This window comes from Polaribacter tangerinus (genome assembly GCF_038024095.1).
GTDB lineage: Bacteria > Bacteroidota > Bacteroidia > Flavobacteriales > Flavobacteriaceae > Polaribacter > Polaribacter tangerinus.
On sequence record NZ_CP150668.1, the window covers coordinates 2550001 to 2665343 of the forward strand.

Annotated in this window: 110 protein-coding genes, 2 tRNA genes and 1 other RNA gene (2 of these 113 only partly in view); 60 read left to right on the top strand and 53 right to left on the bottom strand. The window is 31.0% G+C overall.

What is annotated here, in order from left to right; all coding sequences use genetic code 11:
- Positions 1–819, top strand: partial view of an aminotransferase class IV gene (locus WHD54_RS11130; protein WP_088324844.1) — the 3' portion only. 15 nt of this gene lie to the left of the window's left edge; the window shows 819 of its 834 coding nt (coding positions 16–834); its start codon lies beyond the left edge, outside the window; its stop codon occupies positions 817–819.
- On the opposite strand, the gene WHD54_RS11135 is transcribed toward WHD54_RS11130, so the two are convergent.
- The 5 genes from WHD54_RS11135 to WHD54_RS11155 form a co-directional block, all read right to left on the bottom strand.
- Positions 816–1373: a YqgE/AlgH family protein gene (locus tag WHD54_RS11135; protein WP_088324843.1), complete on the bottom strand. Its 558-nt coding sequence runs from the start codon at positions 1371–1373 to the stop codon at positions 816–818. The two genes, WHD54_RS11130 and WHD54_RS11135, sit on opposite strands and share 4 nt — an antisense overlap.
- A 91-nt stretch (positions 1374–1464) precedes the next feature.
- Positions 1465–1737, bottom strand: a complete 273-nt coding sequence (locus WHD54_RS11140) for an HU family DNA-binding protein (RefSeq protein WP_088324842.1) — start codon at positions 1735–1737, stop codon at positions 1465–1467.
- A 189-nt stretch (positions 1738–1926) separates the two neighbouring features.
- The gene (fmt, locus tag WHD54_RS11145; protein WP_198943173.1) at positions 1927–2871 is read right to left on the bottom strand and encodes a methionyl-tRNA formyltransferase; all 945 of its coding nucleotides are present in this window, start codon (positions 2869–2871) and stop codon (positions 1927–1929) included.
- A gap of 5 nt (positions 2872–2876) precedes the next feature.
- Entirely contained in the window at positions 2877–4766 is a 1890-nt protein-coding gene (locus WHD54_RS11150) for a RecQ family ATP-dependent DNA helicase (protein ID WP_088324840.1), read from the bottom strand.
- Positions 4763–5305, bottom strand: coding sequence for an AAA family ATPase (locus WHD54_RS11155; RefSeq protein WP_088324839.1), 543 nt, complete (start codon positions 5303–5305; stop codon positions 4763–4765). Before WHD54_RS11155 ends, WHD54_RS11150 begins: the two co-directional genes overlap by 4 nt.
- Before the next feature lie 97 nt (positions 5306–5402).
- Here WHD54_RS11155 and WHD54_RS11160 point away from each other — a divergent pair, with 97 nt between their 5' ends.
- Genes WHD54_RS11160 through WHD54_RS11180 form a run of 5 tightly spaced genes read left to right on the top strand, consistent with a single transcriptional unit; the run spans position 5403 to position 10482 of the window.
- On the top strand, positions 5403–5684 hold the full coding sequence (locus WHD54_RS11160) for a DUF493 family protein (RefSeq protein ID WP_088324838.1): 282 nt from the start codon (positions 5403–5405) through the stop codon (positions 5682–5684).
- 9 nt (positions 5685–5693) lie between these two features.
- Positions 5694–7334, top strand: coding sequence for a peptidylprolyl isomerase (locus WHD54_RS11165; RefSeq protein ID WP_088324837.1), 1641 nt, complete (start codon positions 5694–5696; stop codon positions 7332–7334).
- Positions 7331–8179, top strand: coding sequence for a hypothetical protein (locus WHD54_RS11170; protein ID WP_088324836.1), 849 nt, complete (start codon positions 7331–7333; stop codon positions 8177–8179). The genes WHD54_RS11165 and WHD54_RS11170 overlap by 4 nt, the downstream gene beginning before the upstream one ends.
- Positions 8145–9527 (top strand): peptidylprolyl isomerase, encoded by a 1383-nt coding sequence (locus WHD54_RS11175; protein ID WP_088324835.1) that lies wholly within the window; start codon positions 8145–8147, stop codon positions 9525–9527. The genes WHD54_RS11170 and WHD54_RS11175 overlap by 35 nt, the downstream gene beginning before the upstream one ends.
- Before the next feature lies 1 nt (position 9528).
- A complete protein-coding gene (locus WHD54_RS11180) occupies positions 9529–10482 on the top strand; it encodes an AAA family ATPase (protein WP_088324834.1) in 954 nt (317 codons plus the stop codon).
- Position 10483: 1 nt separating this feature from the next.
- On the opposite strand, the gene WHD54_RS11185 is transcribed toward WHD54_RS11180, so the two are convergent.
- Genes WHD54_RS11185 through WHD54_RS11195 form a run of 3 tightly spaced genes read right to left on the bottom strand, consistent with a single transcriptional unit; the run spans position 10484 to position 12565 of the window.
- The gene (locus WHD54_RS11185) at positions 10484–11032 is read right to left on the bottom strand and encodes an RsmD family RNA methyltransferase (RefSeq protein WP_088324833.1); all 549 of its coding nucleotides are present in this window, start codon (positions 11030–11032) and stop codon (positions 10484–10486) included.
- A complete protein-coding gene (locus WHD54_RS11190; RefSeq protein ID WP_088324854.1) occupies positions 11029–11850 on the bottom strand; it encodes a DUF3822 family protein in 822 nt (273 codons plus the stop codon). The genes WHD54_RS11185 and WHD54_RS11190 overlap by 4 nt, the downstream gene beginning before the upstream one ends.
- Positions 11834–12565 (bottom strand): hypothetical protein, encoded by a 732-nt coding sequence (locus WHD54_RS11195; protein WP_088324832.1) that lies wholly within the window; start codon positions 12563–12565, stop codon positions 11834–11836. Before WHD54_RS11195 ends, WHD54_RS11190 begins: the two co-directional genes overlap by 17 nt.
- Positions 12566–12672: 107 nt before the next feature.
- Between WHD54_RS11195 and WHD54_RS11200 the strand changes: the two genes are divergently transcribed.
- Positions 12673–14097, top strand: coding sequence for an ATP-dependent DNA helicase (locus WHD54_RS11200; protein WP_088324831.1), 1425 nt, complete (start codon positions 12673–12675; stop codon positions 14095–14097).
- A 13-nt stretch (positions 14098–14110) separates the two neighbouring features.
- Here WHD54_RS11200 and WHD54_RS11205 read toward each other — a convergent pair whose 3' ends face one another.
- On the bottom strand, positions 14111–14878 hold the full coding sequence (locus tag WHD54_RS11205; RefSeq protein WP_340767778.1) for a lipid A deacylase LpxR family protein: 768 nt from the start codon (positions 14876–14878) through the stop codon (positions 14111–14113).
- Positions 14845–15057: a lipid A-modifier LpxR family protein gene (locus tag WHD54_RS11210; RefSeq protein WP_340767355.1), complete on the bottom strand. Its 213-nt coding sequence runs from the start codon at positions 15055–15057 to the stop codon at positions 14845–14847. The genes WHD54_RS11205 and WHD54_RS11210 overlap by 34 nt, the downstream gene beginning before the upstream one ends.
- Positions 15058–15148: 91 nt before the next feature.
- Here WHD54_RS11210 and ppk2 (WHD54_RS11215) point away from each other — a divergent pair, with 91 nt between their 5' ends.
- Together ppk2 (WHD54_RS11215) and ppk2 (WHD54_RS11220) are read left to right on the top strand one after the other, a co-directional pair.
- A complete protein-coding gene (gene ppk2 / locus WHD54_RS11215) occupies positions 15149–16006 on the top strand; it encodes a polyphosphate kinase 2 (RefSeq protein ID WP_088324830.1) in 858 nt (285 codons plus the stop codon).
- A gap of 6 nt (positions 16007–16012) precedes the next feature.
- Positions 16013–16798, top strand: coding sequence for a polyphosphate kinase 2 (gene ppk2, locus WHD54_RS11220; RefSeq protein ID WP_088324829.1), 786 nt, complete (start codon positions 16013–16015; stop codon positions 16796–16798).
- 1 nt (position 16799) lies between these two features.
- Here the strand turns inward: ppk2 (WHD54_RS11220) and WHD54_RS11225 are convergent, their stop codons facing one another.
- The gene (locus WHD54_RS11225; protein ID WP_088324828.1) at positions 16800–17426 is read right to left on the bottom strand and encodes a hypothetical protein; all 627 of its coding nucleotides are present in this window, start codon (positions 17424–17426) and stop codon (positions 16800–16802) included.
- A gap of 62 nt (positions 17427–17488) precedes the next feature.
- On the opposite strand from WHD54_RS11225, the gene WHD54_RS11230 reads away from it, so the two are divergent.
- A complete protein-coding gene (locus WHD54_RS11230) occupies positions 17489–18043 on the top strand; it encodes a Smr/MutS family protein (protein ID WP_198943171.1) in 555 nt (184 codons plus the stop codon).
- A 20-nt stretch (positions 18044–18063) separates the two neighbouring features.
- A complete protein-coding gene (locus tag WHD54_RS11235) occupies positions 18064–19197 on the top strand; it encodes a cysteine desulfurase family protein (RefSeq protein ID WP_088324826.1) in 1134 nt (377 codons plus the stop codon).
- A gap of 56 nt (positions 19198–19253) precedes the next feature.
- On the opposite strand, the gene yidC is transcribed toward WHD54_RS11235, so the two are convergent.
- Positions 19254–21140, bottom strand: coding sequence for a membrane protein insertase YidC (gene yidC, locus WHD54_RS11240; protein ID WP_088324825.1), 1887 nt, complete (start codon positions 21138–21140; stop codon positions 19254–19256).
- A gap of 215 nt (positions 21141–21355) precedes the next feature.
- Entirely contained in the window at positions 21356–22969 is a 1614-nt protein-coding gene (locus WHD54_RS11245) for a CTP synthase (protein WP_088324853.1), read from the bottom strand.
- A gap of 176 nt (positions 22970–23145) precedes the next feature.
- Between WHD54_RS11245 and WHD54_RS11250 the strand changes: the two genes are divergently transcribed.
- The 4 genes from WHD54_RS11250 (at position 23146) to carB (ending at position 26941) form a co-directional block, all read left to right on the top strand.
- Positions 23146–23370 (top strand): hypothetical protein, encoded by a 225-nt coding sequence (locus WHD54_RS11250; protein ID WP_088324824.1) that lies wholly within the window; start codon positions 23146–23148, stop codon positions 23368–23370.
- On the top strand, positions 23354–23683 hold the full coding sequence (locus WHD54_RS11255; RefSeq protein WP_088324823.1) for a hypothetical protein: 330 nt from the start codon (positions 23354–23356) through the stop codon (positions 23681–23683). The genes WHD54_RS11250 and WHD54_RS11255 overlap by 17 nt, the downstream gene beginning before the upstream one ends.
- Before the next feature lie 129 nt (positions 23684–23812).
- Positions 23813–23974, top strand: a complete 162-nt coding sequence (rpmH, locus tag WHD54_RS11260) for a 50S ribosomal protein L34 (RefSeq protein ID WP_088324822.1) — start codon at positions 23813–23815, stop codon at positions 23972–23974.
- Positions 23975–24085: 111 nt separating this feature from the next.
- Positions 24086–26941 (top strand): carbamoyl-phosphate synthase large subunit, encoded by a 2856-nt coding sequence (gene carB / locus WHD54_RS11265; RefSeq protein WP_088324821.1) that lies wholly within the window; start codon positions 24086–24088, stop codon positions 26939–26941.
- Between the two features lie 92 nt (positions 26942–27033).
- Here the strand turns inward: carB and WHD54_RS11270 are convergent, their stop codons facing one another.
- Positions 27034–27585 carry an acyl-CoA thioesterase gene (locus tag WHD54_RS11270; RefSeq protein WP_088324820.1) on the bottom strand — a complete coding sequence of 184 codons (552 nt, stop codon included), beginning with the start codon at positions 27583–27585 and terminating at the stop codon, positions 27034–27036.
- 212 nt (positions 27586–27797) lie between these two features.
- Here WHD54_RS11270 and WHD54_RS11275 point away from each other — a divergent pair, with 212 nt between their 5' ends.
- Complete coding sequence (locus WHD54_RS11275; protein ID WP_088324819.1) at positions 27798–28973, top strand: GlmU family protein; 1176 nt, start codon at positions 27798–27800, stop codon at positions 28971–28973.
- Here WHD54_RS11275 and WHD54_RS11280 read toward each other — a convergent pair.
- Positions 28970–29659 carry an SIR2 family NAD-dependent protein deacylase gene (locus WHD54_RS11280; RefSeq protein WP_088324818.1) on the bottom strand — a complete coding sequence of 230 codons (690 nt, stop codon included), beginning with the start codon at positions 29657–29659 and terminating at the stop codon, positions 28970–28972. The genes WHD54_RS11275 and WHD54_RS11280 overlap by 4 nt on opposite strands.
- A gap of 98 nt (positions 29660–29757) precedes the next feature.
- Between WHD54_RS11280 and WHD54_RS11285 the strand changes: the two genes are divergently transcribed.
- Positions 29758–30435 (top strand): TrmH family RNA methyltransferase, encoded by a 678-nt coding sequence (locus WHD54_RS11285; RefSeq protein WP_088324817.1) that lies wholly within the window; start codon positions 29758–29760, stop codon positions 30433–30435.
- Positions 30436–30449: 14 nt separating this feature from the next.
- Here the strand turns inward: WHD54_RS11285 and WHD54_RS11290 are convergent, their stop codons facing one another.
- The 4 genes from WHD54_RS11290 to WHD54_RS11305 form a co-directional block, all read right to left on the bottom strand.
- The gene (locus tag WHD54_RS11290) at positions 30450–30821 is read right to left on the bottom strand and encodes a DUF4258 domain-containing protein (protein WP_088324816.1); all 372 of its coding nucleotides are present in this window, start codon (positions 30819–30821) and stop codon (positions 30450–30452) included.
- Positions 30822–30974: 153 nt separating this feature from the next.
- On the bottom strand, positions 30975–32171 hold the full coding sequence (locus WHD54_RS11295; RefSeq protein WP_088324815.1) for an alanine dehydrogenase: 1197 nt from the start codon (positions 32169–32171) through the stop codon (positions 30975–30977).
- Positions 32172–32181: 10 nt separating this feature from the next.
- Complete coding sequence (gene tsaE / locus WHD54_RS11300; protein WP_088324814.1) at positions 32182–32589, bottom strand: tRNA (adenosine(37)-N6)-threonylcarbamoyltransferase complex ATPase subunit type 1 TsaE; 408 nt, start codon at positions 32587–32589, stop codon at positions 32182–32184.
- Between the two features lie 79 nt (positions 32590–32668).
- Positions 32669–34216 carry a bifunctional response regulator/alkaline phosphatase family protein gene (locus WHD54_RS11305; RefSeq protein WP_198943170.1) on the bottom strand — a complete coding sequence of 516 codons (1548 nt, stop codon included), beginning with the start codon at positions 34214–34216 and terminating at the stop codon, positions 32669–32671.
- A gap of 189 nt (positions 34217–34405) precedes the next feature.
- Between WHD54_RS11305 and WHD54_RS11310 the strand changes: the two genes are divergently transcribed.
- The 10 genes from WHD54_RS11310 to WHD54_RS11355 all read left to right on the top strand — a co-directional run bounded on the left by WHD54_RS11310 (position 34406) and on the right by WHD54_RS11355 (position 45321).
- On the top strand, positions 34406–35629 hold the full coding sequence (locus WHD54_RS11310; RefSeq protein WP_088324812.1) for an HD domain-containing protein: 1224 nt from the start codon (positions 34406–34408) through the stop codon (positions 35627–35629).
- A gap of 45 nt (positions 35630–35674) precedes the next feature.
- Positions 35675–36715, top strand: coding sequence for a UDP-3-O-(3-hydroxymyristoyl)glucosamine N-acyltransferase (gene lpxD, locus WHD54_RS11315; RefSeq protein WP_088324811.1), 1041 nt, complete (start codon positions 35675–35677; stop codon positions 36713–36715).
- The gene (locus WHD54_RS11320; protein ID WP_088324810.1) at positions 36708–38099 is read left to right on the top strand and encodes a bifunctional UDP-3-O-[3-hydroxymyristoyl] N-acetylglucosamine deacetylase/3-hydroxyacyl-ACP dehydratase; all 1392 of its coding nucleotides are present in this window, start codon (positions 36708–36710) and stop codon (positions 38097–38099) included. The genes lpxD and WHD54_RS11320 overlap by 8 nt, the downstream gene beginning before the upstream one ends.
- Before the next feature lie 7 nt (positions 38100–38106).
- On the top strand, positions 38107–38892 hold the full coding sequence (lpxA, locus tag WHD54_RS11325) for an acyl-ACP--UDP-N-acetylglucosamine O-acyltransferase (protein ID WP_088324809.1): 786 nt from the start codon (positions 38107–38109) through the stop codon (positions 38890–38892).
- Positions 38893–38901: 9 nt separating this feature from the next.
- On the top strand, positions 38902–39468 hold the full coding sequence (efp, locus tag WHD54_RS11330) for an elongation factor P (protein ID WP_088324808.1): 567 nt from the start codon (positions 38902–38904) through the stop codon (positions 39466–39468).
- Between the two features lie 12 nt (positions 39469–39480).
- Entirely contained in the window at positions 39481–40410 is a 930-nt protein-coding gene (locus WHD54_RS11335) for a UDP-3-O-(3-hydroxymyristoyl)glucosamine N-acyltransferase (RefSeq protein WP_088324807.1), read from the top strand.
- A 105-nt stretch (positions 40411–40515) separates the two neighbouring features.
- Positions 40516–41391, top strand: coding sequence for a succinate--CoA ligase subunit alpha (sucD, locus tag WHD54_RS11340; protein ID WP_088324806.1), 876 nt, complete (start codon positions 40516–40518; stop codon positions 41389–41391).
- Between the two features lie 180 nt (positions 41392–41571).
- Positions 41572–42318: a 3-oxoacyl-[acyl-carrier-protein] reductase gene (fabG, locus tag WHD54_RS11345; protein WP_088324852.1), complete on the top strand. Its 747-nt coding sequence runs from the start codon at positions 41572–41574 to the stop codon at positions 42316–42318.
- 59 nt (positions 42319–42377) lie between these two features.
- Positions 42378–44405, top strand: a complete 2028-nt coding sequence (locus tag WHD54_RS11350) for a vWA domain-containing protein (RefSeq protein WP_233131029.1) — start codon at positions 42378–42380, stop codon at positions 44403–44405.
- Between the two features lie 85 nt (positions 44406–44490).
- A complete protein-coding gene (locus WHD54_RS11355) occupies positions 44491–45321 on the top strand; it encodes a prohibitin family protein (protein WP_088324805.1) in 831 nt (276 codons plus the stop codon).
- Positions 45322–45695: 374 nt separating this feature from the next.
- Here WHD54_RS11355 and WHD54_RS11360 read toward each other — a convergent pair whose 3' ends face one another.
- The 3 genes from WHD54_RS11360 to WHD54_RS11370 form a co-directional block, all read right to left on the bottom strand.
- Entirely contained in the window at positions 45696–46499 is an 804-nt protein-coding gene (locus WHD54_RS11360) for a carboxypeptidase-like regulatory domain-containing protein (protein ID WP_088324804.1), read from the bottom strand.
- 150 nt (positions 46500–46649) lie between these two features.
- Positions 46650–46733: transfer RNA gene (locus tag WHD54_RS11365), tRNA-Leu, on the bottom strand.
- 43 nt (positions 46734–46776) lie between these two features.
- Positions 46777–46849 (bottom strand) — tRNA-Lys (locus WHD54_RS11370).
- Between the two features lie 95 nt (positions 46850–46944).
- Between WHD54_RS11370 and WHD54_RS11375 the strand changes: the two genes are divergently transcribed.
- Positions 46945–47460 (top strand): shikimate kinase, encoded by a 516-nt coding sequence (locus tag WHD54_RS11375; RefSeq protein ID WP_088324803.1) that lies wholly within the window; start codon positions 46945–46947, stop codon positions 47458–47460.
- Here the strand turns inward: WHD54_RS11375 and WHD54_RS11380 are convergent.
- Both WHD54_RS11380 and WHD54_RS11385 read right to left on the bottom strand, forming a co-directional pair.
- Entirely contained in the window at positions 47452–47955 is a 504-nt protein-coding gene (locus WHD54_RS11380) for a phosphoribosyltransferase domain-containing protein (protein WP_088324802.1), read from the bottom strand. The two genes, WHD54_RS11375 and WHD54_RS11380, sit on opposite strands and share 9 nt — an antisense overlap.
- Positions 47956–47962: 7 nt before the next feature.
- Complete coding sequence (locus WHD54_RS11385) at positions 47963–48358, bottom strand: RNA-binding S4 domain-containing protein (protein WP_088324801.1); 396 nt, start codon at positions 48356–48358, stop codon at positions 47963–47965.
- A gap of 70 nt (positions 48359–48428) precedes the next feature.
- Between WHD54_RS11385 and WHD54_RS11390 the strand changes: the two genes are divergently transcribed.
- Positions 48429–49238 carry an FKBP-type peptidyl-prolyl cis-trans isomerase gene (locus WHD54_RS11390; RefSeq protein WP_088324800.1) on the top strand — a complete coding sequence of 270 codons (810 nt, stop codon included), beginning with the start codon at positions 48429–48431 and terminating at the stop codon, positions 49236–49238.
- A gap of 81 nt (positions 49239–49319) precedes the next feature.
- Here WHD54_RS11390 and WHD54_RS11395 read toward each other — a convergent pair whose 3' ends face one another.
- The gene (locus WHD54_RS11395; RefSeq protein ID WP_088324799.1) at positions 49320–50054 is read right to left on the bottom strand and encodes a head GIN domain-containing protein; all 735 of its coding nucleotides are present in this window, start codon (positions 50052–50054) and stop codon (positions 49320–49322) included.
- A gap of 315 nt (positions 50055–50369) precedes the next feature.
- Here WHD54_RS11395 and lon point away from each other — a divergent pair, with 315 nt between their 5' ends.
- On the top strand, positions 50370–52820 hold the full coding sequence (lon, locus tag WHD54_RS11400) for an endopeptidase La (RefSeq protein ID WP_088324798.1): 2451 nt from the start codon (positions 50370–50372) through the stop codon (positions 52818–52820).
- 50 nt (positions 52821–52870) lie between these two features.
- On the opposite strand, the gene mazG is transcribed toward lon, so the two are convergent.
- The 4 genes from mazG to ruvX form a co-directional block, all read right to left on the bottom strand.
- On the bottom strand, positions 52871–53650 hold the full coding sequence (mazG, locus tag WHD54_RS11405; protein WP_088324797.1) for a nucleoside triphosphate pyrophosphohydrolase: 780 nt from the start codon (positions 53648–53650) through the stop codon (positions 52871–52873).
- Positions 53651–53761: 111 nt separating this feature from the next.
- Positions 53762–54187, bottom strand: coding sequence for a DUF5606 domain-containing protein (locus tag WHD54_RS11410; protein ID WP_088324796.1), 426 nt, complete (start codon positions 54185–54187; stop codon positions 53762–53764).
- A 23-nt stretch (positions 54188–54210) separates the two neighbouring features.
- Positions 54211–54801: a peptide deformylase gene (gene def, locus WHD54_RS11415; protein WP_088324795.1), complete on the bottom strand. Its 591-nt coding sequence runs from the start codon at positions 54799–54801 to the stop codon at positions 54211–54213.
- Between the two features lie 72 nt (positions 54802–54873).
- Positions 54874–55284: a Holliday junction resolvase RuvX gene (gene ruvX, locus WHD54_RS11420; protein ID WP_088324794.1), complete on the bottom strand. Its 411-nt coding sequence runs from the start codon at positions 55282–55284 to the stop codon at positions 54874–54876.
- A 120-nt stretch (positions 55285–55404) separates the two neighbouring features.
- Between ruvX and WHD54_RS11425 the strand changes: the two genes are divergently transcribed.
- The 4 genes from WHD54_RS11425 (at position 55405) to WHD54_RS11440 (ending at position 59463) form a co-directional block, all read left to right on the top strand.
- On the top strand, positions 55405–56220 hold the full coding sequence (locus tag WHD54_RS11425; protein WP_088324793.1) for a 2,3,4,5-tetrahydropyridine-2,6-dicarboxylate N-succinyltransferase: 816 nt from the start codon (positions 55405–55407) through the stop codon (positions 56218–56220).
- A 12-nt stretch (positions 56221–56232) separates the two neighbouring features.
- A complete protein-coding gene (locus WHD54_RS11430) occupies positions 56233–56994 on the top strand; it encodes a glycosyltransferase family 2 protein (RefSeq protein ID WP_088324792.1) in 762 nt (253 codons plus the stop codon).
- On the top strand, positions 56984–57967 hold the full coding sequence (locus tag WHD54_RS11435) for a stealth family protein (RefSeq protein WP_088324791.1): 984 nt from the start codon (positions 56984–56986) through the stop codon (positions 57965–57967). The genes WHD54_RS11430 and WHD54_RS11435 overlap by 11 nt, the downstream gene beginning before the upstream one ends.
- Positions 57968–58059: 92 nt before the next feature.
- A complete protein-coding gene (locus tag WHD54_RS11440; protein ID WP_088324790.1) occupies positions 58060–59463 on the top strand; it encodes a CCA tRNA nucleotidyltransferase in 1404 nt (467 codons plus the stop codon).
- 45 nt (positions 59464–59508) lie between these two features.
- On the opposite strand, the gene WHD54_RS11445 is transcribed toward WHD54_RS11440, so the two are convergent.
- From WHD54_RS11445 to WHD54_RS11460, 4 genes are read right to left on the bottom strand one after another with little or no spacing between them, the layout of a single operon-like run.
- Positions 59509–61338: an ABC transporter ATP-binding protein gene (locus tag WHD54_RS11445; RefSeq protein ID WP_088324789.1), complete on the bottom strand. Its 1830-nt coding sequence runs from the start codon at positions 61336–61338 to the stop codon at positions 59509–59511.
- Positions 61338–63053 carry a phospho-sugar mutase gene (locus WHD54_RS11450; RefSeq protein WP_088324788.1) on the bottom strand — a complete coding sequence of 572 codons (1716 nt, stop codon included), beginning with the start codon at positions 63051–63053 and terminating at the stop codon, positions 61338–61340. Before WHD54_RS11450 ends, WHD54_RS11445 begins: the two co-directional genes overlap by 1 nt.
- Before the next feature lie 47 nt (positions 63054–63100).
- Positions 63101–64057: a glycosyltransferase family 2 protein gene (locus tag WHD54_RS11455; protein WP_088324787.1), complete on the bottom strand. Its 957-nt coding sequence runs from the start codon at positions 64055–64057 to the stop codon at positions 63101–63103.
- A 53-nt stretch (positions 64058–64110) separates the two neighbouring features.
- Positions 64111–64632 carry a DUF4199 domain-containing protein gene (locus tag WHD54_RS11460; RefSeq protein ID WP_088324786.1) on the bottom strand — a complete coding sequence of 174 codons (522 nt, stop codon included), beginning with the start codon at positions 64630–64632 and terminating at the stop codon, positions 64111–64113.
- 179 nt (positions 64633–64811) lie between these two features.
- Here WHD54_RS11460 and ffs point away from each other — a divergent pair.
- The 6 genes from ffs (at position 64812) to WHD54_RS11490 (ending at position 69842) form a co-directional block, all read left to right on the top strand.
- An RNA gene (gene ffs, locus WHD54_RS11465) (signal recognition particle sRNA small type) lies at positions 64812–64910 on the top strand.
- 104 nt (positions 64911–65014) lie between these two features.
- A complete protein-coding gene (locus WHD54_RS11470; protein ID WP_088324785.1) occupies positions 65015–65818 on the top strand; it encodes an SDR family oxidoreductase in 804 nt (267 codons plus the stop codon).
- Between the two features lie 275 nt (positions 65819–66093).
- A complete protein-coding gene (fsa, locus tag WHD54_RS11475) occupies positions 66094–66747 on the top strand; it encodes a fructose-6-phosphate aldolase (protein WP_088324784.1) in 654 nt (217 codons plus the stop codon).
- Positions 66748–66962: 215 nt separating this feature from the next.
- Complete coding sequence (gene menD / locus WHD54_RS11480; RefSeq protein ID WP_233131028.1) at positions 66963–68678, top strand: 2-succinyl-5-enolpyruvyl-6-hydroxy-3-cyclohexene-1-carboxylic-acid synthase; 1716 nt, start codon at positions 66963–66965, stop codon at positions 68676–68678.
- The gene (locus tag WHD54_RS11485) at positions 68678–69139 is read left to right on the top strand and encodes a DNA-binding protein (protein WP_088324783.1); all 462 of its coding nucleotides are present in this window, start codon (positions 68678–68680) and stop codon (positions 69137–69139) included. The genes menD and WHD54_RS11485 overlap by 1 nt, the downstream gene beginning before the upstream one ends.
- Before the next feature lie 13 nt (positions 69140–69152).
- Positions 69153–69842: a hypothetical protein gene (locus tag WHD54_RS11490; protein WP_088324782.1), complete on the top strand. Its 690-nt coding sequence runs from the start codon at positions 69153–69155 to the stop codon at positions 69840–69842.
- An 8-nt stretch (positions 69843–69850) separates the two neighbouring features.
- On the opposite strand, the gene WHD54_RS11495 is transcribed toward WHD54_RS11490, so the two are convergent.
- On the bottom strand, positions 69851–71011 hold the full coding sequence (locus WHD54_RS11495) for an alpha/beta hydrolase-fold protein (RefSeq protein WP_233131027.1): 1161 nt from the start codon (positions 71009–71011) through the stop codon (positions 69851–69853).
- Positions 71012–71078: 67 nt separating this feature from the next.
- Between WHD54_RS11495 and WHD54_RS11500 the strand changes: the two genes are divergently transcribed.
- The 4 genes from WHD54_RS11500 (at position 71079) to WHD54_RS11515 (ending at position 74679) form a co-directional block, all read left to right on the top strand.
- Positions 71079–71918 (top strand): 1,4-dihydroxy-2-naphthoyl-CoA synthase, encoded by an 840-nt coding sequence (locus WHD54_RS11500; RefSeq protein ID WP_088324780.1) that lies wholly within the window; start codon positions 71079–71081, stop codon positions 71916–71918.
- 143 nt (positions 71919–72061) lie between these two features.
- Positions 72062–73576 carry a helicase HerA-like domain-containing protein gene (locus WHD54_RS11505; RefSeq protein WP_088324779.1) on the top strand — a complete coding sequence of 505 codons (1515 nt, stop codon included), beginning with the start codon at positions 72062–72064 and terminating at the stop codon, positions 73574–73576.
- Between the two features lie 43 nt (positions 73577–73619).
- Positions 73620–74189 (top strand): hypothetical protein, encoded by a 570-nt coding sequence (locus WHD54_RS11510; RefSeq protein WP_088324778.1) that lies wholly within the window; start codon positions 73620–73622, stop codon positions 74187–74189.
- Positions 74190–74313: 124 nt separating this feature from the next.
- On the top strand, positions 74314–74679 hold the full coding sequence (locus WHD54_RS11515; RefSeq protein WP_088324777.1) for a cupin domain-containing protein: 366 nt from the start codon (positions 74314–74316) through the stop codon (positions 74677–74679).
- Between the two features lie 18 nt (positions 74680–74697).
- Here the strand turns inward: WHD54_RS11515 and WHD54_RS11520 are convergent, their stop codons facing one another.
- The 5 genes from WHD54_RS11520 to msrB all read right to left on the bottom strand — a co-directional run bounded on the left by WHD54_RS11520 (position 74698) and on the right by msrB (position 78900).
- Complete coding sequence (locus WHD54_RS11520) at positions 74698–75597, bottom strand: YitT family protein (protein WP_088324776.1); 900 nt, start codon at positions 75595–75597, stop codon at positions 74698–74700.
- A 5-nt stretch (positions 75598–75602) separates the two neighbouring features.
- Positions 75603–76478: a bifunctional methylenetetrahydrofolate dehydrogenase/methenyltetrahydrofolate cyclohydrolase FolD gene (gene folD, locus WHD54_RS11525; RefSeq protein WP_088324775.1), complete on the bottom strand. Its 876-nt coding sequence runs from the start codon at positions 76476–76478 to the stop codon at positions 75603–75605.
- 59 nt (positions 76479–76537) lie between these two features.
- The gene (gene ffh, locus WHD54_RS11530; protein ID WP_088324774.1) at positions 76538–77866 is read right to left on the bottom strand and encodes a signal recognition particle protein; all 1329 of its coding nucleotides are present in this window, start codon (positions 77864–77866) and stop codon (positions 76538–76540) included.
- Between the two features lie 78 nt (positions 77867–77944).
- Positions 77945–78388, bottom strand: a complete 444-nt coding sequence (locus WHD54_RS11535; protein ID WP_143744283.1) for a hypothetical protein — start codon at positions 78386–78388, stop codon at positions 77945–77947.
- 23 nt (positions 78389–78411) lie between these two features.
- Positions 78412–78900, bottom strand: coding sequence for a peptide-methionine (R)-S-oxide reductase MsrB (gene msrB, locus WHD54_RS11540; RefSeq protein WP_088324849.1), 489 nt, complete (start codon positions 78898–78900; stop codon positions 78412–78414).
- A gap of 145 nt (positions 78901–79045) precedes the next feature.
- On the opposite strand from msrB, the gene WHD54_RS11545 reads away from it, so the two are divergent.
- Together WHD54_RS11545 and WHD54_RS11550 are read left to right on the top strand one after the other, a co-directional pair.
- Positions 79046–79858, top strand: a complete 813-nt coding sequence (locus tag WHD54_RS11545; protein WP_088324772.1) for a M48 family metallopeptidase — start codon at positions 79046–79048, stop codon at positions 79856–79858.
- A gap of 107 nt (positions 79859–79965) precedes the next feature.
- Complete coding sequence (locus WHD54_RS11550) at positions 79966–81261, top strand: MFS transporter (protein ID WP_088324771.1); 1296 nt, start codon at positions 79966–79968, stop codon at positions 81259–81261.
- Here the strand turns inward: WHD54_RS11550 and WHD54_RS11555 are convergent.
- The 8 genes from WHD54_RS11555 to WHD54_RS11590 form a co-directional block, all read right to left on the bottom strand.
- On the bottom strand, positions 81258–82022 hold the full coding sequence (locus WHD54_RS11555) for a CDP-alcohol phosphatidyltransferase family protein (RefSeq protein ID WP_088324770.1): 765 nt from the start codon (positions 82020–82022) through the stop codon (positions 81258–81260). The genes WHD54_RS11550 and WHD54_RS11555 overlap by 4 nt on opposite strands.
- A 170-nt stretch (positions 82023–82192) precedes the next feature.
- Positions 82193–82738 (bottom strand): type 1 periplasmic binding fold superfamily protein, encoded by a 546-nt coding sequence (locus WHD54_RS11560; protein WP_088324848.1) that lies wholly within the window; start codon positions 82736–82738, stop codon positions 82193–82195.
- Positions 82739–82777: 39 nt separating this feature from the next.
- Positions 82778–85183: a TonB-dependent receptor gene (locus tag WHD54_RS11565; RefSeq protein WP_088324769.1), complete on the bottom strand. Its 2406-nt coding sequence runs from the start codon at positions 85181–85183 to the stop codon at positions 82778–82780.
- Positions 85184–85223: 40 nt separating this feature from the next.
- Positions 85224–85487 (bottom strand): hypothetical protein, encoded by a 264-nt coding sequence (locus WHD54_RS11570; RefSeq protein WP_088324768.1) that lies wholly within the window; start codon positions 85485–85487, stop codon positions 85224–85226.
- A 52-nt stretch (positions 85488–85539) separates the two neighbouring features.
- Positions 85540–86307, bottom strand: a complete 768-nt coding sequence (locus WHD54_RS11575) for a TerC family protein (protein WP_088324767.1) — start codon at positions 86305–86307, stop codon at positions 85540–85542.
- A gap of 1 nt (position 86308) precedes the next feature.
- Complete coding sequence (locus WHD54_RS11580) at positions 86309–86752, bottom strand: hypothetical protein (protein ID WP_233131026.1); 444 nt, start codon at positions 86750–86752, stop codon at positions 86309–86311.
- Complete coding sequence (gene purB, locus WHD54_RS11585; RefSeq protein ID WP_088324766.1) at positions 86749–88092, bottom strand: adenylosuccinate lyase; 1344 nt, start codon at positions 88090–88092, stop codon at positions 86749–86751. The genes WHD54_RS11580 and purB overlap by 4 nt, the downstream gene beginning before the upstream one ends.
- Positions 88093–88178: 86 nt before the next feature.
- Complete coding sequence (locus WHD54_RS11590; RefSeq protein WP_143744282.1) at positions 88179–88763, bottom strand: adenylosuccinate lyase; 585 nt, start codon at positions 88761–88763, stop codon at positions 88179–88181.
- Between the two features lie 49 nt (positions 88764–88812).
- Between WHD54_RS11590 and WHD54_RS11595 the strand changes: the two genes are divergently transcribed.
- The 5 genes from WHD54_RS11595 to WHD54_RS11615 all read left to right on the top strand — a co-directional run bounded on the left by WHD54_RS11595 (position 88813) and on the right by WHD54_RS11615 (position 93858).
- Positions 88813–89523 (top strand): toxin-antitoxin system YwqK family antitoxin, encoded by a 711-nt coding sequence (locus WHD54_RS11595; RefSeq protein WP_088324764.1) that lies wholly within the window; start codon positions 88813–88815, stop codon positions 89521–89523.
- Between the two features lie 102 nt (positions 89524–89625).
- Positions 89626–90813, top strand: coding sequence for a tRNA 2-thiouridine(34) synthase MnmA (gene mnmA, locus WHD54_RS11600; RefSeq protein ID WP_088324763.1), 1188 nt, complete (start codon positions 89626–89628; stop codon positions 90811–90813).
- A 115-nt stretch (positions 90814–90928) separates the two neighbouring features.
- Entirely contained in the window at positions 90929–92611 is a 1683-nt protein-coding gene (locus WHD54_RS11605) for a S8 family serine peptidase (protein WP_088324762.1), read from the top strand.
- The gene (locus WHD54_RS11610) at positions 92611–93552 is read left to right on the top strand and encodes an NAD(P)H-dependent flavin oxidoreductase (protein ID WP_088324761.1); all 942 of its coding nucleotides are present in this window, start codon (positions 92611–92613) and stop codon (positions 93550–93552) included. Before WHD54_RS11605 ends, WHD54_RS11610 begins: the two co-directional genes overlap by 1 nt.
- Before the next feature lie 114 nt (positions 93553–93666).
- Positions 93667–93858 (top strand): cold-shock protein, encoded by a 192-nt coding sequence (locus WHD54_RS11615; RefSeq protein WP_036821181.1) that lies wholly within the window; start codon positions 93667–93669, stop codon positions 93856–93858.
- 140 nt (positions 93859–93998) lie between these two features.
- Here the strand turns inward: WHD54_RS11615 and fahA are convergent, their stop codons facing one another.
- The gene (gene fahA, locus WHD54_RS11620; RefSeq protein ID WP_088324760.1) at positions 93999–95276 is read right to left on the bottom strand and encodes a fumarylacetoacetase; all 1278 of its coding nucleotides are present in this window, start codon (positions 95274–95276) and stop codon (positions 93999–94001) included.
- A gap of 196 nt (positions 95277–95472) precedes the next feature.
- Here fahA and glyA point away from each other — a divergent pair, with 196 nt between their 5' ends.
- A complete protein-coding gene (glyA, locus tag WHD54_RS11625) occupies positions 95473–96747 on the top strand; it encodes a serine hydroxymethyltransferase (protein ID WP_088324759.1) in 1275 nt (424 codons plus the stop codon).
- Positions 96748–96830: 83 nt separating this feature from the next.
- Here glyA and WHD54_RS11630 read toward each other — a convergent pair whose 3' ends face one another.
- Entirely contained in the window at positions 96831–97547 is a 717-nt protein-coding gene (locus tag WHD54_RS11630; RefSeq protein WP_088324758.1) for a YebC/PmpR family DNA-binding transcriptional regulator, read from the bottom strand.
- A 152-nt stretch (positions 97548–97699) separates the two neighbouring features.
- Here WHD54_RS11630 and WHD54_RS11635 point away from each other — a divergent pair, with 152 nt between their 5' ends.
- Entirely contained in the window at positions 97700–98878 is a 1179-nt protein-coding gene (locus tag WHD54_RS11635; protein WP_088324757.1) for a T9SS type A sorting domain-containing protein, read from the top strand.
- Positions 98879–98931: 53 nt separating this feature from the next.
- Here the strand turns inward: WHD54_RS11635 and WHD54_RS11640 are convergent, their stop codons facing one another.
- The 4 genes from WHD54_RS11640 to WHD54_RS11655 all read right to left on the bottom strand — a co-directional run bounded on the left by WHD54_RS11640 (position 98932) and on the right by WHD54_RS11655 (position 109699).
- The gene (locus tag WHD54_RS11640; RefSeq protein ID WP_088324756.1) at positions 98932–100119 is read right to left on the bottom strand and encodes an acetate/propionate family kinase; all 1188 of its coding nucleotides are present in this window, start codon (positions 100117–100119) and stop codon (positions 98932–98934) included.
- A 2-nt stretch (positions 100120–100121) separates the two neighbouring features.
- Positions 100122–102218, bottom strand: coding sequence for a phosphate acetyltransferase (pta, locus tag WHD54_RS11645; protein WP_088324755.1), 2097 nt, complete (start codon positions 102216–102218; stop codon positions 100122–100124).
- A gap of 244 nt (positions 102219–102462) precedes the next feature.
- Positions 102463–104091: an acyl-CoA carboxylase subunit beta gene (locus tag WHD54_RS11650; RefSeq protein WP_088324754.1), complete on the bottom strand. Its 1629-nt coding sequence runs from the start codon at positions 104089–104091 to the stop codon at positions 102463–102465.
- Positions 104092–104206: 115 nt separating this feature from the next.
- Positions 104207–109699: a T9SS type B sorting domain-containing protein gene (locus WHD54_RS11655; RefSeq protein WP_340767417.1), complete on the bottom strand. Its 5493-nt coding sequence runs from the start codon at positions 109697–109699 to the stop codon at positions 104207–104209.
- Positions 109700–109877: 178 nt separating this feature from the next.
- Between WHD54_RS11655 and WHD54_RS11660 the strand changes: the two genes are divergently transcribed.
- The 7 genes from WHD54_RS11660 to WHD54_RS11690 form a co-directional block, all read left to right on the top strand.
- Positions 109878–110231: a DoxX family protein gene (locus tag WHD54_RS11660; RefSeq protein WP_088324904.1), complete on the top strand. Its 354-nt coding sequence runs from the start codon at positions 109878–109880 to the stop codon at positions 110229–110231.
- A 73-nt stretch (positions 110232–110304) separates the two neighbouring features.
- The gene (locus WHD54_RS11665; RefSeq protein ID WP_088324903.1) at positions 110305–110841 is read left to right on the top strand and encodes an NADPH-dependent FMN reductase; all 537 of its coding nucleotides are present in this window, start codon (positions 110305–110307) and stop codon (positions 110839–110841) included.
- Positions 110842–110886: 45 nt separating this feature from the next.
- On the top strand, positions 110887–111324 hold the full coding sequence (locus WHD54_RS11670) for a MarR family winged helix-turn-helix transcriptional regulator (protein WP_088324902.1): 438 nt from the start codon (positions 110887–110889) through the stop codon (positions 111322–111324).
- Between the two features lie 37 nt (positions 111325–111361).
- Positions 111362–112234: a pirin family protein gene (locus WHD54_RS11675; RefSeq protein ID WP_088324901.1), complete on the top strand. Its 873-nt coding sequence runs from the start codon at positions 111362–111364 to the stop codon at positions 112232–112234.
- Positions 112235–112476: 242 nt separating this feature from the next.
- Positions 112477–114501 (top strand): NADPH-dependent 2,4-dienoyl-CoA reductase, encoded by a 2025-nt coding sequence (locus WHD54_RS11680; protein ID WP_088324907.1) that lies wholly within the window; start codon positions 112477–112479, stop codon positions 114499–114501.
- Between the two features lie 34 nt (positions 114502–114535).
- Entirely contained in the window at positions 114536–115090 is a 555-nt protein-coding gene (locus tag WHD54_RS11685; protein ID WP_088324900.1) for a hypothetical protein, read from the top strand.
- 94 nt (positions 115091–115184) lie between these two features.
- Positions 115185–115343 carry the 5' portion of a CAL67264 family membrane protein gene (locus tag WHD54_RS11690; RefSeq protein WP_088324899.1) on the top strand. The gene runs 24 nt beyond the window's last position, so only the first 159 of its 183 coding nucleotides appear in the window; the start codon lies at positions 115185–115187; its stop codon lies beyond the right edge, outside the window.

The window sequence follows — 115343 nt, forward strand, 5'->3', positions numbered from 1 at the left end:
GGTGAATTATTATTTAAAGAAAATGTTTCATTAACTACTGATAATAGAGGATTTAAATACGGTGACGGTATTTTTGAAACTATCAAAGTAATTAACAAAAAAATTATTTTCTGGGAAGATCACTATTTTAGATTAATGGCTTCTATGCGAATGTTGCGAATGAAAATTCCGATGGAGTTTACTTTAGAGTTTTTACAAGAAGAAATTTTGAAAACTATAGCTGTTTCTGATACTGGATCTAGTTACAGAGTTCGTTTAAATGTTTTTAGAAAGGATGGTGGTTTTTATACACCTACCACAAACGAAGTGTCTTATTTAATTGATGTATCTCTCGATAGCTTCACAACAAAAGAGACATATGAAATAGACGTTTTTAAGGATTTTTACAATTATTCTGGTCTTTTGTCTACAATTAAAACCAACAATAGACTTATTAATACCTTAGCAAGTATTTATGCAAAAGAAAATGATTTAGACAATTGTGTTTTAGTAAATGAGCGAAAAGGTGCCGTAGAAGTTACCAATGGAAATTTATTTATTTTAAAAGGTTTTACAGTTAAAACACCTAGTTTATCTGAAGGTTGTATAAAGGGTATTGTGAGAGCAAAGGTGATAGAAATTTTAAATAAGAATAAAGAGTATACAATAGAAGAAACTACTATTTCTCCTTTTGAAATTCAAAAAGCAGATGAAGTTTTTATTACCAATGCAATTATGGGAATTCAACCTGTAACAAAATATAAGAAAAAGAAATTTAAAACAGATTTAGGTAAAAAATTACACGCTAGTCTTAGAGTATTACAAATTGCAGGAAATTAATTGAGGTTAAAATCTTTTGGTGCATTAGACCATAATTTATAGTCTCCTCCTTTTTGTAGTAGTTTGTTTTTCCATAAATTATCTTCTTTAATAGCAAGTATGTTTTTAAAATCGTTTTCAGAGAGAAACCAAGATTTATTTTGAAGTTCTTCTATTAGTTGATTTTTATTCCAACCAGAATATCCCAAGAAAAACCTAATTTCATTTTCACTTAGTATTTTTTTGTTCAATAACTCTTTTAATTCTTTGAAATTTCCACCCCAAAAAATGCCGTTGGATACCTCTATACTATTTGGAATCAAATGCGGAACTCTATGTATAAAATATAAATTATCTTGCTCTACAGGACCACCTTGATATATTTTTAAATCACAGTCTATTTCAGGTAATAGATCGCATAGAAGATAATCTAATGGCTTATTTAAAATAAAACCTACAGCATTATTATTAGTAAACTCGGTTAATAGAATTATTGCTCTATTAAAGGCATCATCATTTAATATTGCTGGTTCGGCTACGAGTAATTTTCCTTTTTTTATTTTTTCAGAAGGCATAGATGGTTTTTATCACTAAGATAAGAAAATAAAGTATAAAAAAAACTCTCTTTAAAAAAGAGAGTTTTTATGTTATCTAAAAACAGTGTTCTTAGTTTACAGCATCGCTTAAACCAGCACCTGCTTTAAATTTTGCTACATTTTTAGCAGCAATTTGGATAGTTTTTCCAGTTTGTGGATTTCTACCACTTCTTGCTGCTCTGTTAGATACAGAAAAAGTTCCAAAACCTACTAAAGCAACCTTTTCACCTTTCTTTAAAGAAGAAGTTACGTTACCTGTAAAAGACTCTAATGCTGCTTTAGCTGCTACTTTAGAAATTCCTGCGTCAGCAGCCATTGCATCGATTAAATCTGATTTGTTCATAATGATAATTTTTAAATTGTTTAATAAAATTTTTTTTCACGTTAAAACGCTTAACAAATATAGACGGATTGTGGGTTTACGCAAATTACAGTACTAAAAAAGTGGCTTTTTGTTGATAAAAGATAGTCAATTGTTAATAAACCTCACTTTGAAAATCAAAAAACTCTAAAATCCTTGTAGTTAAAGGCTTTACATCATTGTTGCATTTTCATAAAACTGAAATCCGTTTAGCAGACTTTTTGCATCCATTTTTTTCTTTCCAGAAAGTTTGATTTCATCAATAATGATATACCCTTTATTTACAGCAACTTTCATTTCTTTTTTTGAAGTTATTATTTTACCAATTGGTAAATTATGCTCTTCTTGTTGTTTTTTTACTGAATAAATTTTTACACTAATTTCTTCGTTATTATTTTTTAGTATTGTCCATGCACAAGGAAAAGGGTTTAGACCTCGAATTTTGTTATAGATAGTATCTAAATTTTGAAACCAATCTATTTTTGTATTTTCTGTATGAAGTTTAGGGGCTATTTTTTCTTCTTTAAGAGGTTGGTGTATCGTTTTTACATTTCCCTCAGAAATCAACCTTACTGTTTTTGCCACAAGTTTTGCACCAATTAGCATTAATTTGTCGTGAAGACTCCCCACTGTTTCTGTTTCACTTATAGTAGTTCTTTCTTGGAGGATTATGGCACCAGTATCAATCTTTTCATCAATAAAAAAAGTAGAGACACCTGTTGTTTTTTCGCCATTAATAATTGCCCAATGAATTGGTGCGGCTCCTCTGTAATCGGGTAATAAAGAGGCGTGTAAATTAAATGAACCAAGTTCTGGTAGCTGCCAAACTATTTTAGGTAACATTCTAAAAGCAACTACTATTTGTAAATTTCCATTTAAAGCCTTTAACTTTTTATTAAAGTCTATATCTTTTAAATTACGAGGCTGTAATATTGGTAGGTTTTTAGTTTTCGCATACTTTTTTACGGCAGATTCATTTATTTTTCTGCCTCTTCCTGCAGGCTTATCTGGTGCAGTTACCACGCCAACTACAGTATAGTTATTTTCTATTAGATGGCTTAGTATGCTTACTGCAAAATCTGGTGTTCCCATAAAGACTATGCGGATATCTCTCATAATTTTTATTTTATTTTGTACTTATTTTGATTATTAATATAAATTTTGTCTTCTATTAGTAAAGATTGTAAATGATGTAAAAGATCTTCTTCAGATAAGTTAAGACGATTGCCAATTTCTTTGGAGGTTAGATTGTCTTTTTCTTGCAAAAGTTGAAGAATTAAAAAAGCTAAATTTTTAGTATTCTTTTTTTTCTTTTGAATACATACAGAACAGATTCCACAATAGTGAGTACTCTTTTCATTAAAATAGCTTAGCAATTGTATACTTTTACATGTTGTATTATTTTTTACGTAAGATAATAAATCGATAGCTTTTTGTTCTTTTTGCTTCAAAAATTGTTTTATTTCCCTACCAAATCTGTTAATAGTTTTGTCGTCTTCTCTTGGTATTAGAAAATAGATAGAAGTATCTGTAGCAATTGGGGTATATTCTATAAGTTGTTGGTTTTGTAATTGTTCTAATAATTGATGAACTTTTTGAGAGGTAATACCCGCTTTTTTTCCTATGAAGAAAGGATCTATTTTAACTTCATTTTCAAAAAGACCACCATAAGTTCTTAATAAGATATTTAGGAAGTTCTTAATTTCTGATTGACTTTGTGGGTAATTAAGAATTACTTTGTGGTTTGCAACAACTCGAATTTTCGCTTTTTTATTAAAAGAATTATCAAGTGCAATTATTCCGTAATTGTTTAATATTTTTAAAACAGTTTCAGTTTTTTGAATTGAGAAATTATATTTTCTGCAGAATTCTAAAAAATTAAAATCGAAAGAACTTTCTAACAATTCTCCGTTGGCTATTTGAAAATGTTGATATAGTTTTTTGTGAATCTCTTTAATGGTATTAAGTGATGGTATTGCGTTTTGAAGTTGCTCTTTAAATAATCTAATATCATTATCATTATACAATAATACACCAAAAGATTTTTTATTGTTTCTACCAGCTCTGCCTGTTTCTTGTACATAGTTTTCTAAACTTTGAGGCATGTTATAATGTATTACTAAGCCTACATTTGCTTTATCTATTCCCATACCAAAAGCATTGGTGGTAACTATAATTGGCTTTTTTTCAGACAACCAGTTTTTAAAGGCTATGTTTTTTTCTTTAGAGGATAAACCACCATGGTAATAGGAAGCATTAAATTTGTTTGCTTGCAAAAAATTAGCTATTTCTACTGTTTTTTTTCTTGTATTTACATAAACAATTGCTGGAACTTTTGTTTTTGTAAAAATTTGAATTAAACGTTCTAGTTTGTCTTCTATCTTAAAAACTTGGTATGCTAGATTTTCTCTAAAAAAAGATTTTTTGAAAATTACAGGTTTTTTAAGTTCAAGATTAATAGCAATATCTTCTAATACTTTTTTATTGGCAGTGGCTGTAAGAGCAATAAAGGGTGCAGAAGGTGAAAGTTCCTTTAATATTTTAATTTTTCTGTATGATGGTCTAAAATCATTACCCCATTCCGAAATACAATGTGCTTCGTCTATGGCAACTAATGAAACATTAAGTTCTTTTATTTTTTGTTGAATTAAATCAGACTGAAGTCTTTCGGGAGAAATGTACAAGAATTTGTAATGACCATATTTTATGTTATCGAATAAAGATATTATTTCGTCTTGTGAAGTGCCAGAGGCAATTGTAGTTGCTTTAATGTTTAGTTTTTTTAGGCTATTAACCTGGTCTTGCATCAATGCAATTAAGGGAGAAATTACAATACAAACTCCTTCTTTTGCAAGGGCAGAAACCTGAAAGCAAATAGATTTTCCTCCTCCGGTTGGCAATAAAGCTATCGTATCATTACCTTCTAAAACAGTATTAATAATTTCTTTTTGTGGCTTTCTAAATGAGCTATATCCCCAATATTTTTCTAATATGTTTTCGATAGAAATCATATTTTTAAAGAAAGTGTATTTAAAATAAAATCTGTTCTTTTATCAATACTTCCAAAAGGAACGTTTATTACATTGTAACCTAGTTTAGAGTAAGTTTTTGTTAGAAAAGTATCAATTTTAACAGTTTCTTCAAAAGTTTCATATCTTTCATTATCAGTGGTATGAATTTCTTTCCATGGAGAAAAGTGAAAAATTTTTGTGTATTTATACTGTTTACTTTTTTCTGTAAAAGTTTTTGGGTAACTGGTATTAAAGTAATCCATGTAAGCATGAACATCTGGAATTCCCCTATCAAAAAAAACAATATTAATTTTTTTCTTTGAAGCTTCCTTGTATTGTTTTACTCTTCCTTCTAACAGCATTTCACTAAATAGCAATGGTTTTTCTAAAAACAGTTGATCTATACCATTTGATTTTGCTTCAAGTATTACTTCTCTAGAAACTTCTGGCATACAGCAATAGTTTCTATTTTCCAGTTCATTTAAAACAGATGTTTTCCCGGTACCAGGACCTCCAATAAGAACAATTTTTTCTTGCATTTCACAAAAATAAATCATTCCCTTTATAAAACTAATTTTTAATGTAATTTTGTCACTTTAAATATATTTAAATTTAAAGAGTAATTTTCTAATACCGATGAGTAATAAAGAAGAATTTTATAAAAAATTAGAAGCTCAGTTAAACGATACTTCTGTTTTTCCGACAGATTATTTGTATAAATTTATCGTACCCTCTAAAGGAAATCAAGTAACAGAAGTAGCCGATATTTTTAACAACACTGGTGCTGTTATTTCAACAAAAAAATCAAAAACAGGAAAATATGTAAGTGTTTCTATCGTTTTAAAAGTAAAAAATTCTAAAGAAGTAATTTCTTATTATTTAAAGGCAGAGAAAATAGACGGAATTATTTCCTTATAACTTTACATTATGAAAACAAAATTACTTTATATTTTTTTATTCTTTTTAGTTTTTAATTTGAAAGCTCAGAATGATCATAAAACTTTGGTGGTTATTAATGGTGAAAAAATTTCAGTATCAGATTTTAAACGTGTTTATGAAAAAAATTTAGATGCAATTGAAACGAATGAATCTAAAGACGTTTCTAAAAATTTAGACTTATTTATAAATTATAAATTAAAAGTAGCCGAGGCGTATGATTTAAAATTAGATACATTGCCTTCTTACATTAATGAAATTGAGAATCATAAAAATCAGCTTTCAGCACCATATTTAAAAGATACTTCTTTTATAGCGCCATTGCTAAAAGATATCTATTTTAGAACAAAAAACAGAATAAAGGTAAAACACATATTACTTCGCCTTCCTGTAACAGCTACACCAAAGGATACTTTGGCGACCTACAATAAAATTTTAGCACTAAGAGATACAATCTTAAAAGGAAAGAGTTTTGAAGAAGTCGCAGTGGCATATTCCGAAGATTTATCGGCACAAGATGATAAAGAAACTGGCAGAATTGGCAATAAGGGGAACTTAGGTTTTTTTGATGCTTTTAAGATGGTTGCTCCTTTTGAAGATGCTGCTTACCAAACTAAAGTAGGAGAAATATCTCTACCTTTTCGTACAAATTTTGGGTATCATATTTTAAAGGTAGATGCTATAAAACCCTCAAAGGGAGAAGTTGAAGCAGCACATATTTTAATACGAGATACCACTAATGTTGGTAAAAGAAAAATAGATACTATTTACAATCTATTAGTAAACAAGGAACCTTTTTCAAATTTAGTAAGTAAATATTCAGAAGATCCTGGGTCAAAAGTAAATGGTGGAAGTTTAGGGAAATTTTCGGAAGGTAGAATGGTTAAAGCCTTTAATGATCAGGTTTTTAACCTGCAAAACGAGGGTGACTTTTCCAAACCGTTTAAAACAAGATTTGGGTGGCACATAGTAAAGCTTACAAAAAAATATCCAATAAGAACTTTTGAAGAAATGGAGAGTGAGCTTAGAAATAAGGTAAAAAGAAGTGCACGAATGTTACTTTCTGAAAAAGCAGTTTTAGATAAACTAAAAAAAATGTATGTTATTACAGAGAGTGAGAGCGCAAAAAAAATATTAAATAAAAAAAATATAAGAGATTTAAAAAGAGACTCTTTACAACAAACTTTATTTACCATACAAAACAAAGAAGTACTACAATATTTATTTGTAGATTACAATAAAAACAGACGACATAAACCTATTTTTGTTCTTTATGAAGAATTTTTGAATAAAGAAATACTAAACTATTACAAAGAAAATTTAGCACTTTCAGAACCTGACTATGCAAATACTTTAAAAGAGTATCAAGACGGTTTGTTATTATTTGAATTGATGCAACAGAAAATTTGGAATAAATCTGCAGAAGATAATAATGGATTGGAAAAATACTATAATGACAATAAAAAGAAATATTTACACAAAGAATTAGACGAAATAAAAGGAAAAGTAATGAATGATTACCAAGAATTCTTGGAACAAGAATGGGTGGCAGAATTACGAAAAAAGAATGTTGTTCAGATACAAAAAAGGCAACTAAAAAAATTAATTAAATACTACCAAAATAATAAATGAGACTTTTAGGTATTACTTGCTTTTTTTTCATTTTATTGACTTCTTGTGACTATATAACGCTAAAAGAAAAGCAAGAAAGTGTATCTGAAATTATAGCCATTGTTAATACTCAAAAGCTTTTTAAAAAGGATTTAAAAGGTATTTTACCAAATAATATATCTAAAGAAGATAGCCTGGTTTTAGTTAAAAATTATATTAAAGATTGGGCTGTTAAACAATTACTTTTAGAAAAAGCTACAACAAATAACTCATCTGAATCTATAGAAACTATAGAGCAGTTGGTAAATGATTATAGAGAAAGTTTGTTAATTAATAATTACAAAGAAGAGCTAATAAAGCAAAAGTTAGATACCGTAATTTTAGAGGAAGAGATAGAAGATTATTATCAATTTAATAAAGAAAATTTTAAGTTAAATGAAATTTTAATAAAAGCTAGATATCTACATTTTAATAATGAAGTTAAAGATAAGGATGAAATTATAACCTTATTTAAATCTGACAATATTGATGATTTAGAAACTCTAGAGAAACAACAATTAAGTTTTAAAAAGTACCATTTAAATGATTCTATTTGGATGCGAATGGATAAGATTTTGTTAAAACTACCATTTTCGGAAGAAAATCTGTTAAAAAAAACAAAATTCATTCAAAAACAAGACTCATTAGGTTTATATTTGGTGGCTATAAAAGATGTTTTGGAAAGAAACGAAATAGCTCCATTAAGCTATATAAAACCAACCATAAAACAAATGATTTTACACAAGCGTAAAATCGAACTAATAAGAGAAATCGAAAAAATATTAATTAAAGATGCCACAGAAAACAACAACTTTAAACATTACTAAATTACTTTTTACAATCGGTATTTTACTTTATAATGCTTTAGAAGTAAATGCTCAAAAGATAAAAGTAGATGGTGTAGCAGTTGTAATTGGAAAAAACATTGTTTTAGACTCCGATATTGCTAAGTTTAAAAAAGAAATTGAGTTAAGAAGTGAGGGAAAAGTAACCATTTCTGATTGTGAAATGTTAGAAGAGTTAATGCAACAAAAGCTTCTTTCTCATCATGCGGTGGTAGATAGTGTTACGGTTTCAGACGCTGAAGTTTCGAGTAATGTAGACAGAAGTATTCAATATTTCACCCAACAATACGGTAGTTTAGACAAAGTAATTAACGCTTATGGTTTTAACGATTTAGACGATTTAAGATCTGAGCTTTACAATGTTCAAAAAGAAAATATTTTAGTAGAAAAAGAGCAATTAAAAGTAACAGAAAAAGTAGATGTTACGCCAGAAGAAGTACGCTTGTATTATAATGGCTTAAAAGAAAAGGGCGAGCTACCAGAATTTCCAGCAGAAATAGAATTGGCGCAGTTGGTTATGAATGCAAGTCCTACCAAGCAAGAAAATGATAAAATAATTGCAAAATTAAATGCGCTTAGGCAAGAAATTATTGATGGTGCAAGTTTTAGAATGAAGGCAATTATAAACTCTAAAGATCCGGGTGTTGTAGAAAACGGTGGAAAGTATCCTGTAACTAAAGAGTCAAATTTTATTAAAGAATTTAAAGAAATGGCTTTTACGCTAGATGTTGGTCAAGTTTCGGAACCATTTAAATCAGATTTTGGTTACCATATAATGCAATTACACCAAATTAAAGGAAATACTAGGATTGCATCACACATTTTAATGCAACCAGAAATACCAGAATCTCGACTAACAGAAATTAGACTAAAAGTAGAGGAAATTAAAAGAGATATTGAACAAGGAAAACTTACATTTGAAGAAGCTGTAGAAAAATATTCAGATGATAAAGACACTAAAAACAGCGGTGGTTTAATTATCAATCAAAATACAGGTGAGTCTAAATTGAATTTAATAGGTTTAGATCCTGCATTTTACGCTAGAGTTAATGATTTAAAAAAAGGAGAGTTTACCGATGTTTTTTATGATGAATCTCGAGGAGGAGAAAAAATGTATAAGTTCCTTTTAATGAAAGATAGAACAGATACTCATACGGCAGATTTAGTAGAAGACTATGTTAAAATACAAGAACTTGCTCTGTTAAAAAAGAAGGAAGAAGTAATAGAAAAATGGGCAAAAGACAAAATTAAGGATACCTATATTAAATTAGGAGAAGATTACAAGAAGTGTACTTTTAGCAAAAATTGGAAAAAAGAAACTATTCGATAAAATGTCAGACGTAGCAGCAGTTAAAGATTTAATTCATAAATATAAGGTTTTACAAGACGAGATTGGTAAAGTAATTATCGGTCAAAAAGAAGCAGTAAACTTTACGTTGTTATCTATTTTTTGTGGTGGACATTCTTTATTGATTGGTGTACCAGGATTGGCAAAAACACTACTTGTTAATACCATATCTGATGTTTTAGGACTTAATTTTAAAAGAATTCAGTTTACGCCAGACTTAATGCCTTCAGATATTTTAGGAAGCGAAATACTAGATCAAAACAGACAATTTACGTTCGTAAAAGGACCTATTTTTTCTAATATTGTTTTAGCAGATGAAATAAATAGAACTCCACCAAAAACACAAGCTGCGCTTTTAGAAGCAATGCAAGAAAAATCTGTAACTGTTGCAGGAAATCATTACAAATTGGCTTTGCCTTTTTTTGTTTTAGCCACACAAAACCCAATAGAACAAGAAGGAACTTACCCTTTACCAGAAGCTCAGTTAGATAGATTTATGTTTTCTATAAACCTAGAATATCCTAGTTTTAGAGAAGAAGTGGCCGTGGTAAAAAATACAACTTCTTCTATTAAGCAAAAAATACAATCTGTGTATAATGGAGAAGAAATTATTGCTATTCAACAATTGATTCGTAAAATTCCTGTGGCAGACAACGTTATAGAGTATGCTGTTCGTATTGTTGGTAAAACCAGGCCAAAATCTGAAGAGGCAACAGAAATGGTGAAGAGTTACTTAGATTGGGGAGCAGGTCCTAGAGCATCTCAAAATTTAATTTTAGCTGCAAAAGCTCATGCTGCAGTAAATGGTAAATATTCTCCTGATATAGAAGATGTACAAGCGGTAGCTGTACCTATTTTATCACATAGAATTGTAAAAAATTACAAGGCAGAAGCAGAAGGTATTACCATAGCAAATATTATAGCTTCTTTACTATAAATTATTCTTCTATTATATTTTCAAAAAAGCTAAACACATTTCCACCATATCTCTTGTCGTAGCTATGATATTTATGGTTGGATAAATCGGTATGTTTAGAGTGCTCGATTATTAGAACACCCTCTTTATTAAGCAAATTCCTTTCAAAAACAATATCTGCAATTTTAAGAAATTGTTCTTCGCTAAAATCATAGGGAGGATCTGCAAATATTACATCAGATTTTAGGGATGTTTTTTCTATAAATTTATATACATCACTTTTTACAGCCTGAATATTTAATGCCAGTTTTTTTGCTGTTTCGTTTATAAATTTTATGCAACCAAAATGGGCATCAATTGCATAAATTTCTTTAGTTCCTCTCGAGGCGAATTCATAGCTAATATTTCCGGTTCCAGCAAATAAATCAATAACACTAATTCCGTCAAAATAGAAAGTGTTATTTAAGATATTAAATAAAGATTCTTTTGCCATATCTGTAGTTGGTCGAACAGGCAAGTTTTTTGGAGCACTTAATCGTCTCGATTTTAATTTTCCAGAAATTATTCTCATGAGCCTAATAAAATATAATTGGTGTGCTTTGGGGTTTTTAAGTCATTAAAAATAGCATTGTCGCTCTCTAAAAAGTAAATATTTTTAATGTATTTGTAGGTAATATTATACGTGTCAGAATCTAAAGATATATCACCCATCAGGTAAAGTGAAAATAAAGTTGTATCTAGTTTAAGTTGCTCTGCAACAAATAAAATATAGTAAATAAAGTCTTCTTTTGAGCTATAAAAAAAACTATTAGAAAGAAGAAGTTTTTTAGCATCTAAAACTACAATATCTAAGCTGTTTTTAGTAACGTTTACATACATTGTTTTCTCGTTACTTCTATTAATGGCAACTATTTTTTCTATAAGAACTGTTGTATGATGTTTGTATTCGAAAGAGCCAAAATTTTGAAAAAGATAGTTGTTTATATTTACATATGGTATATAAACATTTTTGGCATTAAAATTTGCTAAACTGTCGTAAGTAATAAAGTCTGTAGTTAATGTTTTTACGTTATACTTTAAGTAACTTTCCAACTTTTCTTCATCAAAAAAAAGGTTAGGGACAATGGTAGATAGGTTATTTTGATGAATAACAGTAACTGACAAAAAATCTCCTTGTAAGTGAATATCTGTCTTAAAAATTTCTTTTATTTTTTCTAAAAGAGAAGAAGGCGTATTTTGTGTTTCTTCAAACTGATACTCACAGAAATACACTGTTTTTTTTTGAGAATTATTATAAATGGAAAAAGAAAATCCATCCAAATTAAATTGGATGGATAATTCATTTTCTTTTAAATTCTTAAAAGATATGTTACTATTCTTTTTTATCAATTTGTTTGTCATAAGAAGGTGGCCAATTTCCACCAGTTGTTACTTCGTCTAAAGAACCCACAGAAACAAACTCTCCTTTAATTTGATCGGTTCTTATATCCTCTAATTCTTGCTTAACAAGAGACTCGTTCATTCCTTTTAAAATATCTTTTTTATGAGCTCTAGCTCTAAAAGTAGGAACTACTAAACCTGGTACTTTTTCTACAGTACCAATTTCTAATTCAAATTCTTTGCCAGGTACATTTGGTACAGCAAACATATTTTTATAGTCTCTTCCTTCAAAATACTTTAACACAGGCTCGTACCCAATAGTATCGGTAACTCTTTTTTCTACATCTACAATTACACCACCACCTCTGTTTACTTTTTCTACAATAGTTTTTGTGTTTGTAAGTGCTAATTTGGCAGAATCTATAAACTGAATTAAGCCTTGTTTGTTAGTAGTGTATGCACCAGTAACTTCGTAATGTTTTACTTGTGCATCTCTAATAATTTTTAAATTTTCGATAACAGGAGCAAATTTGGCAACTTTATTTTTATTAAAATTAATTGGCTCCATAATTCCGTTGTAAATTTTTGTTCCTAAAAACACGGCTAAAACCAATAGCAACAAAGATGCTACCCATCTAAGTTTTAGTGGTAAATATTTAACTATAACAATAGCTACAATAACTGAACCTAAAGCGGCAGCCAAAATCATTCCTAATAATTCCATTTTTTTGATATATTTTTTTAATACTCTTATCGCAAATCTACAATTTTTTTTCAATGATAAAAATTTTTCTTTACAAATCGATGTATCTTTGATACTTTAATTTATTTATGATAGAAATACCTGCAGATTTTAGTAAGCTACTACGTAAGAAATTCCCTTATCAACCTACCGAAAAACAAGCAAATTTATTGCATTTGCTGAGTAGTTTTATTTTTGATAAAAATAAAAATGCTTTGTTTTTATTAAAAGGGTTTGCAGGAACTGGAAAAACAACTTCTATAAGTGCTTTTGTAAATTCGTTGACTTTTGCAGGTAAAAAAGCTGTGCTTTTAGCGCCAACAGGTAGGGCTGCAAAAGTTATTTCTGTTTATTCTAAAAGACCTGCTTTTACTATTCATAAGAAAATTTATTTTCCCAAAAAACAATCAAATGGTAGTGTTTCTTTTGTTTTACAAAGTAACAAGCATACTAATACTATTTTTATTGTTGATGAGGCTTCTATGATTCCAGATGGTAAGCAACATCAACAATTATTTGATACCAGTTCTTTATTAGACGATTTAATTACTTATGTGTATTCTGGTAAAAATTGTAAATTAATTTTTATTGGCGACACCGCTCAGTTACCACCCGTAAAACTAGATGTTAGTCCTGCCTTAGACCAAGATACACTTACTTATAATTACGACAAGTCAGTTACAGAAATAGAACTTGATGAAGTAATGCGACAGCATGAAAATTCTGGAATTTTAGCCAATGCAACTACTTTGCGTTTTCTTTTAAAAAGTACCAATGAACAATTTAAGTTCGATGTAGATTTTCCGGATATTATAAGACTACAGGATGGTTACGAAATTGAAGATGCAATTGTTAGTGCATATGAAAAAAATGGAGTAGAGGACACCGCCCTCATTGTAAGGTCTAACAAAAGAGCCAACTTATACAATCAGCAAATTAGATATAACATTCGTGGTCAAGAAAATGAAATTTCTGCAGGAGACTATATTATGATTGTAAAAAACAATTATTTTTGGTTACCAGAAACTACTAAAGCTGGTTTTATTGCCAATGGAGATATTTGCGAAGTATTAAAAATTTTTGCTATTAAAGATTTGTATGGTTTTAAGTTTGCCGAAGTAGAAATTCGAATGATTGATTATCCTGAAATGGCCCCTTTTGAAACCGTATTGTTGTTAGACACGTTATCTAGTGAAAGTCCGTCTTTAACCTACGAAGAGTCGAATAAACTATATCAAGCTGTAAGAGAAGATTATGCAAACGAAAAATCGAAATACAAACAGTTTCAAGCCATTAAAAAGAACCCTTACTTTAATGCTTTACAAGTTAAGTTTTCGTATGCAATTACTTGTCACAAATCTCAAGGTGGGCAATGGAAAACTGTTTTTATAGAGCAACCATATTTGCCAGAAGGAGTTTCTAAAGAATATTACAGATGGTTATATACGGCTATTACACGTGCACAAGAAAAACTCTATTTAATAGGTTTTAAAGATGAATTTTTTACAAACTAATTACAAGCTAATGTTATTTTAAGCGATAATTTAAAGAGATACTTCCATAATTTTGTCCTTTAGAATGAAATAATCCTTTAGATTTATTGCTGTTATAATTATATGTATAACCAAAATAAAAGTTTTTTACTGTAAACAAAAATCCGATTTCTAAATGAAATACAAGCGGAACTAATTCTTTAGTAACGTCGCTTTTAGTATTTAGAAAGCTACCTTGAATAGTAGCATCATAAAATTGATATTTTACTGAAGGTTTTACAAAGAAAAAAGATTCTTTTTCTGTATTGTAATTTGTATCATCATTATTTAATCCACTATTAAAAGCAATAGAATTTGCAATTTTTTGAAGTGGTAAAAGTCCAAATCTAGCCAACAAACCCGTATTTAAATTTGTTTTGATAGTTCCAAGTTTAGAGCTGTTTGCCCAAGTAAGATCAAATGAATTTGTGCTATTTTTTAGTAGAAATTTATGATGATTAAAATTTAAATTTAGTCCTGCAGCATTTTTTATTTGATACTTCCAGCCAACACCTTCTTCAAAACCATACATGGTGTGCACAAAATTCTGGAGCTCTTTACCAAACGCGTTTGGCCCAATAACACCTATTTGAAAAGTTGTTTTTAAAGATTGATTGTTTTTGTAAATGTTTAAGGTCGAGTAGTTGGCAGAGAGGTAAGCGGCAAAAGGTCTATCGTGGTTTTCTACAAAGTTAACAATCGGTTTAAATGGCGTGTAAATTTGATGATTTAGTTGCCACTCGATAATTTTTTTTCTAGTGATTTTTTTTTATTTTTTGATAAATATCGATAACTAATAAAAAGACCATTCGAATAGTATCGATCATTTTTTAAAGATGTATACAAGTCGTTTTCAGAAAGAATACTAATTTCTTTACTATTTTTTTTTTGAGAAAAAATTGAAAACGATATCAAACAGCATAAGAACAGAATTTTTTTCATAGATTACAAATATAACAGAACTTGTTTAAAAAGATTCAATTTTATAGCAGTTTAGAAAAAAAGTAATATTTTAGACACAGAAATAGAATGTATGAGTTCCGAAAAAGGATTAACCAAAGAAGATTTTGAAAATCTTACCGATAATAACGAGTTATTATCCCTAATTAAACAGAAAAGTAATCACTATCAAAGTGTATCTAAAACACTTTTATATACCGAAGAATTGAGACTTTTACAGATTGAGTTGGTAAAATTACAACAATGGATTTCTGAACAAAAAAAGCGAGTTGCAATTATTTTTGAAGGTAGAGATGCAGCAGGTAAAGGTGGTAATATTAGACGATTTATGGAGCATATGAATCCGAGATCTAGTCGTTTAGTAGCATTAAATAAACCAACAGAAATAGAGAAGGGGCAATGGTATTTTCAAAGATATATTAAAGAATTACCCAACCCAGGAGAAATTGTTTTTTTTGATAGAAGTTGGTATAATAGAGCAGTTGTAGAGCCAGTTATGGGTTTTTGTACAGAACAACAATACAAAGAGTTTTTAGTGCAGGTGCCAGAGTTTGAACACATGATGTATGAAGATGGTGTTATTATAATTAAGTTTTGGCTTTCCATAACAAAAGATGAACAATTAAAGCGATTTGAGGCACGAAAAGAAGATCCTTTAAAAAGGTGGAAATTTAGTCCGGTAGACAAACAAGGGCAAATGCTTTGGGATAAATATACCCATTACAAATCGGAAATGTTCTCTAAAACCCATACAACATATAGCCCGTGGATAATGATAAAGACCAATGATAAAAAAATAGCTCGTTTAGAAGCAATGAGACATGTTATTTCTCAGTTTGATTATGAAGGGAAAGAACAATCAACTACTATTTTAACTCCAGATCCTAATGTAGTAATGCGTTATTTTAGGTCTAATAAAAATGTAGATTAAACAGGTATGGAAAATAATTTAACAGCCAAAGAAGTATCAAAATTAAATACCAAGAAAGGTTTATTGGCATTGCTCTCTAAAGAACCTTTAAATATAGAAAGAGGCTTAAGATATGTAGATTATCAGAAGAAATTAAAAAAACTTCAGGTAGAGCTTATTCGTTTACAAACTTGGGCAATAGAAAATAATGAACGTATAATTATTGTTTTTCAGGGAAGAGATGCAGCTGGTAAAGGAGGAGCTATAAGAAGACTTACCGAGCGAATTAATCCACGACATATGAGAATTGTTGCCTTGCCAAAGCCAACAAAAGATGAAGAATCTCAATGGTATTTTCAAAGATATGTAGAGCAGTTTCCAAAGGCAGGAGAAATTGTTTTTTTTGATAGAAGTTGGTATAATCGAGCAGTTATTGAACCAGTAAACGGTTTTTGTACTCCAGAGGAATACGATATTTTTATGAATCAGGTGAACAATTTCGAAAACATGATTTTAGAATCTGGTATTCATTTGGTTAAAATTTACATGTCTATTTCAAAAAAAGAACAAGCAAAACGTTTTGCAGACATTAAGAGCAATCCGTTAAAACAATGGAAAATGACTAAATTAGATGAAAAGGCTCAGTTTTTATGGGATCAATATACAGAGTATAAAAATGCAATGTTTAAAAGAACAAATACACCAAATTCACCCTGGAAAATTATTCGAGCAAATAGAAAGACAGAAGCCAGAATTAATGTGATTCAACATGTTTTAAAAAGTATTCCTTACGATAAAAAACTAGAAATATAAATTAGTATTTCTTAATGTTGTTAAATATAAAATAAATTTCTGCAGCTATTTGTTCACTAGTAGTTAGGTACACTTCTTGCCAAAAAGCGGAATCATCTGAATGTTTTGGATCTGTGTAAGGTACATGAAATCGATGTATGGCTTCTGGTACAAAAGGACAATTTTTATCTGCATTATTACAGGTAGTTATAGCAATATATGGCGTGCTGTTTTCTGTGTCATCAAACCGTTTCGAATATCCTAATAGCGTTTTTTTGCAACCAAAATAAGAAATACTGTAAATAGGGTTTTGATGTGAAAAACTTTCTATGTTAAAATCGAAACCAGACTTTTGAAGTGTTTTTAAAGTGTTTCTGTAAAATGAAGTCACTGCAGTTCCGCCCGAAAAACTCCTGATATTTAAATTAAAAAAGTCTGCAGCATAATGGGCCCAAACCTGAGCAAACTGACTTCTTCTAGAATTGTGTGTGCAAATGAAATTAAGATTTACAACTCCATTTTTATGATATTCTTTAGAAATAGTCTCTGCAATTTCACAAAGTAGTGCTTTTCTACTTTCTTCAAGTTTTATTTTTTTTGCACATTTTTTAAAAAAGCTTTCGGTAGAAATTAGAGAAGAAGTAGACATATCTTATTTTTTGAACAAAATTAAGTGCTTATCTTTGAACTTGAATTAAAATAATGTTAAGAATGCGTTTCGAAATCGGAAATAAAGTGGCTGTTTTAGACGATGTTTTAAAAGGAGAGGTAATTGCTATTACCAACAATATAGTAGCTATAAAAACTACAGATGGCATGCATTTTAATTTTAACGAAAAGGAATTGGTCAAAATAGGGGTTTCTCAACACGAGCTTTCTAAATTTTCTGATATAAATAACAGTTTGCTAGATGAGAAGTTGGCTGCTTCTAAAAATCAGCCTAAGAAAAGTCTTTTTAAAAAACAGCAAAAAGAAACTATAATGGAGGTAGATTTGCATATTAATCAATTGGTAAAATCTGTAAAAGGAATGGACAATTATGATATGTTAAACCTTCAATTAGATACTGCAAAAAGTAAAGTAGAATATGCTATTAAGAAAAAAATATCTAAAATTGTTTTTATTCATGGTGTTGGCGAAGGTGTTTTAAAAGGAGAATTGCATGCGTTGTTAAACAAATATCCAATAAAATATTACGATGCTTCATATAAAAAGTACGGTTTGGGAGCTACTGAAGTGTATGTTTTTCAGAACGTAAACTCATAAATTAGACTTATTTTTGCACTATGAAACCGATTTATTTAGACAATGCAGCTACCACTAAAATGGCACCAGAAGTAATTTCTGTAATAAGCAATTCTATGGAGCTCAATTATGGGAACCCTTCCTCTACACATCAATTTGGTAGAAAAGCAAAAACAAGTGTAGAAAAAGCGCGAAAACAAATAGCTGCTCATTTTAATGTTTCTGCACAAGAAATTGTTTTTACTTCTAGTGGTACAGAAGCAGATAATTTAATTTTACATAATGCAGTAAATCATTTAGGAGTTAAACATTTAATAACTTCTAAAATTGAACATCATGCTGTTTTACATACGTGCAAATTTTTAAGTGACACAAAAAATATACGTTTGTCTTATGTAAATATAGATACTTTTGGGAATGTAGATATTTCTCATTTAGAAACCCTTTTACAAAGTTCAGAAGAAAAAACCTTGGTTAGTTTAATGATGATAAACAATGAGATAGGCACACTTTTACCCATAAAAAATGTTGCTGGATTGTGTAAAAAATATGAAGCTTTATTTCATTCAGATACGGTACAAGCCATCGGACATTATCCTATCGATTTACATGACATGGCTATCGATTTTATGGTAGCAAGTGCACATAAGTTTCACGGACCAAAAGGAGTTGGTTTTGCTTTTTTTAGAAAAGGATTTGGAATTTTGCCAATGCTTCATGGAGGAGAACAAGAAAGAGGAGCCCGTTCTAGTACAGAAAATGTTCATGCTATTTTAGGAATGGAGAAAGCGCTAGACATTGCAGTATCTTCTATGGAAAAAGATATGCTGCATTTAAATAACATAAAGCGCTATTTTATTTCTGCCCTTAAAAAATTATCTAATGATATTGATTTTAACGGTAATTCTCATGATTTAGATAATAGTAGCTGCACTATTTTAAACGTTCGTTTTCCTCTAAAGAACTCTATGTTACTGTTCGAACTAGACTTAGCAGGAATTGCAGTTTCCGGCGGTAGTGCTTGCCAAAGTGGTAGCAATAAAGGATCTCATGTATTGTCTGAAATATTACCAGTAAATGAAGCAGATAAAACCTCTGTACGCTTTTCTTTCTCTAAATACACCACCTTACAAGAGATAGATGTTACAGTTAAAAAGTTACAAGAGTTGTTGTAAAATTTGTAAAAAACACAAAAAAAACCGAAACTAATTAGTTTCGGTTTTTTTATGAATTATCTTTTGCCTTTTTGTTGCTTTGCTTGTTGCTCTTGCGCTTGTTTCATAGCTTCGTCTATTCGCTGTCTAAACTTACTTTTTTTCTTTTCTGGACGTTTTTTATTTTCTTCTATTTGAGCATGAATTTTATCTTCGTCGATTACAAAATTTTTAATTGTAAGCATTATTGCAATAGTTAATAAGTTAGAGATAAAATAATATAAACTTAAAGAACTTGCGTAGTTGTTAAAGAAAAATAACATCATAATAGGAGAGAAGTAAATCATATACTTCATCATTTTGGCCATATCTGGCATTCCTTCTTGAGCAGGAGCTTGCATATTAGCTTGCTGGCTTTGGTTCATTTTCATGTAAAAGAAAATGGCTACGGAAGCTAAAATTGGAAATAGACTCACATGATTTCCGTAGAAAGGAATACTAAATGGCAGTTTAAAAATGGTGTCATAGGAAGATAAATCGTTAGCCCATAAAAAGCTTTCTTGTCTTAAAGCAAGGTTGGTAGGAAAAAACTTAAATAAGGCAAAGAATACTGGCATTTGTAGCAATGCTGGTATACAACCAGACAACATGCTAACTCCTGCTTTTCTTTGAATAGCCATTGTTTCTTGCTGACGCTTCATGGCATTTTCTTTACCAGGATATTTTTCATTTAATGCTGTTAATTCGGGTCTAATAACCTTCATTTTTGCACTCGATAAATAAGATTTGTATACTAACGGAGACATCAGTAGTCTTACAACAATGGTCATTAGAATAATTATTAAACCATAATTTCCTAAAAAACCTTGTAATAAATTAAATACAGGATAAAAAATGGTCCTGTTTAAAAAGCCAAAAATTCCCCAACCTAAATCTGCCGTTTCATCTAAGCTAGTTCCTTCATATTTTTTTAATAAGTTATAATCACTTGGTCCGTAAAACCATTTCATGTTATAGTTTAACTCGCCATTAGACAATTCTAACGGAGTCTTTAGCTCATATCTTTTGGTGTAAACGGTATCAATTTCTTCATTAACCACTAGGTCTGTAGAAGTTATTGTTGCTTTATTAAAAGGTTTTTCTGTTAATAAGTTAGAGGTAAAAAAGTGTTGTTTGTAAGAAACCCAATCAACATCATTTAAAACTTCTGTATTTCCGGGTCTTATGTAATCTACTTCATCATCAGACTTGTAGTAATACCAAGAATACATTGTGTTTTCGGTTTTTAAACTTTTTTCATTTCTATAGCCATCTAATGTCCAATCTAAATTAATAGGAGCAGATGCGTTAATTACATTGTTTAATCCTTGAGAACGAACAGAAAAGTTAACCATATATTCATTTGGTAACATTTCGTACCTATATTCTAAAAACTGTGTTTCAGAAACTTTAAGTTTCATCGACAACACATTATTATTGCCATTTTTAGAAGCGTTAGCCTCAAAATATAAGTCTTTTGTATTAAGAATACGGTTGTCTGTAGTTCCGAAATTAATATTAAAAGAGGCGTTGTTATCTTTTACCAAATACAATGGTAAGGAGTCGTAAGTTTTGTAATTCTTAACCAGAGCAGCAATAATTTGCCCACCTTTGTTATTTATAGTTAATTTTAAAAGGTTGTTTTCTAAAACAGAAACACCCTCCGAAGCATTTATAGCACTGTTTGCAAAAGCACCCAATTTATTTTTTGCAGCTACTTGTTGTAAAGAGTCGTTTGAAAAAGAATTTTTATTCGAAAATGTATCTTCTTGTGTAACCTTTTGTGTATCCGCTACAATTTCTGTAGTAGTTGTATTGTCTGTTTCTTCTGGTAGAGGCTTGTTGGTGCTAATCCACCAGAAAACAATACCTGCTAATAAAATCATTCCAATAAAAGAATTGTAATCGAATTTTTTTTGTTCCATGTGTTATTTTAAAATGTCAGTTTGTCATAATGTCAAGAAAAATTCTTGATAAAAAAGAGACAAATGTAGTAAAAAAGCAGATTTTTTAATGATTTTACTGCTTTAAATTAGTTTATAATGTATAGTTCAATAAATGTTCCGTTTTTAGTGTAACCTTAAAGGATACATGTAATCGTAATTTTTTATTTAAAATATAAGTAACTCATTTACAATTATTAATTTTTAGACTGCTTTAAGGCTGCTTTAATAAAATCTACAAATAAAGGATGTGGTTTTAACACCGTACTTTTATATTCCGGATGGTATTGAACGCCCACAAACCACGGGTGTTTTTCAACCTCTACTACTTCTACCAAGCCCGTTTTTGGGTTGATACCAGTTGCTTTCATTCCGGCAGCTTCAATTTCTTTTAAGTAGGTATTGTTAAACTCAAAACGGTGCCTGTGCCTTTCGCTAATTAATTCAGATTGATATGCTTTAAAAATCTTAGAATTTTTAGATAGTTTACAATCCCAAGCACCTAAACGCATAGTTCCCCCTTTTTCAGTAACTTTTTCTTGACTTTCCATTAAATTAATAACAGGGTGTTTTGTGCTTTTGTTCATTTCAGTTGAAGACGCATTTTCTAAACCTAACACGTTTCTTGAATATTCAATAACGGCCATTTGCATACCTAGGCAAATTCCGAAAAACGGAATTTTATTTTCACGAGCAAATTTTACGGCTCTAATTTTTCCTTCAATACCTCTATCTCCAAAACCAGGAGCTACTAAAATACCATTTACTCCTTGTAATTTTTTTGCTGCATTTTTTGGCGTTAAACTTTCCGAATGCACCCAACGAACATTCACTTTAGTTTCGTTAGAAGAACCAGCATGAATAAAAGCTTCTGTAATCGATTTGTAAGAATCGTGTAACTCTACGTACTTACCTATCAAAGCAATTTCTACTTCATGTTTAGGGTTTTTATGTTTCTGTAAAAAGTTATTCCATACTTTTAGTTCGGGTTCTCCTTTAGAAGACAATTTTAGTTTGTTTAAAACTACGGTGTCCAATCCCTGTTCTAGCATTAAATTAGGAACATCGTATATGGTTTCTGCATCTATAGACTGAATAACATCTTCTTGTTTAACATTACAAAATAGAGCTAACTTTCTTTTAATATCATCAGAAATTTCATGTTCTGTTCTGCATACTAAAATATCCGGACTCACACCACTTTGCATTAACATTTTAACAGAGTGTTGTGTAGGTTTGGTTTTTAGTTCTCCTGCAGCCGCTAAAAAAGGCACTAAAGTTAAATGAATAACAATTGCGTTTTCTTCTCCTTTTTCCCACAATAATTGTCTAACAGATTCCACATATGGCAAAGATTCTATATCGCCAACAGTACCACCAATTTCTGTAATTACTATATCGTACTCACCAGTTTCTCCTAAAAGTTGAATTCTTCTTTTTATTTCATCTGTAATATGAGGAATTACCTGTACTGTTTTACCTAAAAACTCACCTTTACGTTCTTTATTAATTACAGATTGATAAATTCTACCTGTAGTAACGTTATTGGCCTGAGAGGTAGGTATGTTTAAATAACGCTCATAGTGCCCTAAATCTAAATCTGTTTCTGCACCATCATCAGTTACATAACACTCGCCATGCTCATAAGGATTTAAAGTTCCTGGGTCGATATTAATATAAGGATCTAGTTTTTGTATGGTTACAGAAAAGCCTCTTTCTTGCAATAGTTTTGCCAAAGAAGCCGCTATAATTCCCTTTCCAAGGGATGAAGTTACGCCTCCTGTTACAAAAACGTATTTAGTATTACTCATGGTATTTGTAGGTTTGCGCAAAAGTACTAACTCTAAAAATTCTGTCAAATAAAAAAGATGAAATATTTTTAACTAATTAATGATAGACATAAAATATTACATTACATTAGGTGTATTTCAGATTCCGATGGCATTTTTGTTGATGCGCATCTTAGAATTGGTATAAATTTATAGGAATGAGATATGTTTTAGTATTAATTTGTTGTGTATTATTAGTTTCTTGTTCTTTTTTATTTCCAAACGGTCTTGGTGTAAACCTTGGGAAGTATACTTACAACTATTTGTCGTTTAATAAAAAGTTAGATTATAATGATAAAACCTATCTTTTAAACCCCACAGGTTTTTCTAACTCTAAGATTGAAGGTAGTAAGCATTTACCCTTTGTTGTGTCTTTTTTTTAAACAAAATACCAATCTAGATTATTTAATTTTAAGTAAAATTAGTTTTTTAGAGGATTTTAAAAATGGAGGTTTAACTAAAGCAAATAGAAAATTACTTATTGGTTCAGAGGCAGGAGCTATATCTTTTATTAAAATTTTAGATATTAAGAAAAACGAAGTTTTTTTAGAGCTAAATTGTGTTGGAACTATTAGGTTACAAGAGGAGAGAGATTTTTACACAAATGAAATTAAATTACAACCTACGTTATTTCATAAAGACTTTTATGAGTTAGGCGAAAAAGCCATGAAAAAGCTTTTAAAAAAGATAAAATAAATATATTTAATTTTTTTTTAAAATAGTGTTTGTCTAAAATAAAAACAATTGTATATTTGCACACGCTTTAAAGTAGCGTAATGCAATCGCATTAAAAATATATTTAGAAGTCATTTAAAAACACACATAATGCCAAAAAGAACTTACCAGCCATCGAAAAGAAAGAGAAGAAACAAACATGGTTTCAGAGAAAGAATGGCTTCTGCAAATGGAAGAAAAGTATTAGCTAGAAGAAGAGCTAAAGGAAGAAAGAAAATTTCTGTGTCTTCAGAATCTAGACATAAAAGATAATATAATGATTAACAATTGTTAATAATTAAGGTGTTGCTATTTTTAGCAACACCTTTTTTTATACCTAAACACTAACTATTTTTACAAACTCATAAAAATCAACTATTTATCATGCCCAAAAGAAAAGACCTCAATTCTATTTTAATTATCGGATCTGGACCTATTGTAATCGGTCAAGCATGTGAATTTGATTATTCTGGTTCACAGTCTTTACGATCTTTAAGAGAAGATGGAATTGAAACCATTCTAATAAATTCGAACCCTGCAACAATCATGACAGATCCTTCGATGGCAGATCATATCTATTTGTTGCCTTTAACAACAAAGTCTATCATTAAAATTTTAAAAGAGCATCCGCAAATTGATGCTGTTTTACCAACAATGGGTGGGCAAACTGCACTAAACTTATGTATAGAAGCAGATGATAAAGGTATTTGGAAAGATTTTGGTGTAAAGTTAATTGGAGTAGATATAGATGCAATTAACATTACAGAAGATAGAGAGCAGTTTAGGGAGTTGATGTTAAAAATAGATGTGCCAATGGCACCTCAAGCAACAGCTACTTCATTTTTAAAAGGAAAAGAAATAGCACAAGAGTTTGGTTTCCCTTTAGTAATTCGATCTTCATATACTCTTGGTGGTGCTGGAGCTTCTATTGTTTATGACCCAAAAGATTTTGATGATTTATTAAGTAGAGGTTTAGAGGCTTCGCCAATTCATGAAGTGATGATTGATAAGGCAATGATGGGCTGGAAAGAATATGAATTAGAATTACTTCGTGATAAAAATGACAATGTTGTTATTATATGTTCTATCGAAAACATGGATCCGATGGGAATTCATACAGGAGATTCAATTACGGTTGCTCCTGCCATGACGTTATCAGATAAAACCTATCAAAAAATGAGAGATATGGCCATCCATATGATGCGCTCTATCGGAGATTTTGAAGGTGGTTGTAATGTTCAGTTTGCAGTTTCACCAGATGAAAAAGAAGAAATTATAGCCATAGAAATTAATCCTCGTGTATCTCGTTCATCCGCTTTAGCGAGTAAAGCAACCGGATATCCTATTGCAAAAGTAGCCACTAAACTGGCCATTGGTTACACATTAGATGAATTAGAAAACGGAATTACCAAATCTACCTCTGCGTTGTTTGAACCAACATTAGATTATGTAATTGTAAAAATACCACGCTGGAACTTCGATAAGTTTGAAGGTTCAGACAGAACTTTAGGCTTGCAAATGAAATCTGTCGGCGAGGTAATGGGAATAGGAAGGTGTTTTCAAGAAGCACTTCACAAGGCTACACAATCTTTAGAAATTAAAAGAAACGGATTAGGAGCAGACGGGAAGGGATATACCGATTACGATCAAATTATAGAAAAATTAACTAATGCTAGTTGGGACCGTGTTTTTGCTATTTATGATGCCATTGCTATGGGGATTCCACTAAGTAAAATTTATGATATCACAAAAATAGATATGTGGTATCTAAAGCAATATGAAGAGTTGTTTCAGCTTCAAAAAGAAATTTCTACTTATACAATAGATACTCTTGGTAGAGAATTGTTGTTAGAAGCAAAGCAAAAAGGGTATGGAGATAGACAAATAGCACATATGCTAGGTTGTTTGGAAAGTGAAGTTTACACAAAAAGAGAAGATTTAAAAGTACAACGAGTATTTAAATTGGTTGATACTTGTGCTGCAGAATTTGAAGCAAAAACACCTTACTATTACTCAACTTTCGAAAATGAAATTGAAACAGCTAGTGGAGATATAGTAATTGCTAATGAAAGTATAGTAACAGAAAAAAAGAAAATTATTGTTTTAGGTTCTGGACCAAACAGAATTGGACAAGGAATTGAGTTCGACTATTGTTGTGTGCATGGTGTAATGGCAGCTGCAGAGTGTGGTTACGAAACGATTATGATTAACTGTAACCCAGAAACAGTATCTACCGATTTTGATACGGCAGATAAGTTATATTTTGAGCCAGTATTTTGGGAGCATATTTATGATATTATTAGACATGAAAAACCAGAGGGTGTAATTGTTCAATTAGGTGGTCAAACAGCACTTAAATTGGCTGAAAAATTAACTAAGTATGGTGTTAAAATTTTAGGAACTTCTTTCGAAGCACTAGATCTTGCAGAAGATAGAGGAAGCTTTTCTGAACTATTAAAAAATAATAAAATTCCGTATCCTCAATTTGGTATTGCAGAAACAGCCGATGAAGCTCTGGCTTTGGCAGATCAATTAAGTTTTCCTATTTTAGTAAGACCTTCTTACGTGTTGGGAGGTCAGGGAATGAAAATTGTTATTAACAAAGAAGAGTTGGTAAAACACGTAGTTGATTTGTTGGGTAGAATGCCAAATAATAAACTGCTATTAGACCATTATTTAGATGGTGCAATTGAAGCGGAGGCAGATGCCATTTGCGATGCAGACGGTAATGTGTATATTATTGGTATTATGGAACATATAGAGCCTTGCGGAATACACTCTGGAGATTCTAATGCTACATTGCCTGTATTTAATTTAGGAGACTTGGTATTGCAACAAATTAAAGACCATACAAAAACCATAGCAAGAGAATTAAAAACAGTAGGACTAATAAATGTTCAGTTTGCTATTAAAAACGATGTAGTTTATATTATAGAGGCTAACCCAAGAGCTTCTAGAACTGTTCCTTTTATTGCTAAAGCATACAAAGAACCTTATGTAAATTATGCAACCAAAGTAATGTTAGGACATAACAAAGTAACCGACTTTAACTTTAATCCTCAGTTAGATGGTTATGCCATTAAACAACCTGTTTTTTCTTTTAACAAGTTTCCAAATGTCGATAAAAAACTTGGTCCAGAAATGAAATCTACTGGAGAAAGTATTTTGTTTATAGACAGTTTAAAAGATGATGATTTTTATGATTTATACGCTCGAAGAAAAATGTATTTGAGCAAGTAATTATTTCAGTTTATATAAGAAGGCAGCATCTAAATATTATTATTTAGATGCTGTTTTATTTATTAATAAACTCAATAATTTCTTAAGATATACTATTTATTAAGTTCAACTTTAGAGTTGCTGCCATCTAAAAGTGTTAAGTAGTCGTCTACTTTAAAAATTTTACTACTAAATCGAGAGGTTCTATTTTTACCTTCATTTTGCCTAACTATAGATCTTGCAAATCGTCTTATTTCATCTTTAGTTGTTAATATTATTCCGGGTACCGGAGCACTTTTGCCATGTTCATCTTTGGCAACCATCGTAAAATAAGAGGAATTACAATGTTTTCTTTTTCCGGTTCTAATGTTTTCAGAATCTACTCGTAAACCAACAACCATAGAGGTTCTTCCTGTAAAATTTACAGAGGCTTTCATGGTAACGAGCTCTCCAACTTCAATCGGATTAAGAAAATCGACTTTGTTAACAGAAGCTGTTACACAATAGTTTCCAGAGTGCTTAGAAGCACAAGCAAAAGCAATCTGATCCATTAAATTTAAAATATGCCCACCATGAATTTTACCACTAAAGTTTGAGTGAGATGGCAACATTAATTCAGAAATTGTTAGTTGAGATTCTCTAATGCTTTTGTATGCTTTATCCATTTATTGCTATTTAAGTATTTAACAACTCAAAAATACAAATCTAATTTTAGTAGTTTGGTATTACAGCCAAATATATCTGCATTTTTTGTGCTAGATAGCTACTGCTTTTTATATTTTAATGAACAGTAACAGGTATTTTGTAGCTTTAAGTTCGTAGTTTATTTTTTTTATGAATAGATTAAAGTAAATTTGTGACACGTAAAAGTAACACTATGAATTATATTTTATTTGATGGAGATGTAAGAAAATCTTTATTACCATTTACTTACACCAGACCTGTTGCAGATATTAGAGTAGGTATTTTAACTATTAGAGAAAAATGGGAAAAATATTTAGGATTTACAACTTCAACAATTACCGAAGAGTATTTAGAAGAAAAATATCCGATGGTAGAACTGGACTCAAATATTCTTATAAATGCTTCCTTTTGTCCTACAGATTTTTTGGTTGATAAAGTTAAAAATTTATCTGAAAATGAAGCGATTTTTAAAGGAGAAGATGTTATTGCATTTTTTACAACAGATACACAGGAGGAAGTAGATTTTGATACTTACAAACATATTGAATATGATGAAGAGTTGATTCAAATAAAAAATACTTGGGATATTTTTATTAAAAATGGCTTGGCTATTCAGCAAGATTTTAATTTAATAACAAAAGATAGAGTTTCAGAAGAAATTCCGGAAGGAGTCCGTTTTTTAAACAAAGAACAGATTTTTATAGAACCCGGCGCTAAAGTATTGTTCTCGACTTTAAATGCTTCTGAAGGGCCTATTTATATTGGAAAAGATGCTTTAATAATGGAGGGTACTTCTATAAGAGGCCCTTTTGCAATGGGGACTAATTCAGTGGTTAAAATGGGAGCAAAAATTTATAAAGACACTACTATTGGTCCTTATTCTAAAATAGGAGGTGAGGTTAGTAATTCGGTTATTTTTGGCTATTCTAGCAAAGGACATGATGGGTATTTAGGAAATTCTGTTTTAGGAGAATGGTGTAATTTAGGTGCAGATACCAATAATTCTAACTTAAAAAATAATTATGCAGAGGTAAAATTATGGAACTACGAAACAGAGCGATTTGCAAAGACCGGACTTCAATTTTGTGGTTTAATGATGGGCGATCATTCTAAATGCGGAATAAACACAATGTTTAATACAGGTACAGTTATTGGAGTAAGTGTAAATCTTTTTGGAAGTGGTTTTCCTAGAAACTTCGTTCCCTCTTTTAGTTGGGGAGGAGCAGCTGGTTTTACTACTTTTCAGATGAACAAGGTTTCGGAGGTTGTAACTGCAGTTTTTAAAAGAAGAAACTTAGAGTTTGATAATAAAGAGCAAAGAATACTAGATTTTATATTTGAAGAAACTAAAAAGTATCGAAATTATTAAACTTTTTTATTTAATAGTTTTAATAAAGTTGAGGTTCCGTTTATAGCATTATCTTTTATAATGGTTAAATTATCAAAATCATTTTTTTGCACCGAAGGTTTAGGGTCTATAAAGTAAATGGGAGTTTTCGGCTTTATATAATGTATTAAACTAGCAGCAGGATAAACTTGCATAGAAGTACCAATTATAACCAATATATCTGCTTTTTTTGTAATTTCTATAGCAGTATCTAGTAGCGGTACCATTTCTCCGAACCATACAATATGTGGTCTTAACTGGCTTTTTTTAGAGCATAAATCTCCAATAGTTAGGTCTTTTTTCCAAGTCAATATTTCTTGCTCATCAATAGAGCTTCTTACTTTTAAGAGTTCGCCATGTAAATGAATTATTTTACTACTTTTTGCTCTTTCATGTAAATCATCTACATTTTGTGTAATAATGTCTACACAAAAATTTTTTTCAAGTGCTGCAATGTTATAATGAGCTTTATTGGGGCTAACCTCTAATAATTGTTTTCTTCTTTGGTTGTAAAATTCTAATACTAATAAAGGGTTTTTTGCAAATCCTTCTGGTGTAGCCACTTCAAAAATATCATGTCCTTCCCACAAACCATCTGCATCTCTAAAAGTTTTAATTCCGCTTTCTGCAGAAATTCCAGCACCTGTTAAAACAACTATTTTTTTCATGATATTAAAAGTACTGTTTTTATAATCACAAAAAAAGAAAAGTTAAAAAATCAATTTTGTAATTTTGAACTTCTTGTAAAATTTATATTAGCTAGTTTATGATAGATAAAGAACTATTGCATTATTTTGAAGGATTTTTGACCGAAAGTAGAAAAGCGCTTTTTAAAAAAGTAGTTTCCAAAAGAACTAGACATTTTACGGTAGTTTTAGAAGATATTTTTCAACCACATAATGCTAGCGCTGTGGTAAGAACTTGCGATATTTTTGGAATTCAAGATTTGTATACAATAGAAGATAAATACAATAATAAAGTTTCTAGACACGTGGCAAAAGGTTCTCAAAAATGGTTAAATCATTATAGATTTAGAGAAGATGGAAACAATACTAAAGATTGTTTAGATGCCTTAAAAAAGAAAGGATATCAAATTATTGCTACCACACCACACAATAATTCTTGTATGTTGCAAGATTTTGATATATCTAAAAAGACAGCATTTGTTTTTGGAGTGGAAGCAGATGGAGTTTCAGATACAGTAATTGAAAATGCAGATGGTTTTTTAAAAATTCCTATGGTAGGCTTTACAGAAAGCTTAAACATCTCGGTAGCAGCGGCAATTATTTTACAAGCGGTAACTTCTAATTTAAGAAATTCTCAGATAAATTGGCAATTATCTGATTTAGAAAAAGAAATTTTATACTTCGATTGGGTAAAAAAAACAATAAAAAATGTTGATAAGATTGAGGCTCACTTCCAAGAGAGTAAAAAGTTGAAATAGTGCTTTTAAAATGGCTAATCTGACATTATAATTTTTTGGATGGTAGCTGCAGAATCACATCTTTTTACAAGTAAGCTAATATTATTTAACTCTTTTTTACCGGTAACAAAATAAGTAGCACAAGGCTTTTCTCTTGGTGCTCCTTTGCTAAAATCTACATCACCTGAATTTAAAATAGTACTTATTTTTAGCGTATCTACATTATATTTTGCCATAGTGTTTTTTGCATCATCAGAGAAAAATCTTTCTTTTATTCGAATCGATTTTAAAGTTCTAGCATCCATGCCATAATAAAAACTTGCATTTTTTTTCTGCCAAAAAAAGTATACTCCAATAGAACCAATAGAAACACCAACTAAGTAGTAAAATATTCTTTTTGCTAACATTTGTTTTATTTAAGTCGCAAATTTATGGAATTTTACTTGTTTATACTGATGATTTTGGTGTCAATTTTACATTACAAGAAAATTGTTTCTTTAATTTATTTGTAGTTTTTTTTAAAAATATAATTCCTTGTAACAACCTAAAAAAATGTTAGCTTAAGTAATTAATAAATTAATATCTCTAAAAGGAATGTCGAACCAATCTGCTACTGTTTTATTTGTTAGTATACCATGATAAAAGTACATGCCATTTCTTAAACTTTTATCGAATCTAGCGGTATTTTCAAAGCCGCCTTCTTCTGCTATATTTAACAAATATGGGGTAAATATATTACTGATAGAAACAGAGGCAGTTCTAGAATAGCGAGCAGGAATGTTAGGAACACAATAATGAATAACACCATGTTTTACAAAAGTAGGTTTTTGATGCGTAGTTACATTAGAGCTCTCGAAACAGCCACCTCTGTCTATACTAACATCAACAATAACGGCACCTTCTTTCATTTTTTCTATCATTTCTTCAGTTGCACAAATAGGACTTCTGTTTTTTCCTCTAATGGCTCCAATAGCCACATCGCAACGCATTAGTGCTTTTAATACCGATTTAGGTTGTAGTGTAGAAGTGTAGATGGGAGTTTGTATGCTGTCTTGTAACTTTCTAAGCTTGCTTATAGAATTGTCGAAAACTTTAACACGAGCCCCCAAACCAATGGCTGTTTTTGCGGCATGTTCACCAACAGTTCCTGCGCCGAAAATTACGACACTCGTAGGAGGAACACCACTAATATTTCCAAATAATAATCCGTTTCCTTTGTTTACGCCACTCATTAATTCGCCGGCAATTAAAATAGAAGCACTCCCTGCTATTTCACTTAAAGATTTTACAATAGGGTATGAGTTGTGTTCATCTTTAATATAGTCAAAAGCAATTGCTGTAATTTTTTTCTTAGCAAGAAGTTCAAAATATTTTTTGTTTTGTGTTTTTAATTGCAAAGAAGAAATTAGAATTGTTTGCGGATTTATATAGCTTATTTCTTCTTCTGTAGGTGGTGCAACTTTAAGTATTATTTTACATTTAAAAGCTTCTTCTATTTGATACGATATTTTTGCGCCAGCTTCTGCATATTCTTTATCTGTATAATTAGCACCCTCTCCAGCGCCAGTTTCTATAACAATTCTGTGGCCATTAGCAGCTAAGGCGGCTACTGCATCGGGAGTTAAACAAACTCTTTTTTCACTTAAATAAGTTTCTTTCGGAACTCCTATAAAGAGTTCTCCTTTTTGTTTTTTTATTTCTAACTTTTCTTCTTGCGGAAGTAACTCTTCTTTACTAAACGGAGAATATGAACTCATAATTTGCTTATTATTTTAATTGCAGATTGCGTAAACCGTTTTTTAAAACTTTTAAATGGATTTCTACGGATTCTAAAGGTAGTAAATTTTCTACGTTTTCTGGCCATTCTATCAAACACCAGTTTGTCGAGTAGAAATAGTCTTCAATACCCATGTCTAAAGCTTCTTCTTCATTTGTAATTCTATAAAAATCAAAATGAAAAACACGCTCATTATTGAGCGTTTCATACTCATTTACCAAAGAGAATGTTGGTGAAGAAATAGTATCGGTAACTCCCAAATGGGTACATATTTCTTTGATTAAAGTGGTTTTTCCAACCCCCATTTCACCATAAAATAATAATTTTTTATGTAAAGAATTTGCTATAATTTGTTTGGCAATTTCTGGTAAATCCTCTAAAGAATAATTTTTATTCATACATGGTTATTAAAACCGTAAAAGTAAGAAACCTGAAAGAATTATAAAGTCTGTGAAATTCATTTTTAACCAATTCTAACTATTTTGCACTATAAATTGCACAAGGAATAATCATTTCCTCTAAAGAAACTCCGCCATGTTGGTAGGTATTCTTGTAGTACTTTACAAAATGATTAAAATTATTAGGATAGGCAAAGAAAAAATCTTCTTTTGCAAATATAAACGGACTATTCATTGCCACTGTTGGTAAAAATATATCTTTAGGGTTTCTAACCGCAAACACTTCTTTTTCTTCAAAAGATAAACTTTTTCCTGTTTTGTATCTTAAATTGGTACTTATATTTTTATCTCCAACTACTTTAGAAGGGTGTTTGCAATTAATGGTACCGTGGTCGGTGGTGAGTATTAATTTTTGACCTAAAATTTGTGCTTTCTGAATAATTTCGAATAATGGCGAATTTTTAAACCAGCTTAACGTTAAACTTCTATATGCTTTGTCGTCTCCTGCCAGCTCTTTAATTACCTCCATTTCTGTTTTAGAATGAGATAAAATGTCTACAAAATTATATACTATAGTTGTTAAATCGTTTTGTTTTGTTCCGTTGTAATTGTCTGCTAATTCTTTACCACTTTTTAAAGAAGATATTTTATAATATTCATGTTTAATATTCAAGCTTAGCCTTTTTATTTGTGCGGTTAAAAACTCATTTTCATATAAGTTCATGCTTCCTTCATCAGTGTCATTTTTCCAGAATTCTGGATACTTTTTTTTCATTTCTAAAGGCATCATTCCAGAAAAAATAGCATTTCTGGCATATTGAGTCGCTGTAGGTAATATAGAAAAGTAAGCATGTTCTTCTTCCTTTTTGTAAAAGTTGTTAATTAGAGGTTCTAAAATACGGTATTGGTCATAGCGTAAATTATCTATTACAACCCAAAGTATTGGTGTTTCTTTTTTTAATTCTGGAACTATGTAATCTTTAAAAAGTGTATGAGAAAATGTAGGTTTGTTTGGAGCAGTTAAAAAATCTTGATACTCATTTTTAATAAATTTAAAAAACTGTAAATTGGCTTCTTGCTTCTGACTCTCTAATATACCCAACATACCAGGATCATTAATATTTTCTAGTGCGAGTTCCCAATGAATAAGTTTTTTATACAAAGCAATCCACTCTTCATAAGAGTTAACCATTGCTAGGTCTGTAGAAATTTTTCGAAATTCTTGTTGGTAATTGGCGGTGGTTTTTTCGCTAATTAGTCTAGAGTTATCTAGGTTTTTCTTAAGGCTTAATAATATTTGATTGGGGTTTACTGGTTTAATCAAGTAATCGGCAATTTTTGATCCAATGGCCTCTTCCATAATATACTCCTCTTCACTCTTTGTAATCATAACCACCGGCAAGTTTTGGTTTATTTGCTTTATTTCCGAAAGCGTTTCTAAACCAGTTAAGCCAGGCATGTTTTCATCTAAAAAAACAATATCAAACTTATTTTCTTCAGAGAGTTTAATAGCATCTGCACCATTTGTACATGTAGTAACTTTATAGTCTTTACGTTCTAAAAATAAAATATGAGGTTTTAATAATTCAATTTCATCATCTACCCATAAAATTTGTATGCTCATCATAAATTTGTTTTGTTACTAAACGTTAAAATTAGGGTTTTGTTATTTTTTTTACTCTTTTAAAATGATAAAATATTCCCAAATATGTAGAAACTTATAGTTTTACCTTGAAGCTAAAAATGAAAACTGAAAAATTTGTTCATTTGCTGTATTAAGTCGTATTTTGCAATAGATTGAAAATTTTTATCACTTTTGAAGAAAAACACACCCAATAAACTTAAAATATTAAATGATCCAATTTATGGATTTATTCAAATACCCAATTCTTTAATTTTTGATATTATAGAGCATCCTTATTTTCAGAGACTACGAAGAATAACGCAAATGGGTTTTTCTAACTTGGTTTATCCCGGAGCAAATCACACCCGTTTTCATCATGCAATTGGCTGCATGCATTTAATGCAAAAAGCTATTAGTGTATTACGGTTTAAGCAAGTTCAAATTTCTAAAGAAGAAGAAAATGCGTTGTGTATTGCTATTTTATTACACGATATTGGTCATGGCGCTTATTCTCATGCTCTAGAACACAGTATAGTAAATGGTATTTCACACGAAGAAATATCTTTGAAATTTATGCGTCAATTAAACAAAGAGTTTAATGGAGAATTGACCTTAGCAATTGAAATATTTGAAGGAAAAAATCCACGAAAATTCCTTGGCCAATTAATTTCTAGTCAATTAGATATAGACCGATTAGACTATTTAAAAAGAGATAGTTTTTATACAGGTGTAACAGAGGGAAATATATCTTCCGACCGACTTATAGCTATGATGAATGTAAAAGAAGATGAGCTGGTTATTGAAGAAAAAGGAATTTATTCTGTAGAAAAGTTTTTGATAGCAAGACGCCTAATGTATTGGCAAGTTTATTTACATAAAACAGGTTTAGTTGCAGAGCATATTTTAATGAATGTTTTAAAAAGAGCAAAGCAACTAGCCGAAAAGGGTGAACAACTTTTTGCAAGTGCTGCTTTACATTATTTTCTATACAATCCAATATCTATAGACAATTTTACTGATAAGACGTTAAAAATGTTTTCTAATTTAGATGATTATGATGTGTTTTCTGCAATAAAAGAATGGGTAAATCATTCCGATAAAGTATTGGCAATGCTCTCTAAAATGATTGTTGATAGAAACTTGTTACGCATAGAAATTCAAGAAGAAAAATTTTCTGAGGCATATCTTTTAAAAAATCAGCAGAAAGCTATCAAAGAGTTAGAAATTTCTGAAAAGGATGTGCACTATTTTGTTTTTCAACAACCAATTACACACCAAGCATATACCTTAAAAATGCCCATTTTTATCTTAAATAAAAAAGGAAAGTTGGAAGATATTGCAACAGCATCCGATCAATTAAATTTACAAGCATTAACAATACCGGTTGTAAAACATTTTATTTGTTACCCAAAGTAACATCAGATTAGAGTAAACGGTATAATTTTTATATTTTTGCCTTTGATGAAATTTAAAGCACAACAAATAGCAGATATCTTAGAAGGAGATATTGTTGGAAATTCTGAAGCAGAAGTTTACAAGCTTTCTAAGATAGAAGAAGGAGAGGAAGGATCTTTAACATTCTTGTCAAATCCTAAATATAACTCTTATTTGTATACTACAAAAGCCTCTGTGGCTATTGTAAATAAAAGCTTTGTGCCAGAAAAAGAGGTTGAGGCAACTCTAATAAAAGTAGAAAATGCCTATGAGTCTTTTTCTAAATTATTAGAGTTTTATAATGAGGTAAAAAATAATAAACAAGGCAGAGAGCAACCTCATTTTATAGCACCTTCCTCTAATATAGGAGAGAATGAGTACATTGGTGCTTTTGTTTACATTGGAGAAAATGTAGTTTTAGGTAACAATGTAAAAATATACCCCAATTCTTACATAGGTGATAATGTAGTTATTGGAGACAACACCGTGGTTTTTGCAGGTGTAAAAATATATTCAGAAACCCAGATAGGTAAGAATTGTAAAATTCATGCTGGCACAGTAATAGGTGCAGATGGTTTTGGTTTTGCCCCTGATGAGAAAGGAGTATATAAAGCAATACCACAAATAGGAAATGTTGTTATTGAAGATAATGTTGATATTGGTGCAGCTTCTACCATAGACAGAGCAACACTAGGAGCTACAATTATTAGAAAAGGCGTAAAATTAGACAATCAAATACAAATTGCGCACAATGTAGAAATTGGTAAAAATACCGTTATAGCCTCGCAAACTGGCATTGCAGGTTCTACAAAAATTGGAGAGAATTGTATGATTGGAGGTCAAGTAGGAATTGCGGGACATTTAAAGGTAGGCAACAATGTAAAAGTATTAGCACAAGCAGGAATTTCTAGAAGTATTAAAGATAATTTAATGATTAATGGAACACCTGCCTTTGATGTAAAAGACTTTAACAAAAGTTATGTTTATTTTAAAAAATTACCAAAAATAGTATCAAAAATAGATCAACTAGAAAAAGAGTTGAAGGCTCAAACAAAACAAAATGAGTAAGAAACAAAAAACAATTCAGAAAGAAGTAACATTATCGGGAGTTGGATTACATACCGGAAACAACGTTACAATGGTTTTAAAACCTGCACCAGTAAATCATGGTTTTGCATTTAGTAGGGTAGACTTAGAGGGAACGCCAATTATAGAGGCAAAAGCAGAGTATGTTGTAAACACTCAAAGAGGTACTAATTTAGAAAAAAACGGAGTCCAAATACAAACATCAGAACATGTTTTGGCAGCTGCCGTTGGACTGGATATAGATAATTTACTGATTGAAATTGATGCCTCTGAGCCACCAATTATGGATGGATCTTCAAAGTTTTTTGTTGAAGCTTTAGAAAAAGCTGGTGTAAAAGAACAAGATGCTTATGTAGATGAGTATGTAGTTAAAGAAGTAATCTCTTACAAAGATGAAGCTACAGGAAGTGAAATTATTTTAATGCCGTCAGATACTTATCAAGTAACTACAATGGTAGATTTTGGTACAAAAATTTTAGGTACCCAAAATGCTACTTTAGAACAAATTTCTGATTTTAAAACAGAAATTGCTGCAGCAAGAACTTTCAGTTTTTTACACGAAATTGAAATGCTGTTAGAAAACGATTTAATAAAAGGTGGCGATCTAAATAACGCTATAGTATATGTAGATAAAGAGTTGTCTACTAGCACGATGCAAAAACTTAAAAAGGCTTTTAATAAAGACAACATCTCTGTAAAGTCTAACGGTATATTAGATAACTTAACACTACATTGGGCTAATGAAGCTGCAAGACATAAGTTATTAGATGTTATTGGAGATTTAGCTTTGGCAGGCACAAGAATTAGAGGAAAAGTAATTGCGAACAAACCAGGCCATGGTGTAAATACTAACTTTGCAAAGAAATTAGCGAAAATTATTAAAGCAGAAAAAAGGAATAATGTACCTTATTACGATTTAAATCAGCCTCCATTATTAGATATTCATCAAATAATGGATATTCTACCACACCGACCACCTTTTTTACTAATAGATAGAATAATAGAGCTTTCTGATAAACATGTGGTTGGAATGAAAAATGTAACTATGAACGAGCATTTCTTTGTAGGACATTTTCCTGGAGCACCAGTAATGCCTGGAGTTTTACAAGTAGAGGCGATGGCACAATGTGGAGGAGTATTGGTTTTAAATACCGTACCAGACCCAGAAAATTACTTAACTTATTTTATGAAAATGGATAATGTGAAGTTTAAACAAAAAGTAATTCCGGGAGATACGCTAACGTTTAAATGTGAGTTAATTACACCTATCCGTAGAGGTATTTGTCATATGCAGGCATATGCTTACGCAAACGGTAAGTTGGTAGCAGAAGCAGAATTAATGGCACAAATTGCTAGAAAAAAATAATTAAAAAATGAATCAACCATTAGCATACGTTCATCCGCAAGCAAAAATTGCTAGAAATGTTGTAATAGAACCATTTACAACCATTCATAATAATGTTGAAATTGGTTCGGGAACATGGATAGGCTCTAATGTTACAATTATGGAAGGAGCGCGTATTGGAAAAAATTGTAGAATTTTTCCGGGTGCTATTATTTCTGGTATTCCTCAAGATTTAAAGTTTAATGATGAAGAAACTACTGTAGAAATTGGCGATAATGTTACCATAAGAGAATGTGTAACTATTAACAGAGGAACTTCCGACAGAATGAAAACCGTTATTGGAGATAATTGTTTAATCATGGCGTATTGTCATATTGCACACGATTCATATGTTGGAAATAATTGTATATTTTCAAATAATTCTACTTTAGCAGGTCACGTAACTATTGGAGATAATGTAGTTTTAGCAGGTATGGTAGCTGTGCATCAATTTGCCTCGGTAGGTAAGCATGCATTTGTAACCGGAGGTTCTTTAGTAAGAAAAGACGTACCACCCTACGTAAAAGCTGCAAGAGAACCACTTTCTTACGTTGGTATAAACTCTGTAGGTTTAAGAAGACGCGGATATTCAACAGAAAAAATTAGAGAAATTCAGAATATATATAGAATTTTATTTCAAAAAAATTACAATTATACCCAAGCAATAGACATTATTGAAGCAGAAATGGAAGCAACTCCAGAAAGGGACGAAATAATACAGTTTATTAAAGATTCCCACAGAGGAATTATGAAAGGGTACTTTAACGCAAATTAAAAATAATAAATGGCAACAACATCAGACATCAGAAACGGATTATGTATTAGGTATAACAATGATATTTATAAGATTGTAGAGTTTTTACATGTAAAACCAGGAAAAGGTCCTGCATTTGTAAGAACAAAATTAAAAAGTGTTACCAACGGAAAGATTATTGATAATACATTTCCTGCAGGTAGAAAAATTGATGATGTTCGAGTAGAAACTCACAAATTTCAATATTTGTATAGCGAAGGTGAAACTTATCATTTTATGAATGAGCAGGATTATTCTCAAATTCAATTACAAAAAAATGCACTAGATACTCCAGAACTAATGAAAGAAGGAGAGATTGTTACTATAATTATTAATGCGGAAGATGATATGCCACTTTCTGTAGATATGCCAGCTAGTGTAATTTTAGAGGTAACTGCTACCGAACCAGGTGTTAAAGGAAATACGGCAACCAATGCTACTAAACCAGCAACTGTAGAAACAGGAGCAAGTGTAAACGTACCCTTATTTATTAACGAAGGTGATAAAATTAAGATAGAAACTACAAAAGGAACCTATCAAGAACGTATAAAGGAGTAATTCTAGTTTTTTATGAAATTTAGTACTCCGCAATCGTTAGCCGAAATTGCCACTCTTTTAAACATTGAGTTTCTAGGCAATCCTGATGATCAAATTTTAGGAATAAATGAAATTCATGTGGTACAAAAGGGGGATATTGTTTTTGTAGATCACCCAAAGTATTATGATAAGGCCCTAAATTCTGCAGCAACTACTATTTTAATAAATAAAAAGGTGGAATGTCCGGAAGGTAAATCATTACTAATTTCAGACGACCCATTTCGCGATTTTAATAAGCTTACAAATTATTTTAATCCTTTTATAGCCTCTAAAGTTAGTATATCAGAAACTGCCATTATTGGAGAAGGAACTGTAATACAACCCAATGTTTTTATTGGAAATCATGTAAAAATAGGACGTAATTGCTTGATTCATCCGAATGTAACAATTTACGATCATACGGTAATTGGTAACAATGTAACTATTCATGCCAATACAGTTTTGGGAGCCGATGCTTTTTATTATAAAAACAGAAACACTGGTTTCGATAAATTAATTTCTGGAGGTACAGTCATTATCGAAAATAATGTAGATTTAGGTGCTTCTTGTACGATAGACAAAGGAGTATCTGGAAATACAACTATTGGAGAAGGTACAAAAATAGACAACCAAGTACACGTTGGGCACGATACCCTAATTGGCAAAAAGTGTTTAATTGCCTCACAAACAGGAATTGCTGGTTGTGTAGTTATAGAAGATGAGGTAACTATTTGGGGGCAAGTTGGTACTAATAGCGGAATAACCATAGGAAAAGGAGCCATTATTTTAGGACAAACAGGAGTTACAAAATCGGTAGTTGGCAACAAAACATATTTTGGTACACCAATATCAGAATCTAGAGAAAAACTTAAAGAAATGGCAGGAATAAAACGCTTTTTAAAAGAAGAGCGTCATAAAACCTAAATTTTAACTTTTATTAAAGAAGATAGCCTATAAGAAATTGGTGTTTTTCTTTTTTAAAATCATTCAATAAACTATTTTTGCAAAGCAAAATTAAAAAACAAACCAATGAGTGTTTTAGTAAATAAAAATTCAAAAATTATAGTTCAAGGTTTTACTGGTAGTGAAGGAACTTTTCATGCAGGTCAAATGATTGATTATGGAACCAATGTTGTTGGAGGTGTAACACCTGGTAAAGGTGGTCAAGAGCATCTAGGCAAACCAGTTTTTAATACTGTTTTAGAAGCTGTACAAAAAGTTGGTGCAGATACTTCAATTATTTTTGTACCACCAGCTTTTGCAGCAGATGCAATTATGGAATCTGCAGACGCAGGTATTAAAGTAATTATTTGTATAACCGAAGGTATTCCTACTGCAGATATGGTAAAGGTAAAAGCTTACATTGCAGATAAAGACTGTAGATTAGTAGGACCAAACTGCCCTGGTGTTATTACACCAGATGAAGCTAAAGTTGGAATTATGCCAGGTTTTATTTTCAAAAAAGGTAAAGTAGGTATTGTTTCAAAATCGGGTACATTAACTTATGAAGCTGCAGATCAGGTTGTAAAACAAGGCTATGGAATTACTACAGCTATTGGAATAGGTGGAGATCCTATTATTGGAACTACTACAAAAGAGGCTGTAGAAATGTTAATGAATGATCCTGAAACAGAAGCTATTGTAATGATTGGTGAGATTGGTGGTAATTTAGAGGCTGAAGCGGCTCAATGGATAAAAGCAGATGGAAACAGAAAACCAGTAGTTGGTTTTATTGCAGGACAAACTGCACCAGCAGGAAGAACAATGGGGCACGCAGGAGCAATTGTAGGTGGAGCAGATGATACAGCACAAGCAAAAATGAAAATTTTAGCAGAGAACGGAGTTCATGTTGTAAGCTCTCCTGCAAAAATTGGCGAAATGGTAGCACAAGTATTAAAGAAATAATAATTTTTTTAATTTTTTGAACGAACTAAAAGTAGATTCAAAATAATTAACAAAACATTTCAAATAAATTCCCGTTTTTATTGAATTTTCAATATTTCGGGAATTTCTTTTTTATATTTGATAATTAACAAAAAAATAGATATAATTACCAATAATATATATTTAAAAAATACAAATAAAATGAAATTATTAGAAAATAAATCAGCTATTGTTACTGGGGCAACAAGAGGAATTGGAAGAAGTATTGCGGTTGAATTTGCCAAACAAGGAGCAAATGTTGCTTTTACGTACAGTTCATCTGTAACAGCGGCAAATGAATTAGAAGAAGAATTAAAAACCTATGGTGTTACCGCAAAAGGGTATCAGTCAAACGCAGCAAATTTTGATGCTGCTCAAGAATTGGCGAAATCTGTTTTAGCAGAATTTGGTTCGATAGATATTTTGGTAAATAACGCAGGTATTACAAAAGATAATTTATTAATGCGTATTTCTGAAGAAGATTTTGACAAAGTAATAGAGGTAAATCTAAAATCTGTATTTAATTTAACCAAAGCAGTTATTAGACCGATGATGAAGCAAAGAGCTGGTTCTATTATAAATATGAGCTCTGTGGTTGGTTTAAAAGGAAATGCAGGGCAGGCAAATTATGCGGCTTCTAAAGCAGGTATTGTTGGCTTTTCTAAATCTGTAGCCTTAGAATTAGGTTCTAGAAATGTAAGAAGTAATGTAATTGCTCCAGGTTTTATTGAAACAGAAATGACTGCTAAATTAGATGAGGCTACCGTACAATCTTGGAGAGACGGAATTCCGCTTAAGCGTGGAGGTCAGCCAGTAGATATTGCAAACGCGTGTGTTTTTTTAGCTTCAGACATGAGTGCATATATTACAGGACAAACCCTTTCTGTAGATGGTGGAATGTTAACTTAAAAAGTACATAAAAAACAAACCAAGAGGGTTCGCTCTCTTGGTTTATAATATTTAAAACCTTGCAAGCATCACAACTTTTATTAATTATTCTTGCGCTTTTTATAAGTGTTGTGGTAGCTTTTTTTCAGTATTTTTATAAAAATGAAAATAAAACCAAAGTTTATTATTGGTTATTTTCATTAAAATTTTTAGCCGTATTTTTATTATTAATTTTACTAATTAATCCAAAAATTAAGAAAACTGAACTTAATAATAGAAAACCAATACTAAACTTATTAATAGATAATTCTCAATCTATTGCTTTTTTTAACTCAGAGAACAAGGTAAAAAGTTTTTACAAAGATATTTTAGATAATAAAGAGTTAAACGATAAATTTTCTTTGAATACTTTTGTTTTTGATGCCGAAGTTTCTTTACTAGACTCCTTATCCTTTAATAAATCAAGCACCAATATTTATAAAGCAATTTCATCAGTCGATAGATTAAGTAAAAACAAAATAGCTCCAACGGTTGTTTTTACAGATGGAAATCAAACAAATGGATTGGATTATGAGTTTTTAAATGTTAAACAACCCATATATCCTATAGTATTTGGAGATACTGCTCGGTATAAAGATTTAAAAATAAGTCAGTTAAATGTAAATAAGTATACTTATTTACATAATACATTTCCAGTAGAGGTTTTTTTAAATTATGAAGGGAAAGAGAATATAACTAGCAACTTTGTAATTCGTAATGATGGAAAAAAGATTTATTCAAGAAAAATTACATTTTCTGAGACACAATCTTCTAAGAATCTTCAAATAAATATTGATGCTTCTAAAAAAGGAATTCGCTACTTTTCAGCTTCATTAGAACCCTTTAATCAAGAAAAAAATATATTAAATAATAGCAGAAATTTTTCGGTTGAAGTTATTGATGAGCAATCAAAAATACTAATTTTATCCTCTGTTGTTCATCCAGATATTGGAACTTTAAAAAATAGTATTGAACGAAATAAGCAACGATCGGTATTCTTCTCTCATATTAACGCTTTTACTGGAAATATTGATGATTATCAGTTGGTTATTCTATATCAACCCAACCAAGATTTTAAAGACGTTTTTCAACAAATAAAAAATACAAATTCAAACTTTTTTTTAATTACCGGTGCCAATACAAATTGGAGTTTTTTAAACAAACAACAGTTAGGTTTTGAAAAAAAAGCGATTACTTCAAAAGAAGAATTTTCAGCATATTATAATTCAAAATTTTTAACATTTCTTCAAGAGGATATTGGTTTCAATAATTTACCAAGTTTAGTAGATTATTTTGGAGAAATTAATTTTTCGGTCGGTCATCAAGAATTATTATTTCAACAAATTAATGGTATTCAAACTCAGCAACCATTAGTGTCTGTTTTAGAAAAAGAGGGGCGGAGAACGATTGTATTATTTGGAGAAGGTATTTGGCGTTGGCGTTCAAGCTCTTATTTAGCAAGCAATAATTTTAAAGATTTCGATACGTTTTTAAACACAATTGTACAGTTTTTAGCTTTAAAGAAAAAAAGAGAGAGATTGTCCTTAAATTTTGAAACCTTATATGCTGCTAACGATAATATTCAAATTGGTGCTTTTTATACAGATAACAATTATCAATTTGATTCTAGGGCATTTTTAGAGTTAACTCTTGTTAATACTAATACAAAAAAAGAAGTAGATTATGCATTTAGTTTGCAAGGAAATTCATATCAGCTTACTTTACAAAATTTAGAGGCCGGAAGTTATACCTTTAAGGTAAGTGTTTCTGGGCAACAAATAGCAAAGACTGGTGCATTTAAAATTACCCCTTTTAATGCAGAAGAACAGTTTACTTCAGCAAACCATAATAAGCTTTTATCATTGGCAGAAAAATCTTCAGGAAAACTTTTTTACAGTACTCAAAGTATGCAGCTTGTGGAAGAACTTCTAGAGAATAAAAACTATTTTACGGTACAAGAGGCTAAAGAAAAAGAGTTTTTTTTAATCGATTGGAAATTGCTACTATTTCTATTAGTTACCTTGCTGAGTATAGAATGGTTTGTTAGAAAATATTTTGGGAAGATTTAATGTTTGTGTAAATTGATTCCCTTAAAAAAAGGCTCAGATTCCCTCAGAATATCGTAAATTTGAATAAATTTAAATAAATAGTAAAATGGCAAATAATCAAATGGATTTAAAGTTTCCAAAAGGAGGCGTTTTTTTTGTAGTATTAGCAGTAGTGCTTTTAATATTGTTTTCGAAATCAACAGTAACTATTGGACCAGGTGAAGGTGGAGTTATTTTTGAAACTTTAGGAGATGGTATAAATACCGAGAAGACCTATGGAGAAGGTTTTCAAATAGTAGCTCCTTGGAATAGAATGATTGTAAGAAAAGTGCGTCAGCAGTCAATTTCAGATGAAATGAATGTACTTTCTGTGAATGGTTTAGAAGTAAAGGTAAACGGAACAATATGGTATGAGCCAGAATTTGCTAATTTAGGTAAATTGATAAAAACAAAAGGAGAGGATTATGAACGTGAACTACTAGATCCTGCAATTAATGCTGCAGCAAGAAGTGTAGTAGGTAGGTATACTCCAGAGCAATTATACTCTAGTAAACGAGATGTAATTGAGCAAGAAATTTTAGACGAGGTTCAGTTGGTTTTAAAAGATCAATTTTTATCTGTAAAAAGAGTATTGGTAGAAGATGTAAAACTGCCAAGTACAATTAGAATTGCAATTGAAACGAAGTTAAAACAAGAGCAAGAATCTTTAGAATACGAGTTCCGATTAGCGAAGGCTAAGAAAGAAGCAGAGAGACAAAAAATTGATGCAGAAGGTAAAGCAGTAGCAAACAAAATTTTAAGTGCTTCGTTAACAGATAAAATTTTACAAGAAAAAGGAATTGATGCAACTTTAGAGTTGTCGAAATCTCCTAACAGTAAAGTAATTGTTATCGGTTCTGGAAAAGACGGTTTACCTATTATACTAGGAAATCAATAAAAAATAATCTTATTAATAGTTTTAATCCAGCTTTTTAGCTGGATTTTTTTTGCATAAAAGTAAAACATATTCTTGTTAACAACACTTTAAGTGAATGTGCTAAAATTCTGTTAAACACAAAAAACAATGTAACCAAACAACAAATAATACGTCTTATGAGTGTAAATAAATTTGAATTAGTATTATGATTTTAGAAAAGAAAATGCCTAAAAGTGAAAAGAAAATTGTTTCTGTAGCATCTAAAAGAACTACTTGGAACACAAGAAGAAAATACAACTATAAATATATAACTACGGTTTTTTAAGTTGTAATTTAGTTTTTTTGATAGTTAGTTAAAGGGTTAGTAATTAAAAAAGTTCTAACCCTTTTTTGTGTTAATTTTTTACAGGTATTTTATCACGGTCTATTTTTCCGTTTTTAATTGCCTTATAGTTTTCATAACAATCTAAAACAGCTTCTATCATTTGTAAGTCAGATGCTTTTTTTATAAAGTATTCAGAATACTTACAATCCGATAATAATTCCGACAATTCTTGCCTATCCATTTCTAGGTACTCCATCATTACCTCTCTATCAAATTTTCCTGCGAGCATTTTACGAAGATTATCTTCATCTTTAAGCTTTTGAAGTTTTTTTAATTGTTTCGGTTTTTTACCAAAAAGGTTATAAAGAAAATCTACTGGTTGAAAAATTGCAGCCAATGGAGAGGAATAACTAGATTTTCTACTATTTCCTACTTCGTACGTTTGTCTGAGTCCATTAATATGAATTCTTGTAAATCTGTCTTTAGGTACCATTTTTACATCTACTTCTAAAACTCCAATTAATTTGGTAGATTTTATTACCACTTCTTTTACTTCTTGTGGCTTCTCAAACAAGGCAATTTCTAACTCATTACCTTTTAACAAGTCGTTTGTAACTTTTAGTTTTATAGAAGAAAAACCAAGGTATGAGACTAGAATAGTATCGTTAACTTTGGTTGGTAATTCAAAATATCCTTCATCATTAGTAATAGTTCCTCTTACAGAATTTAGGTTTAAAACATGAGCAGCACTTAGTTTTTTATCTGTTTCAGCGTGAATTATTTGTCCTTTTAAAACCTTTGTTTTTAAAGTATCTATTTGAGTAAATGCACTCACAGTAAATAGTAAGCACAGTATTATTAGTATTTTTTGCATGTTACAATATTAATAATAAAGTTATATAGTTTGGTTAATTATTTGTGAAAGAAAGATAAAATAGTAAAATGTGGAGGTATAAAAATGAAGATGCCTGTAATTCTGGAGCTGTATAGAAAGTACAAAGGTAAAATTAAAACTTTTTTAAAGTGCGCACGAGAAGATTCGAACTTCCACTTTCTTACGAAAACAGCCCCCTCAAGGCTGCGCGTCTACCAATTTCGCCACGTGCGCTAATTAAAAATAAAAAAAGTTAAGCAAAGAGCTTAACTTTTAGTGACCGGGCTGGGGCTCGAACCCAGGACCCTCTCCTTAAAAGGGAGATGCTCTACCAACTGAGCTACCAGGTCTTTTGTTAAATCGGTTGCAAATATACTATCAATCATTGGTTTTATTGCCATAAAATTGAATAAATTTTAGCGATATTTGTAAAAAACTATAAATAATGAAAATTATTCTTCTAGGCTATATGGCTTCAGGAAAATCTACAATTGGTAAACAACTTTCTAAAAAGCTGGATATTAATTTTTTAGACTTAGATGATTATATCTGTAAAAAAGAAAATAGTACTATAGAGCACATTTTTAAAACCAAAGGAGAAATTTATTTTAGAAAAATTGAACATCAATATTTAAAAGAAGTTTTAGCAAAGAAGGATGATTTCGTGCTTTCTTTAGGAGGTGGAACCCCTTGCTATGCAAATAATATGTCTGTTATAAAAAATGCAGATGCAACTAGTATTTATATTCAGGTTAGCGTTTCAAATTTAGTAGCACGTTTACTAAATGAAAAAGCAAAAAGACCACTAGTTGCAAGTTTAAACGATGATCTGCTTACAGAATTTGTTGCGAAGCACTTATTTGAAAGAAGATTTTATTATGAACAAGCAACAAAAACGATACAATCAGATGCTAAAAAAGTATTTGAATTGGTAGCTGAAATTGAAAAAATGTTACACTAAAAAAGCACTACTTTCAGCACCGTTAAAAGTTACTTGTACGTGTTCTTTAATAGAGGTAGATAAAGAGATTCCTTTAAAATCTGCCTTTACAGGATATTTTTTATGATTTCTATTAACAAGTACCGCTGTTTTAAATCTCTTAAGTGGAACTTCAAGAAAATGTTTAATTCCATAAATTAAGGTGGTTCCAGAGTTTAGAACATCGTCTACCAAAACCAATGGTTTATTCTTATAATCAGTAACCTCTAAACTTGTTGTAATAGGCTGTAGCGGTTTTTTCTTGTTTATATTTACCTCACATAAAACAACTTCTAAAGTAGAAATTTCCTTTAAAACAGCTGCAATTTTATTGGCTAGCACAAAACCGTTTCCAATAATACCTGCTATAATTACCACTTTTTCATTGCTATTGTTTTCATAGATTTCGTAGGCAATTCTTTTTACTTTTTGATTTATTTGTAAAGTATCTAAAATAACGTTTTTTGTAACTGTCATAATCTATTTATAAAATTTCGTCTGTATTATTATCAAAAGATTCATCTTGATAATTTTCAATATCTCTTCTATCTTTTTTTGTGGGTCTACCGATTCCTTTTTTTCGATAATAGTCTTTGGCATATTTCAAGAGCTCTGTGTTTGCAAAGGCTTCTTTTGGTGTAACATCCTTTCTGTATTGATCTACAAGTTTTGCTCCAAGTCTACTTTCAGGTAAATTTAAAACTTTTATTTGATAGTTAATTTGATTTTTTCTAATGATTATTAACTCTCCTACAAAAACCTCTTTCGAGGGTTTTACATTTTTAGCGTCTATTTTTACTTGACCTTTTTTACAAGCATTTGTTGCAATACTTCTTGTTTTAAAAAATCGAATACACCACAAATATTTGTCAACTCTCATAAAAAAATAATGTTTGTCTTTTTACAAAGGTATAAAAATGGTAAATTGCAAGCTCTAATTTTAAGTATAAATGAACAAAATAAAAAATATTTTTTTACTTCTAACAATAGGAGTAATTACCATTGTTTCTTGTGATGATAACAATCTTGGTTTTGTAAATCCTTTTGAAGGTTTTGATTATGAAGCACAAGCAGTAATAGATAATGATACTTTGGTAACATTTCTTAAAACACATTACTTTGATGCTACGCTAGATTCGGTTAAAACGTTAAGTACAGGCAAAACGTCTCTTTTTGATGAAACAAGTAAGTTAACCTCTATGAAAGTTACTCAAAATGACATAGAGCATACTTTGTACATTTACATTCAAGAGCAGGGAGTTTCGAATCCTGTAAAATCTTTTCCAACTGTTATGGACTCTGTTTATGTTAAGTATTCGGGAATTGCTCTAGACGGAACAACACTTAGAACCTCTACTTTTGATAGCAATGAAAGGGGTATTTGGTTTACTTTAAACTCTGTTATAAAAGGGTGGACGCATGGTTTTACCAAATTAAAAAGTGGTACTCTAAAGACAGCTGCTAATGGCGGGCCTTTTAATGGTCCAATCACATACTTAAATACTGGAAAAGCAATCTTGTTTATACCATCTGGTTTGGCGTACCCATCTAGTTCTCTAAATAATATTAGCAGTGCTTTGGTTAACACAAATTTAATGTTTCGTGTAGAGTTACTTGATATTGTAGAAGATACCGATCATGATAATGATGGAGTACCTTCTATTGATGAAGATGCAAACAATGATGGAGACCCAACAAACGATTTTAGCGATGTAAGCAATCCAAATTTACCAGATTATTTAAATCCCGATATCAAATAAAAAGATTTATGCACAAAAAAATGCGTTAGAATTTCTAACGCATTTTTTTTTAATGATACTATATTTATAATAATTTATAAATTAATTTTTATCGATAATACTTCCCGATCCTATAGTTGTTGATTCCACATCTGCAGGATTTCCTTTGTAAAAAATATTACCAGAGCCAATTAAGTTCGCTTCAATCTTATTATTTACAGTTACTTCTATATTACCAGAACCCGCAATATTTCCTTTCGCTTTATTGGTTACTAATTGGTACGCTTTAATATTTCCAGATCCCGCTACAGAGGCAGTTATTTTATTCGTTTTTCCTTTTAAATATATGTTACCAGAGCCCCCAATATTTGCTTTAACTGCATCGGTATTAATTGATAATCTAATAGAACCAGAACCCCCAATATTTACATTAAAAGTATCTGATGTAAAATTATCTTTACTTGTAACACTCCCAGATCCTGCCAAAAATACACTATCAATTTCTAAGTAAGTTACAGTAATTGTAATTTGTTTACTATTACTAATGTTGATGTTTTTTTTAAAATTTATTTTTAAAATATCATTATCAATTTCTGTTTCAATAAGTTTTATAATATTTTCCTCTCCCTTTATTACAACTTTTTCTGTGGTTCCTTTTTCTAGAATAACATTAAAAGAGCCTCCAGACATAATACCTTTAAAATTACTTACGTTTTTAGAGATACTTGTAATGTTTCCGTTACCTTTTATTTTTTTAGCACCACCAAACCAATTTTGGGCACTAATAGTAAAGCTTAGTAAAAGGATACTAGTTGTTAAAATTATTTTTTTATGCATCGTATTTTGTTGTTAGAATTAATAATATAGCCGTTTTTATTCATTTTTTGAATAAGTTACCTATATCAAAGACGTAGTATTTATATAATTGTTACATTGTTTTAATAAAAAAGAACTATTTTTAATTTTATTGATTCAACTGCCAAACAATTGCCCTACATTTCACTTTAATTTGGCATAACAATTGTAATTTATTCTAATGATATTGGTATTGTGTGATTTTAAATACTGATAATCAACAATTTAATAATGATAAATTTGGTGTTGATTTTTTGAAAATCGAAAATCAATGTCAGTATGACAGAAATATAACAGATGAGCAAATCAAAAATAATACATTTAGACAATTTGTCGCTTAGCAATATGTTAAATGAAGATTCTGAATTGATTCCTTTAATGACACCAGAAGATGAAGAAATTATCAATAAAGAAAGTGTTCCAGAAATTTTACCAATTTTACCTTTAAGAAATACCGTTTTATTTCCGGGTGTTGTTATTCCTATTACTGCTGGTAGAGACAAGTCGATACAATTAATTAAAGATGCTAATAAAGGAGACAAGGTAATTGGCGTAGTAGCTCAAAAGAACGAAGATGTAGAAGAACCAAGCTTAAAAGATATTCACAAAACAGGTGTTGTGGCACAGATACTTCGTGTTTTAAAAATGCCCGATGGTAATACAACGGTTATTATTCAAGGAAAAAAACGCTTTGAAATAGACACTATCATTCAAAATAAGCCATACTTAAAAGCTACCGTAAAAGAATCTTTAGACGATAGAGCAGTAGAAGACGAGAAAGAGTTTGAGGCTATTATTGCTTCTATTAAAGAACAAGCTTTAGAGGTAATTAAAGAAAACCCAATGTTACCTTCAGAGGCATCTTTTGCTATAAAAAATATTAAGTCAGATGCTTTTTTGGTGAATTTTATTTCATCAAACATGGATTTATCAGTTGCTCAAAAGCAGGTGATTCTTGAAAAAGACAATCTAAAAGAACGGGCACTTTTAGCCTTAAAAAACTTAAATAAAGAGCTTCAAAAGTTAAAACTTCGAAATGATATTCAATCCAAAACAAGAGAAGATTTAGATCAACAACAAAGAGAGTATTACTTACATCAGCAGCTTAAAACTATTCAAGAAGAGCTGGGCGGTGTTTCTAATGACCAAGAGTTAGAGGAAATGCGAGCAAAAGGTAAAACAAAAAAGTGGTCTAAAGAAGTTGCTACTACTTTCGAAAAGGAACTAAATAGGCTAAAGCGTATGAATCCTCAGATGGCAGAATATGGGGTTCAAAGAAATTATTTAGAACTACTTTTAGAGCTTCCATGGGGAGTATTCACTAAAGATAAGTTCGATTTAAAAAGAGCTACTAAAATTTTAGATAGAGACCATTTTGGTTTAGAGAAAGTTAAAGAGAGAATTATAGAACATTTGGCTGTTTTAAAGTTGAGAAACGATATGAAATCGCCAATAATTTGTTTGTATGGTCCTCCGGGTGTTGGTAAAACTTCATTAGGAAAATCTGTTGCAGAGGCTTTAGGAAGAAAATATGTAAGAATGTCTTTAGGCGGTTTAAGAGATGAAGCGGAAATTAGAGGACACCGAAAAACATACATAGGAGCTATGCCAGGAAGATTAATTCAGAATTTAAAAAAAGCAGAAAGTTCAAATCCTGTTTTTGTTTTGGATGAGATTGATAAGTTAGGTCAAAGTCATCAGGGAGATCCTTCTTCGGCAATGTTAGAAGTATTAGATCCAGAACAAAACGAGGCATTTTATGATAATTATTTGGAAGTAGGTTATGACTTATCTAAAATTCTTTTTATTGCAACCGCCAATAATTTAGGGCAAATTCCTTGGGCGCTAAGAGATAGAATGGAAATTATTAATGTTACAGGTTATACTATTGAAGAAAAAGTAGAAATAGCAAAAAGACATTTGCTACCAAAACAGTTAAAAGAACACGGTTTATCTAGTAATGATTTAAAATTGGGTAAGCCTCAAATTACACAAATAGTAGAAGGTTACACAAGAGAGTCTGGTGTGAGAGGTTTGGAGAAGCAAGTTGCAAAAGTAGTTCGATTTGCAGCAAAGTCGATTGCAATGGAAGAAGAATATGACATTGCCTTGTCTAAAGAAAAAATTGAAGAAATTTTAGGAACTCCTAGAAATAGAGATAAATTCGAAAATAATGATGTTGCTGGTGTAGTTACTGGATTGGCTTGGACACAAGTCGGAGGAGATATTTTGTTTATAGAATCGATATTATCTAAAGGAAAAGGTACACTTTCGATAACTGGTAATTTAGGAACTGTAATGAAAGAATCTGCAACAATTGCTTTGCAATATATAAAGTCTCATGCAGAAGAATTCGGAATTAAACCTACTGTTTTAGAAAAATACAATGTTCATATTCACGTACCCGAAGGAGCTACTCCAAAAGATGGTCCTAGTGCAGGTATTACCATGTTAACTTCTTTAGTTTCTTCTTTTACACAGCGAAAAGTTAAAAATAAATTAGCTATGACAGGTGAAATTACGTTACGTGGTAAAGTGTTACCTGTGGGCGGTATTAAAGAGAAAATTCTTGCGGCAAAAAGAGCAAATATTAAAGAAATTATTTTGTGTGAAGACAATAGGAAAGATATTTTAGAAATAAAAGAGTCTTATTTAAAAGGGTTAACTTTTCATTACGTGTCTGATATGAAACAAGTAATTGAATTGGCTTTGACCAAACAAAAAGTACAAAATGCTAAGAAGTTCTAAGTGTAATTTATTTATAAAAAAAGCCTTCATCGAAGGCTTTTTTTTATGAATTATTTAAAATATTTTTTTGAGTTTTCCCAATACACATCCATTTCTTCTAAAGACATTTCAGCAATATTTTTACCAGATTTTTGAGCCTCTTTTTCTAGAAACCGAAAGCGATTGATAAATTTTTTGTTAGTCTTTTCTAAGGCATTTTCTGGATTTACACCAATAAAACGAGCATAATTTATCATTGAAAAAAGAACATCACCAAATTCTTTTTCTATATTTTCTTTATTATTGGCTATTATTTCGTCGTTCAATTCGCTTAATTCTTCTTGTACTTTTTCCCAAACTTGTTCTGGTTTTTCCCAGTCAAAACCGACACCTGCAACTTTTTCTTGAATTCTACATGCTTTTACTACTGCTGGTAAACTTTTTGGGACACCCTCTAACACAGAACTTTTGCCTTCTTTAAGTTTCAGCTGTTCCCAATTCTTTTTTACCTCCTCTTCATTTTTAACTTTAACATCTCCATAAATATGTGGATGTCTAGCAATTAATTTATCTGAAATTGCGTTGGCTACATCTGCAATATCAAACGCTTTTTTTTCGCTACCAATTTTGGCATAAAAAACCAAGTGCAAAAGTACATCACCTAATTCTTTTTTTACTTCTTCTAGGTCATTGTCTAAAATAGCATCTGCCAATTCATACACTTCCTCTATAGTTAAGTGTCTTAAACTTTCTAAGGTTTGTTTTTTATCCCAAGGGCATTTTTCCCTAAGGTCATCCATAATATCTAACAGACGATTGAAAGCTTTTAATTGATTTTCTCTATTATTCAAAATGATATTTAGTGAAATGATATTTTTAAAATCAGATTATAAATCCTACTGATATTAAGAAATTTTTAAAAAAATATTTAGATTTCCCTTTGGCTTACAATAAGAATATTTTTATGCTTTTTCTTCAGTGTTTTCTTCAACAGATGTTTCTATTTTAGAAAAATCCATCCCTGAACTTACCAGGATATTAAACCACTGAATTACTTTTTTTATGTTTGAAGAATACACTCTTTCTGCATCATATTCAGGAAGAACATCAGCAAAAAAATCGGTTAACTTTTTAGCACTTTCCTTGTGAGAAATTGCTTCTTTTCCTCCTGTCTTCTCAAACATTGCTTTAAAAACTTCTAGTAAAGGCTTGTCTTCTTCAAAAGTATAAATAGCAATGTTTTCTAGTAAGCTTACATTTTGCGTAGCATTAATAGCAATTCTTTTCTTGTCTGACAATGCCGACACAATTATTGCATTTTTAGATTGAGATACTACTTCAAATAAACCAGGCTTTCCTGTAACCGATATAATTTTATTAAATTCCATAATGTATATTTTTTGTCTTTAGACTATTTTCCTTTTTTTATGTTTGGAAATCGCATTCTGTAATCTGCTCTAATTTTTCCTTTAGAAATATTTTCTAATTTCTTTTTTATCAATCTTTTTTTAAGAGAAGAAAGTTTATCGGTAAATAAAATACCTTCAATGTGGTCATATTCATGCTGAAAAACTCTTGCTGCTAACCCATCTAATTCTTGGGTATGCTTTTTAAATTCTTCATCAAAATATTCTATGGTAATTTTAGGTTTTCTAAAAACATCTTCTCTTACATCTGGTATGCTTAAACATCCTTCATTAAAAACCCATTCTTCTCCTTCTTCGTTAATTATTTTTGGGTTTATAAAAACGTTTTTAAAGTTTTTTAGAGCTTTCCTATCTTTTTCAGATAAATCTTCGTCTTCTGCAAAAGGAGAAGCGTCTATTACAAACAGTCGAATTGCTTTTCCAATTTGAGGAGCTGCCAAGCCAACACCCGATGCGTTGTACATGGTTTCTTGCATGTTGGTTATTAGGGATTTTAAATCTGGATAGCTTGGTGTTATATCTGATGCAATTTTTCTTAAAACAGGATCTCCGTAGGCAACTATTGGTAAAATCATTTTTTATATTTTAAAAACGTTTGCAAAAATACAATTTACAATCACGAATTACGAATTTTTGCTAATCAAAATTTACTTATTATAAAGGTAAGATTGTAAAATAATGGTGGCACTAATTTCATCAACCATCGCTTTATTTCTTCGTTGTTTTTTGTTCATGCCACTATCTATCATTGTTTGAAAAGCCATTTTAGAGGTAAAACGTTCATCGACTCTAGTTACAGGTATTTTAGGAAATGATTTTGTTAATTTCTCTAAAAAAGGAATAATTAGTGATTCGCTTTCGCTGTCGGAGTTGTCCATCTGTTTAGGCTTTCCCACCAAAAATAGAGAAACTTTTTCTTTCGATGTATAGTTTTTAAGAAAAGCTATAAGTTCTGGGGTTGCAACGGTAGTTAAACCAGAAGCAATAATTTGTAATTCGTCGGTAACGGCTATTCCCGTTCTTTTTTTCCCGAAATCTATTGCTAAAATTCTAGCCATTTATAATAGTTTTTGCAAAAATACGTTTTTTAAACAAAGCAGAAATATCTGTTTAAAAAATGTATCTTCGCTTTCAGTTTTTAAGGATAGAATTATATTTGTAGAAATTATAATATTACAATGAAAGAAATTAGAGAAATTATAGAATCAGCTTGGGAAAATAGAGATTTGTTAACAGAGCAAAAAACAATTGACACCATTAGAAAAGTAGTTGATTTATTAGATAAAGGGACTTTAAGAGTAGCAGAGCCTATTGCAAATGGTTGGCAGGTAAATGAATGGGTAAAAAAGGCGGTGGTTTTATATTTCCCAATTCAAAAAATGGAAACATTAGAAGCTGGTATTTTTGAATATCATGATAAAATTCCTCTAAAAAGAAATTTTGCAGAAAGAGGTATACGAGTTGTTCCGAATGCTGTTGCAAGGCATGGAGCATATATTTCGGAAGGCACAATTTTAATGCCAAGTTATGTAAATATTGGTGCTTATGTTGATGAAGGTACTATGGTAGATACATGGGCTACTGTTGGTTCTTGTGCACAAATAGGAAAAAATGTTCACCTTTCTGGGGGTGTTGGTATTGGAGGGGTTTTAGAGCCATTACAAGCTGCTCCGGTGATTATCGAAGACGGAGCGTTTATAGGTTCTAGATGTATAGTAGTAGAAGGCGTTCGAGTAGAAAAAGAGGCAGTTTTAGGAGCAAACGTAGTATTAACTATGAGTACTAAAATTATTGATGTTACAGGTAATGCACCTGTAGAAATGAAAGGAGTGGTACCAGCTCGTTCTGTGGTTATACCTGGAAGTTATACCAAAAAATTTGCTGCTGGAGAATACAATGTACCTTGTGCGTTAATTATTGGAAAAAGAAAAGAAAGTACCAACAAAAAAACTTCTTTAAACGATGCTTTACGTGAGTATGACGTAGCTGTTTAAAGAATAACTTTTATGACAAAAATATCGGCAATAATACCTACTTTAAATGAAGAAATTCATATTGCAGATGCTATCAAATCTGTTGGTTTTGCTGATGAAATTATTGTTATAGATTCTTTTAGTACAGATAAAACACTAGAAATCGCAAAAAAGTATAATGTAAAAATCATCAAACGAAAGTTTGATGATTTTTCTTCTCAAAAAAACTTTGCAATTTCTCAAGCTAATTATCCTTGGATTTATCTTTTGGATGCAGATGAAAGGGTAACTACAGAAGTAGAAAAAGAAATTTTGGAAGCCGTTAAAAGTCCGAATGATTTTGTTGGCTTTTATGTACGTAGAACTTTTTATTTTTGTGGTAAAAAAGTGAATTACTCTGGTTTTCAGAGGGATAAAGTAGTTCGTTTGTTTTTAAAAGAACATTGTAAGTATGTTGGTGTAGTTCATGAAACAATAAAAACAAGTGGCTATTTAGGTTTTTTCAAAAGCAAAATAGAACATTATTCATATAGAAACTACGATCATTATATTTCAAAATTAAATCATTATGCTTCTATAAGAGCAAAAGAACTTCATGGTAAAGGTAAAAAAGTAAATGCGTATCATGTACTTATAAAGCCACCAGCTCGTTTTGTAATACATTACTTCATCCGGTTGGGTTTTTTAGATGGTTTTACAGGTTTTTTAGTAGCAAAGACACAAGCTTATGGTGTGTTAACAAGGTATATAAAACTGTGGTTGCTTAATAAAAAATATAGCAAAAATGCAGAATAATAAAGAGATAGTTGTTGATGCTGTTATAACTTGGGTAGATGGTAACGACCCATCACATCGGCAAAAAATGGAAAAATTTATAGTAAATAAGAATACTATAGATAATAAAGCAGTAAGAATGCGTTATGATCAGGTTAATGAAATTGAATTTTCTGTGAGGTCTATTTTAAAGTATGCAACATTTGTAAGAAATATTTTTATAGTTACCGATAATCAAACTCCAGATTTTTTAAAAGATAAGGAGTACGCAAAAAAAGTTTTTCCGAATGTAATTATTGTAGATCATAAAGTTATTTTTGAGGGATATCATCAGTATTTACCAACATTTAACTCTTTGTCAATAGAATCTCTATTATATAAAATTCCAAACCTTTCTGAACATTTTTTATATTTAAATGACGATTTCTTTTTTTGTAATCCAGTAAAAGTATCCGATTTTTTTATAGATGATAAACCTGTTATTCGTGGCTTTTGGACTCCATTTTATCAAGATATATGGTACAAAAAATTACAAAAAGTATTCTATAGAATTTTAGGAAAAAAAGGTAAAGAAAATGTGTATGGCTTTAAAAAGGGACAACAGAATATTGCTAAAATTTTAGAGTTTGATAAATATGTTAGAATAGATCATACAATTGCGGCTTTGAGAAAATCAACTTATGTAAATTTTTATAAAGAATTTCCCGAGCTATTAGACATCAACATAAAACATCGTTTTAGGCATTATGAGCAATATGTAAGCCATTCTCTTGCGGATCATTTAGAGATAAAAAACAATTCTTATTTTTTAAAAAACGATTTTCAACTATTATACTTTCAAAATTACAAAAAACCACTTTTTTGGTTGAAATATAAATTGAGAAAAGCTGAAAACAATCCTAATAAATTGTTTTTGTGTATGCAAAGCTTAGATCAATGTCCGCCCCAAAAGTTATCCTACATTAAATCTTGGCTTCAAAATAAATATAACTAAATAATTATTGTTCACTTTTTGTATGCTATATTTTAATAGTAAATTTGCAAACGAAAAAAAATACTCAATCTTGAGTTTTTGTCAGAAATACAATGAATTACAAAGAAGCAATATCCTCAGAAATATTTACAGTCATTTCAAATGCATCAAAATTATTAGCTATTGATAGTTACGTAATTGGCGGGTATGTAAGAGACTTTTTTTTAAAAAGAGGTGTTGCAAAAGATATCGATGTTGTGGCGGTTGGAAGCGGAATTGAGTTAGCTCAAAAAGTATCCGACTTGTTACCAAACAAACCAAAAGTACAGATTTTTAAAACTTACGGAACCGCAATGTTGCGTTACAAAGACATAGAAATTGAGTTTGTTGGTGCCAGAAAAGAATCGTACTCCGAAGAAAGCAGAAATCCGGAAGTTATTGAAGGAACTTTACAAGACGATCAGAATAGGAGAGATTTTACCATTAATGCATTGGCTTTAAGTTTAAATGAGCATAATTTTGGCGAGTTGTTAGACCCGTTTAATGGAATTGAAGATTTAAAAAATAAAATTATAAGAACACCTTTAAATCCTGATATCACTTATTCTGATGATCCTTTAAGAATGATGCGTGCCATTCGATTTGCCACACAATTAAATTTTCAGATTGAAACGAACTCATTAGAGGCCATTGCTAAAAGTGCGCATCGTTTAAAAATAATTACTAAAGAACGTATTGTAGATGAACTTCATAAAATTTTAGCTTCATCAAAACCATCTATCGGTTTTTTATTATTAGAAAAAACAAACTTATTGCCTTTAATTTTACCTGAATTAATTGCGCTTAAAGGAGTGGAAGAGGTAGAAGGACAGAAGCATAAAGACAATTTTTATCATACCTTAGAGGTGGTAGATAATATTGCAAAAAATACAGAAGATGTTTGGTTGCGTTGGGCTGCTTTATTACATGATATAGGTAAAGCGCCAACTAAAAAGTTTAGTAAAAAAGTGGGGTGGACTTTTCATGCGCATGAATTTGTTGGTTCTAAAATGGTTTTTAAGTTATTTAAAAGGTTAAAAATGCCTTTAAATAATAAGATGAAGTTTGTGCAAAAAATGGTTATGTTAAGTTCTAGGCCTATTGTTTTAGCTAGTGAAGTAACCGATTCTGCAGTAAGACGTTTGGTATTTGATGCTGGTGAAGATATTGATTCTTTAATGACGCTTTGTGAGGCAGATATTACCACAAAAAATCCAAGAAAATTTAAAAAGTATCATCAAAATTTTAATCTAGTAAGATCAAAAATTAAAGAGGTAGAAGAGAGAGATAAAATTCGTAATTTTCAACCACCAGTTACTGGAGAAGAAATTATGGAAGCTTTTAGCTTACAACCTTGCAGAGAAATTGGTCAGATTAAAGAAGCTATTAAAGAGGCTATTTTAGAGGGAGTAATACCAAATGAACATGAAGCTTCTTATAAATTTATGATAGAAAAAGGAAAGGCCTTAGGCTTGTAATTTGCTTGTTACAAGATTAAATTACTTACTTTCTAATAAATTTTGTTATGCCAAACTTTGCATAGTTACCAATTTGTAGTATTCTCCTTTTTGTGCCAATAATTCATCGTGCTTACCTTGTTCGACAATTTTACCTTTTTTTAATACAATAATTTTATCTGCTTTTTGAATAGTAGACAATCTGTGTGCAATTACTAAAGAAGTTCTATTTTGCATCATTTTTTCTAATGCTATTTGTACCAATTGTTCAGACTCAGTGTCTAAAGCAGATGTTGCCTCATCTAAAATCATTATTGGTGGGTTTTTTAAAACAGCTCTAGCTATAGATAAGCGTTGTTTTTGCCCGCCAGAAAGGGTGTTTCCACTATCGCCAATATTTGTATCAAATTTCTGAGGAAGATTGTCTATGAACTCCACTGCATTCGCAATCTCAGAGGCTTCTAAAACTTCTTTATTACTAGCTTTTTGATTGCCTAGTTTTATATTATTGGCAATTGTATCATTAAACAAAATGGAATCTTGAGATACAATACCCATTAAATTACGCAAGGATTTTTTTGTAATATCTTTAATATTAGTATCATCAATAAAAACCTCTCCTTTGTTTACGTCATAAAATCGGGTAACTAAATTAGCAAGAGTAGATTTTCCACTTCCAGATTGACCAACCAAAGCAACGGTTTCTCCTTTGTTAATTGTTAAAGAGAAGTCTTTTAAAACAAAAGTATCTTTGTATTTAAACGAAATATTTTTAAACTCAATTTTGCTAGTAAACTCTTTTTTTACCAAAGCATTTTGCTTTTCTATAATATCGTTATCTGTTTGTAAAACTTGCATAATTCTTTCTGCGGAAGCTTCTCCTTTTTGAACATTGTAGTAGGCAGTTGTTATTAACTTTATCGGATTTAAAACGGTGTAAAACAGTACAATATATCCAAAAAACTCGTCTGGTTCTAAAGCACTTGTTTTAGATAAAACTTCAGTTCCACCATACCAAAGAATAGCAATAATAGTAGCAGAACCTAAAAATTCGCTCATTGGAGATGCTAATGTTTGTCTATGAAACACACTCGTCATTAGGCTTTTAAATTCTTTAGTAGAATTATTAAATTTAGACTCAATAACATTTTCTGCATTAAAACCTTTTATAATTCTTAAACCAGTAAGAGTTTCCTCTATAAAAGATAAAAAATTACCAGTCTCTTTTTGAGCTTTTTCTGATTTTGCTTTTAATTTTTTACTGATAGATGAAATGATAAAGCCAGAAACAGGGAGAAGTATAAATACAAAAAGGGTTAATTTCACACTCATAAATAGCATAATTGAAATGGCAATTATTACTGTAAGTGGTTCTCTAACAATGGTTTCTATAGATGTTAAAATAGAGGTTTCTACTTCTTGAACATCTGCAGTCATTCGAGCTATAATATCTCCCTTTCTTTTTTTTGAAAAGTAAGAAATGGGTAAAGTAACTATTTTATGGTATAATTGATCTCTTAAATCTCTAACAATACCAGTTCTTAAAAACGTAATAGAGTAGGAGGCTAAATATCTAAAAAGGTTTTTTAAAAAGAACAAGCTTAAAGATAAAAAGCAAATAAAAACAAGTACTTTTATTTCTCCTTCATTAGTTATTTTTTGAGCAATAAAGTAGTTAAAACTTTCTTCTGCGTAGCTACCTATACTTGTAATACCTTGGTAAATTGGTTTCGAATTAATTTGTCTTTCCTTTTCAAAAATAATTCCCAAAACAGGAATAAATGCCAACACAGAAAGCACATTAAAAAGTGCGTACAAAATATTGAATACAATATTTAGTATTGTAAACTTTCTATATTTTTTTTCATACTTTAAAATGTCTTTGAAATATCCCATTAACTTAATTTCATTTCTTTAATAATTCGCGCAATTTTGGCATCAAGATTTTTTTCTACAGCTTCTGCATCAATAACATTTTCTAAGGAGCTTTTTACACTAAAATAAAATTTTATTTTAGGTTCGGTTCCGCTGGGTCTAGCGGCAACTCTTGTACCTGCTGCTGTTTGGTATATTAAAACGTTAGATTTAGGTAAATCGATATTTTTAATAGTGCCTGTAAGAAGGTTTTTTTCTGTTGATGCTTCATAGTCAAAGAGTGTAATTACTTTTTCTCCATCAATTTCTAAAACCGGTTTGTTACGCATATTCGATAACATTTGCTTTATTTCTTGGGCACCATCCATTCCTTTTTTTGTGATAGAAATTAAATGTTCTTTGTAAAAGTTATTTCTAACATAAATGGATAACAATTCTTTATAAAAAGAACTTCCTTGTTGTTTGGCTTTAGCAGCAACTTCACAAGCAAGTAATGTAGCTGTAACCGCATCTTTGTCTCTAACAAAATCTCCTACCATATAACCAAAACTTTCTTCTCCACCACCAATAAACTCTAACTCTGGAAAGTCTTTTACCATCTTGGCAATCCATTTAAAACCTGTTAAGCCAACTTTTGTTTCTACGTGATAGCCGGCAGCAACTTCGTTTACTAACTCAGAAGATACAATAGTAGAACCAACAAATTGTTTGCCATTTAGTTTGCCCTCTTCTTGCCATTTTTTTAGTAAAAATTCTGTCATTACCACCATCGTTTGGTTTCCATTTAACAGTTTCATGTTGCCCTTTGTATCTCTAACAGCCACGCCTAATCTATCACAATCTGGATCGGTGCCAATTACAATATCAGCATTTATTTTATTGGCAAGTTCAATAGCCATTTTAAGAGCTTCTGGCTCTTCTGGATTGGGCGATTTTACAGTTGGGAAATCACCATTTGGTGTTTTTTGTGCTTCCACAATGTGTACATCTGTATATCCTGCTTTTTTTAGTGCTTGTGGTACAGAAATAATAGAAGTACCATGTAGAGGAGTAAAAACTATTTTTAGATTATTACGGGATATCTTTTTAGATAAATTACCGTTTTTAACAGCATTATCTATAAAAACATCATCTACTTTATGACCAATTATTTCTATAAGTTTTTCGTTAGCATTAAAATTTATTTCAGAAAAATCTAAAGCATTTACCTTACTAATAATACCAATGTCTTGTGGTGGTACAATTTGACCGCCGTCTGCCCAATAAACTTTATAGCCATTATATTCTGGCGGATTATGTGATGCTGTTAATACAATACCAGCATCGCAGTTTAAATGTCGCACTGCAAAAGAAAGCTCTGGAGTAGGTCGTAAATCTTCAAAAAGATATACTTTTATGTTATTTGCAGAAAATACGTTGGCTACTGTGGTAGCAAATTTTTTACTGTTGTGCCTACAATCGTAAGCAATAACTACTTTTATTTGTGTTTTTTTTATGTTTTCTATTAAGTAGTTTGCGAGTCCTTGTGTGGCTCTTCCTAAAGTATATTTATTAATTCTATTGGTTCCGGCTCCCATAATACCACGCATACCACCAGTACCAAATTCCATGTCTTTATAAAATCGATCTTCTAAATCGGTAGCATTTGTATCAATTAAATGCTGTATTTCTTTTCTTGTATCAGTATCAAAAATAGGAGATAACCATTTTGTTGCTTTGTCTATGATTTTTGTCATTTTCTTTTAAATATAAGGTGCTCTAATAAAAAATGTAAAGATACATTTTAGAAATTGAGTTTTTCTTTAATAGCGTAGTGTTTTTCGTTGCTTTTGGTTTTAATTATCAATTCGCCTATAAAACCAGCTAAAAATAATAAGGTTCCTAAAACCATTGAAGTCAAGGCAATATAAAACCAAGGATTTTGAGTTACCAAAATTGTTTTAGTGCCTTGGTATAGTTTGTATAATTTTTGTGCGCCAATGTATAAGGCGGTGGTGGTTCCGAATAAAAACATAAAAGTACCACAGAGTCCAAAAATATGCATGGGTCTTTTTCCGAATTTAGACAAAAAAGAAATGGTAATTAAGTCTAGAAAGCCATTAATAAAACGTTCTATTCCAAATTTTGTAACTCCGTACTTTCTTGCTTGGTGCTGCACTACTTTTTCGCCAATTTTATGAAAACCTGCATTTTTTGCTAACACAGGAATATATCGATGCATTTCTCCACTAACTTTTACGGTTTTTATAACCTCGTTTTTGTAGGCTTTTAAGCCACAATTAAAGTCATGAAGTTTGAGACCAGAAGTTTTTCTGGCAGCAGCATTGAATAGTTTTGAAGGGATGTTTTTTGTAATTACGTTATCGTAACGCTTTTTTTTCCAACCAGAAATAAGGTCGAAATCTTCTTTAATAATAAGGTTGTAAAGTGCTGGAATTTCTTCGGGATTATCTTGTAAATCGGCATCCATAGTAATAACCACTTTTCCTTTGGCCATTTCAAAGCCTGCATCTAAAGCTTGGCTTTTACCAAAATTTCTTTGAAAACGAATCCCTTTTACAGTATTATTATTTTTGACGATATTTTTAATGATTGCCCAAGAGTTATCGGTACTACCATCATCTATAAAAATTATTTCATATAAATAACGATTGGATTGCAGAACATTTGCAATCCAATCGTGTAATTCTTGTAAAGATTCTTCTTCGTTAAGAAGTGGTATTACTACCGAAATATCCATACGTACATTTTTGGTTTAATACGTTACTTTGAGAAACTCAAAGTTTCATTAAATTAATAAGTTTCTTCTTCAGATTTTTTCATTACGGCTCCTGCAATTGCAGCAACAATAAAACCACCAATTGCACTACCAATAATACCAAAAGCAGCAATCATTGTTGGCGATTGAAAAGATTTACTCATTTCATTAGCAGCCTCTATTTGTTCTTCTGTTAAACCTTGGTCTAACATTTTCTGATTTTGAACTTCCATCATTTGAGACATAAAATCTGGCTCTATAAAGGTATTAAATACATATTGGTAAATAGCACCAACCAATGCTGCTAAAACAGCAATACCAACACCAATTTTTACACCTTGTCCCCAAGATAAAAAACCACCATTTGCAGTTTTAAATTGTTTTATACCATAAATAATAAAACCTATAAATAAAACACCTGTAAGTAGGCCTACAGACCAATGCGGATCTAAATGCATACCCATTGCATACATTACTAAGTTAATAACAATAGATACAACACCTAATAAAACACCATTGTTTACAATGAAGTTTTTACTGTTTACTTGATTTTCCATTTTTTAAATTCTAGTTTAGTTAGTTTTTTACAAATATATTCATTTCGTTGAAATAGCCATTAAATTTAAAAATAAATTAAATAACTTAACAATAGGTTAGTAGTCAGAGTATTATTAATGTTACATAAAAATTAATAAATTTTTAATTGTTTAAATAAAAATCTATTGTAAATTTGCACTGGCAAGTTCTACACAACTAGCTCCCTTTGAATCCTCCAGGGCGGGAACGCAGCAAAGGTATTAGGTTGTAGCAGTGTGATGTAGGTAGCTTGCCATTTTTTTTTGCCTTTTATCTAAGGTTTTAAACTTCTAATTGTAACTCCATTTCTTTATTTTTTTAGATATTTGTGTCGTTATAATCTTTTATAAATTATCTTCTTTTATGTCGAAAGTAGTTTTAATTACCGGTGCGTCTTCTGGTATCGGCCATGCAATTGCTACGTTTTTAGCAAATAAAAACTATAAAGTATACGGTACTTCTAGAAAACCGGACAATGTAAATAGCTTAAATTTTAACCTGATTCCGTTAGATGTTCTCAAAAAAGATACCATTGAGGCTGCCATAAGTTTTATATTAGAAAAAGAACAACAATTAGATGTTTTAATTAACAATGCCGGAATGGGAATTACCGGTCCTGTTGAAGAAACACCAACGGCAGAAATACGTACTGTTTTTGAAACAAATTTTTTTGGAGTAATAGAGGTTATGAAGTCGGCATTGCCACAAATGCGAAAGCAAAAAAGTGGTTTAATCATAAATATTACCTCTATAGCAGGCTACATGGGGTTGCCTTTTAGAGGATTGTACTCGGCAACAAAAAGTGCTTTAGAAATTGTTACAGAAGCTGTAAGTATGGAGGTAAAAGAATTCGGTATACAAGTAGTAAATGTTGCACCAGGAGATTTTGCCACCAATATTGCGGCTGGTAGATATCATACCCCAGTTTTTGAAAACTCAGCTTACAAGAAGAAGTATCAAGAGAATTTAAACCTTATGGATGCTCACGTGTCTTCTGGCATGAATCCTTTAAAAATGGCAGAAAAGATACACGAAATTATGGAAACAAAACAGCCAAAAGTTCATTATAAAGTTGGTGGTTTTATGGAGAAGTTTTCTATTGTTTTAAAGCGAGTTTTACCAGATAGAGTTTACGAAAAAATAATAATGAACCATTACAAAATGTAATAAATTGTATGGATGCCAAAACGTATTTATTGTTTATAAACTCCTAATAAATTGCCTTTTATTTAAAAGTAAATTCAGCTTTTCTAGTTATCTTTGTTGTAGCAAAAAATCGCGTTAGGGATTGTAGCGTAAATCCTTTTGTAGGAACGCTAGATTTGAAATTTGCTTTTTGCAAATTGATTAAGATAGTTGGTTACAAAAGATTGCAGCAAAAAGCCCGACCACTTTTTGTGGTAACGCCAAAATATAGAACAATACAATTAAATTAAATATACATGAAGTTTTTTATTGACACAGCAAATTTAGAGCAAATTAAAGAGGCGCAAGCATTGGGTATTTTAGACGGAGTAACCACTAACCCGTCTTTAATGGCAAAAGAAGGCATTACTGGAGCAACAAATATTATAAACCATTACAAAGCCATTTGCGAATTGGTAGACGGTGATGTTTCTGCAGAAGTAATCGCTACAGATTTCGACGGAATGGTAAAGGAAGGTGAGGCGTTGGCTGCACTAAACCCGCAAATTGTGGTAAAATTACCAATGATAAAAGATGGGGTAAAAGCATGTAAATATTTTTCATCGAAAGGAATTAAAACCAATGTAACATTGGTGTTTTCGGCAGGCCAGGCATTGTTGGCTGCCAAAGCTGGTGCAACTTATGTTTCTCCTTTTATAGGACGTTTAGATGATATTTCTACAGACGGTTTGAACTTAATTTCTGAAATTCGACACATATACAATAACTATGGTTTCGATACTCAAATTTTAGCAGCTTCTGTGCGTCACACTATGCACATTATAGATTGTGCTAAATTAGGTTCAGATGTAATGACAGGTCCTTTAAGTGCTATTGAAGGCTTGTTAAAACACCCATTAACAGACAGTGGTTTGGCCAAATTTTTAGAAGATTATAAAAAAGGAAACTAAGCCTTTTTAGAGCTTTAGATAAAGAATATTACGATATGAAAAGCAGGAATTAAGGTTCCTTTTTATTAGAAGCTAATTCCTGCTTTTCATTATATCTTTTTTAATTTATGTGCAAGTTACATTTGCTCATACAAATTTTATAAAAAATTAAAAAAGGATGTCATTGCAATCAGGGCTAAAAACTTTAAGCAGCAACAAGAAAAACTAGCTAATTTTTGTACACTAAAAATAATATTAATACCGCCTCTATAGCCAACAAAGCAAGCGTTTGTTTTCCTAAAAAAGAGCTTGCACAGCAAGTAATAGCTGCTTGTTTGCAATTTCAAATTACCAAAGTCGTAATTTCTCCTGGTTCTAGAAATGCACCCCTAACAATAGGTTTTTCAAACACCAAAAAAATAGAAACATACAGTGTAGTAGACGAGAGATCTGCCGCATTTTTTGCCCTTGGTATTGCTCAGCAAACAAGAAAGCCTGTAGCAGTTTTATGCACTTCTGGCTCGGCACTTTTAAATTATTATCCTGCCATTGCAGAAGCTTTTTACAGTAATATTCCTCTCGTAATTATTTCTGCAGATAGGCCAAAACATTTAATAGATATTGGAGACGGACAAACAATACGCCAAGAAAATGTTTTTAAAAATCACATTTTATTTTCTGCCAACCTTATCGAAAACTCTAAATTTACCACAAGAAATGCGCAACTTTTAGGAGAGGCAATGCAGTTAGCAGTTTCTAAACAAGGTCCGGTTCATATTAATGTTCCTTTTGATGAACCTTTGTATGAAACCGTTTCTGAGATGAATTCATATAATTTTCCGCATATTTCTTTGAGCTCTTTAGATAACTCTCACATAGAGTACGAAAAACTAGCACAAATTTGGAATGCCGCATCCAAAAAAATAATTTTAGTAGGTGTGCAGTATCCAGATGATGCTTTACAACAATTAATTAATTTTTATGCCGAAGATTCTTCTGTTTTAATACTAACAGAAACCACATCTAACTTGCCAAACAGCAAGGCTGTAGATGCAATAGATCAGTTAATTTTTTCTTTAGATGAAAAGCAATTTATATCGCTAAAACCAGATATTTTAATAACGTTTGGAGGTATGATTGTTTCGAAGAGAATAAAGAAATTTTTTAGAGATTTTTCTCCGAAACATCATTGGGATATCGATAGTAAAAAGGCTACCAATACTTTTTTCTGTTTGTCTGAATTTATACAAACTACACCGGTAGATTTCTTTTCGAAATTTAAAAGCTATACTACATTTTCATCCACTAACAATTATCAAAGTGAATGGTTGGCAATTAGAGATAAAAAAAGAGCCAAGCATCAAACTTTTTTTGAAACAGTAACGCATTCAGATTTTAAAGTCTTTAGTCAGGTTTTATATAAAATTCCCAAAAACAGTACCTTACAAGTTAGTAATAGCGCAGTAATTAGATATGCACAGTTGTTTTCTATAGATAAATCTATACATGTTTTTTGTAACAGAGGTACAAGTGGTATAGATGGTAGTACTTCTACAGCCATTGGTGCTGCTTTGGCAAGTAATAAACAAACAGTATTTATAACCGGAGACTTAAGTTTTTTTTATGACAGCAATGCGTTATGGAATGCATACATACCTAGTAACTTTAGAATTGTATTGATTAATAATTCGGGTGGTGGAATTTTTAAAATTATTCCGGGTCCTAGTAGCACAAATGCCACCGATTTTTTTGAAACGCCTCATTGTTTAACTGCAGAGCACTTGTGTAAAATGCATCAATTAGAATATTGTAAAGCTTACTCTACAGAAACAGTAAATAATGAATTGTCAACATTTTTTAATGCTTCAGAAAAACCAAAAATATTAGAGATTTTTACTCCTAGCTCAGAAAATGATGTAGTTTTAAAATCATACTTTAATTTTATAAAATAATGGAAAATACAGAAAACGATACTACAACTAATAACTTCGATTATCCTTTTAAAGAAGGTGATAAAGTAAACTTGTTAATAGAAACTACCACAGCTTTAGGATATACGGTTTTAATTGATGATGAGTTTGACGGATTGCTCTTTAGGAATGAGGTTTTCGAGGAACTAGAAGAAAATATGGAGGTTGTAGGCTATATTAAAAAGATTCGTGAAGATGGTAAAATAGACGTTTCTTTGAGACCACAAGGGTTTAAAAACGTGATTGATCTAGATGTAGAAAAAGTACTACAAAAGCTTAAAAATAGTCGTGAAGGTTTTTTATTATTAACAGATAAAAGTTCACCAGATTCTATAAGATTTCATTTAAAAATGAGTAAAAAAGCTTTTAAAAAGGCAATAGGAAATTTATATAAACAAAAGAAAATACTTATTAAACAAGATCGAATAGAATTAATTAAATAGTTAAAATTGCACAATGAAAAAATTTACTCTTTTAGCATTCCTACTTTGTACAACCATTACAACAGCTCAGTTTACAGAGGTCTTAACGTCAGACAGGCCAGGTATGGCATTATCACCTAATACGGTTGGTAAATATGTGTTTCAAACACAAACGGGTATCGATTTTCAAGATGGATTTTCTATCTCTAATCCGAATTCATACATTAGATTTGGACTTTCAGAAAAGTTAGAAGTAAATACTAGTTTTTCCTTTTACGGTTCGGAGTTTATTAGTGATTTGGTTTCAATAAACATTGGCGCAAGGTATCGTTTTAATTCACAAAATAGTAGCTATTCTTCGAGCATTCAGGTTACTCAATTTTTTTATAATGAACAAGCTAATACCTCTCAATTAACCTATATTTTTGGGGGTAATTTTACTGATAAATTATCATATACCACCAATTTGGGTATTTCAATAGCAGAATTTTCAACTATAGAAAACACCCATTTCGTAGCCAATATTGGGTATGTAATAAACCCTAAGTTAGGTGTTTTTGTAGAGTCTTTTGGTAGTATTTGGGACCAAAATTTTACGGTAAATTTTGATGCTGGTGCTTATTATTTGTTGAGTAACAATTTACAGTTCGACATTTCTATGGGAGATAATAATGGGTTTTTTACAAGTGCAGGAGTTTCTTGGAGAATTCCATATAAAAAGTAGTTTGTACATTACCGACCACCCACACGTAAAATATTTTCATAAAAAGCATCTGAGTTAGGATCTGCTGGGTCCATTTTTCCATACCCAATTTTATAATATTTTAGTGCTTTTTTTAAGTTCTTACCTTCCTCATAGTATCTGCCAATATAATAGTCGCCAAGTGGTGAGGTGGGAAAGAGTTTTAGTATCATCCTTCCAAAATTTAATAATTGGTCTCCATTCTCTTTTTCGATAATTATTTTTTCAACAGCAAAAATATCTACTTCGCGAATTCCTAAGTTACTCCCAAATAAATATTCTATATCTAAATATTTATTTTCTAGATAAGTAATCGCATCAATTGGCGATAAATCTTTAATATTTTTATCAAACTCTTCTTTAGAAATAGCCGCATAAATTTCAAATATTTTGCTTAAAGCTCTGGGTATTGCTTCGCTAATGGCAGCTGTGCTGCTTTTAGTTATAATGGTATCGTTAATTGGGTGAAAATTCGGAATTTCTAAGCTAGCTAATCCAAGTTGTAAATTTTGAATGATAGCTTGTTTTTGGTCGGAAAAGCGATTCGAATTATTGGTGTAATAATAAAAGGTGTTGTCTTCTTTTTGAAATCTTGGCAGATTAAAATTTTGAACTTGACCACCAATAAAATTAGAGAAACTTGGGTTTATACAAATGTAGGCATTTATAAAAGGTGTTTTTTCTCCCAAAAAATTGGTAATTAAATTAGCAGCAGTTCCCTCACCGATAATAGTAATAAATGGCGATGTTTTGTAGTTATTTTCAATTTCGAAAATAACTTCGTTTCTAATAAATTGATAAAAGTTTTTGTTGCTATTTGTTAAACTACCGTTATTTATATTAAAATACGTGTCTTTCTCTAACGTGTTTTTAATAGTTACACCTACAATAATTTGTTTAGGAGCAAGATCTTTTTTAGCAAATAAAACGGCATTTGCAACATATAAATCAAATAAATAACCAACATCTAAAACTACTGCTAAAGGGTAATTTTTTGTGTCGTCAGAACTATATCCTTCAGGTAAATATATTTTTAATTGCCTTGTTTCATTTAAAAAGTCTGAAGCTATTTTTTTTGATATAAGTTGTTGAGATATTCCATTGTAACAAAAAAGTAGGAATAATAATAGCGTCGATTTCTGAATCATCATTTAGAATGTTTATTTTTGTAAAATAAAATAGTGTGTTGATTGTCTATAACGACCAAAATACAAAAATATGATACAGCCCGATTGGAAAACAGTAAAAGAATACCAAGATATTACCTATAAGAAAGCAAACGGTGTGGCAAGAATTGCCTTTAATAGGCCAAATGTAAGAAATGCTTTTAGACCACAAACAACTAAAGAATTGTATGATGCTTTTTATGATGCAGGTGAAGATGTAAATATAGGAGTCGTATTACTTTCTGCAGAAGGGCCAAGCACCAAAGATGGCGTATATTCATTTTGTTCTGGTGGAGACCAAAAGGCAAGAGGACACCAAGGCTATGTAGGAGACGATGGATATCACCGTTTAAACATACTAGAAGTTCAACGATTAATTCGTTTTATGCCTAAAGCAGTAATTTGCGTAGTACCAGGTTGGGCAGTTGGCGGTGGACATAGTTTACATGTTGTTTGCGATTTAACACTCGCCTCTAAAGAACACGCTATTTTTAAGCAAACAGATGCAGATGTTACTTCATTTGATGGTGGTTATGGCTCTGCTTACCTAGCAAAAATGGTAGGTCAGAAAAAAGCAAGAGAAATCTTTTTTTTAGGAAGAAATTATTCAGCTCAGGAAGCTTTTGAAATGGGAATGGTTAATGCTGTTGTACCTCATAGCGAGTTAGAAAGTACCGCTTACCAATGGGCACAGGAAATTTTAGAAAAATCGCCAACATCAATAAAAATGTTAAAGTTTGCTATGAATTTAACAGATGATGGTATGGTCGGACAACAAGTTTTTGCGGGAGAAGCTACACGATTGGCTTACATGACCGATGAGGCTAAAGAAGGTAGAGATGCTTTTTTAGAAAAAAGAAAGCCTAATTTTCCTAAAAAGTGGATTCCATAAACAAATATATAGTCTGATTTTTTTTTTAGGGAGCATAAAAATTAAACCAATGTTATTTTATCAAGAGGTTTTAAAAATAATCAATACATTTTTTATTTCTTAACAATAAAACTTTCCCTATTTTTATCGAAATTTAGCACCTAATGAATCCACAAGAAGAATTTTTAACGTTTATAAATGAAGGCTATCAAACGAAAGGAGATTATATTTCTTTGGGAGCCGCTATGTTAGGAGAGGAAACGATAACAAATGCTTTTGTAAAAGTCCCTTTAAAAACTCTCAATAGGCATGGGTTAGTAGCAGGAGCTACTGGTACTGGCAAAACAAAAACATTACAAGTATTAGCAGAAAACTTATCTGAAAAAGGTGTACCTGTTCTTTTAATGGATATAAAAGGAGATTTATCAGGATTGGCAAAAAAAAGTCCTGGACATCCTAAAATAGAAGAAAGACATACAAAAATTGGATTTCCTTTTACACCTCAAAAATTTCCGATAGAAGTATTAACTATTTCTGAACAAAATGGTACAAGAATGAGAGCGACTGTCTCTGAATTTGGCCCCGTTTTATTGTCTAGAATTTTAGACTTAACAGAAACTCAAAGTGGTATTGTTGCCATTATTTTTAAGTATTGCGACGACAATAATTATGCTTTATTAGATATTAAAGATTTTAAAAAAGTTTTACAATTTGTTACCAATGAAGGTAAGGAAGAAATTCAGCAAGAATATGGTCGGATTTCAACTTCTTCTACGGGTGCAATTTTGAGAAAAATTGTAGAAATAGAACAACAAGGTGGTGATTTATTTTTTGGAGAGAAATCTTTTGATGTAAATGATTTAACTCGTTTAGATGAAAATGGTAAAGGAATTATATCTGTTTTAAGGCTTACAGATATTCAAGATAAACCTAAATTATTTTCTACCTTTATGTTGCAACTATTGGCAGAGGTTTACGAGAATTTTCCGGAGCAAGGAGATTCTGGTAGGCCAGAATTAGTTATTTTTATAGATGAAGCTCACTTGGTTTTTGAAGAAGCATCAAAAGCATTGTTAAATCAGATAGAAAGTATTGTAAAGTTAATTCGCTCTAAAGGTATAGGTTTGTACTTTGTAACTCAAAACCCGAAGGACGTTCCTGAAGATATTTTAGCTCAATTGGGTTTAAAAATACAGCATGCATTAAGAGCTTTTACGGCAAAAGATAGAAAAGCAATAAAGTTAGCGGCAGAAAATTATCCAATTTCTCCTTATTACGATACCAAAGAAGTTTTAACAAAATTAGGTATTGGAGAAGCATTTGTATCTGTATTAAATGAAAAAGGAATTCCTACACCTTTGGCAAGAACAATGTTAAGGGCTCCTATGAGTAGAATGGATATATTAACAAATAAAGAACTTACTGAAGTAATTAATACCTCTAGGATTTACTATAAGTATAATGAAAACTTAGACAGAGAAAGTGCCTACGAGTTGTTAAACAAAAAAATAGCTGCTGTAGAGCAAGAAGAAGCAAAAGAAAAAGAAATTGCAGAAAAAAGAAAACGCTCTAATACGGTAACAAGAAGGAGTTCAAGGCAAAACCCGATAGTTAAGGTATTAACAAGTGCCACTTTTATAAGAGCAGCATTCGGAATTTTAAAAAAAGTTTTAAAGTAACAAAAATCAAAATTGTACGTTATACTAACGTAAACAAAAAAGTATGAATCAAAAAAATATTTATTCAGTAGCAATAGCAATCTTTAGTTTATTATTTATAGTAAGCTGCGGTGACGGAAATAAGTTTAAAATAGAAAAAGGTAGAGTAGGAGCTTTAAATGCCAAAACTACAATTCAGGAGTTAAGCACTATTTTTAAAAATGACTCTATTGTTAAGAATTTAAGCGAAGGCGCTTTAGGAGATAACTATTTTCAGGACGACGATGAATATTTGATATACGAAAAAGGGGGCAACCACTTGCTTACTATTGTTCCAAAAGAACAGCTAGATAGTTTGTCTACCATAAAAAGTGTAGAAATTCATGATGCACGATATACAACAACAACCAATTTAACAGTTAATTCTAGTTTTTCTGAGATTAATGCTAATAATAATATCAATAAAATAGAGTCTACCTTTTCTACGGCAACTTTGTTTATAGATGATTTTAACATTACAATTGCTATTGATAAGGAAGAATTGGGGCTTAGAGATTTTAGTACGCAAAAAGTATCTTTAGGTCAAATTCCAGATTTGGCAAAAATGAAGTCGTATGTTGTTTGGTTTAATTAGGGCATATCCTTGAAAAAAATAGTCATGCTTTCCACTATATCTTTTTGTGTTTTTTTTAGTAGATACAATTTTTAATTATCAAAAGGATGTTGTTTCAATCGTTAATGTAAAATTTTAGTTTTCTATGAAAAAAAAATACACTGTTCAAAAATCACCATTTGTAGTTCCCACTACAGATGGCAAATTAATAGAAGAACATTTTGGTAATGCAACCCATAGAAACTCTCAGTTAAGTTTAGCGCACATGATTGCTCCACCAAATTGGAGTGAGCCATTTCAAACCCCAGAATTTGTAGAATACACCTATATTATTAGTGGGAAAAAGCAATTTAACATTAATGGTGAGTTGATAGTTTTAGAAGCGGGTCAGTCTATAAAAATTGAAAAGAATACACGCGTTCAATATTCAAATCCTTTTTCAGAACCTTGTGAATATATTGCTATTTGTTTGCCTGCTTTTTCTATAGAAACAGTTCATAGAGAAGAGTAGTAGTAGCCTACTATATACTTACAGTCTTGGTATTTTAGAAAGTTTTCTATTTTTCTTTTTATCAATATAGTGCCTCAAAACACCACCTTTTACGTTGTTTACATCAAACTCTACAATAAAGGCATTCGGATCTATTTCTTGAACAATCCTATACATTTTTCTAATATCTATTCTGTTTACAATAGAGTGTATGATATCAAAATCATTCATTTTTCCATTATTTCCGAAACCAGAAGAGCCTTTGTAAATTGTGAGCCCTACACCCAATTCTAGCATAATTGCTTTTTTAATAATAGTGTTTTGTTTTGATACAATGGTAACTCCAATAAAATCTTCAAAACCTTCAATAACAGTATCGGTAACTTTTGCTGCAATTATATAGGTAAGAATAGAGTACAATGCTACTTCTACAGAAACTACAAAGGCAGTAATGCTAAATAATATAACATTGAATAGTAGTACTATTTTACCGATGCTAATTCCGAATTTATCATTTAGGTAAATACCTAAAATTTCCGAACCATCTAAAACAGCACCATTTCTTATGGCTATTCCTATACCACTTCCAACTAATAAACCACCAAAAATAGAAATGAGTAATTTATCATCGGTAATGGTTTCAAAATTTTCTAGATGTATAAAAATTGCCAATCCTAAAATACTGATTATAGACTTTACAACGATTCTTTTAGAAACGGTATAATATCCTAAAATTAGAAAAGGAATACTTATTACTATAAGTAAAATAGAAACGTTTAGAGGAATTTGAGTTTGTATTAACAGAGCTATTCCTGTTACACCACCGTCTAAAAATCCATTTGGTAGTAAAAAAGCTTTTAGTCCAATACTTGCAAGAAGTATCCCTACAAAAATTTGAAAGTATTCATAAAAGTAGGTACTAGCTTTTTTAGTATTCATTATTTTTAATTTCTTCTTTTACACGCTAAAAGAGTGTTTTTTAATAACATTGCAATTGTCATAGGACCAACACCGCCGGGAACAGGCGTTATATAATCGGCTTTTTTTGCCACTTCGTCAAAAGCAACATCACCTACCAATCTAAAACCATTTTTTTTAGAAGGATCTGCCATTCTAGTTATACCAACATCAATAATGGTTACGTTGTCTTTTATCATTGTTGCTTTTAAAAACTCTGGTATTCCAATGGCTGCAATAATAATATCTGCCTGTTGCGTAATTTGTGTTAAATTTTTTGTTCTACTATGGCACATGGTTACTGTAGCGTTTCCTACTTTTCTTTTTTGAGAGAGTAAAATACTCATTGGGCTACCAACAATGTGACTTCTACCTAAAACAACTACATGTTTGCCTGAAGTTTCTATGTTATAACGATCTAATAATTCTAAGATACCGAAAGGGGTGGCTGAGATAAAGGTAGGCAAATTTAATGCCATTTTTCCAACATTCGTTGGATGAAAACCATCTACATCTTTTTCTGGGTTAACGGCCATTAATATTTTTTGTTCATCGATATGTTTTGGAAGTGGTAGCTGAACAATAAACCCATCAATATCTTTGTCTATATTTAATATTTCTATTTCGTTTAGTAAGTCATCTTCGCTGATATTTTCTTCTAATCGAATTAATGTAGATTCGAAACCGACTCTTTCACAAGCTTTTACTTTGGCATTTACATAAGTTACACTTGCTCCATTATTTCCTACTATAATTGCTGCTAAGTGCGGTACCTTTTGGTCATTGTTTTTTAATTCTCTAACCTCTAAAGCAATTTCTTCTTTAATATCTGCTGCTGTTTTTTTACCGTCTAAGAGTGTCATTATGGTTTCTTTATTTCTATAAAATTAATAGTATTTGTTTACATGATTTTCTTGCAAACTTATTGCATACCTTTCATCATTTGCATCATTTTTTTACCACCGCCACCTTGCATCATTTTCATCATTTTACTCATTTGGTTAAATTGCTTCATTAACTGATTTACTTCTTGAATTGAGGTTCCTGAACCTTTTGCAATTCTTTTCTTTCTGCTCGAGTTAATAGTTGCAGGTTGACTTCTTTCAGAGGGTGTCATTGAATGTATAATTGCTTCTATCCCCTTAAAAGCATCATCATCAATATCAACATTTTTTAGTGCTTTTCCAGCTCCAGGAATCATGCCCATAAGGTCTTTCATGCTTCCCATTTTTTTTATTTGCTGAATCTGATTTAAGAAATCATCAAAGCCAAATTGATTTTTAGCAATTTTTTTCTGTAATTTTCTTGCTTCTTGTTCATCATATTGGTCTTGTGCTCTTTCAACTAAAGAAATAACATCTCCCATTCCAAGAATTCTGTCTGCCATTCTATCGGGATGAAAAACATCTATGGCATCCATTTTTTCTCCTGTACCAATAAACTTTATTGGTTTGTCTACCACAGACTTTATAGATAAAGCAGCTCCACCACGAGTATCACCATCTAATTTTGTTAAAATTACTCCATCAAAATTTAAGATATCATTAAAGGCTTTTGCAGTATTTACAGCATCTTGCCCTGTCATAGAATCTACCACAAATAATGTTTCTTGTGGTTTTATAGCTTTGTGAATGTTTGAAATTTCATTCATCATCTCCTCATCAACAGCCAATCGTCCTGCAGTATCAATAATAACCACATTTTTACCTGTAGCTTTGGCATGTTTTATAGCGTTTTCAGAGATTTCTACAGGGTTGTTGTTGCCTACCTCAGCATATACTTCTAAACCAATTTGTTCTCCAACTACTTGAAGTTGATTAATTGCTGCAGGTCTGTATACATCACATCCTACTAAGAGAACTTGTTTTGATTTTTTTGTTTTTAAATAATTAGCTAATTTTCCAGAAAAAGTAGTTTTACCAGAACCCTGTAAACCAGACATTAAAATTACGGTTGGAGCCCCTGCTAAGTTTACTCCAACAGTTTCTCCTCCCATTAAATCGGTTAATTCGTCTTTAACCAATTTTACCATCAATTGACCAGGGTTTAGGGTGGTAAGTACGTCTTGGCCAATAGCTTTTGTTTGTACTCTTTTGGTAAATTCTTTGGCTATTTTAAAGTTTACATCGGCATCTAGCAACGCTCTTCGTACTTCTTTTAAAGTTTCTGCAACGTTAACTTCTGTAATTTTACCGTGTCCTTTTAGGGTGTGTAAGGCTTTATCTAGTTTATCGCTTAAATTATTAAACATAAAATCTTTCTTTTTTTTGGAAACACAAATATATAAAATAACCGCTATTTTAGTATGGTTCTAAGGGCATTTTTTAGCCTATGATGCTTTTGAAAGTAAACTGCTGAAAAAGTTAATAATATGAATAAATGCTGCTAAGAGAAATAGTACTATAGAGGTGAAAAACCATTGTGTGTTACTGTTAATATTGCTTAAGGATGAAGTGTTTAAATTTTCATATCCATTTTGCAAATAGATAATTAGTAGTATTAACGAAATAGTTTGCAATATTAAATGAATAGCTGTTAGTATTTTCTTTGAAGGTTTTTCTGCCCAATATAAAGAAAAGTAGTTCATACCTATCATTATAAAATAAATTGTATAGAATAGGTACATTTCTTTGTGTCCCATATTTGTATAGTTGCCAAGAAATGGAATGCTAAAATAGCTATCATTATTTAAAAAGGCCAATATTAAAAGTAAAGGCGAAATTCCAAAAAAATAAATATGAGGCTTGCGAAGTATTTTAACAAATAAAGACATATTTATCTAGCGTGTAGTTTTTTTTATTCATTTTTTGGAATAAATAGTAATGCAGCTCCGTTTATACAATGGCGTTTTCCAGTAGTTTCTTTAGGTCCATCATCAAATGAATGTCCTAAATGGCCACCACAGGTACCACATTTTAATTCTGTTCTAGCGTAGCCAATTTTATAATCTACATCTAAAGCAACATTGCTTTTTATTGCACGGTCAAAAGAAGGCCATCCGGTACCAGAATCAAATTTATTTTCAGAGTTATATAATGGAGTTTTACAGGCAGCACATGCATAAATACCTGCTTTATAATTTTTGTTTAGTTCGCTAGAGAAAGGTTTTTCTGTTCCCGCTTCTCTTAAGATATAATACTGTTTTGGAGTTAGTAGTTTTTTCCATTCAGCAGCAGTTTTTTCAACTTTAAATTTTTTAGAATTAGATTTTGTATTTGTATTTTGAGCAGAAACGATTCCGTTAACTAGTATAGTGGCAATGATAAATAAGGCTATTTTTTTCATTAGATTTAATCTTATTAAAATAAAAATATTTTTTTGGTAAATATAGAACATGTAAATTTATGTTTTATTAATTATTCATTAATTTTCGTGACATTTTTAATTTAAAGTGTCATTACTATACACTTTAAAACTCAAAATTTAAAAAATGAAAAAAATAATCATATTATTTCTAATCAGTTTCATGTTTGTAGAATGTACTAAAGTGCCAATTACAGGCAGAAGTAGAGTTAATTTTGTAAGTGATGCTAAAGTTTTACCGGCTAGTTTTGCTCAGTATAAAGGTTTTTTAGCTGAGAACAAGTTGTCTGAAAATAAAGAAATGACCCAACAAATAAAAAATGTAGGAGCAAATATTTCTAGTGCAGTAGACCGTTTTATGAGAGCAAATAATATGACGGAAGAGGCAAATGCATATAAATGGGAATTTAATTTGGTGGAAGATAACACCGTAAATGCATGGTGTATGCCAGGTGGAAAAGTAGTTTTTTATACCGGAATTATGCCAATTTGTGCTAACGAAAATGGTGTAGCCGCTGTTATGGGACATGAAGTAGCTCATGCATTTGCAAAGCACGGTCAGGAGCGAATGTCTCAGGGTCAGTTACAACAAATTGGTGGTTTAGCAGTTGCCCTTGGTACTTCTGGAGAAAAGCAGAAAACTCAGCAAATTTGGAACACTGCTTTTGGAATTGGTTCTGGTTTAGGAATGTTAAAATTTAGTAGAATTCACGAGCAGGAAGCGGATAGGTTAGGAATGATTTTTATGATTATGGCCGGTTACGATGGAGAAGAAGCAGCCGAAGTTTGGGTTCGAATGAGTGAGAAAAGTGGAGGGAAAAAACAACCAGAAATATTAAGTACTCACCCTTCTAATGCCTCAAGAATTAAAGATTTGAGAGCTTATTTACCTACAGCAAAAATGTATGCTCAAAAATACAATACGGTACATAAAAAATAGCAGAAAAAGTTTTCCTATATTGTAAACCGTTCAGAATGTTCTGAACGGTTTTTTTTATTTGTGTAATTTTTACATCATAAAAAAAATTAAAAATCAACTTTACAAAAATGACATTTAAAAGAGGCGATAAAAAATTGATAAATGCCTGGGCATTCTACGATTGGGCAAATTCAGTATATTCTTTAGTAATTAGTACGGCAGTTTTTCCTTTATTTTACGATCTAATTACAAAAGACAAAACGATTCGTTTTTTAGGATTAAATTGGGATTATCCTGGTACTTTGTATAGTTATGCTTTATCGTTTTCTTTTCTAGTAGTAGCATTTATGTCGCCAATTCTTTCTGCAATTGCAGATTATACAGGAAATAAGTTAAAGTTTATGCGTTTTTTTTGTTGGATGGGAGGCTTATCTGTAATCGGACTCTTTTTCTTTAAAGATATTAGTACTGCTTGGGTTGGGATAACGTGTACTATTTTGGCAAGTATTGGTTTTTGGTCTAGTATTGTTTTTTATAACTCGTATTTACCTGAGGTAGCGTATCCTATGCAGCAAGATAAAGCAAGTGCCAAGGGATTTATTTACGGTTATATAGGTTCTATAATATTACTTGCTATTACTTTATTTCTAATAATGACACCAGAAGAAGATTCTTTAAAATTAAAGATGATGCGTTATTCATTTGTGATGGTTGGCTTATGGTGGATTGGTTTTGCACAAATTACGTTTTCTAAATTACCAAATAATATTTACAATAGAAAACCATCTAAAGAGTATTTATGGTCTGGTTTTAAAGCATTAAAAAAAGTTTGGTTTAGTTTAAAAGACCTACCAACTTTAAAAAACTTTTTAATTGCCTTTTTTTTATTAAGTGTTGGTGTGCAAACAATAATTTTATTGGCTACTATTTTTGGCTCATCTGAATTGGGTTTAGGAACTATAAACTTGATAATTACAGTATTACTAATTCAAATAGTTGCTATTTTTGGAGCTGCTTTATTTTCTAGAATATCCGAAAAGATTGGAAATTTTAAAGCATTAAAAATAACCATTTCTATATGGATAATTGTTTGCTTTTGTGCTTTTTTGTTAGAAAAAAATTTAAAGAATGTGTCCTTATATTTTTATGGTCTTGGTGGGCTTCTTGGTTTAGTTCTAGGAGCTATTCAGTCTTTAACACGATCTACATATTCTAAGTTATTACCAGAAACTAAAGATCATGCTACTTATTTTAGTTTTTATGATGTAACCGAAAAGATAGCTATTGTTTTAGGAACTTTTGTTTTTGGTTTTCTAATTTATCTAACCGATTCTATGCAGTGGAGTGTTTTATGTTTGGCACTATTTTTTGTGTTTTCTTTTATCATATTACATCGCCTAAAAAATACTGAACATGTTTATTAATAGAAAATTTTACGGATAAAAATAAAGATAAATACAAACAGAGAGTATCCAATAAAAAACGGTATTATATATATTTTTAGGTCTAGTACTAAAAATATAGCAATAAGAAGTAATTGAAACCCGAGTCCGAAAGTAGAAATCAGAGACATAAGCCAATTAGGAAACGGTTTTCCTTTTGATGCGTTTCTATCTAACGCATAAATTATTTCATCAAAAATGCCATATAGTGCTTTGTAAACTTTAAAAAGAAGAGTAACATTGTATTGTTTTTCTCCAGCTAATGCTGTAGGAATTTCATCTTCAAAAATTCTACTAGTAGTATCTCCATTGAAACGATTTCTTAAAATTACGTAGTAGTAATTATACAAAGTTCCTTGTAATTGAATTCCAAAAAAGGCCAGTAGCGCCCAGATAATGTGTACCTCGGTAAGATACCAAAGTGATATAAATATTATTAAGTTTAAAAGAATGTCTGAGATAGAGTCTAAAAAACGACCAGTATAAGAAGGCGTTTCTTTAATTCTGGCAAGTTCTCCGTCGGCAGCATCTAAAATAGATTTAAAAATTAAAAAGAATGCCGACGCCCAGTAATATTCTTCAAAAATACAATAAATACCAATTAAGCCAGATATTACAAAAGCAATGGTTACATCTACCGGTGTATATTTTGTGTTTTTTAAAGAATTGGCAATAACTCTTGCGATAGGTCTACCATAATCAGATAAATCTACAAACTGGTGTTCTTTTGGTAATTTAGACATGAAAGTGATTTTAATTTATGCATTCTATCACTTTTGAAAAAAGTAAAACAGCGTAAATTCTAAAAATGTAAATGTAGAAAAAGCCATTAGTTTAAAAAAGTATATATTAAAATAAAAAAAAAAGTGCTGAAAATCAGCACTTTTCTTAAAGTAATAAGAATTACGAACTATTATTGTACTTGTAAAGAAAAAGTTACTTCTACGTCGGTACTACCACCAGCAGCAATAGGGCTTCCAGTATTTGGTTTAGTAGGTTCGTGTTTTAAAATAATAGTAAAACTACCAGAACCTGCACTACCAGTTGTTAGTGTAGTTTCGATACCAATAGGATTTCCATTTCCATCTACATCGGTTTTTGTAACAGTTAGACCAGCAATTGAAGTTTCATAAAAGAACTCATGTTCATCTCCTTCTGTTTTTACTTCTTGTGTAATGTCTTCTGCTGGAGATTCTGTTTTATTTTCTAGCTTTATAATTCCTGTATATGTAGTATTTGCTACTAATGTTCCGTTTGTTATAGCCGGGTTGTTACCAGCATCACCATCTAAATCTTCCCAAACTAATGTAACGTTGTTGTTTCCATTTGTTAATGTATAGGTTACGGTGGTTATGAGTTCTTCTTCATGGTCGTGGTCATGGTCGTCATGATCATCAGAACAACTAGTAATTGTGATACTTAAAATAAATAATAAGGCAATTAATTTTATAGTTTTCATGTTGTTTGTTTTTAATTTTATAGTTTTCATTTGTTATTTTTAAAAGTTGTAATTCAGTTTTAAATTAAAGTTTCTACCTACTTCATCTGCAAAAAAACGAAGCCTATTTAGGTTTTCTCTATATGCTACATTAAATATATTATTAATAGAAAAAGCTAATTTTAAAGTTGCTTTATTAGCGGTTTTAAAAGTTGCTGAACTATAAAAATTGAATAATGAATAGGTAGGTGGTGTTGTGCTAATATCTACAAAAACATTTTGTTGAGTAGTAGCGTTAAATGTGTAAAAATTATAATCGGGAAACCTATTTTGTTGTAAAACTGTTTTATGATTTACTTGTAAAGTTAACCGATTTAATTTTTCATTTGTATACGAAATTGTATTCGTAAAATTTGTCGAAGGCATGTGTATCAATGCTTTTTCTTCAGACAAATTATCTCCTTGCAACAAACTTATATTTCCTTTATAGAAGAATTTTTTTGCTATTTGTTTGTTAACATCTATATCTACTCCAAATATTTGGGCATTAATTTGCTGGTATTCCCATACTGGAAATGCACCTCTAATAGTGGTTGTAATACCTACAGGAACTAGCTGAATAAATCCATTAATATGTTTGTAATACGGACTTATAGAATAGCCAAAATTAGTATTTACTTTTTCTAAAGAAAGCATAAATTTATTGGCAATTTCTTTTTCAATAGTAAGCAAACCAATTTCTATTCTTGCTGCAGAATGGTGAAGCCCATCGCTAAATAATTCTGAAGGATTAGGAATTCGTGAAGCCAAACCATAATTGGCAAGTAGCGAAACATCTTGATGTAAACGTTTCGAAAACCCTAAACTTGTAGAGAAGTTATGAAATGTATAATTTGGGTTTGTAAAAACCCTGGTGCCATTTATAACTCCTGTTTCAAATTCGGGAAATAACTCGTCGTAATTAAAGGTTTCGTTCCAGTCGGTAATATTGTACAGCTTTTTTGCATCAATTTTAGAAAAATCGTAGCGTAAGCCAGCACTTATAGCGGTAGATTCGTTTAATTTATAATCGGCTACAGAGAAAATACCTAATTCATACTTGTCAAAATCTGGAATTAAAGCACTTGTCCCTGTTCCAGAAACGGCATCATTTTGTTGATAACGCACTAAAAAACCAGTTTCTAATTTTAGGTTATCAAGGGTTTCTAATTCTAAATTAGCTTGTAAAGTGTTGGTAAACAACCTTAAATCTACTACAGGTATATTACTTCTGTTGCCTCTTCGTAAATCAAATTCTTTCCTTCTGTTTAATTGTACATCGTACTGAACGGATAATTTTCCTAGATTTTTAAATCGTTTGTATCCTTCAATTTTTCCTAAATGATGATTAATAGTTTGTTTAGGAAAATCTATATTATACGAGAAGTCTTCGATTACCCTTGGTTGTTGACTATTAATAGCGTTAACCAAATCGTTTACATTACCAATATGAGATGATTGTAAAATTGCAAATTGATTATTTACAAAGCTATAGTATGCACTTAATCCTTTTTCGTAAGTGTTGTAACCAATTCTTAAAGAGGTATTTATGCTTTTAAGGCCACTATTTGTTAATATATAATTTGGCGATTTAAAATCTCCAAATTGTTTATAGTTTGCCTGTATCTTTGCATAAAAACCAGATGCATAAGTTTTTACTATTTCAGAATTTATATTTCCACCCAAACCATTACTGTTAAAAGATGTTGCTAAATTCCCAAAAAGCGAATCTTTTACTGCATATTTTTTTGGTTGAATTAAAACTAAACCACCAATAGCATCGGACCCATATTTTAAACTATTTGCACCTTTAATTACAGACACTTTTTCGTTGGCATTAATATCTATATTAGGTGCGTGCTCATCGCCCCATTCTTGGTCAAACATTCTTACGTTGTTATTTATCAGAAGTAATCTACTGCTATGCAAACCATGTATCATCGGTTTTACAATACTGTTTCCTGTATTTAGAGAAGATACTCCGCTTAAAGTATTTAAAGCATCGCCTAAAGATTTGTCTGAAAAATTATTTAGATTATCTTTCTTTAAACTTTTCTCGATACTTGTAATTGCTGCTTTAGAGGTTGCTTTTACAACCACCTCATTCAACTCATTTAAATGATGTTCTAAAAATATTTCTTTGTAAAAATTTTTAGTGATATCTATAGTAAGTCTTTTAGTGTCACAAGAAATATGTTTTATTTCTAATTCAATTTTTTGAGCACATAAGTTTTTAAATTCAAACAAACCATCCATGTTAGAAGATGTAAATTTGTTGATGCCAATAATTTGAACAGATGCACCAATTATAGGTGTATTGTCGTGAAAATCGGTAATTTTTCCCTTAAAAGTTAATGTGCAATCTTGTGCTTGAATTGTTGTGAATAGTGCACACAAAAAAGCAAATGCTAAAAATCTTTTTATCATTTTAGTAATCAATAAATTAAATAAATATCTAAATAAGTATTTAAGCTATTGATGGTGGGCCTCTTAAAGAAAAAGGTAATTGATAATGATTTTTTTGATAAGAATAAGTAGTTACTAACTGCTCATTGTAGTAACGTTTATTAGAGTCTGAAAAAGCGTTTTCTTGAAGGTAAGAGTCTGTTTGTTTTATGAGGTGCAAACTACAGTCTGCATCTTTTTCATGCAAATGTGTTTCTACTTTAGAAATACAAACACCATGTTCATGATTGCTAAATGCATGAAGTGATAGCACTATAAGTGGCATTATAAAAAGTGCCAGCAATAAAATACTTATATGTTTGTTATTTTTTTTGATATTATTTCTTTTTTCTAATTTTTAAATTTAACATTTCTACACCTAACGAAAATGCAATGGCAAAATACAAATATCCTTTAGGAATAGCACCTACTTTTTTGTTAAAAATTTCTGTTTCTGATAAATGAGCACCTTCGGTAATCAACATAAACCCAATTAGAATTAAAAAGGATAGTGCTAACATTTGTATTGTTGGGTTTTTGTTTACAAAAAGGCTAATTGGTTTAGAGAAAACCATCATGATAACTATAGATATTATCACTGCAATTACCATAATAGTTAATGCACCATTAATACCGTTTGTCATTCCAACAGCAGTTAAAATACTGTCGAAAGAAAAAACAATATCTATTAATATAATTTGAAAAATTACACTTGTAAATGAAATTACTTTAGGTGATTTTATCAAATCTTCTTCATGTGTATTTTCTACTTTCTGACGAATTTCTTTTGTGCTTTTGTAAATTAAAAATAAACCACCTAGAAATAAAATAATACTCTGACCGGTAATAGCTGTTTGAAACCAGTCTAACTCTACGATTAAAAATGGGTCTTTTAATGCAATTAAGTAGGAAACGCTAAAAAGCAATATAATTCTTATTATCATTGCTAAGGCTAAGCCTAAAAGTGTTGCTTTTCGAACTTTGTTTTCGGGTAACTTATTAGCAGAGATAGAAATGAAAATAATATTATCAATCCCTAAAATTATCTCTAAAAAGGTAAGCGTAATTAAAGCGACCCAAGTATCTGCATGGGCAAATATTTCCATATTACTTTATTTTGTAGACAGTACCGTCAGTTTTAAACTTGCTAAAGCCAATTTTAGCGGTAAAATTATAGGAAGTATCTGTAACTTTAGTAATTTGAACATAAATTGGCTCTTTGTCTAATTCCTTTTTTGGAGATTTCATTTTTAGTGTATAGAAAAAGTTATTTTTCCATTCTATATATAATGTATCAATGTGTTTTACTAATTTTTCTTCAGTAATACTATCATTAGAAATAGATATAATTTTTTCGTACTCTTCAACTTGTAAACTATCCACTCTTGTTATGGTGGTTTTACCATAACTCTCTCCTGCAGGAACTTCAAAAACACCTTGTTTAAACCTATCGGCATCTTCTTTCATAGATGTGTTACAAGATGCAAAAAGCGTTAAAACTAAAATTATAAGACTATTTTTAACTATATACAAATTTTTTTCTTTCATCATATACCAGTATAATTTGCGGGTGTAATTGCTTTTAACTCCTCTTTAATTTCATTAGAAACATGTAAAGAATCTATGAAGTTAGCAATAGAATTTTGGTTTATTTTCTCGTTTGTTCTGGTTAACCCTTTTAATACTTCATAAGCATCCGGATAAGCTTCTCTTCTTAAAATTGTTTGAATTGCTTCTGCTACAACTGCCCAATTATTTTCTAAATCTTGCTTAAACTTTTCTTCATTTAATAAAAGTTTATTCAATCCTTTAAGGGTAGAAGTAAATGCAATAATTGTATGACCAAAAGGTACGCCAACATTTCTTAAAACAGTACTGTCTGTTAAATCTCTTTGAAGTCTAGAAATAGGTAATTTTGCAGATAAATGTTCAAAAATGGCATTTGCAATACCTAAATTTCCTTCAGAGTTTTCAAAGTCTATAGGGTTTACTTTGTGTGGCATAGCAGATGAGCCTACTTCACCAGCTTTAATTTTTTGTTTAAAGTAATCCATAGAAACATAGGTCCAAAAATCTCTATCTAAATCTATAATTATATTGTTTATTCTTTTTAAACCGTCAAAAAGAGCCGCTAAATGATCGTAATGTTCTATTTGTGTGGTAGGAAAAGAGTGATGTAAACCTAGTTTTTCTTCAACAAATTTACTTCCAAATTTTTTCCAATCTATATTTTTATATGCAACTTTATGTGCATTAAAATTTCCTGTAGCTCCACCAAATTTTGCAGCACTAGGTATATCGTTTAGCAGGTTAAATTGTTCTTTTAATCTTACTACAAATACGTTAATTTCTTTTCCAAGTCTTGTAGGAGAAGCTGGTTGCCCGTGAGTTCTTGCTAACATCGAAACTTTTTCCCATTCTTTTACTAAAGTTTCTAATTTTTTTAAAAGATCTTGGTAATGTGGTACAAAAACATCGTTCATAGCCTCTTTTATAGAAAGAGGTATTGCGGTATTATTAATGTCTTGAGAGGTTAATCCGAAGTGAATAAACTCTTTATATTTCTCTAAATTAAGCGCATCAAATTTTTTCTTAATAAAGTATTCTACAGCTTTAACATCATGATTTGTTATTTTTTCGATATCCTTTATTTGTTGTGCATCTTCTGCAGAAAAATTTTTATAAATATTTCTTAGCGTATTAAAAAGAGAAGAGTCGAAATCTGATAACTGTGGTAGTGGAATTTCACAAAGTGCAATAAAATATTCGATTTCTACTAAAACTCTATATTTTATAAGAGCTTCTTCTGAAAAATAATTTGCTAATTGTGCTACTTTACCTCTGTATCGCCCGTCTATTGGGGAAATGGCATTTAATGCTGTTAAGTTCATTTTATTGTTTTGAAAAACCACAAAAATAAGGATTAAAAGACATTTATTATTACCATTTAATTAATTTTTTCCATAAAAAAATACTATCATTCTGTTATTTCATTCTTATGAAGCTGCATTAAAATTTGTTTACCTCTTGCTTTACAACCTTTGCTTTCGTGTATAATTTTTGAACTAATTAAATGTTTCAATTCTGTATGAACCCATTTTTGATTTTTACCAAAATGGTAAAGACTTGTCATGGTGTAAGCTTTAACAGCAGTTTTTTGTGGTGTTATTAACCATTCAAATCCCGCACTAATAATGTTATTTATGTGAACTTTAGTTAAAAAAGTATGTATTTCTTTCGAATCTTTTTGTTGATAGGCAATAGCTAAATGTTCGCAAATTTTTGCACATGGTCTAATAGCGCTATCAAATTGTAATGTTTTTAATTTTTGCGTAAATTCTGTTAAAAAGGGATAAATCATTAGCAAATTATGGTGTGTACATATCCACTCTAAAATCCAGGCAGCTTTTATAGATATTTTCTCATTTACTGTAAAAGTAATATCAATAATATCTTTAAATAGTGATGTGTCAGCCATAATTTCAATAGCAATTCTTTGCCTATTCTCTATGCTTGCATTATTCATTTTAGAGAGAAGTGATAGTACATAAGATGATTTCATTTTTACTTTTTAGTGTATATTTGTATTTTCCCTAATTACATTATTTGAGATGATAAATATAAAAAGACTCTTTATTGTTTTTACCTTTCTATCTTGTTTTTTTACGAGTGAAATAGTACAATCGCAAAAAACGAATCAATATAATAGTAATAACGAACGAACTGGTGTTTGGAAAAAATACTATCCTAACAAGAGAATTCGTTATACAGGTCAGTTTAAAAACGGAAAAGAAATAGGGGTGTTTAAGTTTTATGATATTAAAAGTTCTAAACATCCTATCGCTATAAAAACTTTTTCTGAAAATTCAGATATTGTAATGGTACAATATTTTTCTACAGATGGAAATTTGAAGTCAGAGGGAACATTAAAAAATCGTTTACGTGTTGGTTCTTGGAGATATTACTACCCGAACGGTGTTTTAATGTCTGAAGAAAGTTATAATGAAAAAGGAGCTTTACATGGGCCAAATGTTGTTTATTATCCTAATGAACAAATAACGGAATTTTCTGAGTACGATAACGGGGTTTTAAATGGAGTAGTAAGTAAATACTCAAGCAAGGGTATTTTAATAGAAGAGTTAACCTACCAAAATGGTCAGCTAAACGGTATGGCAAAGTTTTTCGAATTGAACGGAAATATCAAAGAAGCTGGTTTATATAAAGATGGTATGCGTTTAGAGGGTTGGAAATATTATATTGATGGCGAAATTACCACAAAGAAAAAGCAAAAGACTAATTATTCTACAACTAAAGATAATTAATTTTTATATCGATTACTTAACATCAAACTTCCAAAAAGTACTTAATTCGCAGGAAGAAAAATCAGATTCTAATTCTTATCTTTGCAACCTTAAATTTAAAGCATGAAAAGAGTAGTAGTTGGTCTTTCTGGTGGTGTAGATTCTAGTGTAACGGCCTATTTATTAAAAGAACAAGGTTATGAAGTTATTGGTCTTTTTATGAAAAATTGGCATGATGACTCTGTAACTATTTCCAATGAATGTCCGTGGTTAGAGGATAGTAACGATGCAATGATAGTTGCAGAAAAGTTAGAAATTCCTTTTCAAGTTGTAGATTTAAGCGAACAATATAAAGAACGTATTGTAGATTATATGTTTGCCGAATATAGCAAAGGAAGAACACCAAACCCAGATGTTTTGTGCAATAGAGAAATAAAGTTTGATGTTTTTATGGACATTGCAATTCAGCTAGGTGCAGATTATGTGGCTACTGGTCATTATTGTAGAAAAGATGAAGAAATTATCAACGGAGAAGTAACCTATAAATTATTAGCAGGAAAAGACAGCAATAAAGATCAATCTTATTTTTTATGTCAACTATCTCAAGAGCAATTATCAAAAGCACTTTTTCCTGTAGGAGAATTAACAAAGCCAGAAGTTAGAGAAATTGCAAAAAAGGCTGACTTAATTACTGCAGAAAAGAAGGACTCTCAAGGATTGTGTTTTATAGGTAAGGTTAGGTTGCCAGAGTTTTTACAACAAAAACTACAACCAAAAGAAGGGGTTATAATAAACATTCCCTCAACAGATTCTCAGTACTTAGAACAACAATTTAGTGTATCTTCCTCCGAAAATGAACTAGAAGCATTGTCTCGAAAATACACTTACACCAAAGAAAGTGGTAAAATTGTAGGAAAACATAACGGAGCACATTACTATACAAAAGGACAAAGAAAAGGCTTAAATGTTGGAGGCACAAAAGAAGCACTGTACGTTATAGATACCGATGTAGATGAAAATATCATATACACAGGAGAAGGGAAAAAACATCCTGGTTTGTACAGAAAAGGCTTGTTTGTAGCCAATCAAGAAATGCATTGGATACGTGAAGATTTAAGTCTAAATATTGGCAATTCTATGAGTGTTGAAGCGAGAATTAGATACAGACAACCATTAGAAAAAGCCACCTTGCACAAAGTAAAATCTGGTATGTACGTAATTTTTGAAAAGGAGCAATCTGCCATACAAGAAGGACAGTTTGTTGCTTGGTATAATAATGATGAATTATTAGGTTCGGGTGTTATTTCTTAAACTGATTATTTAATAAATAGTAGTTTCCTAAAAGCCTTCTTGGAGTAACTTAATTCTCTAAAAACTTTTTTAAAGCCGTTTTAATTGGTATTTTTAAGCATTGATATCATTTTTTATGAAAAAAATATTATTTATTAGTTTTCTTACTTGTTCAATGTCTATTTTTGGGCAACAAGAAGATGCTTGGATATTTTTAAAAGACAAGCCTAATGAGTCGTTTTTTTTAAACAATCCTCTAAAAATGCTTTCACAAAGAGCTATAGATAGGAGAATTGCTCAACAAGTAATGTTAAATAATGTAGATGTTCCAATAGATAGTTTGTATTTTGCGACTCTTAAAAGTATAAAAAACGTATCTATTCTAGGGAAGTCTAAATGGTTAAATGCAGTTCATGTAAAGGCTCCAAAAAAAACAATAGACAGTATATTTACATCACTTTCATTTACTCATAAAATTGAGTTTGCAGATAAATCTTTAAACAATTTGTCTAATAAATCTACAAGAACTGGCTATCACAAAAAGCATAATAATCATAAAAATAAATTAAATTCTTTAACAGCAGTATTTAATTATGGTGCTGCTAATACCCAAATTAAAATGTTAAACGGACATTTTTTACATAATAAAGGGTATACAGGAAAAGGACAAATAATTGCAATTTTAGATGCCGGTTTTCCAGAGGTAAATACTTTACCAGCATTTCAAAGAATTAGAGCAAATAATCAAATTTTAGGAGGCTATAATTTTGCGGATAGAAACACTAATATTTATTCGAGAAACAATCATGGAACCCATGTATTATCTACCATAGCAGGGTATTTAAAAGATCGTTTTTTAGGCACTGCACCCGATGCAGAATTTTATCTTTTTATTACAGAAATAGAAGAGTCGGAAACTGTTTTAGAAGAAACTTTATGGGTAGAGGCAGCAGAAAAAGCAGACAGTCTTGGTGTAGATGTTATAAACACCTCTTTGGGATATAGTACTTTCGATAATTTTAAGCATAACTATTCATATGCCGATATGGATGGTAAAACTACTTTTATCTCTAGAGGCGCCAATATAGCGGCTAGTAGAGGTATTTTAGTTGTAAATTCTGCTGGAAATTCTGGTAATGATAGTTGGAAGTATATTACGGCACCTGCAGATGCAGAGAATGTAATTTCAGTTGGTGCTATTAATAAAGATAGTATTATTGCCTCTTTCAGTTCTTTTGGTCCAACTATTGATGGTCGTATCAAACCAGAAATTTTAGCATTGGGAGTTAATTCGGCAGTTGTAAACGCAACGAACGGCAATATTTCTTTAGCAAACGGTACATCGTTTTCATCTCCTATAATGGCAGGTTTAATAGCTTGTTTAAATGGTAAAGAAGTGGTTTATACTAAAACATCCAACGCTATAAATGCACCTATAAAAAATTACTTTTTAAAAAAATCTTTAATTGAATCTGCAGACAAGTTTTTAAATCCAACAGCACAATATGGATTCGGAATTCCAAATTTTGAAACTGCATATTTAAACTATACCGACAGTACAAGTAGTATAAACGAATCTACCTTTGCCTCGATTAAGGTAGTTCCAAATCCTATAGAAAAAGAGTTTTCTATAGTGGGTTTTACCAATACAAATAGCACTTTTGATATAAAAGTATATACAATTTTAGGAGAAGTAGTGTACCAAAAGAGTGCCTCATCAACTAGTGAAATTCACAAATTAAATGTAAGTAGAGGTTTTTATTTTCTGAGTATTAAACAAGGAAAATTAGAAAAAATATTAAAAATTATAGTAAAATAATGAAAAATAGAATCACCAATTTATTTCAAATTAAATATCCTATTATTCAAGGAGGCATGATTTGGGTTTCTGGTTATAAATTAGCAGCTGCTGTTTCTAACGCAGGTGGTTTAGGGTTAATTGGTGCTGGCTCAATGTATCCAGATGTTTTAAGAAGGCACATTCAAAAGTGTAAGAAAGCAACAACAAAACCTTTTGGTGTAAACATTCCTATGCTGTATCCAGAAATAGATAAAATAATAGATATCGTTATAGATGAAGGCGTTAAAATTGTATTTACTTCTGCTGGCAATCCCAAAACATATACCTCTTTTTTAAAAGAAAAAGGAATTACCGTTGTACATGTTGTAAGTTCTGTAAAGTTTGCAAAAAAAGCAGCAGCAGCTGGAGTAGATGCGGTTGTTTGTGAAGGTTTTGAGGCTGGCGGACATAATGGGAGGGAGGAAACAACCACTTTTACACTTATTCCGATGGTGAAACAAGAGTTAGAAATACCTCTTATAGCAGCCGGAGGTATTGCAACAGGAAAAGGAATGTTAGCGGCAATGGTTTTAGGAGCAGACGCCGTTCAAATAGGAAGCAGGTTTGCGGCAACCTTAGAATCATCCGCGCATAAAAGTTTTAAAGAAACAATTATAAATGTAAAAGATGGAGATACAGCGCTTACTTTAAAAGAGTTAGCTCCTGTTAGATTGATTAAAAATAGTTTTTACGATAAAATTCAAACGCTTTATAAAAGTAATCCTTCATTAGAAGAGCTACAAGATTTATTAGGAAGAGCAAGAGCTAAAAAAGGAATGTTTGAAGGAGATTTAGACAACGGAGAGTTAGAAATAGGTCAAGTGGCGGGTTTAATTCACAATATTATATCTGCAGAAGAGGTTATAAAGGAACTAGTAACCGATTATAATATTGCTAAATCTCTGGTTGCTAGTATTTAATATTTTTTATAAATATTTATATTTATTAACATTTATTAATTTATTTGGCACTATATTTGCAAAACAATAAGTGTTGTTCGTAATTAAACAAACAGCATATTTAATATTATCATTATGAATAAAGGTACCGTAAAATTTTTCAATGAATCTAAAGGATTCGGATTCATCACTGAAGAAGGAAACAACAAAGAGCATTTTGTACATGTGTCAGGTTTAGTAGACGAAATTCGTGAGAACGATGAAGTTGAATTTGACTTACAAGATGGAAGAAAAGGATTGAACGCAGTAAACGTAAGAGTTATATAATTATATATTATTACTAGTTAAATTTTTATCTAAAAGCCTATCAAGTTGATAGGCTTTTTTTTATGCAATAATTTTAAAGTAAAAAAAAAACTCAAAATTAAAGAACTTTGAGTTTTTATATGGTATGTGGTTATAATTTTCTATTTTGCAGGAAGTACCTTTCCGATACATTCTCCAAAACCTATTCTAACCTTATCGTTTTTACAGTGTGCTCGCATAATAACTGTATCGTTATCATTTATAAACTTACGAGTTGTACCATCTTTTAAGGTAATTGGGTGTTTCCCTTTCCAAGTAAGTTCTAGCATAGAACCAAAACTGTCTTTTGTAGGTCCAGAAATTGTGCCAGATCCCATCATATCACCAGATTCTACTGGGCAACCATTTACAGTATGGTGGGCCAGCTGTTGAGCCATTGTCCAATACATATATTTAAAATTAGAATTGGCAACAATGGTTTCTTCACCATTTTCTGGCTGAATACCAACTTGTAAATGAATATCGTAACTTCCTTTCCCTTTTTGTTTTAAGTATGGCAATGGCTCGTGAACTTGTTTAGGGTTTTCTGTTCTAAAAGGTTCAAGAGCATCTAAAGTAACAATCCAAGGTGAAATAGTGGAAGCAAAACTTTTTCCTAAAAATGGTCCTAGAGGTACATATTCCCAAGCTTGAATATCTCTTGCAGACCAATCATTAAATTGTACCAATCCAAAAATATACTCTTCTGCTTCTTCTATAGGTATTCTTTCTCCAAGTACATTAGCATCGGTGGTAATAAAAGCCATTTCCAATTCAAAATCTAATAATTTTGAAGGTCCGAAATTAGGAACATTACTTCCATCTGAAGGTTTTGTTTGTCCGTATGGTCTTCTAACAGGAACACCAGAAGGAATAATAGAAGAGCTTCTACCATGATAACCAATAGGAATGTGAAGCCAATTTGGGAGCAATGCATTTTCTGGATCTCTAAATAAAGAACCTACATTTGTGGCGTGTTCTTTACTAGCATAAAAGTCTGTGTAGTCTCCAACAGCAACAGGCAAGAGCATTTCAACCTCATCCATTCTAAATATAATTTTGTCTTTGTGTGCTGCGTTATCTCTTAAAATTCCGTTGGTAACATCAAAAACTTCTGCAATTCTATTTCTTACTAATCGCCATGTTTTACGACCATCAGCAATAAAATCATTTAAATTATCTTGTAAAAATATGTCATCTGTTAGGGGAATTCCATCAAAATAACCTAATTGATGAAAAGCACCTAAATCGATAGCGAAATCTCCAATTCTACTTCCAATGGTAATAATATCATCTCTAGTAATAAAAACTCCGAATGGAATATTTTGAATGGGAAAGTCTGAATTTTTAGGAACTTTTAACCACGATTTTCTATTAGGATTGTTGGCTGTTATAATCATGTTTTATTTTCTTAAATTTTATCAAATCTATGCAATTTTTTCTCATTTTTAAAATGAAAAATCATGAATAACTTATTTTTAACATACCTTTTTTTACAAATAAATAATTTTTAATAACTTTCTAAAAATAAGTAAGAAACTTAATTTTTACCTATTCGTTTTTTATTATTTTTGATGCTCATTAAAAACAACTATAATGCAACTAGATAACCAAATTTTTGATCTTATTCAGGAAGAAAAAGAAAGACAGTTAAACGGCTTAGAATTAATAGCTTCGGAAAACTTTGTTAGCGATCAGGTAATGCAAGCTCAGGGTTCTATTTTAACCAACAAATATGCAGAAGGATATCCTGGAAAAAGATATTATGGTGGATGTGAAATTGTTGATATTGTTGAGCAAATAGCTATAGATAGAGCGAAAGAATTATTTGGTGCCGAATATGTAAATGTTCAGCCTCATTCTGGTTCTCAGGCAAATACAGCAGTATTTTTTGCTTGTTTACAGCCAGGCGATAAAATTTTAGGATTTGATCTTTCACATGGAGGACATTTAACTCATGGATCTCCCGTAAATTTTTCAGGAAAATTATATGAGCCAGTTTTTTATGGTGTAGAGGAGGAAACAGGAGTTTTAAACTATGATAAGATTCAAGAAATTGCAGAAAAGGAAAAACCAAAATTAATAATTGCAGGAGCCTCTGCTTACTCTAGAGATGTTGATTTTAAGCGTTTTAGGATTATAGCAGATAGTGTAGGAGCTATTTTAATGGCAGATATTTCTCATCCTGCAGGTTTAATAGCCAAAGGAATTTTAAACGATCCGCTACCACATTGTCATATTGTTACCTCTACTACGCATAAAACATTACGTGGGCCAAGAGGAGGAATTATAATGATGGGAAAAGACTTTGATAATCCTTTTGGACAAAAGTTAAAAAATGGTAACCTAAAAAAAATGTCAACCTTGTTAAATTCTGCTGTATTTCCAGGAAACCAAGGTGGTCCGTTAGAGCATGTTATTGCAGCAAAAGCTATTGCTTTTGGAGAGGCTCTTACAGATGAGTTTTTAGAATATCAAATTCAAGTAAAAGAAAATGCGGCAGCTATGGCAAGAGAGTTTGTAGCTAAAGGATATAATATTATTTCTGGTGGTACCGATAATCATTGTATGCTTATCGATTTAAGAAATAAAAACATTTCGGGTAAAGATGCTGAAATAGCATTGGGTAAAGCAGATATTACCGTGAATAAGAACATGGTTCCGTTTGATGATAAATCGCCTTTTGTAACCTCAGGAATACGTGTTGGAACTCCTGCAATAACAACAAGAGGTTTAAAAGTTGCAGACATGAAAACTGTAGTTAATTTTATCGACGAGGCTATAACCAATGCAAATAATGATGAAGCTTTACACGAAATTGGAGATAGAGTTGCAGAGATGATGAGTGCAAGAAGACTTTTTGTAATGTAAAAAAGTACTAAAACATTTAAAAACAAAAAAAGCATTAGGTAATTTTACTTAATGCTTTTTTGTTTTTGTAAAACTTTTTTAATTTACATCTCCATAGAATGATACACATTTTGAACATCGTCATCTTCTTCTAATTTCTCCAAAAGTTTTTCTACATCAGCTTGTTGCTCTGCAGTTAATTTTGTGGTGGTTGTTGGTATTCTTTCGAAGCCAGAAGATAAAATTTCTACATTTTTTTCCTCAAAATAAGATTGAATAGCACCAAATTGCTCAAAAGGTGCGTAAATAATAATTCCTTCTTCGTCATCAAAAACTTCTTCAACTTCAAAATCTATTAATTCGAGCTCTAGCTCTTCCATATCAATTGTAATGTCTTCTTTTTTAACAGTAAAATTACATGTATGGTCAAACATAAAAACTACAGAACCAGAAGTACCTAAACTGCCATCACATTTATTAAATGCTGCTCTAACATTAGCTACTGTTCTATTATTGTTATCAGTTGCTGTTTCTAATAATATTGCTATTCCATGTGGTGCATACCCTTCAAATAAAACTTCTTTATAGTTAGCCGTATCTTTATCAGTAGCTTTTTTTATGGCTCTCTCTACATTGTCTTTAGGCATGTTGGCGGCTTTTGCATTTTGTATAACCGCTCTTAATCGAGAGTTTGTTTCTGCATTTGGCCCACCTTCTTTAACAGCCATTACTATATCTTTACCAATTCTAGTAAAGGTTTTAGCCATAGCAGACCAACGTTTCATTTTTCTTGCCTTTCTAAACTCGAATGCTCTTCCCATTTCTAATTTCGTTTTAAGTTTTACAAATGTAAAACTTAGAATGTGGTTTTACAATATTTTTGAAAATAGATTTATAACAAATTATACCTATTAATAGGTATTGATTTCAGCTAAATAAACAACTATTTTTGAATAACCTTAATATATCTCTAATGAAAAAAATTACTTTTTTACTATTCATGTCTTTATCCTTTTCATTTTTTGGACAAGATAAATTAACTTCAAGCATTAACGAATATTTCGATGGAACGGAATGGAAAAATGGCGGGAGAGTTACCTACAGTTACGATGCTAATAATAACCTTATTAATGAAACTTATTATAGTTGGTCTGGCGATGCAAATTGGGCAATTAATGGTAAGCAAACAAATTCTTTTAATAATTTTGGTAAAATTATTGAAAATGTTTACGAAAATATAAATTCAGCTACAGGTATTGTGGTAGATGGATTTAAAACTATTTATACTTACAATAGTGCTCAACAAATTACAGTAATTACAAATCAACAATTAAGTAATGGGGTCTGGATAAACGATACGAGATCTTTACTTTCTTACTCTAATAACAAGATTTCTTTATTAATTGGTGAAAGTTGGAATGGTTCTTCTTGGGAATTTACTGTAGATAGTTCTCAAAATGATGGCTCTTCTAGAGTAACTGTTAACTATGGTGCTAATGGTTTATCTTCAGAATTTATTTATGAAGTATGGGATGGCTCTGGTTGGAGTTTAGATAGTAAAGAGATTTATACATACAATGCTAATAATAAAAATACGCAACAGATTAGTCAGGATTGGAATGGTACAGCGTATACGAATAGTAGTAAAATAGAAAAAACCTATGATAGTAACAACAATTTAATTTTAGAAAAAGAATTCGACTTTACTAATGGTATTTTTACAAGTAATTATGAAGAAAGCTATACTTTTGATACGAGTCAGTTAATGAGTTCAATTACTAACCCTTTTAAAGATATAACAGGTTTTGATGCTTTATCTGGAAATGATAATAATTTTGTTAATAAGATTGTTACTTCTTCAACGGGCTCTAACGACAGAACGACTTACTATTACAATGGTGCAACAGCTAGTATCAAAGAGTTTACCAATTTAAACTTTAGAGCATATCCGAACCCATCTTCAAATGAAGTAACTATAAATGTTGGTAATAAAACATTAAAAAGTGCAGCACTGTATTCTATTCTCGGAAATAAAATACTTTCTACAGAATCAAATAAAATAATAATATCTAACCTCTCTAAAGGAATTTATTTGCTCAAGGTATTTACGTTAGAAGGAGATATTGCTAGCAAAAAAATTATTAAAAATTAATTTTCCTTTTTTAGTTAAAAACATTTTAAGTGTTTACACTTAAAATGTTTTTTTTATTTGATTAAAGTAAAAGTTTGTTTAGCAATTTCAATTTCTTCGTTGGTAGGAATAATTAAAATTTTAACCTTAGAATTTTTAGACTGAATTTCTCTAATTTTATCATTCCTAATTTCATTTTTCTGTAAATCTAAATCAATACCCAAAAAGTCTAAATCTTTACAAGATAAGGCTCTCATGATTGCAGAATTTTCTCCAATACCTGCAGTAAAAATTAAAGCATCTAGTCCGTTTAATACAGCCGTATAACTGCCAATGTATTTTTGAATTCTGTAAGCAGTAAGTTCCAACGCCATTTTACAATTTTCATTGCCTTTTGAGGCTTGTTCAGATATTTCTCTTAAATCAGAATATCCAGTTAATCCCAATAAACCTGACTCTTTTTGAAGTAAATTACTAATATCTTCAGCACTTTTTTTCATTTTCTTCATTAAATAGAAAATAACAGATTGGTCTATATCACCCGATCGTGTTCCCATTATTAAACCATTCATTGGGCCAAAACCTAGCGAGTTTTCAACACTTTTTCCATTTTCAATGGCAGTCATGCTACAGCCATTTCCTAAATGGATGCTAATAATTTTTTTCGCTTTTGCTGTACCGAGATATTCTATAGCTTTCTCAGAAACATACTTATGACTAGTTCCATGAAAACCGTATGAACGAATTTTATGAACATTTAAATATTCTTTTGCAATAGCATATTGATATGCCTTTTGAGGTATTGTTTGATGAAAAGCAGTATCAAAAACGGCTACTTGCAAAGTTTCAGGAAAAATAATTTCTGCAATTTCTATTCCTTTTAAATTCACAGGATTGTGAAGTGGCGCTAAATCAAAAAGGTTTCTAATTTCATTTTTAACAGTCGTATTAATAACTACTGTTTTACTAAACTTTGCACCTCCATGAACAACTCTGTGTCCTACAGCTTCAATTTCACTTACACTAGTTATAACGCCTAATTTAACATCTAATAATGTATCGACAATTTTTTTTAAGCCTACTTCATGATTTAAAATTGCTAGTTTTTCAGTTTGTGAACTTGCTTTTTTTTTGTGCGTAAAAATTGCATCATTCGTTCCAATTCTTTCTATCAAACCAACGCATTTTACCTGCTCTGATGGCATTTTAATCACCTGATACTTTAGTGACGAAGAGCCTGCGTTTAAAACTAAAATGTTCATAATTATTTTTGATTTGCCTGAATAGCAGTTAATAAGACAGTGTTAAAAATATCGTCTACAGTACAACCTCTACTTAAATCGTTTACAGGTTTGTTTAGTCCTTGTAACATTGGACCAATAGCCAATGCACCAGTTTCTCTTTGTATTGCTTTGTAGGTATTGTTTCCGGTATTTAAATCAGGAAATATAAGTACAGAAGCTTGTCCAGCAACCTCTGAATCTGGCATTTTAGTTTGCGCAACATTCATGTCTACAGCAGCATCATATTGTATAGGACCTTCAATTTTTAGGTTTGGAAATTTATTTTTTACCAATGCGGTTGCAGCTCTTACTTTTTCTACTTCTTCTCCTTTTCCAGATTTTCCAGAAGAGTAGGATAACATGGCAATTTTTGCTTTTATGCCAAATGCTTCGGCAGATGCAGCAGACGAGATAGCAATTTCTGCTAATTGGGCAGCATCAGGGTTTGGGTTTACAGCGCAATCTCCCATTACAGAAACTCTGTCGGATAAACACATAAAAAACACTGACGAAACTACAGAAACCCCTGGTTTTGTTTTTATAAGTTGTAAAGCAGGTTTAATTGTATGTTGTGTGGTATGTGCCGCACCCGAGACCATGCCATCCGCTAAACCATTTAATATCATTAAAGTACCAAAATAAGAAACATCTCTTACCAAATCGTTTGCAGTAGTTTCTGTCATACCTTTGTGTTTCCTAGCTTCGAATAATGTTTTTTCGAACTGTTTGTTGTAAATCGAATTTTCAGGATTTAGAATTGATATTTTATCTAAATCTATTTGTAATCCTAGCTGATCGCAAGTTAATTGAATCATCTTTTTATCACCTAAAATAGTTAAATCTACTATATCTAACAGTTGTAAGCGGGCAGCAGCTCTTATGATGCGTTCATCATTTCCTTCAGGTAAAACTATATGTTTGCGTTGTTTTTTTGCCTTTTGTAACAAATTATATTGAAACATGCTCGGTGTTAATTTATCTGAGATAAATGCACTTAGAGTTTTTGAAAGATTTTCTACATTTACATAAGTATCGAAAGTATCTAATGAGAGTAGTATTTTTTTACTGTGTCCAGCATATATTTTTGGTTTTACATTTCCAATTTTATTGGTAACCTTAAAAGTTCCTCCGTTTACAGATATAATTGGTACAGTAGACTGCACACCTTCAATTAATTTTAAAATTGATGGCTCTGGTAAAAGACCACCTGTTAAAATAATACCTGCAATTTTGGGATAGTTTTTAGAGGCATTTGCTTGCAGTGCTCCTAAAATAATATCGGCCCTGTCTCCAGGAGTAATTACAAGCGAATTATTTTTTATTCGGGTTAAATAATTTCGAAGCTGCATAGCACCACTACTAAAACTACCAATGGAGTTGTCTAAAAACTGCTCACCAAATAATATTTTTCCTTTGAGCGCCTCACTAACTTCTCTAACAGAAGGATTTGCTAAAAAACTGTTCTTAGGAATTACATCTATTTGTACAGTTTTCGGAATTACTTTTGAGAGTGTTTTTTTTATAAAATCTACCTCGTCCTTTTTGGTTTTATTGGCAATTATACCGATAACATCTACTTCTTTTTCTATAAACTCTTTATAAATTAGTTGTAGTGTATTTACAAATTCCTTTTTTGTTTTATTGTTTCCAGAGCCAACAATAAGAACTGGTACTCCTAAATTTTTTGCAATCGCTAAATTTACATCGAGTTCTGTAAAACCACCTTTGCCAGAAAAATCGCTCCCTTCAACAAGCACATAGTCATACTTAGCTTCTAATCTTTTATACTTATCAATAATAGAATGAATAACTTCATCAAATTTCCCTTCACTTAAATGCTCTATCACGTCAGATTGATCAAAGGCATAGCAGTCTTCATGAGAGCAGTCTAAATTAAAAAATTCAATAGCTGTTTGGATATGATTATCTAATGCTGATTTATTTTTCTTATGAATTATGGGCCTAAAATAACCAACTTTAGAAGATTTTGTTAGCATCATTCTTAGAATTCCTAGTGATACTAAAGATTTTCCGCTATTGGGTTCTATAGTAGTTATATAGATAGATTTGTTTTTCATAAATTATATTTTTGAACCTACACAGAATGGTTTTATGATAAAGCTTTTTAAAGAAGCATATCCATTTAATTAAGGTACACATCAAAATTGATTTCTATTTCTTAGTATTAGTTTAACCATTTTATAACTTTCTCAAAAATGATTACATCAGTAAATTTATAATTGATGTGTTTATAATGACATTTAATAATCTAGAAAGCCTTTTTACTATAATGGTAATTGGTTTTTTTACAGATACTACTTTTTACACTTGCAAAACGCCCATATTAAATTGCTTTTCTATAGGAGCATTATTTGCGGCTTCTATTCCCATGGAAATCCATGTTCTAGTTTCCAAAGGGTTGATAACTCCATCTGTCCAAATTCTTGAAGCAGCATAATACGGAGAAACCTGCGCATCGTATTTCGATTTAATTTTTTCAAATAATTCTGCTTCTTTTTCGGGAGTAATTTCTTCACCTCGTTTTTTTAGAGAAGCAGTTTCTATTTGAAGTAATACTTTTGCAGCAGAATTTCCACTCATAACAGCTAATTCTGCCGATGGCCAAGCAACAATTAATCTTGGGTCATAAGCTTTTCCGCACATTGCATAATTTCCTGCTCCGTAGGAGTTTCCTATAATTACCGTAAATTTTGGCACTACAGAGTTACTTACAGCATTTACCATTTTTGCTCCGTCTTTAATAATTCCGCCATGTTCAGACTTAGAGCCAACCATAAAGCCAGTTACATCTTGTAGGAAAAGTAGAGGTATTTTTTTCTGATTGCAATTCGCAATAAATCGAGTAGCTTTGTCTGCAGAATCATTATATATTACTCCACCAAATTGCATTTCACCCTTTTTTGTTTTTACCAATTTACGCTGATTTGCTACAATTCCAACCGCCCAACCATCTATTCTTGCATAGCCAGTTATTATTGTTTTTCCGTATCCCTCTTTATATTGTTCAAATTCAGAATTGTCTACTAAACGTTTAATAATTTCCAACATATCATATTGAGCATTTCGTTCTTTAGGTAAAATGCCAAATATATCCTCTTGGTTTTCTTTAGGGAGTAGCGCTTCTTTTTTATTAAAACCTGCTTTTGGAGAATCTCCAATTTTATCTACAATAAATTTTATTTTATCTAAAGCATCTTTATCATCTTTTGCTTTATAATCTGTTACACCAGAAATTTCACAATGTGTAGTTGCGCCACCCAAAGTTTCATTGTCTATAGATTCTCCTATTGCCGCTTTTACTAAGTAGCTTCCGGCAAGAAAAATACTAGCAGTTTTATCTACTATTATTGCCTCGTCACTCATTATTGGTAAATAAGCTCCACCGGCTACACAGCTTCCCATAACGGCAGAAATTTGTGTAATTCCCATACTGCTCATTATAGCATTATTTCTAAAAATTCTGCCAAAATGTTCTTTATCAGGAAAAATCTCATCCTGCATTGGTAGGTAAACACCTGCAGAATCTACCAAATAAATAATCGGAATTTTATTCTCTATTGATATTTCTTGTGCACGTAAATTCTTTTTACCTGTAATAGGAAACCATGCGCCTGCTTTTACAGTTGCATCATTTGCTACAACAATACACTGCTTTCCTCTAATATATCCTATTTTTACGATAACACCACCCGAAGGACATCCACCGTGTTTTTCATACATTCCTTCACCTGCGAAAGCTCCAATTTCTATAGATTTTGTTGAGCTATCTAATAAATAGTCAACTCTTTCTCGAGCGGTCATTTTTCCTTTTTCGTGAAGTTTATCTATTCTTTTTTGTCCACCTCCTAATTTTACTTTTGCAAAGCGTTTCTTTAAATCTGAGACAAGTAGTTTGTTATAATCTTCGTTTTTATTGAAGTTGATATCCATAGAATTGTTCTTCTTAATTTACAGCGAATTTAAGAAATATTAAGTGTTTTCTCTTATTTCTACTTTTTCTATTTGTATAAATGTTTCTTAAAATTAAATTCTCAATTTTCTTTTCTTACCTTCTCAAAAGTGAGAAGTTTCCTTTTTTGTTGATTATTGGTTTGTTATTATCTGCAGGTACAAGTGTAATATTATACCAATAATCGTCTGATGGGAGTAGTTTGCTGTTGTATGTTCCGTTCCATCCGTTGCTATCTATTGGTATTTCTGCTACGAGTTTACCGAATCTGTTAAAGATGGTAATTTTGGCATTAGGATAAAATGTTTTGTTGGCACCTTTTATAATCCAAGTATCATTTTTACCATCTCCATTAGGGGTAAAAAATTTAGGGAATTGCAATACAGATAATTGCAAAGTAGCATCAGGAGCACAGCCATTTTTATCATTTACAATTAGGGTATAAATTCCGCCTTCTAAGTTTTCAAAGATTGTTTCATCTTGAAAAGGAGTAGTGGTATTTAGATCTTCATTTCTCAGTGCAAATTGGTAGTTGCCAATTCCGATATTATTGGATATGGTATCAATAGAAACAGAGAGGTTATTTTCTCGATTCAAGGCATTTGCTTCATCAACAATTGTTACAAAGCTTCTTTCTATCGTTGCAGGATTAGAAGCGTTTACGGTTATGGTTTGACTTCTAGAGCAATTGGTTCCGTTGGTAGTGGTTGCGGTAACGGTGTAATTTCCTCCTTTGTTAATAGGCGCTGTTTGTGTATTCGCTACAATATTACCCAGCGCATCGGTCCATAGATAGTTGTAAATTCCTGCGGGATTTTCAGCTTCAAGAAACATTGGAGTATCATTTAAACAAATAATTTGCGGACTCGTAATAGCAAAGCTAGGTAAAGGGTTTACGATTACTTGAAAAGAGGCATCATCGTTTACACATCCAGTAGCTTTGTTTTGTATGCGCACAAAAAAGGTTTCTGTGGTATTGGTGTTTGTATATGGCGATGCTACGGCGTTTGTACCGTTGGTTGCTTGTTGTGGTGTTTTGTGAAAGGTTACCTCAAAATCGTCTGTGTCTTGAGAAGCACCAAGGAGTTTTGGAATTTGACTGTCTAAATCAATGGATTGAATAATTCCGTTTGTATCATCACCATCTGCATCATCATCGCAATAGGAGAGATTAGAGACAGGCGTAAACACAGGTTCTTTATTAATAATTACTTTAAAATTAGAGAGGTAGTTTACACAATTAGTTTCGGTATTTACAATTCGTACATAAATTGTTTCTTGGTATGGTGTTGTGTTTTCTATGGGAGAACTCAGCGGATTATTTCCGTTTTGAGCTTCTAAAAATTCTCTGTGATAGGTAATCTTAAATTTGGTAGGATCTTGAGTGCCAAGAATAGTACTTGTTTGTAATTCTAGATTGATGTTTTTAGAGTAACCGTTAATAGCCGAACCATCTAAGGCATCATCACAGACTTCTAAATCTGAGACAAAGTTTGCTGTAGGAACTTTATTAACAATTACAAAGAAAGAGGTGTGGTCTGTAAAACAACCGGTAATTTTATTGGTAACTCGAACAAATATTTCTTGCTGGTCTTTGGTGGTGTTTTTAAAAGGAGAAGCAAGCGGATTGCTGCCAGAGTTGGCTTCTTCTGCCGATTTGTGGTAGGTAACCTCAAAATCGGAAGGAGATTGAGAGCTGCCTAAAATACGCGCATCGTTGTCGGTAAGCATAAAACCGTCTACAAAACCATCCGTAGAGAGTCCGCTAACAGCATCATCACACAAGGTTAAATTTTCTGCAGCATTGGCAATTGGAACAGAATTTGTTTTTAAATATAGTTCTCCAGTTCCCGTACAGTTATTATTATTTTTATTAGTTATTTTAAAGTAAATGGTTTGTCTTGAAATATTGGAAGGAAAACCAATATTTCTGTAGTTAGAAATATCATTAATAGGCTTAATAGCAGCAGTTCTGTTGGATATTGTTTCATAAAAATTTACAGATAAGTTTGGTTGAAGTGCGGCTGGAAAAAAGTTAAGAATCTCTTGTTTAGCATTACTAAAATCGAAATTGGTAATTCCGTCAGTATCATCATTTAAAGCACCATTAGTTCCATCTTCTTGAAGAAAATCATCACAAACCGGTGCAAATTCTTTAAAATAAGCTACATCAGCAGCTGCTTCTACTTCAATTTCTATTTTAGAGATAGTGTAACAACCATCATTAGAAATTGTACGAACCCAAGCATTTCCATTCGTATTAACAAGGTAGCGAATTTTATCTGTAACTTGTGGAGTACCTGCAATAGCATCGGCTTCTGAAGCATAATACTCAAAAGTATTGTTATTAGCATCCGCTGAAATAGAGATTTCAGCTTGTGTTAAATTTACAGTAGAAATTCTATCTAAATCATTATCACATTGTTTTAGTGTAACAATCGGAGTTACCACAGGCGCCAAATTTACCTTTACAGAAATAGCATTAGAAGTACTTGTACAACTATTTCCGTTTCTCATTAACTTTACGCGAAACTGTTGATTGTTAAGAGAAGTTGAGGTGTTTGTAATGATTAATTGATTACTGTTTACACCACTAAAAGTTGCATTATTTGTAACCATTTGCCACGTAACACCATTGTTTGTAGAGGTTTCCCATACAAAGGAATCGGCATTGGAATTTATAATAATATTGCTTTTAGTATTTTCGCAAAGTACCACGTTTTCAAAAGGTGTATTTATGTTAATTGGTGCAGCGATTGTATAGTTCGAATTTGGAAGCGTGTAACCATTAGTATTATTTATTACTTTACCATTTGTATTCACTAGAAAAGGAGAGCCGTCTAAAAAACCATCATTATTTTGGTCTGTAAAACCAGCTTCAGTTACATCATTACAGCCATCATTATCTGAGTCTGATGACAGGAAATTAAAAATTAAATCATTGTCGGTGTTTAAAATATTGTAGTTAAGAGAAAGCGTTTTTGCGTCTGGTATATTCTCTAAAGAGTCGACCAAACCATTTTTACCTACTAATAAGTTAGCGTTGTCTATGATGCCATCTAAATCTGTGTCTAAATTATGTCCGGCCTCTGTGGTATCAAAAATTCCATCATTATCTGAGTCTATGTCTACATAGTTTTTAATGCTATCACCATCAATATCTAAATTTATGGCGGCTTCGAAAAAGTCATCCAATCCATCTTCATTTGCATCTGTTCCAGATAAAGAAACTGGCTGCCCGAAAGCCTCTATCATATCTGGTATACCATCGTTGTCTGAGTCTAAATCAAACATGTTTTCTACACCATCACTATCAGAATCGAGAGAAAAACAGCTAAGAGAAACATTACCAAAAAACTTGGATTGAGCGGTTAATGCATTCGATTTGTGAGAAAAGGTAACTTCAGAAATTTGACTAGCAATAAATTTAAATGTGCTATTTGTTCCGCTTAAATTTGAAGCATATTTAAAACGAATTTCTGATGCAGTAAAAATAGTAATGCCTGATTCGAATATTCCATCGAAATTGGTATCTACCAAAAGTTGATTACCTGGATTTAAAAGTGTAGTGTTTTTTGAATTTGGAGATACTTTTACTACAAAGTATTCGCCCTCCGAAATTACATGATCTTCTTGGTCGTTTTGTTTTATTTCAATATTAACTGCTTGATTAAACGTTAATAAATAGTTACTTTCTGAGTCTGTACTAGCTTGTAGGGTAGAGTTAAAATTACCGTTTGAATCACCTGTAATAGTATTTGCGGAACCTGAACTATTCTTTTGATTAAAACTAGCAGTTATCATTGTAGCGTTGGAAGTTCCATCTTTAAAAAGAGTAACAGGTTGTAAAATTGTAGATAGATTTAAAACAGCATTACCCGAAGATTCCTCACAATTGGTAATACCGTCGTTATCGGCATCAATATCTAGGTTATCAATAACACCATCTCCATCAAAATCATCAGGACAAATACTTACTGGTACAATTACAGATTCAAACTCTGTCATCGTACAACTTATAAAAGCTCTTAATACATAGTTGCCAGGTTCGGATGGCGTAAATGTATTGGTAGAAATTCCTGTGGCTTTAAAACCGCCACCTAAACCGTCATCATAAAACCATTCGAAGCTATCAAATATATCTGTGTTTGCTGCTTCTAATTTCACATTAGGAATACAGTTTCCCGTAGCGGCAACAGTGGTGTTGAAATTAATTTCTGGAGCCGTTGGAAACCCCGAGTAAAAGCTCCCAGAAGTGGCGGCACCATTAAAATTAAAATAAGCACAATACAGTTCATCACTGCTTTCTATGGAAGTATTACCTGTTAAATTAATAATTTTATAGGTAACGTAGTTCGGATTTCCAGTTACATCAAATGGGCCAGAAGTAGTAAAGTTATCGAGCGGTAAATTATTAATTGTTACCGTTGCACCTTTGTTGGTAACTATGGTTATACCACCATTAAAAATAGTACTTCCAATAGCTTCTATAGTTGGAATTTCGTCTACTTTTCCTCTATTTTCACAACTTAAAGGAGGAACAAAAAAGAGACCTTGATTGGCTTCGCTATTATTGGCACCCACACCTTGGTAAGCAAAAACATTTTTAGAAGTTTTTAAATACATGTTCCCATCAGAATTGTAGTTATTCCCTTCAATTAAAAAATATTCTCCAGCTTGTATAGTTGTAGTTGCCGTATTACCGTTAATACTAATTGAGGTATTATTTTCATGGGCAACAATTAACACATTTTCCCAATTATTGGAACCGTCTCCTTTTACAAAAATATATTCATCACCAATTTTAGAGATATCCACAATTTGGTCTATACCATAATCTCGACCACCACCATTATGAAAACTACCGTTTGTAGAGCCTACATTGGCAACAATATTTTTGTCTGAGCTAATAAGTGTTCCTATTAAACCAACTCTATTTATAGTGCTATCAAATGAATTTGTAGCAATAATGTAGCTTTCTCCTTCGTTTAAATTGATAGAAATAGGCAAGGTACCTGTGTAGTTTTTTATGGTAATATTAGTTGGAATATCAGAAAAGGTAATGTTCGTATTATTTTCTGTAGCCATTACCGATATAAAATTTAAGTAATTATCCTGCGGATTTTCATTTGTGAACATTCCTGCTCTAAAAATTTTACCTAACGCTGCGTTTCCTTTACTAACTAATGCGCCTGCTTGTGCGTTACTACCAGCCATTACTCTTACAGAAACATACACCACATCACTAGCTTCTATAATAAATCCTTTATTATTTGTGATGGTGCTAGTCGTATTTGAAGGTTGAAAAAGTTGCGTTTCTCCATTTCCTATATATATTTCTTGCGGATTGTTTTTAGACACAATTCCGTTTAAAGTATTTGTAAGTCCGACTTGTTTAATTGTATAACTTACATTATTATTTTTAGGGGTTGATATGTATATAAATTGATTTTCTGGATTTGCATTACCAAACTCTGAATTAGTTAATGGAGGAATAAAATGTTTTTTACTCAGCTGAGCCGATAAAGAAATTGAGCACAAAAAACCTATTAAAATAACTATGTTGAGTTTGAAATTGTTTCTATACATTTTATGATAAAAATAAATACAGTATTTTTTTTAAAAATAGTAATAATTCAAATACCAAACAGAAAAGTTTTTAGATTTTAAATTTTTATTTTTAAATGTATCATATCCCATAGAAATATTTTCCTTGGTAAATAAAAAATAATAGTGTAACTTTGTATCTAATTTTAAAACCATAATAATGAAAACTAACAAAATTATATTCTACGTATCTACGGGTTTGTTAACTGTTTTAATGCTTTTTTCTGTAAGCATGTATATTTTCGATAACCAAAATATGCAAGCATCTTTTACAAAGTTTAATTTTCCTACTTATTTAATTTATCCTTTAGCTTTTGCTAAAATTCTTGGTTTAATTGCTATATGGTTTATTAAAAATAGATCGATAAAAGAGTGGGCTTATGCTGGCTTTTTCTTTAATTTTGTATTGGCATTTTTTGCTCATTTCATGATTTCAGATGGAGAACATATGGGGGCTTTAATAGCTACTGTACTAGTTTTGATATCTTATTATTACAGCAAAAAAATAGCGTAAAGATTAGCATTATAAGTGCTTCTGAAATCAAGAGAAAGAAATTTCTTAATCATTCAATTAAAAAAACATTTTCATGAAAAAAATATTAGCTTTTGCAGGCAGCACAAGTAGTACTTCTATTAATAAAAGATTAATCACTTTTACTGTAAATAATTTAAAAAACACTCTTTTTGATATTGTAGATCTAAAAGATTTAAATGTACCAATTTATAGTGAAGATGAGGAGAAAGAAAACGGATTTCCAGAAGACATTGTTACGTTTTCTAATGCTTTAGATTCTTATGATGCTTTTATAGTTTCTTTGGCAGAGCATAATGGAACATATTCAGCAGCCTTTAAAAATATTTTTGATTGGGTTTCTCGAGTTAATGGTAATGTTTTTAGAGATAAGCCTTTACTATTAATGGCAGCTTCTCCTGGTGGAATGGGAGGTCGGTTTGTTTTAGCCGCGGCAGAGCAACGTTTTCCTAGGCACGGTGCTAAAGAAGTAAGTACCTTTTCTTTTCCAAATTTTAGCGAAAATTTTAAGCACGAAAAAATTGTAAATCCTGATTTATTAGACGCACTTAAAAAGAAAATTCAACAATTAGAAATTTTAGTAAATAGCTAATTGTTGTAATTTTTGCACAAAAAATTGAACATCGAATTGTAAAATATGGGAGACATTTCTAACGACATAAAGTCGAAATTTAAAAACGAAAAAATAAAAGCTTATATCAATCTAAAGTATACGGCAAATTGGTTGAATAGTAAAGAGAATGAGTTCTTTAAACCTTACGGAATTTCCCCACAACAATATAATATTCTCAGAATTTTAAGAGGCGCGAAGAAAGAAATGAAGGTTCAGGTAATTAAAGAAAGAATGATTGAACGTTCGCCGAATGCCACCAGATTAATGGATAAGTTATTTGAAAAAAAATATATTAAAAGGTCACGTTGCAAGCACGACAGAAGAGTGGTGTATGTATCAATTTCGAAAGAAGGTTTAGCTATTTTAGAAGAAATAGATGTAAACAAGAACTTAGAATATTTTGAAAATCTTACCTCCGAAGAAGCAACCATACTAAGCGATTTATTAGACAAAATACGTTAATTGTTTATCAATATAACAAGAAAAGTACCTTTTAATTATGGAAAAAAAACTTAAAACCATTCAGCATTTAGTTCCAAGTCCGCTTGTTAACATGGGACCAATAAGACTAAGACAGCCTCTGCCAAGTGAAGGAATAGAAAATGTAGACCCTTTTCTATTATTACATCATTATGGTCCATATGCTATATCAGAATTTAACAACCCTTTCGATTTGGGTCCGCATCCTCATAGGGGGTTTGAACCCATAACCATACTGTTTAAAGGTGAGCAGTTACACAGAGATTCACTTGGTAATGAAATGATTGTAAAGGCAGGAGATGTTCAATGGACTACTGCAGGTCGTGGAATTATTCATGCTGAAGCCCCTACCAAAGAGTTTGTAAAAAAGGGTGGAGATTTAGAGGGAATTCAGTTATGGTTAAATTTACCAGCTAAATATAAAATGAGTACGCCCAATTATCAACATTTAAAAAAAGAACAAATACCAATATTAACTTCAGAAGACAATAACGTTTCATTACAAATTATTGCGGGTAGTCAAGCAGATAAAGTAGGGCTAATTACCACGCAAACTCCTGTTAATGTTTTTACAGGGAAAGCCTCTAAATCAGGTAAAATGGATGTCTTGCTTCCAGAAAATCATCTGTCTTTGGTATATCTATTAGATGGAGAATTGCTAATAAACAATACAGAAACTTTAGTTAAAGGCGGTAATCAAATGATAACATTTCATAAAGAGGGTACTTATTTTTCTTTGGAAGCAATAAATAACGCAAACTTTCTAATATTGTCTGGGAAAGAAATTAACGAAAAAGTTACGCAATATGGTCCTTATGTGATGAATACACAAACAGAAATATTAGAGGCTATGAGAGATTATCAACAAGGTAAAATGGGATATTTATATTAGAATTTGGGCGTTCCTTTTTCTAAATGAAAATAGAAAAAGTCGTGCTTTTCACGATATCTTTTTTGTAAAAAACAAAAAAGGATGTTGTTTCAATCACTAACGCAAAAAGAGTTTAGTATTTACTACATTTATAGTATAGCATATTAAAAGTCAAAGAATCAATTTCTTTGACTTTTTCTTTTCAAAAAATAAACATATCTTGCCATATATTATGCATGCATAATAAATGTAATCCCAAAAATATGAAATACAAACATATATTCGAGCCGTTAGATTTAGGTTTTACCACTTTAAAAAATAGAATTTTAATGGGTTCTATGCATACTGGTTTAGAAGAAGAGAAAAACGGTATAGAACGGATTGCAGCCTATTATGCAGAACGCGCCAAAGGAGGAGTAGGTTTAATTGTTACTGGAGGAATTTCTCCAAATATACAAGGTTGGACAGCCCCTTTCGCAGCAAGAATGTCTTCTAAAAAACATGCAAAAGAACATCAAAAAATTACAGATGCTGTACATAAAGAAGGAGGTAAAATTTGCATGCAAATATTGCATTCGGGTAGTTATGGTTACCATCCGCTTAATGTAGCACCTTCAAAAATTAAGGCTCCAATTAACCCATTTAAGCCTTTCAAGTTAAAAGAATCCGGAATTAATAGAACTATCAAAGATTTTGTAAACTCAGCTAAACTGTCTAAAGAAGCAGGTTATGACGGTGTAGAAATAATGGGGTCTGAAGGGTACTTAATTAACCAATTTATTGTAAAAAGAACTAATAAAAGAACCGATTCTTGGGGTGGCGATTATAAAAATAGAATGCGTTTACCTATAGAAATTGTAAAAAAAATAAGAGAAGCTGTCGGAACTAATTTTATAATTATTTACAGACTTTCTATGCTAGATTTAGTAGAAAACGGAAGTTCTTGGCAAGAAGTGGTTACACTAGGGAAAGAGATAGAAAAAGCAGGTGCCACTATTATAAATACAGGAATTGGCTGGCATGAGGCAAGAATACCAACTATTGCTACTTCGGTTCCAAGAGCTGCATTTACTTGGGTGACTAAAAAAATGAAAGAAGAATTAAATGTTCCTCTAATAACTTCTAACAGAATTAATATGCCAGAAACTGCAGAACAAATTTTAGCCTCTGGCGATGCAGATATAATTTCTATGGCTCGTCCCTTTTTAGCAGATGCTTACTGGGTTGCTAAAGCTAAAGAAGATAGGTCTGCAGAAATAAATACTTGTATTGGTTGTAATCAGGCATGTTTAGACCATGTTTTTCAGCAAAAAGTAGCAAGTTGTTTGGTAAATCCTAGAGCTTGTCATGAAACAGAGTTAATCTATCATCCTACAGAAAAAGTAAAAAAGATAGCCGTTATTGGGGCAGGACCTGCAGGATTGGCCGCGGCAACAATAGCAGCTCAAAGAGGGCATTTAGTAACCTTATTTGATGCAGATTCAGAAATTGGAGGTCAATTTAACATGGCAAAAAAAATTCCAGGGAAAGAGGAGTTTTATGAAACATTACGCTATTTTAAAAAGCAAATAGACCTTCATGCAGTAACTTTAAAACTAAATACAAAAGTTGCGGTATCTGATTTAAAAGAGTTAGATTTTGACGAATTTGTAATAGCAACAGGTATACAACCTAGAAATTTAAACATTCCCGGAGTACACCACAAGAAAGTTTTAAGTTATATAGAGGTACTTAAGCATCACAAACCAGTTGGTAAAAGAGTGGCTGTCATTGGCGCAGGTGGCATTGGATTCGATGTATCAGAATATTTAACACATCAGGGAACCTCTTCTTCATTAAATATAGATGAATGGTTAAAGGAATGGGGAATTGATAAGTCTTTAAAAGCAAGAGCAGGTATAGAAGGAATAAAACCTCATTTTGAACCTGCTGCTAGAGAAGTTTTTATGTTTAAAAGAAGTGCTGGTAAATTTGGTGGGAACTTAGGAAAAACAACTGGTTGGATCCATAGAAGTACACTAAAAAAGAAAAAAGTAACATTTATAGGAGAGGTTAGCTACACTAAAATAGATGATGAAGGACTACATTATATTAAAGATAAAGAAAATAAGGTTTTAAAAGTTGATAATATAGTGATTTGTGCAGGGCAAATACCTTATAAACAGCTTTATCAGCCACTGTTAGATTTAGGTAAAAAAGTTCATGTTATTGGAGGCGCAGATTTTGCAGGCGAGTTAGATGCAAAAAGGGCTATAAAACAAGGTGCAACTTTAGCGGCTAAATTGTAATGATTTCTTATTTTTGTAATTCTAAATTTAACTTATGAAAAATTATATAGCAACCATTTTATTCGTTTTAACATCTGTAGTTAATGCACAGGAGGCTCCAGAAATGCCAAAGTACAATGCAAAAAATGCAGCCAATATTTTTTATTATAACATTTCTGAAGTACCAGAAAAGATTAAAGTAAAAAACGAATCTACAGAAAGCAAAACCATTAAAGCGCTTAGAAATTATAATGACAAGATAAAAAAGATTGCTTTTTTAAATTCTACCAAACTTCAAGAATTAGACTTAATTGTAAACTCTGCAGGTAAGCGACTTTTTTCTGATAGAGATTTAGCCCAACGTGTTCGAAAAAAAATAGAGGAATTAATTTTACCGTTAAGAGATAGCGTTTCAGGATATGAAAAAGTGCTGAATGATACTTTAAAAACTTTTTTATCTAGAAAGCAGCATAAAAAATGGTTAAAATATCAGCGAGCAGAAAAAAGAAAATTAATTCCGGAAAGGCCAAATAATAACAGAGCAGCTGCGCCTTCTAATATAAATAGAAGAAATAGAGGCGGAATGGGTATGAGAGGAAGAAGGTTTTAGGAATTTCTATTTTTGATACTTCATATCATATTTTTAAGCCTATAATTAGTAAAATAAATAATATTTAACACTATAATTAAAGAAATATAAACACATGGGAATGAATAAAAATACAGTGCTAGCTTGGGCAACATTTATAATGATTTTGGTTGGTTTAGGCTTAATTGCCTTGGGTGCTTTTAGATACAATGAAGTTGCTGGCTGGGGATTTGCATCTGTTGGAATAGGTTTCTTTGCCATAGCATGGGTGTTT

Bases quoted from the DNA above. Each gene is read 5' to 3' on its own strand.
- WHD54_RS11135 (WP_088324843.1), bottom strand. From the start codon at position 1,373: ATGCCTTCTGAAAAAATAAAAAAAGGAAAATTACTCGTAGCCGAACCA.
- WHD54_RS11140 (WP_088324842.1), bottom strand. From the start codon at position 1,737: ATGAACAAATCAGATTTAATCGATGCAATGGCTGCTGACGCAGGAATT.
- fmt (WP_198943173.1), bottom strand. From the start codon at position 2,871: ATGAGAGATATCCGCATAGTCTTTATGGGAACACCAGATTTTGCAGTA.
- WHD54_RS11150 (WP_088324840.1), bottom strand. From the start codon at position 4,766: ATGATTTCTATCGAAAACATATTAGAAAAATATTGGGGATATAGCTCA.
- WHD54_RS11155 (WP_088324839.1), bottom strand. From the start codon at position 5,305: ATGCAAGAAAAAATTGTTCTTATTGGAGGTCCTGGTACCGGGAAAACA.
- WHD54_RS11160 (WP_088324838.1), top strand. From the start codon at position 5,403: ATGAGTAATAAAGAAGAATTTTATAAAAAATTAGAAGCTCAGTTAAAC.
- WHD54_RS11165 (WP_088324837.1), top strand. From the start codon at position 5,694: ATGAAAACAAAATTACTTTATATTTTTTTATTCTTTTTAGTTTTTAAT.
- WHD54_RS11170 (WP_088324836.1), top strand. From the start codon at position 7,331: ATGAGACTTTTAGGTATTACTTGCTTTTTTTTCATTTTATTGACTTCT.
- WHD54_RS11175 (WP_088324835.1), top strand. From the start codon at position 8,145: ATGCCACAGAAAACAACAACTTTAAACATTACTAAATTACTTTTTACA.
- WHD54_RS11180 (WP_088324834.1), top strand. From the start codon at position 9,529: ATGTCAGACGTAGCAGCAGTTAAAGATTTAATTCATAAATATAAGGTT.
- WHD54_RS11185 (WP_088324833.1), bottom strand. From the start codon at position 11,032: ATGAGAATAATTTCTGGAAAATTAAAATCGAGACGATTAAGTGCTCCA.
- WHD54_RS11195 (WP_088324832.1), bottom strand. From the start codon at position 12,565: ATGGAATTATTAGGAATGATTTTGGCTGCCGCTTTAGGTTCAGTTATT.
- WHD54_RS11200 (WP_088324831.1), top strand. From the start codon at position 12,673: ATGATAGAAATACCTGCAGATTTTAGTAAGCTACTACGTAAGAAATTC.
- WHD54_RS11210 (WP_340767355.1), bottom strand. From the start codon at position 15,057: ATGAAAAAAATTCTGTTCTTATGCTGTTTGATATCGTTTTCAATTTTT.
- ppk2 (WP_088324830.1), top strand. From the start codon at position 15,149: ATGAGTTCCGAAAAAGGATTAACCAAAGAAGATTTTGAAAATCTTACC.
- ppk2 (WP_088324829.1), top strand. From the start codon at position 16,013: ATGGAAAATAATTTAACAGCCAAAGAAGTATCAAAATTAAATACCAAG.
- WHD54_RS11225 (WP_088324828.1), bottom strand. From the start codon at position 17,426: ATGTCTACTTCTTCTCTAATTTCTACCGAAAGCTTTTTTAAAAAATGT.
- WHD54_RS11230 (WP_198943171.1), top strand. From the start codon at position 17,489: ATGCGTTTCGAAATCGGAAATAAAGTGGCTGTTTTAGACGATGTTTTA.
- WHD54_RS11235 (WP_088324826.1), top strand. From the start codon at position 18,064: ATGAAACCGATTTATTTAGACAATGCAGCTACCACTAAAATGGCACCA.
- yidC (WP_088324825.1), bottom strand. From the start codon at position 21,140: ATGGAACAAAAAAAATTCGATTACAATTCTTTTATTGGAATGATTTTA.
- WHD54_RS11245 (WP_088324853.1), bottom strand. From the start codon at position 22,969: ATGAGTAATACTAAATACGTTTTTGTAACAGGAGGCGTAACTTCATCC.
- WHD54_RS11250 (WP_088324824.1), top strand. From the start codon at position 23,146: ATGAGATATGTTTTAGTATTAATTTGTTGTGTATTATTAGTTTCTTGT.
- rpmH (WP_088324822.1), top strand. From the start codon at position 23,813: ATGCCAAAAAGAACTTACCAGCCATCGAAAAGAAAGAGAAGAAACAAA.
- carB (WP_088324821.1), top strand. From the start codon at position 24,086: ATGCCCAAAAGAAAAGACCTCAATTCTATTTTAATTATCGGATCTGGA.
- WHD54_RS11270 (WP_088324820.1), bottom strand. From the start codon at position 27,585: ATGGATAAAGCATACAAAAGCATTAGAGAATCTCAACTAACAATTTCT.
- WHD54_RS11275 (WP_088324819.1), top strand. From the start codon at position 27,798: ATGAATTATATTTTATTTGATGGAGATGTAAGAAAATCTTTATTACCA.
- WHD54_RS11280 (WP_088324818.1), bottom strand. From the start codon at position 29,659: ATGAAAAAAATAGTTGTTTTAACAGGTGCTGGAATTTCTGCAGAAAGC.
- WHD54_RS11285 (WP_088324817.1), top strand. From the start codon at position 29,758: ATGATAGATAAAGAACTATTGCATTATTTTGAAGGATTTTTGACCGAA.
- WHD54_RS11290 (WP_088324816.1), bottom strand. From the start codon at position 30,821: ATGTTAGCAAAAAGAATATTTTACTACTTAGTTGGTGTTTCTATTGGT.
- WHD54_RS11295 (WP_088324815.1), bottom strand. From the start codon at position 32,171: ATGAGTTCATATTCTCCGTTTAGTAAAGAAGAGTTACTTCCGCAAGAA.
- tsaE (WP_088324814.1), bottom strand. From the start codon at position 32,589: ATGAATAAAAATTATTCTTTAGAGGATTTACCAGAAATTGCCAAACAA.
- WHD54_RS11305 (WP_198943170.1), bottom strand. From the start codon at position 34,216: ATGATGAGCATACAAATTTTATGGGTAGATGATGAAATTGAATTATTA.
- lpxD (WP_088324811.1), top strand. From the start codon at position 35,675: ATGAAATTTAAAGCACAACAAATAGCAGATATCTTAGAAGGAGATATT.
- WHD54_RS11320 (WP_088324810.1), top strand. From the start codon at position 36,708: ATGAGTAAGAAACAAAAAACAATTCAGAAAGAAGTAACATTATCGGGA.
- lpxA (WP_088324809.1), top strand. From the start codon at position 38,107: ATGAATCAACCATTAGCATACGTTCATCCGCAAGCAAAAATTGCTAGA.
- efp (WP_088324808.1), top strand. From the start codon at position 38,902: ATGGCAACAACATCAGACATCAGAAACGGATTATGTATTAGGTATAAC.
- WHD54_RS11335 (WP_088324807.1), top strand. From the start codon at position 39,481: ATGAAATTTAGTACTCCGCAATCGTTAGCCGAAATTGCCACTCTTTTA.
- sucD (WP_088324806.1), top strand. From the start codon at position 40,516: ATGAGTGTTTTAGTAAATAAAAATTCAAAAATTATAGTTCAAGGTTTT.
- fabG (WP_088324852.1), top strand. From the start codon at position 41,572: ATGAAATTATTAGAAAATAAATCAGCTATTGTTACTGGGGCAACAAGA.
- WHD54_RS11355 (WP_088324805.1), top strand. From the start codon at position 44,491: ATGGCAAATAATCAAATGGATTTAAAGTTTCCAAAAGGAGGCGTTTTT.
- WHD54_RS11360 (WP_088324804.1), bottom strand. From the start codon at position 46,499: ATGCAAAAAATACTAATAATACTGTGCTTACTATTTACTGTGAGTGCA.
- WHD54_RS11375 (WP_088324803.1), top strand. From the start codon at position 46,945: ATGAAAATTATTCTTCTAGGCTATATGGCTTCAGGAAAATCTACAATT.
- WHD54_RS11380 (WP_088324802.1), bottom strand. From the start codon at position 47,955: ATGACAGTTACAAAAAACGTTATTTTAGATACTTTACAAATAAATCAA.
- WHD54_RS11385 (WP_088324801.1), bottom strand. From the start codon at position 48,358: ATGAGAGTTGACAAATATTTGTGGTGTATTCGATTTTTTAAAACAAGA.
- WHD54_RS11390 (WP_088324800.1), top strand. From the start codon at position 48,429: ATGAACAAAATAAAAAATATTTTTTTACTTCTAACAATAGGAGTAATT.
- WHD54_RS11395 (WP_088324799.1), bottom strand. From the start codon at position 50,054: ATGCATAAAAAAATAATTTTAACAACTAGTATCCTTTTACTAAGCTTT.
- lon (WP_088324798.1), top strand. From the start codon at position 50,370: ATGAGCAAATCAAAAATAATACATTTAGACAATTTGTCGCTTAGCAAT.
- WHD54_RS11410 (WP_088324796.1), bottom strand. From the start codon at position 54,187: ATGGAATTTAATAAAATTATATCGGTTACAGGAAAGCCTGGTTTATTT.
- def (WP_088324795.1), bottom strand. From the start codon at position 54,801: ATGATTTTACCAATAGTTGCCTACGGAGATCCTGTTTTAAGAAAAATT.
- ruvX (WP_088324794.1), bottom strand. From the start codon at position 55,284: ATGGCTAGAATTTTAGCAATAGATTTCGGGAAAAAAAGAACGGGAATA.
- WHD54_RS11425 (WP_088324793.1), top strand. From the start codon at position 55,405: ATGAAAGAAATTAGAGAAATTATAGAATCAGCTTGGGAAAATAGAGAT.
- WHD54_RS11430 (WP_088324792.1), top strand. From the start codon at position 56,233: ATGACAAAAATATCGGCAATAATACCTACTTTAAATGAAGAAATTCAT.
- WHD54_RS11435 (WP_088324791.1), top strand. From the start codon at position 56,984: ATGCAGAATAATAAAGAGATAGTTGTTGATGCTGTTATAACTTGGGTA.
- WHD54_RS11440 (WP_088324790.1), top strand. From the start codon at position 58,060: ATGAATTACAAAGAAGCAATATCCTCAGAAATATTTACAGTCATTTCA.
- WHD54_RS11445 (WP_088324789.1), bottom strand. From the start codon at position 61,338: ATGGGATATTTCAAAGACATTTTAAAGTATGAAAAAAAATATAGAAAG.
- WHD54_RS11450 (WP_088324788.1), bottom strand. From the start codon at position 63,053: ATGACAAAAATCATAGACAAAGCAACAAAATGGTTATCTCCTATTTTT.
- WHD54_RS11455 (WP_088324787.1), bottom strand. From the start codon at position 64,057: ATGGATATTTCGGTAGTAATACCACTTCTTAACGAAGAAGAATCTTTA.
- WHD54_RS11460 (WP_088324786.1), bottom strand. From the start codon at position 64,632: ATGGAAAATCAAGTAAACAGTAAAAACTTCATTGTAAACAATGGTGTT.
- WHD54_RS11470 (WP_088324785.1), top strand. From the start codon at position 65,015: ATGTCGAAAGTAGTTTTAATTACCGGTGCGTCTTCTGGTATCGGCCAT.
- fsa (WP_088324784.1), top strand. From the start codon at position 66,094: ATGAAGTTTTTTATTGACACAGCAAATTTAGAGCAAATTAAAGAGGCG.
- WHD54_RS11485 (WP_088324783.1), top strand. From the start codon at position 68,678: ATGGAAAATACAGAAAACGATACTACAACTAATAACTTCGATTATCCT.
- WHD54_RS11490 (WP_088324782.1), top strand. From the start codon at position 69,153: ATGAAAAAATTTACTCTTTTAGCATTCCTACTTTGTACAACCATTACA.
- WHD54_RS11495 (WP_233131027.1), bottom strand. From the start codon at position 71,011: ATGATGATTCAGAAATCGACGCTATTATTATTCCTACTTTTTTGTTAC.
- WHD54_RS11500 (WP_088324780.1), top strand. From the start codon at position 71,079: ATGATACAGCCCGATTGGAAAACAGTAAAAGAATACCAAGATATTACC.
- WHD54_RS11505 (WP_088324779.1), top strand. From the start codon at position 72,062: ATGAATCCACAAGAAGAATTTTTAACGTTTATAAATGAAGGCTATCAA.
- WHD54_RS11510 (WP_088324778.1), top strand. From the start codon at position 73,620: ATGAATCAAAAAAATATTTATTCAGTAGCAATAGCAATCTTTAGTTTA.
- WHD54_RS11515 (WP_088324777.1), top strand. From the start codon at position 74,314: ATGAAAAAAAAATACACTGTTCAAAAATCACCATTTGTAGTTCCCACT.
- WHD54_RS11520 (WP_088324776.1), bottom strand. From the start codon at position 75,597: ATGAATACTAAAAAAGCTAGTACCTACTTTTATGAATACTTTCAAATT.
- folD (WP_088324775.1), bottom strand. From the start codon at position 76,478: ATGACACTCTTAGACGGTAAAAAAACAGCAGCAGATATTAAAGAAGAA.
- ffh (WP_088324774.1), bottom strand. From the start codon at position 77,866: ATGTTTAATAATTTAAGCGATAAACTAGATAAAGCCTTACACACCCTA.
- WHD54_RS11535 (WP_143744283.1), bottom strand. From the start codon at position 78,388: ATGTCTTTATTTGTTAAAATACTTCGCAAGCCTCATATTTATTTTTTT.
- msrB (WP_088324849.1), bottom strand. From the start codon at position 78,900: ATGAAAAAAATAGCCTTATTTATCATTGCCACTATACTAGTTAACGGA.
- WHD54_RS11545 (WP_088324772.1), top strand. From the start codon at position 79,046: ATGAAAAAAATAATCATATTATTTCTAATCAGTTTCATGTTTGTAGAA.
- WHD54_RS11550 (WP_088324771.1), top strand. From the start codon at position 79,966: ATGACATTTAAAAGAGGCGATAAAAAATTGATAAATGCCTGGGCATTC.
- WHD54_RS11555 (WP_088324770.1), bottom strand. From the start codon at position 82,022: ATGTCTAAATTACCAAAAGAACACCAGTTTGTAGATTTATCTGATTAT.
- WHD54_RS11560 (WP_088324848.1), bottom strand. From the start codon at position 82,738: ATGAAAACTATAAAATTAATTGCCTTATTATTTATTTTAAGTATCACA.
- WHD54_RS11565 (WP_088324769.1), bottom strand. From the start codon at position 85,183: ATGATAAAAAGATTTTTAGCATTTGCTTTTTTGTGTGCACTATTCACA.
- WHD54_RS11570 (WP_088324768.1), bottom strand. From the start codon at position 85,487: ATGCCACTTATAGTGCTATCACTTCATGCATTTAGCAATCATGAACAT.
- WHD54_RS11575 (WP_088324767.1), bottom strand. From the start codon at position 86,307: ATGGAAATATTTGCCCATGCAGATACTTGGGTCGCTTTAATTACGCTT.
- WHD54_RS11580 (WP_233131026.1), bottom strand. From the start codon at position 86,752: ATGATGAAAGAAAAAAATTTGTATATAGTTAAAAATAGTCTTATAATT.
- purB (WP_088324766.1), bottom strand. From the start codon at position 88,092: ATGAACTTAACAGCATTAAATGCCATTTCCCCAATAGACGGGCGATAC.
- WHD54_RS11590 (WP_143744282.1), bottom strand. From the start codon at position 88,763: ATGAAATCATCTTATGTACTATCACTTCTCTCTAAAATGAATAATGCA.
- WHD54_RS11595 (WP_088324764.1), top strand. From the start codon at position 88,813: ATGATAAATATAAAAAGACTCTTTATTGTTTTTACCTTTCTATCTTGT.
- mnmA (WP_088324763.1), top strand. From the start codon at position 89,626: ATGAAAAGAGTAGTAGTTGGTCTTTCTGGTGGTGTAGATTCTAGTGTA.
- WHD54_RS11605 (WP_088324762.1), top strand. From the start codon at position 90,929: ATGAAAAAAATATTATTTATTAGTTTTCTTACTTGTTCAATGTCTATT.
- WHD54_RS11610 (WP_088324761.1), top strand. From the start codon at position 92,611: ATGAAAAATAGAATCACCAATTTATTTCAAATTAAATATCCTATTATT.
- WHD54_RS11615 (WP_036821181.1), top strand. From the start codon at position 93,667: ATGAATAAAGGTACCGTAAAATTTTTCAATGAATCTAAAGGATTCGGA.
- fahA (WP_088324760.1), bottom strand. From the start codon at position 95,276: ATGATTATAACAGCCAACAATCCTAATAGAAAATCGTGGTTAAAAGTT.
- glyA (WP_088324759.1), top strand. From the start codon at position 95,473: ATGCAACTAGATAACCAAATTTTTGATCTTATTCAGGAAGAAAAAGAA.
- WHD54_RS11630 (WP_088324758.1), bottom strand. From the start codon at position 97,547: ATGGGAAGAGCATTCGAGTTTAGAAAGGCAAGAAAAATGAAACGTTGG.
- WHD54_RS11635 (WP_088324757.1), top strand. From the start codon at position 97,700: ATGAAAAAAATTACTTTTTTACTATTCATGTCTTTATCCTTTTCATTT.
- WHD54_RS11640 (WP_088324756.1), bottom strand. From the start codon at position 100,119: ATGAACATTTTAGTTTTAAACGCAGGCTCTTCGTCACTAAAGTATCAG.
- pta (WP_088324755.1), bottom strand. From the start codon at position 102,218: ATGAAAAACAAATCTATCTATATAACTACTATAGAACCCAATAGCGGA.
- WHD54_RS11650 (WP_088324754.1), bottom strand. From the start codon at position 104,091: ATGGATATCAACTTCAATAAAAACGAAGATTATAACAAACTACTTGTC.
- WHD54_RS11655 (WP_340767417.1), bottom strand. From the start codon at position 109,699: ATGTATAGAAACAATTTCAAACTCAACATAGTTATTTTAATAGGTTTT.
- WHD54_RS11660 (WP_088324904.1), top strand. From the start codon at position 109,878: ATGAAAACTAACAAAATTATATTCTACGTATCTACGGGTTTGTTAACT.
- WHD54_RS11665 (WP_088324903.1), top strand. From the start codon at position 110,305: ATGAAAAAAATATTAGCTTTTGCAGGCAGCACAAGTAGTACTTCTATT.
- WHD54_RS11670 (WP_088324902.1), top strand. From the start codon at position 110,887: ATGGGAGACATTTCTAACGACATAAAGTCGAAATTTAAAAACGAAAAA.
- WHD54_RS11675 (WP_088324901.1), top strand. From the start codon at position 111,362: ATGGAAAAAAAACTTAAAACCATTCAGCATTTAGTTCCAAGTCCGCTT.
- WHD54_RS11680 (WP_088324907.1), top strand. From the start codon at position 112,477: ATGAAATACAAACATATATTCGAGCCGTTAGATTTAGGTTTTACCACT.
- WHD54_RS11685 (WP_088324900.1), top strand. From the start codon at position 114,536: ATGAAAAATTATATAGCAACCATTTTATTCGTTTTAACATCTGTAGTT.